The 90,274-nt window shown below is 67.9% G+C and carries 71 protein-coding genes and 1 pseudogene; 42 read left to right on the forward strand and 30 right to left on the reverse strand.

Going from position 1 to position 90,274, the window contains the following annotated elements; genetic code table 11:
• On the forward strand, window positions 1-1,005 hold a 1,005-nt coding region (locus K8638_RS39205), incomplete at its 5' end, for a protein kinase (RefSeq protein ID WP_223759863.1).
• A 97-nt stretch (window positions 1,006-1,102) separates the two neighbouring features.
• Here the strand turns inward: K8638_RS39205 and K8638_RS39210 are convergent.
• On the reverse strand, window positions 1,103-2,554 hold the full coding sequence (locus tag K8638_RS39210; protein WP_223759864.1) for an AAA family ATPase: 1,452 nt from the start codon (window positions 2,552-2,554) through the stop codon (window positions 1,103-1,105).
• 340 nt (window positions 2,555-2,894) lie between these two features.
• Here K8638_RS39210 and K8638_RS39215 point away from each other — a divergent pair, with 340 nt between their 5' ends.
• Entirely contained in the window at window positions 2,895-4,073 is a 1,179-nt protein-coding gene (locus tag K8638_RS39215) for a Shedu anti-phage system protein SduA domain-containing protein (RefSeq protein WP_223759865.1), read from the forward strand.
• A 160-nt stretch (window positions 4,074-4,233) separates the two neighbouring features.
• Here K8638_RS39215 and K8638_RS39220 read toward each other — a convergent pair whose 3' ends face one another.
• From K8638_RS39220 to K8638_RS39230, 3 genes are all read right to left on the reverse strand, one after another.
• Window positions 4,234-4,947 carry a hypothetical protein gene (locus tag K8638_RS39220; protein WP_223759866.1) on the reverse strand — a complete coding sequence of 238 codons (714 nt, stop codon included), beginning with the start codon at window positions 4,945-4,947 and terminating at the stop codon, window positions 4,234-4,236.
• Window positions 4,948-5,610: 663 nt separating this feature from the next.
• Entirely contained in the window at window positions 5,611-6,333 is a 723-nt protein-coding gene (locus K8638_RS39225) for a double-CXXCG motif protein (protein WP_223759867.1), read from the reverse strand.
• Between the two features lie 16 nt (window positions 6,334-6,349).
• Window positions 6,350-6,499 (reverse strand): hypothetical protein, encoded by a 150-nt coding sequence (locus K8638_RS39230; RefSeq protein WP_223759868.1) that lies wholly within the window; start codon window positions 6,497-6,499, stop codon window positions 6,350-6,352.
• Window positions 6,500-7,222: 723 nt separating this feature from the next.
• On the opposite strand from K8638_RS39230, the gene K8638_RS39235 reads away from it, so the two are divergent.
• A complete protein-coding gene (locus tag K8638_RS39235) occupies window positions 7,223-7,528 on the forward strand; it encodes a hypothetical protein (RefSeq protein ID WP_223759869.1) in 306 nt (101 codons plus the stop codon).
• Window positions 7,525-8,322 carry a hypothetical protein gene (locus K8638_RS39240; RefSeq protein ID WP_223759870.1) on the forward strand — a complete coding sequence of 266 codons (798 nt, stop codon included), beginning with the start codon at window positions 7,525-7,527 and terminating at the stop codon, window positions 8,320-8,322. Before K8638_RS39235 ends, K8638_RS39240 begins: the two co-directional genes overlap by 4 nt.
• 440 nt (window positions 8,323-8,762) lie before the next feature.
• Here the strand turns inward: K8638_RS39240 and K8638_RS45450 are convergent, their stop codons facing one another.
• Window positions 8,763-11,792: a discoidin domain-containing protein gene (locus tag K8638_RS45450; RefSeq protein ID WP_223759871.1), complete on the reverse strand. Its 3,030-nt coding sequence runs from the start codon at window positions 11,790-11,792 to the stop codon at window positions 8,763-8,765.
• A 724-nt stretch (window positions 11,793-12,516) separates the two neighbouring features.
• Window positions 12,517-12,705, reverse strand: a pseudogene (locus K8638_RS45455) (hypothetical protein); the annotation flags it as partial.
• Window positions 12,706-12,808: 103 nt separating this feature from the next.
• Between K8638_RS45455 and K8638_RS39250 the strand changes: the two are divergent.
• The 4 genes from K8638_RS39250 (at window position 12,809) to K8638_RS39265 (ending at window position 18,891) form a co-directional block, all read left to right on the forward strand.
• On the forward strand, window positions 12,809-14,380 hold the full coding sequence (locus K8638_RS39250) for an SDR family NAD(P)-dependent oxidoreductase (protein ID WP_223759872.1): 1,572 nt from the start codon (window positions 12,809-12,811) through the stop codon (window positions 14,378-14,380).
• Between the two features lie 549 nt (window positions 14,381-14,929).
• Complete coding sequence (locus tag K8638_RS39255; protein WP_370644230.1) at window positions 14,930-15,805, forward strand: DUF2381 family protein; 876 nt, start codon at window positions 14,930-14,932, stop codon at window positions 15,803-15,805.
• Window positions 15,802-17,583, forward strand: coding sequence for a serine/threonine-protein kinase (locus K8638_RS39260; RefSeq protein ID WP_223759874.1), 1,782 nt, complete (start codon window positions 15,802-15,804; stop codon window positions 17,581-17,583). The genes K8638_RS39255 and K8638_RS39260 overlap by 4 nt, the downstream gene beginning before the upstream one ends.
• 162 nt (window positions 17,584-17,745) lie before the next feature.
• A complete protein-coding gene (locus tag K8638_RS39265; RefSeq protein WP_223759875.1) occupies window positions 17,746-18,891 on the forward strand; it encodes a protein kinase in 1,146 nt (381 codons plus the stop codon).
• Between the two features lie 128 nt (window positions 18,892-19,019).
• Here K8638_RS39265 and K8638_RS39270 read toward each other — a convergent pair whose 3' ends face one another.
• Together K8638_RS39270 and K8638_RS39275 are read right to left on the reverse strand one after the other, a co-directional pair.
• Window positions 19,020-19,433, reverse strand: a complete 414-nt coding sequence (locus tag K8638_RS39270) for a hypothetical protein (protein WP_223759876.1) — start codon at window positions 19,431-19,433, stop codon at window positions 19,020-19,022.
• Between the two features lie 82 nt (window positions 19,434-19,515).
• Window positions 19,516-20,655 carry an alpha/beta fold hydrolase gene (locus K8638_RS39275; protein WP_223759877.1) on the reverse strand — a complete coding sequence of 380 codons (1,140 nt, stop codon included), beginning with the start codon at window positions 20,653-20,655 and terminating at the stop codon, window positions 19,516-19,518.
• 421 nt (window positions 20,656-21,076) lie between these two features.
• Between K8638_RS39275 and K8638_RS39280 the strand changes: the two genes are divergently transcribed.
• Both K8638_RS39280 and K8638_RS39285 read left to right on the forward strand, forming a co-directional pair.
• Entirely contained in the window at window positions 21,077-21,571 is a 495-nt protein-coding gene (locus tag K8638_RS39280; RefSeq protein WP_223759878.1) for a VOC family protein, read from the forward strand.
• Window positions 21,564-22,229 (forward strand): dihydrofolate reductase family protein, encoded by a 666-nt coding sequence (locus K8638_RS39285; protein ID WP_223759879.1) that lies wholly within the window; start codon window positions 21,564-21,566, stop codon window positions 22,227-22,229. The genes K8638_RS39280 and K8638_RS39285 overlap by 8 nt, the downstream gene beginning before the upstream one ends.
• Before the next feature lie 146 nt (window positions 22,230-22,375).
• Here K8638_RS39285 and K8638_RS39290 read toward each other — a convergent pair whose 3' ends face one another.
• Complete coding sequence (locus K8638_RS39290) at window positions 22,376-23,902, reverse strand: hypothetical protein (RefSeq protein ID WP_223759880.1); 1,527 nt, start codon at window positions 23,900-23,902, stop codon at window positions 22,376-22,378.
• 92 nt (window positions 23,903-23,994) lie between these two features.
• On the opposite strand from K8638_RS39290, the gene K8638_RS39295 reads away from it, so the two are divergent.
• The 4 genes from K8638_RS39295 (at window position 23,995) to K8638_RS39310 (ending at window position 29,132) form a co-directional block, all read left to right on the forward strand.
• On the forward strand, window positions 23,995-24,426 hold the full coding sequence (locus tag K8638_RS39295) for a VOC family protein (RefSeq protein ID WP_223759881.1): 432 nt from the start codon (window positions 23,995-23,997) through the stop codon (window positions 24,424-24,426).
• 311 nt (window positions 24,427-24,737) lie between these two features.
• Window positions 24,738-25,277 carry a YceI family protein gene (locus K8638_RS39300; protein ID WP_223759882.1) on the forward strand — a complete coding sequence of 180 codons (540 nt, stop codon included), beginning with the start codon at window positions 24,738-24,740 and terminating at the stop codon, window positions 25,275-25,277.
• A gap of 228 nt (window positions 25,278-25,505) precedes the next feature.
• Window positions 25,506-27,470, forward strand: a complete 1,965-nt coding sequence (locus K8638_RS39305) for an FG-GAP-like repeat-containing protein (protein WP_223759883.1) — start codon at window positions 25,506-25,508, stop codon at window positions 27,468-27,470.
• 150 nt (window positions 27,471-27,620) lie between these two features.
• Window positions 27,621-29,132: a hypothetical protein gene (locus K8638_RS39310; protein WP_223759884.1), complete on the forward strand. Its 1,512-nt coding sequence runs from the start codon at window positions 27,621-27,623 to the stop codon at window positions 29,130-29,132.
• A 299-nt stretch (window positions 29,133-29,431) separates the two neighbouring features.
• On the opposite strand, the gene K8638_RS39315 is transcribed toward K8638_RS39310, so the two are convergent.
• A complete protein-coding gene (locus K8638_RS39315) occupies window positions 29,432-29,686 on the reverse strand; it encodes a hypothetical protein (protein WP_223759885.1) in 255 nt (84 codons plus the stop codon).
• 76 nt (window positions 29,687-29,762) lie between these two features.
• Between K8638_RS39315 and K8638_RS39320 the strand changes: the two genes are divergently transcribed.
• Together K8638_RS39320 and K8638_RS39325 are read left to right on the forward strand one after the other, a co-directional pair.
• Entirely contained in the window at window positions 29,763-30,074 is a 312-nt protein-coding gene (locus K8638_RS39320; RefSeq protein ID WP_223759886.1) for a hypothetical protein, read from the forward strand.
• Between the two features lie 171 nt (window positions 30,075-30,245).
• A complete protein-coding gene (locus K8638_RS39325) occupies window positions 30,246-30,620 on the forward strand; it encodes a hypothetical protein (protein WP_223759887.1) in 375 nt (124 codons plus the stop codon).
• Window positions 30,621-31,202: 582 nt separating this feature from the next.
• On the opposite strand, the gene K8638_RS39330 is transcribed toward K8638_RS39325, so the two are convergent.
• On the reverse strand, window positions 31,203-32,066 hold the full coding sequence (locus K8638_RS39330) for an alpha/beta fold hydrolase (protein ID WP_223759888.1): 864 nt from the start codon (window positions 32,064-32,066) through the stop codon (window positions 31,203-31,205).
• A 208-nt stretch (window positions 32,067-32,274) separates the two neighbouring features.
• Here K8638_RS39330 and K8638_RS39335 point away from each other — a divergent pair, with 208 nt between their 5' ends.
• The 5 genes from K8638_RS39335 (at window position 32,275) to K8638_RS39355 (ending at window position 34,992) form a co-directional block, all read left to right on the forward strand.
• Window positions 32,275-32,514, forward strand: a complete 240-nt coding sequence (locus K8638_RS39335) for a hypothetical protein (RefSeq protein ID WP_223759889.1) — start codon at window positions 32,275-32,277, stop codon at window positions 32,512-32,514.
• Between the two features lie 207 nt (window positions 32,515-32,721).
• Window positions 32,722-33,402 carry a hypothetical protein gene (locus K8638_RS39340; RefSeq protein ID WP_223759890.1) on the forward strand — a complete coding sequence of 227 codons (681 nt, stop codon included), beginning with the start codon at window positions 32,722-32,724 and terminating at the stop codon, window positions 33,400-33,402.
• A 209-nt stretch (window positions 33,403-33,611) separates the two neighbouring features.
• Window positions 33,612-34,256: a hypothetical protein gene (locus K8638_RS39345; RefSeq protein WP_223759891.1), complete on the forward strand. Its 645-nt coding sequence runs from the start codon at window positions 33,612-33,614 to the stop codon at window positions 34,254-34,256.
• A gap of 104 nt (window positions 34,257-34,360) precedes the next feature.
• Window positions 34,361-34,543 carry a hypothetical protein gene (locus K8638_RS39350; RefSeq protein ID WP_223759892.1) on the forward strand — a complete coding sequence of 61 codons (183 nt, stop codon included), beginning with the start codon at window positions 34,361-34,363 and terminating at the stop codon, window positions 34,541-34,543.
• A gap of 5 nt (window positions 34,544-34,548) precedes the next feature.
• Window positions 34,549-34,992 carry a DUF1801 domain-containing protein gene (locus K8638_RS39355; protein WP_223759893.1) on the forward strand — a complete coding sequence of 148 codons (444 nt, stop codon included), beginning with the start codon at window positions 34,549-34,551 and terminating at the stop codon, window positions 34,990-34,992.
• 60 nt (window positions 34,993-35,052) lie between these two features.
• On the opposite strand, the gene rph is transcribed toward K8638_RS39355, so the two are convergent.
• Entirely contained in the window at window positions 35,053-37,647 is a 2,595-nt protein-coding gene (gene rph, locus K8638_RS39360; RefSeq protein WP_223759894.1) for a rifamycin-inactivating phosphotransferase, read from the reverse strand.
• A 112-nt stretch (window positions 37,648-37,759) separates the two neighbouring features.
• Here rph and K8638_RS44730 point away from each other — a divergent pair, with 112 nt between their 5' ends.
• Complete coding sequence (locus K8638_RS44730; protein WP_255663120.1) at window positions 37,760-37,888, forward strand: hypothetical protein; 129 nt, start codon at window positions 37,760-37,762, stop codon at window positions 37,886-37,888.
• A 189-nt stretch (window positions 37,889-38,077) separates the two neighbouring features.
• Here K8638_RS44730 and K8638_RS39365 read toward each other — a convergent pair whose 3' ends face one another.
• The gene (locus tag K8638_RS39365; RefSeq protein ID WP_223759895.1) at window positions 38,078-38,488 is read right to left on the reverse strand and encodes a RidA family protein; all 411 of its coding nucleotides are present in this window, start codon (window positions 38,486-38,488) and stop codon (window positions 38,078-38,080) included.
• Window positions 38,489-38,639: 151 nt separating this feature from the next.
• On the opposite strand from K8638_RS39365, the gene K8638_RS39370 reads away from it, so the two are divergent.
• A complete protein-coding gene (locus tag K8638_RS39370) occupies window positions 38,640-39,545 on the forward strand; it encodes a LysR family transcriptional regulator (RefSeq protein ID WP_223759896.1) in 906 nt (301 codons plus the stop codon).
• A gap of 184 nt (window positions 39,546-39,729) precedes the next feature.
• Here the strand turns inward: K8638_RS39370 and K8638_RS39375 are convergent, their stop codons facing one another.
• Window positions 39,730-41,367: a GMC family oxidoreductase gene (locus K8638_RS39375; protein WP_223759897.1), complete on the reverse strand. Its 1,638-nt coding sequence runs from the start codon at window positions 41,365-41,367 to the stop codon at window positions 39,730-39,732.
• A gap of 376 nt (window positions 41,368-41,743) precedes the next feature.
• On the opposite strand from K8638_RS39375, the gene K8638_RS39380 reads away from it, so the two are divergent.
• From K8638_RS39380 to K8638_RS39400, 5 genes are all read left to right on the forward strand, one after another.
• Complete coding sequence (locus K8638_RS39380; RefSeq protein WP_223759898.1) at window positions 41,744-42,826, forward strand: hypothetical protein; 1,083 nt, start codon at window positions 41,744-41,746, stop codon at window positions 42,824-42,826.
• Window positions 42,827-43,229: 403 nt separating this feature from the next.
• Window positions 43,230-44,249, forward strand: coding sequence for a M12 family metallopeptidase (locus tag K8638_RS39385; protein ID WP_223759899.1), 1,020 nt, complete (start codon window positions 43,230-43,232; stop codon window positions 44,247-44,249).
• A gap of 423 nt (window positions 44,250-44,672) precedes the next feature.
• The gene (locus K8638_RS39390) at window positions 44,673-45,227 is read left to right on the forward strand and encodes a GNAT family N-acetyltransferase (protein ID WP_223759900.1); all 555 of its coding nucleotides are present in this window, start codon (window positions 44,673-44,675) and stop codon (window positions 45,225-45,227) included.
• Window positions 45,228-45,701: 474 nt separating this feature from the next.
• Window positions 45,702-46,550: an MbnP family copper-binding protein gene (locus K8638_RS39395; RefSeq protein WP_223759901.1), complete on the forward strand. Its 849-nt coding sequence runs from the start codon at window positions 45,702-45,704 to the stop codon at window positions 46,548-46,550.
• 58 nt (window positions 46,551-46,608) lie between these two features.
• A complete protein-coding gene (locus K8638_RS39400) occupies window positions 46,609-48,600 on the forward strand; it encodes an alginate lyase family protein (protein ID WP_223759902.1) in 1,992 nt (663 codons plus the stop codon).
• Here the strand turns inward: K8638_RS39400 and K8638_RS39405 are convergent, their stop codons facing one another.
• From K8638_RS39405 to K8638_RS39450, 10 genes are all read right to left on the reverse strand, one after another.
• Window positions 48,601-50,337 carry a chondroitinase-B domain-containing protein gene (locus tag K8638_RS39405; protein ID WP_370644228.1) on the reverse strand — a complete coding sequence of 579 codons (1,737 nt, stop codon included), beginning with the start codon at window positions 50,335-50,337 and terminating at the stop codon, window positions 48,601-48,603. It abuts the gene before it with no gap.
• A gap of 288 nt (window positions 50,338-50,625) precedes the next feature.
• Window positions 50,626-51,189, reverse strand: coding sequence for a flavin reductase family protein (locus K8638_RS39410; protein ID WP_223759903.1), 564 nt, complete (start codon window positions 51,187-51,189; stop codon window positions 50,626-50,628).
• 85 nt (window positions 51,190-51,274) lie between these two features.
• The gene (locus K8638_RS39415) at window positions 51,275-51,622 is read right to left on the reverse strand and encodes a YciI family protein (protein ID WP_223759904.1); all 348 of its coding nucleotides are present in this window, start codon (window positions 51,620-51,622) and stop codon (window positions 51,275-51,277) included.
• 162 nt (window positions 51,623-51,784) lie between these two features.
• Complete coding sequence (locus tag K8638_RS39420; RefSeq protein ID WP_223759905.1) at window positions 51,785-53,962, reverse strand: 3-hydroxyacyl-CoA dehydrogenase NAD-binding domain-containing protein; 2,178 nt, start codon at window positions 53,960-53,962, stop codon at window positions 51,785-51,787.
• A gap of 40 nt (window positions 53,963-54,002) precedes the next feature.
• Window positions 54,003-55,214: an acetyl-CoA C-acetyltransferase gene (locus K8638_RS39425; protein ID WP_223759906.1), complete on the reverse strand. Its 1,212-nt coding sequence runs from the start codon at window positions 55,212-55,214 to the stop codon at window positions 54,003-54,005.
• 180 nt (window positions 55,215-55,394) lie between these two features.
• Window positions 55,395-55,874 carry a cupin domain-containing protein gene (locus tag K8638_RS39430; protein WP_223759907.1) on the reverse strand — a complete coding sequence of 160 codons (480 nt, stop codon included), beginning with the start codon at window positions 55,872-55,874 and terminating at the stop codon, window positions 55,395-55,397.
• 123 nt (window positions 55,875-55,997) lie between these two features.
• Window positions 55,998-56,777, reverse strand: coding sequence for a zinc-dependent metalloprotease (locus K8638_RS39435; RefSeq protein ID WP_223759908.1), 780 nt, complete (start codon window positions 56,775-56,777; stop codon window positions 55,998-56,000).
• Window positions 56,778-56,981: 204 nt separating this feature from the next.
• Complete coding sequence (locus K8638_RS39440) at window positions 56,982-57,815, reverse strand: class I SAM-dependent methyltransferase (protein ID WP_223759909.1); 834 nt, start codon at window positions 57,813-57,815, stop codon at window positions 56,982-56,984.
• A 56-nt stretch (window positions 57,816-57,871) separates the two neighbouring features.
• Window positions 57,872-58,501, reverse strand: a complete 630-nt coding sequence (locus K8638_RS39445; RefSeq protein WP_223759910.1) for a serine protease — start codon at window positions 58,499-58,501, stop codon at window positions 57,872-57,874.
• 141 nt (window positions 58,502-58,642) lie between these two features.
• The gene (locus tag K8638_RS39450) at window positions 58,643-59,431 is read right to left on the reverse strand and encodes a zinc-dependent metalloprotease (RefSeq protein WP_223759932.1); all 789 of its coding nucleotides are present in this window, start codon (window positions 59,429-59,431) and stop codon (window positions 58,643-58,645) included.
• 477 nt (window positions 59,432-59,908) lie between these two features.
• On the opposite strand from K8638_RS39450, the gene K8638_RS39455 reads away from it, so the two are divergent.
• From K8638_RS39455 to K8638_RS39475, 5 genes are all read left to right on the forward strand, one after another.
• Complete coding sequence (locus K8638_RS39455) at window positions 59,909-61,093, forward strand: DUF6068 family protein (protein WP_223759911.1); 1,185 nt, start codon at window positions 59,909-59,911, stop codon at window positions 61,091-61,093.
• Window positions 61,094-61,386: 293 nt separating this feature from the next.
• On the forward strand, window positions 61,387-62,844 hold the full coding sequence (locus tag K8638_RS39460) for a hypothetical protein (RefSeq protein WP_223759912.1): 1,458 nt from the start codon (window positions 61,387-61,389) through the stop codon (window positions 62,842-62,844).
• 195 nt (window positions 62,845-63,039) lie between these two features.
• A complete protein-coding gene (locus K8638_RS39465; protein WP_223759913.1) occupies window positions 63,040-63,567 on the forward strand; it encodes a beta/gamma crystallin-related protein in 528 nt (175 codons plus the stop codon).
• 205 nt (window positions 63,568-63,772) lie between these two features.
• Window positions 63,773-64,420, forward strand: a complete 648-nt coding sequence (locus K8638_RS39470; RefSeq protein WP_223759914.1) for a polysaccharide deacetylase family protein — start codon at window positions 63,773-63,775, stop codon at window positions 64,418-64,420.
• A 57-nt stretch (window positions 64,421-64,477) separates the two neighbouring features.
• Window positions 64,478-65,380, forward strand: coding sequence for a L,D-transpeptidase family protein (locus tag K8638_RS39475; RefSeq protein WP_223759915.1), 903 nt, complete (start codon window positions 64,478-64,480; stop codon window positions 65,378-65,380).
• On the opposite strand, the gene K8638_RS39480 is transcribed toward K8638_RS39475, so the two are convergent.
• A complete protein-coding gene (locus tag K8638_RS39480; protein ID WP_223759916.1) occupies window positions 65,306-65,701 on the reverse strand; it encodes a type II toxin-antitoxin system PemK/MazF family toxin in 396 nt (131 codons plus the stop codon). The genes K8638_RS39475 and K8638_RS39480 overlap by 75 nt on opposite strands.
• 187 nt (window positions 65,702-65,888) lie before the next feature.
• Between K8638_RS39480 and K8638_RS39485 the strand changes: the two genes are divergently transcribed.
• The 5 genes from K8638_RS39485 (at window position 65,889) to K8638_RS39505 (ending at window position 73,815) form a co-directional block, all read left to right on the forward strand.
• Entirely contained in the window at window positions 65,889-66,287 is a 399-nt protein-coding gene (locus tag K8638_RS39485) for a hypothetical protein (protein WP_223759917.1), read from the forward strand.
• On the forward strand, window positions 66,284-67,429 hold the full coding sequence (locus K8638_RS39490) for a peptidoglycan-binding protein (RefSeq protein WP_223759918.1): 1,146 nt from the start codon (window positions 66,284-66,286) through the stop codon (window positions 67,427-67,429). The genes K8638_RS39485 and K8638_RS39490 overlap by 4 nt, the downstream gene beginning before the upstream one ends.
• 101 nt (window positions 67,430-67,530) lie before the next feature.
• Complete coding sequence (locus K8638_RS45460) at window positions 67,531-71,496, forward strand: IPT/TIG domain-containing protein (RefSeq protein WP_223759919.1); 3,966 nt, start codon at window positions 67,531-67,533, stop codon at window positions 71,494-71,496.
• A gap of 78 nt (window positions 71,497-71,574) precedes the next feature.
• Window positions 71,575-72,147: an outer membrane beta-barrel protein gene (locus tag K8638_RS39500; RefSeq protein ID WP_223759920.1), complete on the forward strand. Its 573-nt coding sequence runs from the start codon at window positions 71,575-71,577 to the stop codon at window positions 72,145-72,147.
• A gap of 120 nt (window positions 72,148-72,267) precedes the next feature.
• Window positions 72,268-73,815, forward strand: coding sequence for an alpha/beta fold hydrolase (locus K8638_RS39505; RefSeq protein ID WP_223759921.1), 1,548 nt, complete (start codon window positions 72,268-72,270; stop codon window positions 73,813-73,815).
• A 36-nt stretch (window positions 73,816-73,851) separates the two neighbouring features.
• Here K8638_RS39505 and K8638_RS39510 read toward each other — a convergent pair whose 3' ends face one another.
• Window positions 73,852-74,775, reverse strand: coding sequence for a LysR family transcriptional regulator (locus K8638_RS39510; protein WP_223759922.1), 924 nt, complete (start codon window positions 74,773-74,775; stop codon window positions 73,852-73,854).
• Window positions 74,776-74,941: 166 nt separating this feature from the next.
• Here K8638_RS39510 and K8638_RS39515 point away from each other — a divergent pair, with 166 nt between their 5' ends.
• Window positions 74,942-75,802, forward strand: a complete 861-nt coding sequence (locus K8638_RS39515; protein WP_223759923.1) for a haloalkane dehalogenase — start codon at window positions 74,942-74,944, stop codon at window positions 75,800-75,802.
• A 73-nt stretch (window positions 75,803-75,875) separates the two neighbouring features.
• On the opposite strand, the gene K8638_RS39520 is transcribed toward K8638_RS39515, so the two are convergent.
• Window positions 75,876-76,619: a BON domain-containing protein gene (locus K8638_RS39520; protein WP_223759924.1), complete on the reverse strand. Its 744-nt coding sequence runs from the start codon at window positions 76,617-76,619 to the stop codon at window positions 75,876-75,878.
• Window positions 76,620-77,182: 563 nt separating this feature from the next.
• On the opposite strand from K8638_RS39520, the gene K8638_RS39525 reads away from it, so the two are divergent.
• A complete protein-coding gene (locus K8638_RS39525) occupies window positions 77,183-80,908 on the forward strand; it encodes a Calx-beta domain-containing protein (protein WP_223759925.1) in 3,726 nt (1,241 codons plus the stop codon).
• Here K8638_RS39525 and K8638_RS39530 read toward each other — a convergent pair.
• Both K8638_RS39530 and K8638_RS39535 read right to left on the reverse strand, forming a co-directional pair.
• The gene (locus K8638_RS39530) at window positions 80,857-81,120 is read right to left on the reverse strand and encodes a hypothetical protein (protein ID WP_223759926.1); all 264 of its coding nucleotides are present in this window, start codon (window positions 81,118-81,120) and stop codon (window positions 80,857-80,859) included. The two genes, K8638_RS39525 and K8638_RS39530, sit on opposite strands and share 52 nt — an antisense overlap.
• Window positions 81,121-81,142: 22 nt before the next feature.
• Window positions 81,143-83,032, reverse strand: a complete 1,890-nt coding sequence (locus K8638_RS39535) for a hypothetical protein (protein WP_223759927.1) — start codon at window positions 83,030-83,032, stop codon at window positions 81,143-81,145.
• A gap of 167 nt (window positions 83,033-83,199) precedes the next feature.
• On the opposite strand from K8638_RS39535, the gene K8638_RS39540 reads away from it, so the two are divergent.
• A complete protein-coding gene (locus K8638_RS39540) occupies window positions 83,200-85,647 on the forward strand; it encodes a helicase-related protein (protein ID WP_223759928.1) in 2,448 nt (815 codons plus the stop codon).
• Between the two features lie 120 nt (window positions 85,648-85,767).
• Window positions 85,768-88,053: an ATP-dependent RecD-like DNA helicase gene (locus tag K8638_RS39545; RefSeq protein WP_223759929.1), complete on the forward strand. Its 2,286-nt coding sequence runs from the start codon at window positions 85,768-85,770 to the stop codon at window positions 88,051-88,053.
• A gap of 96 nt (window positions 88,054-88,149) precedes the next feature.
• Here the strand turns inward: K8638_RS39545 and K8638_RS39550 are convergent, their stop codons facing one another.
• Complete coding sequence (locus tag K8638_RS39550; protein ID WP_370644229.1) at window positions 88,150-89,499, reverse strand: MIR domain-containing protein; 1,350 nt, start codon at window positions 89,497-89,499, stop codon at window positions 88,150-88,152.
• Between the last annotated feature and the right edge of the window lie 775 nt (window positions 89,500-90,274).

Below are 90,274 nucleotides of genomic sequence, written 5' to 3' on the forward strand. Positions count from 1 at the left end.
ACGGCCCGCCTGCTCCTGACGGATGCCCATCAACCAGCCGGCTTGCTCGCCCATCAGCAGACGTGCGCGTCAACACTGTTGAGCTTGGCCCAGGCGTGCGGACGCTACTTCTCCGAGGCGTTCATCCTCTACGTGGGCGCGGAAGTCGCGGCAGCCCTCGACTACGCACACACGCGCACGGATGACGCGGGCCTGCCGCTTGGCATCGTCAACCGCGACATCAACCCGGCTCGTATTCGGATGGGCCCGCACGGCGAGGTGAGGCTCACGGACTTCGGGGTGGCCCTCTCACGCCTGGCAGGTCGGCTGGCGACCTCGCTTCCGCGTCCCCAGGGCGAAGTCCTCTACGCCGCTCCGGAAGCGCTGCTGGGCGAGGTGGTGGACGCGCGAGCCGACCTGTTCTCCCTGGGGCTCACCCTGCTGGAGTTCGCCACCGGGCGGCACCTCTACGACCCGGGCCACCTGCGCATTGAGGAGGTGGAGGCGCGGCTATCGAAAGAGGAACGGGAGCAGGCACTCGCGGCCTCGGTGGCGTCGATGGTGACGGAGCTGCCGCCATTCGCGGAGGACGCCATCTGGTGCGCCATGGCCTACCGCTCCGAGGACATCGAGCGCGCGGCGGAGGGGTTGCCCGTGCCTCTGCGCGACATCCTCCACACGCTGCTGCGGCGCAACCCTGCTGAGCGCTTCGCCACGACCGCCGAGTTGGAAGCCGTCATGCGTGCGCGGCTGGCGCAGTTGGGGCCCTATACGGGCGAAGACGCTGTGAAGGAGGTTCAGCGGGCGCTTGTAGAGGCAGGTGACAGGCTCTGGGATTTGGAGGTACCCGCCGACGAGGGCGGCATCACAGCGCCTGTCACCGGCTCCCTCAACGCGGACGAGCTTTTGACGGAGACTGAGCCATCCCGTGACTCGCGAACATCGCCCCATGCGACACGTCACTTGGAAGAGGTGACAACTGCGCCTGGGATGGGCAGCGCAGAGCCAAGAAGAAGTAACCGATAGCCAGCACACTGTTCCCAGCCTGGCCAACGGGGACGAGTATGTGGGCTCGCGAGGCAAGCATCTACCCGCCCTCGTATTGGGGAAGGCTGGTCAATCCCTATTTCCCAGCAGGGATAGCATTAGAGATTGCACTGACGATGCGTTCTCTTTCGCCTTGGGAAAGACAGCTTCTAACCCACTCCGTTGCAAGCACGTCCCAAACCGCGCTCTTGCTTTTGAGAATGCGATCCCCAACCATTCCTGTCCATTTGTGGTGGTCCGGCTCCAGCATCGCGTCATCAAGAAACGCGAATAAACTCCCCGCCCCTACACCAAAACGGTCGGTGAGATTTGGCCAATTCTTGGCCTTCAGCTCTCCAAACACCATCTTCTCAGGCGCAACCGTTCCGGGAAGCGCAATGCAACCATTGCCTGCTCCGGTGTCGCCATCAACAACGGCAATGGAAGGGTACGGGAGTTTCTTCTTGGCCGACAGATCTCCCATTATTGTCACGGCATTTGAGGGGCCAACCGGGAGAATCAAGAGCCGGGGCAGAATTTCTTGCCCGGTTGGGGCAGAAACAAGAATTTCTCTCAAGAGCACTTCAGCTTCGCGATCCTCGACAAAAATATGCAGCTCGGGACGAGCATTTTCATCAAGGCGGCTCAGAGCGAATTCAGGACTGGCACCGTAAACAGTGTTGACACCATTGGGCCCCGGAAGAAGAAGGACGCGGGCTTCCTCTGGGAGTTCCTCAAGAATATATGGGCTGTGAGTCGAAACGATGATCTGGAGTCGCTTCTGACGGCTCAACCACAAGAGAAAGCGCATGAGTCTGCGCTGAGCACGAGGGTGCAGCGATGCTTCAACCTCGTCAATAATAAGTAGAGAGAAGTCTGGAACGGACTGCAGTTTGCCAATCAGATCCAGCGTTGCATCTTCTCCCGCGCCTTGATGGAACTGAGAGATCTCGCCGAATTCTCGCGTCAGCAGACCAACCTGCTTCTTTTTATCTACTGCGGTTTTGGCGAAGCGAGCTTTTGAGTAGGCGCGACCAAGAATGTGACTCAGGCGCTCTCTGTAATCGGCCGATATTTCTTCGGTTGATATTTCCGCCGCTTTTTGCTTTGCAATCTTTGCGTATCCAACCGATGCGTCAATGGGGAGGATTCGAGAAATGTCGAAGAAGAAGACATTTCTTTTAGGGCGTTTTTCCGGGTAACTCCAGCGCTCGTTCGGTTTTCTGAGCTTAAAGGAGTCCGGCACTGCTCCTTGACGTGTCGTGTATTGAAGAGAGATGTCGCGAAACACATCCCAGTGAGTGTCGACAAAGAAGTCAGATGGATAGAACGGGTCACCACCATCTGCCTCATATGCGCAGGCTGCGGCGCGCAAAATGGTTGTTTTCCCTGTGCCATTTTCTCCAACGATGGCTGTTACTGGGAACCCGAAGGAGACGGTTTGTCCTGTCCAACCCCTTAGTCCGGAAACTGATACCGACTCAAGCCACTTGGGCCATTTCTTTGAGTGGAACTGCTTTCGGATGAGGTCTATCTCGTCATGATCCACTTGACACCCTCGGCTCTGGTTGGCGCGTGACTTGGACTGTAGCCTGTGCTGCCGAAACTGTGTGAAGGGAACTCACGGCGGTCATGACGAGCGGCCACCAGAGCATATGCCGGTTGGGATAGGACCCCGTCGAGGATGGCGGGCGGGTAGCTAGGTCTCGTCGATCACGCACCGTGTCAAAGCCCCCGGCGCGCTGCGCGGACATTCCGGCTCGGTGGAACTTGCGCTAGGGGCCGCAGCGGTACTTCACCATGGAGCGCCGCGTCAGGCTCCTGGTTACGTAGTCGGCCCGGGAATCGGGGTACAGTAAGCTGGTCGCTCGGGCTTCATTGGAGGGGGCATGAAGAAGAACGAGGTTGCTCACGCAGGGGCAAGCCAGCCGGTCGTCGCCAAGCGTGTTGATCTCGCGTCCGCCGCTCGACCGGGCCTCGCGGGGATGCAGAGGACTCAGCTCGCCAATGTAGTTCTTAAAGATGGGAAGCGAGCGGTGAAGACGGCAGTCGCCTGGGAGATCCGCAACGATGAGACCGGCGAGGATCACCATATCGCGGTGAAGCTGGAAACCCAGCGGCTGGAAAGGAAGGGTGGCACATGGGTGCCAGATGAGAAGAAATCTATCACGCTCGATGATGACGAGCAGATCTCTCGCTTGGTCACTTTCCTAAACGCACTTGCCAAAGCGCGTGGCGAGAAGATCTTCGGCAAGGTCCTCCTTACGCCCGTCGACAACGAGGTGGACCTTGATGCTGTGCGCCGCGCGCTCGATATCCTGACCTCGGAGCGCCGCTCCGAGTTGATGGTTGAGCTGCTAGAAGCTGTACGCGGCGACACGAATGCTCTGCATTCGCTCACGAACGCCGCACGCTCTAGCCCAAGTGGGCTCCGCGCTGCTGTTGCTGCTATCAACATCGGCCGTTTCGAGAGTGTGTTGAATGAGTTAGAGCGTCTCATTGAAAGTAATGGCCGCGAAGCAGCCTTTCAGAGCCTATTGGCGGACAATCCTTGGCTCTTCGGGTCCGAGTACAGCGAGCGCCACACCCAGCGCAGCTTCACGCGCGACCAGCAGCAAGACTTCATGCTCCGGCGCACTGTGGACAACTGCCTGGAGCTAATTGAGATTAAGACGCCCCTTGAGGGTAAGCCACTCTTCCTCGCCGACCGGTCACACCAAGGATCATGGGTGCCACGTCAGGAACTCAGCGCGGCGCTTGCTCAAGTGATGCGCGATTTGGAAGAACTGGATGCAGATGTCCTCAGCATTAGGGTCCGCGACGAGGAAGATGTCCGCAAGGTACGGGCGCGGATTATCATCGGCAGAGACGGGGACCGCGAGCAGGTCGAAGCGCTTCGGCGGCTCAATGGGCACCTGCACCGTGTCGAGGTGATAACCTTCGACATGCTTTTGAAGATCGGCCGCCGTGTTGTCACTGCCCTTGCCGGTTCCAACCAAGTGGCTGTTGAGGGGCACGCCCCTATCCCAGAGGCGAGCGACGATGGGTCGGACGATATCCCCTTCTAATACTACTTGGCCGCTTCCCTCGGACTCCTCCGGCTCTCCAAGGGACATCTCACCAAGTAGTACTCAATGAACGTTCACGGTTTTCGAACGGTCAATTTGCGCTGGGTCCCGAGAGCTGAACTTCGGGACGGCCTGAGTGGCAGAAGTCGTGAAAGCTGGTTTAGGCTGGGAACTTCGCGATGAAGAATCGAACCCAGTCGATGAAAAGGATTACTTGCCGGAGATCATATTTCTCCCACTCGGCGTGAGCCGCCTGATTGCGTAGCGCGAGCTTCGCCGTCACTTCTTTTTGCGTCGGGGTATCGTAGGCGCCCACCTTGGCCAGTTCCGCATTGATGGCTTCGGTGGACTTGTTCTCTCCATTTTCCTTAAGGAGGGATACGCCATGTTTCTGCGCAAGCTGGCGTAGGTGCTGCTCAAGAACTCCGGCAGCGACAACTGCGGCGGGATCCTTGAATCCTTTTTCTACTAAATGCTGGGCCATTTCGAGGAAGTCGGCGAACAAGTCACGATGAACCAGCTCGGTGACCGCATTGAGCGCACCGTGTTCGTATTCGTGGCGAATTCCCCGCAACGCACCAAGAAGCTGCTGACGCACATGGTCGTTGGCAGGACCATACTTCGCCAGAATCGCGTCCGTCTGCGCCCGGTAAGGGGAGTTAGGCGGGGCATACCGGGTGATAGCCGACGAGAGCATCAGGCAGGCGCGTGCAATATCCTCAGCACTTCGCTTGGTCGAAGTTCGAGGTGGCCGATCGCGCTCAATCCACCGGGCCCCTAAGTTGGGAACATCGTGCACTTCCGTCCGAATGTTCTCGGCCTCGCGCAGGGTCCGATCGATGTCCTCCAAGATTGCCTGAACATTGGTTGGCATGGTGTGGAGCCTCAATTGAAACGCAGCGTTATCTGCCCTCAGGTGGCCGATGCGTCAGTCTCGGCGATGCATTGCGTCGCGCGCTCTCTTGCAAGGCGGGCGCATGTTTCTAGCAATTTAAGTCCTTGGGTTTGCACCAACGGACGCTGCTAGCTTCGGAGCTTACCGTGACACGCTTACGGGTAACCACAGCCTATCATGAATGATCACAGGCAACTACTCCTCCCGCGACTGGACGTCGAGAATCGTGGGCGCTCGTTTAGCTCGTTTCGGTCGCCCGCGAGGGCGTGTTGGGGCAGCCGGTGTGGCGGGATTGAATCGCATGTGCCCTCAGTGTGCCCCGCCAGCGTGGATTGAGGCGGAACATGGGGGAACAGCGTGGAACGGGGCGGGATGACGAACCTGAGGAGAATCAAGGCGATAGCGGGTAACAGCGCGTCCTGCTTGGGGTTTTCCATCGCCTTGTCTGCGGGTTCGATTCCCGCCGCCTCCACATTCAGAAGCCCAGCAATCTCACCGGGTTGCTGGGCTTTTTCTTTGGCCGCGTTGCCTCATGCTTCCGAGTCGAAGCCGGCGGCGGCCGTGGCTCCGGCGGCGCCTCCGGGCGCGGTGTCGGCGCCAGAGAAAGCTCCGGCACCGTAAGGGGCTACGCGAGTCCGTCCTTTACCGGACCGGTAGCTCGCGGAACTGAATGGCTCCAAGCTGGAGGTGCTTCACCGCGGTGACGAAGCGCTCGCTCGCGAGGATGACCGTCTTGAACTCGTGAAGACGGAAGAGGTCCACGTCTTCCGGAAGCGTCACTGCTTTCAGGGCGGCCGTCTCCGCCGGGTAGCCGTTGTGGTTGCTACCGCATCGCGAGCAGGGGGGCTGCCAGTCGGCGAGGAAGCAGGAAGGGTGCAGGTTTCCTCGCACCTGAAGCTCCAGCTCGAGGAGCTCCGGCGGGTGCTTGCTCCGGTAGCGCAGCTCTCCCAGCGCGCCGCGGAGGCCCCGCACGCCCGCATCCTGGAGCTTCTCCACGGCCTCCCGTGATGCCCAGAGCGTCCAGGGGGCCTGGAAGAAGAAGTCACCGAAGCGGCCCGACGCCTTGCCACTGACGGGCCCGAGCTGAGTTCCTGGCTCCAGGGGGGCTCCGGCGGGAACCCGGGGCCGCAGCAGCTCGCATAGCCGGCGGTATTCCTCCAATGACACGGACTGAAGGCTCCGGGGCTCCTCCAGCAGTGCCCGTTCGGGTAGGTCGTTGAGGTCCACCGTCGGGTACGCCTCACCGAGACCGCCATATCCTCCGCACACCGCGCACTCGATGCTGGGGATGCACCATCGGCTCGCACCGTCGATGTTGCCCGTCTGGGGTGTGCTCGTGCCTTCGAGCACCTCGAAGAACTTCATGCGCGGCTCCCGGTCCTCACCGCAGGTAGTAGTACGGGACGATGGGGCCCATCAGGTCATAGTGGGGGATGTGCTCCCAGGCGAGCTGCGTGTCGTTCGGGGTGGAGGCGCATGCGGTCAGCAGCGCACCCATCAGTCCCAGCAGGGAGGCGAACGTTCGTGCCATGGCCGCTACTCTGCCCTCGTCCACGCATCGGGTTCTAGAGAGCAGGAGGGACAGGCCCACGTTCCCCTGGGACAGGGCAGGGGAACCCACGCCTACGTTATAGGCGGGATAGAGGCCCTGTTGAGGGGGAGGGAGGGTGCAGAGGGGCCGAGGAGGGCCGCTGACGGGGCCGCCCGAGTGATGCTCCCGTCCGGTGGACAGGCCGCTTGAGCCCCCTTGGGGTACACGCCTGCCCAGACCGCGCTCCCATCAGGTGCGTAGCAGGGGCCTGGACCTCTTGGCGCCTCTTGAGCCTCAACTCACGTACGCCAAGACCCGCCGCCTGCCTCCACACCTCAGCCCCCTGCGCGGTGCTTGACGCCTTTCCGGGGAAAGCGGACAAAGAATCACTCCATGGCTACTCCAACCATCGTCAGGAGGCTCATGGTTTCCAGCCTGAGCCTGCTCCTGCTCTCCTGCAGCGCGACGCGACACTCTTTCCCAGGTCCTACAAACGCACGGGAACTGAGCAGGTACGTCCTCATCCTTGCGAGAGCGCCTGACGGGCAGGTGACTCATTCGTGGAGACCCGTCAACGAGTTCGATTTGCATGCGCATCTGGCGAAAGCCCGCCGTCCGCGAGGACGTATCGTCCAGGCATCCTTCAATCGTGACTGTGAGGACGAGCGTGCTGCGTGTGAGAACATGTGCCTGGCGAGCCTGAAGGGCCGCAGTTGGAGCCATATGAGCGCAGGCTCGAAGAATGAGCATTGTCGCAACGCCTGCCGGCCCGCCTACCTTGACTGCTGCCGGCTCCAGGAACTTGAGGAAGGCAAGACCATGAAGTTTCAAGCCATTGATGAAGCGGCCGCATGGGTGAAGCAGAACCATGAGGAACTGCTGGTGGGAACCCTCATCATCATAGCGGGCGTGACCTTCGTCGTCGCTGTCGCCGGAAGCGGTGGCCTGGCTCTGCTGCTCGTACCAGCAGTCGTCCTCGCATCGTCCGATGTGGCTTCCGAGCCACGAAGCCTGGCGGTAAAGCCATGACGAGCCGGATGGCCCTCTCGGAAGCACAGCAGGTGATTGGGAGGCGCTGGAGTCCGGAGCAGCCTCCGGAGCAGGAGCGGATTCTCGGCCTCGCCCGGGACGCCCTGGACTTCATCTCCGCCACGGGCCAGTGGTATCTCTTCGTGGACTTTCGACGGAGCGGTGCCTCCGGCGTCTCCGCGGCCTCCTGCGGCGAGGGTTCACCGGAGCTGCGAGAACTCCTGGGCAGGACAGAGCGCTTCTTCCAGGCGCTCCTCGATGCTCCGCACGCATCTGGAGAGCAGGCGTCCCTCCAGCTCATCATCGAGGCGCTCCGATTCATCTCCGCCACCCGTCAGCACGAGTCCTTTAGTGACTTCGTCGAGCATGTCGCGACCCATGCTCCGCCCTTCATCGTGGCCGCGTTTGAAACGCGGCAGGAGGCGGAGGCCTGGCTGGAGAACCACGCGAATCCGCCCGACTCCGCTCGTATCCTGGTCGGAGACACGTACCATGACGTGGTCTATGATCGCGACACGGGCTTCCGCCGTCTGCCATGGAATCGAGACCTCCACCACTACCTCGCCTGGCTGAAGCAGGTCGAGCCCCCGGTCGCGACCGCGTCATTCTCCACGCGGCAGGAGGCGGAAGAATGGCTGACGAAGCAGCCCCACCCGGCCAGGCGGACGTGGGTGCTGATCGCGGGAGAGCTCCACCTCGCGGCGTACTACCCGAACATCAATCACCGCGCCCTCTTTCCCCTCTCCATCTCAGAGGGTGAGAGGAAAATGGATTCACCTCCGCGCCAATCTTGACGTCATCCCTTCGGGCAAGGCTGGAGGTTGTCGTCGAGGACGCGTGAGAAGCGCTCACGCTCCGTGTCGAGCCACTCGGCCGGCAGCGCCTCCAGGGCGCGCCTCTGTTCCGCAGCGGCCTCCTCGGAGTTGGGTATCCGATGCACGAGCACCGTCTTCTCTGGTGAGGCGGGTCGGCGCAATCTGGCAGGGTGAACAGGACTCTCTCAGCGCGGCGACGACTGCTCTTCGGACGGGGTCGCCGAACTCCGGAGGACCTGTTACGCCGAGCTACGACACTGAGAAGAGAGAGCCCCGTGGCGCCAGCAAGGTGCCACGGGGTTTTCGCGAGGAGCGCGCGCGGCCGCTGGTTTGAAGCCTTGCGTGGGAGCGGAACGTGCCAGGACTGGCACGCTCCCGAGTCCCCGCGAGCCCATCACGAACTTCTCACTCCAGCAGGCTCACCTCAGCAGCGCCTCGAGCTTCGACGAGGCGGGCTCTTCGAGCCCAGCCGCGAAGGACGGCAGGGTGTACTCGCCCGCGCGGCAGGGCTGCATGTTCGCGCTGCGGTCCAGGGTCCTCGGCACGGTGTAGTCCACGGCCATGAGCCGGTGCTCGTAGCCTGCGTTCGAGCGCACCGTCACCTCGTAGTAGTAGGGCCGGACCTGGTAGTTGCACTGCGCCGGCCAGACCACGACGCGGTTGTTCACCGTCGAGGGGAAGCCGCCCACGCCGCCGCCCAGCTCGAAGCTGTTGCTCCACGACAGGGTGTGCGCCTCATCCCGGGTGACGCCCGAGGAGAACTCGTAGGAGATGCCCGCCTCGACCTTGTAGAACACGCCCGCGCTCGCCTCCAGGGAGATGCCGGCGTTCCAGGTGTTGGACGTTGATGAGGCCTCCGTGCTCCAACCCGAGCGCTCCTGCGTCAGCGACCACGACGCGATGCCGCCGCCGGGGCCGATTGTCTTGTTCCCCAGCACGTTGCGCGTCGCGCCGTCCCAGAGCAGGTTGCCCTTCACCTTCACCCAACGGTAGGTCTGGCTCAGGGTGTCGAAGATCTCGGCCTCGAACTCGCCGTCGTTCGGCGTCGAATCCCTCACCGCCGACGGATACCGGTCCGGCTCGACATGGTTGGTGCCGAACACCTGCACCTCCGCCAGCGACAGGGAGTTGGTGCCCGCCAGCTGGACGCGCACGTAGCGGCCGCTGATGGGCGCGCCCTGGGCCAGCGTGAGGAAGGTGGTCGTCTCGCCGCCCATCCCCGGGTTGTAGTACGCGTGCACGCGCGGGTCGTTCTTGAGGACGTTCGGGTCATTCGAGATCGTCCGGAAGTCCGTGTCCGAGACGAAGACGTAGAAGTCCTTCAGGCGCGCGGGGCACGGGCCTTCGTCGCAGTAGTCCTTCTTGCTGCGGTTCCACAGGCGCACCTTGCCCACCGGCTGCGACTGGCCCAGGTCCACCTGCCACCAGGGAGTGCTCTCGTAGCAGGTGTGGGTGATGGAGCCATGGCTGTAGATGCCATCGGTGTTCGTATCCACGGCCCTGGCCGGCTCTCCGCTCCAGCACAGGCTGGACTGGGTGGTGAAGGGGCCTCGGAACAGCGCCAGGTTGCTCCAGTCCCGGACAATGGGCGCCCACTGCGAGGTGTTGGCGTTGTTGACCGGGCTGTACTGCACGTCCCAGGTGTTCAGGACCGGGGACTCCTCGGCCACGCTCCGGTGGTCACAGAAGCGCGCCCAGCTGTCGGCGGCGGTGCTGCCCTGCCGGACCTGGTAGGTGTAGCAGTTATAGGTGTGGTTCTGGACGATGGCGAAGTCATCCGAGTTCGTCCACGCGGACGAGATGCTGGTGCTGTCCCCCGAGCCGCTGGAGCTGGTCGACGAGGCGCTCCACTCGTAGCCGCCGGACACCTTCACGGACACCGAGAACGCCTCCGCGTCCACTCCGCCGCCGACGTAGCCCGTCACCGAGTTGGACGTGGTCGAGGTCAGCGACGTCTCCTGCGACTTGCCCACCATGCTGGACTCGCCGATGGAGCCGCTCGAGTTCTGCGGGTTGATGTTCTTCCAGAAGGGCGGCACGAAGACGGCCGAGGTGATCTGCGGCTCGACCACCGTCTGGCAGCTCATCCCTGCGCCGTTGACGGGCTCGTAGTGCGCGCGGATGGAGTCGTTCGTCCAGTCGCCCAGCGCCAGCGAGACGAAGCTCGGCGAGGAGGTGCCGGTGTCACGCCAGGTACTCGCCAGCTGCAGGGGGGTGAAGGGCGCGCGCTGGTCCTCGAGCCGGATGAGCTGCAGCGCGTTGCCGCCATCCTTGAAGGCGGCGGCGATGTCCTGCAGCCCGTCGTTGTCCATGTCGGCCACGGCCAGCGAGACGGGGCTCATGCTGGCTCCGGAGCGGGAGTCCGCGGCGCTGAAGAGAGAGCCGTGGACCAGGAAGGTGTCGTCCCCCGGGAGCGTGGCGCTCGCGTCGTGCGAGTCCAAGGTGAGCGCATTGAAGCCGGTGCCGATGGAGATGCTCTGGGACGCGTTGAGCAGCGTCGATTCGTAGCCGTGGAAGGCCAACGCGACCTCCGCCAGCCCGTCACCGTCGGTGTCACCAATGGCCAGCCCGAGGCCGCGGAAGAAGAAATGGCGATCCCACTGGATGAAGGGGTCCAGCGTCTTCTTGTCATACGAGAGCTTGAAGGCGCGCAGCTGGAGCTGCGTGGCATAGCTGGTGTCGGGATCGCGAACCCCGAAACCCACGATGACGTCGTCCTTGTAGTCGCCGTCGATGTCGCCCGCGGCCACCTTCAGCTCCGAGGTCTCCGTGCCCTGCAGACCGATGCGCGTGGTGGCGAGCTCGCGGTAGTTCATGGCCTGGCTGTTGGGCAGCGTGTAGCCGGGCTCGTACTTGAGCACGATGAGCTGGACCATCGACTGTGAGTCGAGGAACGCCAGGACGATCTCGTCATCGCTGCCGTCGTTGTCGAGGTCTCCCACCGCCATATCCAGGTAGCGCACCCCGACGCGGCCCGTCGCGGCGCTCCGGCGCCAGTAGCCCTGGACGTAGCCGTCGGGGTGGGCGATGGCGCCCGAGGCGTTGCCATCGAACATGAAGATCTGCGTCATCCCATCCGAGTCGATGAACCCCCAGGCGATCTCGTCATCCTCGTTGCTGGAGCGATCCAGGTTGCCGGCCGCGATCGCCGTCTCGCGGTAGTTGTTCAGGCCGGGAGCCGCGTAATAGTAGGGGGTACGTGAGCCGCCCCCGGCGTTGGTGATGGAGATGAGCTGCGTGCTGTTGTTGGCGTCCTTGAAGGACATCACCAACTCCGAGCGGCCGTCGCCGTTCAGATCCGCTGCTACGTTCTTCTGCAAGGTGATGGTCTTCCGGGCACCATCCGTGTTGCTGAAGGTCCATATGCGCTCGAGAGACTCGGCCCCAGGAGCGCCGATCCGATCGAACGTGTAGTCGACCGGGGCCCCCACCGAGCTGCGGAAGGACACGTAGGGCTCATGCTCTCCGGTGATGAGGAAACGCTGCCCGAAAGGGCTCTTCGTGCAATCCAGGCTGGAGGGAGCTGCCAGCAACTTCGGTACGGAGATGCGTGTCTCGGCGGGAGGCGCATCCACCTGCACGCCAGCATCCGGTATGTCCGCTCCACAGGCCGAGAGTATGGAGGTAAGCAGGAGTGCGCAGGGCACACGGGTAACCCAAGGCTTTCGATTCATGAGAGTCCTCTGAAGGGTTCAAGCCCGAGTCCGGTGTCTAGGGGGGGAGAGCACCGCTCGGGCAGCCGCCACGAGAGCAACCCATGTGCCAGGCCCGAGGAGCTGGCTCGTTCAGAGGGAAACCAGCTCCCGCGAGCCTCGCGAGCCATTCCCCGAACCCCTTTCGCCGCGTGGATGAGGACGCGCCTGCGTCCTGGAAAGAAGCAGCGAGTGCTCCCCTATCCGCCGACCTCCCCTGAAGAGCAACCCACTTGCATTTAACCGTGAGGTTGATTGTCAAGTTGGTTGACTGACGATGCCGACCGATACCCTGTCACGCACCTTCTCCACACTGGCCGACCCGCCCCGGCGGGCGAGCCTCGCCCGGCTGTCGAAGGGCGAGGCCACGGTCACCGAGCTAGCGACCCCGTCGGAGGAGCGAGCGACTGGGGGCTGTGCCCTCTGGCGGCTATTGCGTTGTCCGCCATGCGCCCTGCTCATGAAGTAGGCATGGACTCCTTCATGAATACCGCAGCGGAGCAGCGCCTCGATTCGAGCCCTGGGGCGGCTGGGGAATGGGCGCCAGGGCACGCAGGGGCGCGTCGCTGCCCACGGCGATGAAGGGGGCCCAGTAATGGGGATGGGCCTGAGTCAGACGCAGCTCGCGCATCGCCTCGCGAAGCGCCGTGGCGTGTCCCCGCTCCCGAAGCCGAAGTGAATCAGGCTCGGCCGCACGCTCTGCCACCGGCCCATCAGGCCCGAGCCCATCGCCGCCCTTCCCTCGGGGGGCCCTGGCAGGTATTCCCTCCTGCGTGAAGGAAGCCGAGAGAGCCCTCCCCCCGCCTGACGAAACGCCACTGCCCACCGCGCTGTCCCTGGACGAGGTGCGCCGCTGCACCCGGCTCCTGGAGGCCATGGGCCAGAACCGCATGCTGCTGGCGGAGCTCCCACCGCAGGAGAAGATTGCCCTGCTCTCCGCCGCGGGCCGGGTGGTGCACCCGGACCGGGACACGAAGTCGCGGCTCGCGAAGTCGCTGAGGCGGGAGCGGAAGCAGACCGTGCAGAAGCATGACCGTACCCTCCGCGCGACGACCGAGATTCGCACGCTGCGCCGTGAAGCGGTCTTCACCGTGCCGTGCCTTCCCCCGCCGCCCCCGTCGAAGGCCCCCGAGCGCCTGCTCGCCGTTCCGCGCAAGTGCTACGTCTGCAAGGGGGAGTACCGGAAGCTGCACTTCTTCTACGACGCGATGTGCGTCGAGTGCGGGGACTTCAACTACGCGAAGCGGACGCAGCGGGCGCCGCTGGACGGGAAGGTGGCGCTCATCACCGGGGCGCGCGTGAAGATTGGCTACCAGGCCTCGCTGATGCTGCTGCGCTCGGGCGCGCGCGTCATCGCGACGACGCGCTTCCCCCAGGATGCGGCGGAGCGCTACGCACGGGAGCCCGACTTCGCGGACTGGTCCCACCGGCTGCACATCCATGGCCTGGACCTGCGGCACGCCCCCAGCGTGGAGCTGTTCGCCCGGCACCTCGAGCAGACGCACCACCGGCTGGACATCCTCATCAACAACGCGGCGCAGACGGTGCGCCGTCCGCCCGGCTTCTACGCGCACCTGCTGGAGGGCGAGCTGCGCCCCCTCGGCCAGCTCCCCGCGCACACGCGCCCGCTGCTGGCTGGACACAGGGCGTGCATCGCGGCGGTGCGGCCCGCCCTCGGTGACGCCGGCACGGGTGGCACGGCGATGGCCACCTGGCGCAGCAGCGACCCCTCGCTCGGCATCCACTCGTCCGCCGCGCTGTCGCTGCTGCCGTACGCCATGGAGCAGGAGGGCGACACCCAGGCCCTCTTTCCCCAGGGGCGCCTGGACGCGGACCTGCAGCAGGTGGACCTGCGCGGGATGAACTCCTGGCGGATGAAGCTGGCGGAGGTCTCCACGGCGGAGATGCTGGAGGTCCACCTGGTGAACGCGGTGGCGCCCTTCATCCTCTGCGGGAAGCTGAAGCCGCTGATGACCCGGGGGCGCACCACGCCCGGCCACATCGTCAACGTCTCCGCCATGGAAGGCAGCTTCTCGCGCGGGACGAAGACGGACCGCCACCCGCACACCAACATGGCCAAGGCCGCGCTGAACATGATGACGCTCACCTCCGCGCCCGACTACGCGAAGGACAACCTCTTCATGAACGCCGTGGACACCGGCTGGGTCACCGATGAAGACCCGGCGCTGTACGCGGAGCGCAAGCAGCAGGACCTCGACTTCCAGCCCCCGCTGGACATCGTCGACGGCGCCGCCCGCGTGGTGGACCCCGTCATCTCCGCGGAGAACACCGGCCAGTACGTGTGGGGCAACTTCTTCAAGGACTACCGCCACACTGCGTGGTGACGGCGGGGGCCGGCCTCGGCGCCGGGCCCCGCTCGGGGCGGCTCCACCCGGCACACAGTGACGTTCCAGGGCTACTGCTCCTTCGCCTCCAGCCAGCGCTGGACGTCGTGAAGACGCAAACCCGAAAAACCCCATCCGCTTCTCGCTTCACCGCCGGGTCTTCAGGCGCTCCAGGTGCTCATCTTCCTCGCGCGTAGCCAGGGTGTTCCCGCACCCTCTGCACACCTTCCTCCCGGTCCTCCTGACCGCCTGCTACATCAGCGGGCGCGGCGCTCCAGTTTCTCGCCGACGATGGGCGGGCGGCGCGACCCCATCACGCAGCCGGCTCGAACTCGGGCCTCGCTCCCTCAACCAGGGTGCGCGTCAACACCTACAGCGTGCCGCTCGTCGGGGGTGCGTTCCTCTGGGGCGGCAGGGTGTTCCGGTAGACCCTTGGGGCGAGCCGCTGCGGGCGAGACGGTGCCCCTGCGCAGGCGCAGCCGATGGTAGCGTCCCGTCTCGGGAGGTCATGCACCATTGCTGCAACCCGTTAGATTGGCCCTTGCTCTCGTGCTGCTGGGCGGAGCTGTGCCGCGAGCCGATGCCGCCCCGCCGCGCACGCCGCGAGTGCGGCCCGTCGCAGTCACCGGCACCCCTGCCGAGCCCTTGCCCGAGATTCGCGTCGAGAAGGCAACGCCGACGTTGCTGTACTTCCCGACGGAGATTGCGAAGAGCACGCTCACGGTTGACGGAGTGCTGCGCACGGTCGACAAGGTGGCGGTTCCGGTCGACGAGTCGCGGATTCGGATTGTCGACGTGGGCGAGCGCTCGATCATCGTTCAGCCCGAGGCGGATCTCGGACCGGGCGAACGTCACGAGCTTTCGGTCTTTTTCGCGGATGGGCGCGCACCTGCACGGGCTGCGTTCGTGCTCGTGACCGCCCCGGCCGACGTGGACGCGCGGATCGACGTGGAACGCCGCGAGCAGCCGACAGCCGCGTGCCCTGCCGAAGCGCCGCGCCCCCCACCTGGACCGGAAGATTTCGTGTTGCTGGGCTACGCCGACAAGGAGGGCGTTCCGACGGGCACGGTTGAGGCGGCTTCGGACGACCCGAGGGGCCTGCAATCAGAGTTCGGCTGGACGTATCGCGGGCCTAGGTGGGCGCTGGTGGACGTGAGGATCTGGAACTCGGCCGGTCAGAGACCGTGGACACCGCGCGAGGCGACGCTGACGGGGAAAGGTGGTGTCCCGCTTCGGGCTCGGGTCGTAACAGTGGGGGGCGAAGACGCTCCTCCCGGTGGGTCGCTGCGGGTGCTCGCCGTGGCTGACAATCTGCCCCCAGGCGCGGGCGAGGTCTTCGCACTGGAGATACGTGGGGCAGGTGGCCGGAACCTTGTGATTCCCCGCGTGGCTTTCCCCATGCGTGCGGCGGGGGGCGATCGATGATTTCGAATCTGGTCAGGCTGCCGGCTGGCACGGTGATTGACGGATGGCACGTCGAGAAGGAACTCGGCAACGGCGGGTTTGCTGTCGTCTACCTTGTGGAGAAGAACGGGAAGCTATACGCGCTCAAGCTCGCGCGACACCGCGACGCCAGCGGGGACGAGAAGCGCACTCATGCCCGTGTGGTGCAAGAGCTGAGCATTCTCTTGATGCTGAGCCATCCGAACATCGTCAGTCCTCGCGGGTATGGATACGCGGAGACCGGCAATGTTTACCTTGTGCTCGATTACGTCGACGGCTGGACGCTCGGCGAATGGATGGAACGCAAGCACCCGACCGCGCATGAGACTCTGAGTGTGTTCGTGAAGATCGCTTCGGCGTTGGCTTACATGCACAGCCGGGGCATTCTTCACCGTGATTTGAAGCTGTCCAACGTTCTGATTCGGAAGAGCGATGGTGAGCCGGTCATCATTGATTTTAGCTGTGCGACCTACGCGCAGGCTGAAGAGCTGACCGACTCAGGACTTCCTCCCGGAACCGATCGATTCCGAGCGCCTGAGCAATTCCGGTTCCTGAACGAGCGTAAAGACGCTCGCCGAGCGCGGTACGCCTTCCAGGTCGCCGACGAGATCTTCGCGGTCGGTGCGATGCTCTACGAATTGCTGACTGACGCGCGACCGACGGAGCACCGCGACCGCTTCGCCCTTAACAACCCGGCTGCCGTTCCTCCACCGGCAAGGCCGCTGAACGCTCGCGTCCCCGAGGCACTCAGCGACCTTGCCGAAAGCATCCTGTCCCGAGACCCCGAGCGGCGCCCGGTCGATACCGAGGCGCTTCGGCGCGAGTTTGCGGAGCTTCTAGCGCAGCCGGGAGCGGACTACACGGTGCCGGTTCATCCACCCTCGGAACATTGGCAGACAGAGCCCGGCCACGGTGCGGCGCGGGTCACGTTGGAGCCGACGAGAAAGCCCCGATCTCGCAAGCTGAGGGCGTTCGCGGCAGGTGCCGCTGTCGCCGTGCTTGCCGCCGTCGTGGCCCTCTGGCGGCTCCCTGGAACAGAGCCCGCCTCATCTGCCGAGCGGCACGTCGCCACGCGCCCTGTGGCCCCGCGCGTCCCTTCCCCGTCCCCCAAGACAGTCTCGCCTGATATGTCAGCCCCCGCCCCCATCGTTCCGGGGGATGCAGGTTCGTCACCTGCCGCCGTCCAGGAGGAAGTTTCAACCGTGAAGACCCAGCGACCCGAAGCCCCAAAGCAGGCGCGCACTGGACGCGGCCAGAAGGCCCCCCCCATGCCGGACGTGTGCAAGGCGCTGCCGCTCCTCGCCGCCCTTGCGGCAGGGTGTCCCGGTGTCCAGGTGCGGCCCGAACCTTTCGAGTGCCCAGCCGGCGCAACAGAGGCCATGACCGACGTGCTTCGCTGGCACATCAACGAAGTGTTTCAGGTCACCATCGACGACCGGCACGCGCGCGACGCGCGCCTTTGGTTCTCCGCAGGCTCGGAGGTGGTGGGGGTCGTCCCGAAAGGCATTGTGCCCGGTCGGCAGTGGGAGGTCGCTCCTCCAGGCACGCGGTTCCTTGGGGGGAAGGTCTACCTCATTCCCAAGAGAACGCCAGCCGGGAGTCCTGGAAGGGTGATCGTGAAGTATGACCGCGTGAAGGTTCCTGGAAAGGACGAGCTGCCCGTGTGCTTCGTAGTGGAGACGACCGCCGAAGCGCTGAAGGACACGGCAGGGAGAGCCTTCAACGGGGCGAACGGAACGCCTGTTACTGAGTGGCCCTGAGCTACTCGCAGGGTGACGTGCCGGGTAGGTGGTCCGTTTTCGGCTCGGGCCCAAGTTCGGCACACCACCCTGTGAGGTGGTTCCCTTCCGTCCAATCCCATAGGTAACGTGCCCCTTCGTCGCGCTGGCACATTGCCAGCGCGAGCGGCGGGAGGATCGAGGATGCCGAGAATTGAGTTCAAGCTCCCCAAGGGAGCGATCCTGTTCAGCGACGACGCCTTCGCTTACGAGTTCCGCGAAGACTTGGGAGAGGCGCACCACGGGCTGAGCCTCTTCGTTGCGCGGCGACGCGCGGGGGACGGGCGCATTCTGGGGAAGGTACTGCTCAAGGCGGTTGGAGCGCCGACGGGCCCGGAAGGCGGTCGAGTCAAGCGGGCAAGGACGAAGCTCGAAGAGCAGGTGCGCCTGGCAACGTACCTCAAGCACCCGGCGATCCTGCGTGTCCACGGGCTGCACAAGGCCGAAGGTGCTTGGTACGTCATCACCGAGCACCCGACAGGGAACAACCTGAACGACCTTTTGACGATCGTGTCGGAGTGTCGGCGTTGGTTCTCGCCGTTGTTCGCGCTGTACGTCGGCGCGCAGGTGGCGAGCGCCCTGGAGCATGCGCACGCGGCAACCGACGAACACGGGCAACCGCTCGGGATTGTCCACCGGGCGATCGACCTGGAACACGTCTTCATGGATTGGAACGGTGGGGTTCAGGTGGCCGACTTCGGCCTGTCGATCTCCAACTTGCCGGGGCGCGTGGTCTCCACTACGGCCCGCCCGCAGGGGCCTGTTCACTCCACTTCGCCGGAAACGCTGCTGACCGGCCGTGTAGATGCCCGCTCCGATCTCTACTCGCTTGGGCTCGTCATGCTCGAATTGGCGACCGGGAAGAACCTGCTCGACGCGCCCGACGGAGTTCCCGACGCGGTCAAGGCGAAGCTGTCGCGGCGGCAACTCCAGCAGGTCAGGCGAGCGCTCAAGCGTGCCCGCCTTTCCGGTTGGGGCCCCGGTAGTGAAGCGGCCATTTGGCGCGCGGCGACCTACACGCCCGAAGACGTGGACGCGGCAACGGCAAATCTCCCCGAAGCGCTACGTCTGCCGCTGCGCAAGGTGCTTCAACGCAAGCCCGCCGAGCGCTTCCAGTCGGCAAGCGAGTTGGCTGCGGCCCTTCGTGAGTGTCTCGGGGGGGCCTACGGCAAGCGCGAAGCGGCGGCCGAGATCAGGCGCGCTTACGACGAGGCGGGACAGGCGCTCGTCGAGCTAGAGCTTCGGACTTCCCGGCCTGACGCGCGCACCCAGGCCGAAGCCAGCGCGTAGACGAGCTACGTCCCGCTGACGGCTCCCGCCATGTTGCGTCTATGTCGCGTGAGCCTGCGGAACGGGCTGGAACAGGGCGGGACGGGATGGGACGCGGCGGGATATCGACTCCCAAGCATTCCGGGCGGTTACGAGGTAAGGGCGCGATTCCGCTGGGGTTTTCGCACCGCCCGGCGCGGGTTCGATTCCCGCCGCCTCCACTGAGAAGAGAGAGCCCCGTGGCGCCAGCAAGGTGCCACGGGGTTTTCTTTTTCGCGGTCGGGCGCGTGTCCATGTCCTTCACCCGCCGCTGATAGGAGTGGTGCCAGGGCCGCTATCACCGCCTGCTCCTGCTCGAACAGGTGGATGAGGTGCTCGAAGGCGCCGGTGCCGTAGCGGGAGGCGATGGTGCCCAGCAGCGGCTCGCGGCTGCGCAGGCGGGAGAAGAGGGCGAACATCTCGTCGCGGCGTGCGTCCAGCCGGCGCATGATGCCGACGGCGTCCATCGCGAGCAGGTTGCGGACGCAAGCGGCCATCTCCTCGGCCTTCTTGCGGCGAGCCATGACGCGCGAGCCTACCTCCGGCGCGTGGCCGGGACCAACAGGACGGCCGGAGGCATCAGGGATACCGCCGTGCCGTTCGGAGCTATCGGGCGGCGACGGGCGCGACATCGCCGGCGCGCTCGGCAATCGGGCGGACATGGCGGACGAGTGAGAGCAGCACCTTGCCCGGCTCCTCGACCAGCATCTCGTGCGCCGACTGCTCGAACCAGACGAGCTGCTTCGACGGTGCCTTTACGCCCGCGAACCATTCGGCGGCCGCCGTCGCCGAGACGTTGTAGTCGTGGCGTCCGAGGAACAGGAAAAGCGGCGTCTTCAGCCGCTTCACATGCGTCAGGTCCGCCGTCAGGACCGCGGAAAGGAGCCTCTCGACCGAGAGCTCCTGCGCCTTCCAGACCTGGCGCACATCCTCTTCGGTGTATTCGGGCGACAGATTCACCGCTGCGCCCTCGAAGCTCGCATCGGGACGCCGATAGGCAGCACCGCCGAAGAAGTTGAGCCAGCGGCGCTGGAGCAGGATGTCCTTCACCGGCACCGGTGTCTTGCCAACGGCATAGGGCGCAATCGAGTCGAGGTCGCGGATTGCCTCTTCGTTCTTCGCCGCGCGTGCCTGCTCCATCGTCCAGGCCCAGCCGCGCCGCTCGCTCTCCCGCGCGTTGATGCCCTGGCCGGCGCCGATATAGGCGTGGAGCCATTCGGGGTGCCGCTCCGCGAGGGTGAGCCCGAGGATGCTGCCCCAGCTATGGCCGAGGACGAAGATCTTCTCCTTGCCGAAGGTCTTGCGCGCCCACTTGACGATCTCCTCGGCATCGGCGTGCATCCGTTCGACCGTGAGCGTCGGGGCCACCGTGGCTGGATCGTTCGCGACATACGTCTTGCCCGCGCCGCGCTGGTCCCACTGGATGACGGTGAAGAATTCGTCCCAGCCGTGGGCGAAATACCAGCTCGTCGGCATCGCCACCCAGCCGGGGCCACCGTGGATCACGAGCAGCACCGGATTGCGCAGGTCGCGGCTACGGACCGAGACCCATTGGTCGATGCCTCCGATGCGGAGCTTCTCGGTGCGCTCCAGCCCCTCGGGCGCCACGATCTTGCGGAGCCCCGCGATGATCTTGATGGCCTCGGCCCGGTCATGAGGGCCCGGCGCCTCCTGCGTCTGCGCCCGCGCCTGAATGCTCCCCAGCAGCAGCGTCGCCAGCGGTAGCCACGAACCTTTGCGCACCATGTCCTCCGGATGTTGTTCGCGATGTCCGAGGGTACAACCTGAAAGAGGTTCTCGCCTCCGTAGACGCGCAGCAGGCGCGGCTGGCAGACGAAGCGCGGGTTGCGGAAGTCGATGATTTCGACCTCTCCGGTGGTCTCCTCGAACCGCCCCGCGAGCACCCCGGCGGCGAGCGCCGCGGCCATGTACGCGGAGTCCTGGCCCTTCAGGTCCTTGCCGAAGCGGCGATTATCGCCGCCGACTACGTCCTGTCCCTGGGCCTCTCCTTTTCGGCCCGGAGCAGTGGAGCGGCAATCTGATGGCGCACGGATTGTTCGCTAGTCATCTCACTTTCACCGCCGGACTCCTGTTCGCTGCGGTACATGGACCTGGTGGTGCCATGGTCCTGCGCCGGCGCACCATCTGACCCATCGAGGAGGAATTCATGAGCAATAAGCTGGTCACCTGCCTGTGGTTCGACAAAGGCGAAGCCCGCAAGGCCGCCGAATTCTACGCGTCCATCTTTCCCGACAGCCATGTCGTGGCTGTGAATAGAGCTGCGTCCGACTATCCGGGCGGCCAGCAGGGCGACGAACTGACTGTCGAGTTCACGGTCCTCGGCCAGCCCTTCCTTGGCCTCAATGGCGGGCCCAACTTCAAGCCGAATGAGGCTGTCAGCTTCATGGTCATGACCGAGAGCCAGGAGGAAACCGACCGCTATTGGGACGCAATTACCCAGAACGGCGGAGAAGAGAGCGCCTGCGGCTGGTGCAAGGATAAATGGGGCTTTTCCTGGCAGATCACGCCGAGGCGTCTGACGGACCTGCTGAGCGAAGGCGGTGAGCGGGCCAGGCGCGCGTTCGAGGCGATGATGACGATGAGGAAGATCGACGTCGCGACGATCGAGGCGGCCGCCAAAGGGGAAGGCGTCAGTGCGTAAGCTCACGGGCGCCGTCTTCCAGTCGCTGGACGGCGTCATGCAGGCGCCGGGCGGGCCCGAGGAGGACCCGACCGGCGGCTTCACGCTCGGCGGCTGGACGTTCCACTTCTGGGACGAGAGTATGCATGAGTCGGCCAGCAAGCTCTTCGACGCGGACTACGACCTGTTGCTGGCTCGGCGCACCTACGACATTTTCGCTGCCTTCTGGCCGTACAATCTCGACGATCCGATTGGCGCGAAATTCCAGCGCATCAACAAATATGTGCTGACGCATTCGGGCGAGCCGCTGAGCTGGGAGGGGAGCCATCGGCTCTCCGGTGACACCGTGGAAGTGGTGTCAGAGCTGAAACGCAGCGACGGGCGCGACCTCCTCATCCAGGGCAGCAGTACCCTCTATCCGCCGCTGCTTGACGCGGGGCTCATCGATCGGCTCGTACTGATGACGTTCCCGGTGCTCCTCGGCAGGGGCAAGCGCATCTTCGACGGGTCGGAGAAGCCAGGCGCGCTCAAGCTCGTCGACCATTTCGTGTCGAATAGAGGCGTCATTTTCGCGACCTACGAGCCGGCCGGCGAGGTGCCGATCGGCTCATTCGAAAGCAAGCCGCCGAGCGAGGCCGAGCTGCGGCGGCGGGAGCAGTGGAAGCGCGAAAGGGCATGAGCCTTCAGCTTTTCGCCCATCCAATCGCGTCCTACTGCTGGACGGACTCCCGGACGACGCCGAGTCAGGCCCGGCGAGAACCGATGCAGTCGACAGTGTCTCGACAATCCGGTGTGGTACAGGGGGCCGCCTGGCATGCCACCGGCTCAAGGCGTGGTGAAGAAGGAGCTGATGACGTCCGCCGTGCCCTGGGGCAACCCTCCGAGCGTGTTGAAGGGACGGCTCTTCACGTCGTGACCGGTGACGTCCATGGCTGTCACGAGCAGGAAGTAGATGGAGCCCGGCAGCAGCACGCCGGGTGGCAGCCGCACCTGCGTGGTCGAGCCAGGCACGTGGATGTAGAGCTGGAGGGACGCGCGCCCGTAACCAAGGCTCTCGTCATAGCGGTGGAGCGCCACGCGGTAGCCGGTGGGATTGCCCACGTCCGGCGGCAGCCAGGCAACGACGGGGCTCGGAGAGCTCACCTGCCGCTGCACGTTCGCGTCGAGGCCGTCAATGGTCAGCCCGCGTGGCGGCGTGACGCGGGGCCGCAGGGGGGCCGCGGCGAGGCCCTCCACCCGGTCACGGACAATCATGTTGTGGAAGCTCATGGAGAAGGTGCGACCGGAGCCATCCGGCAGCACGTCCCGATAACGGAAGGGGTACACCGCGGAGCCCACCCGTGCCCAGGTGGATGGGAACGGCGTGCCGTACGACAGCAGGCGCGTGAAGTTGAACGACGCGCCCGTGGGCAGCTCCAGGCGAAGCAGGGTTCCCGAATAGCTCACCCAGCCACTCTCGGGCCTGTGTGCGCCAGCCTCGACGACGAGGAGCGGCTTCTGGGGTGTCGCGGACGGGTGAATCTGCGCGGCGCGGGCGGTGTACTCGGGGAGCCGCCAGTCGACGGACAGCGCCTGCGTCGGCACGGACTGCATCACCCCGCTGAGCGGCAGGGGGGTGACGCCATCCGGAGTGAAGTCGAAGGGAGCCAGCTCCACGCTGCGGACCACGGTGAGGCTCGTCAGGGCGTTTCCGTTCGGCAGCGCGCCCGCGTCCACGGCGCCGAGCTGGTTCACGTACAGCGCGTCACCCCGCGCGGCCTCGAAGACGGAAAAGGGCAGGCCCATGTTCCAGCTCTCGGCCTGGGTGGTGGTCACATGCGTCTGTCCCGCCAGGGGTTCGTCGTAGAAGTAGACGTCACCCGCCACGTCCAGCTGGCCGGAGACGAGCTCCAGGCTGGAGGGCCCCGCCGCGCTCCCGTAGGGGGCCCACGGGGCGAGGTTCGACAGGTCGAGCTCCAGCGGCGTCACCCCGATGTCCGTCAAGATGGCGTCCGGTCGGCCGAGCAGGTCCGTGCCGATCTCCACATGCCTCGCGTCCGTGACGACGACGGTCCGGTTCCTCCTCAGGTAGTACGTGGTGCCCTGGGGCACCCCTGTGAACAGGTAGCCGCCATCCGTGGCCGTACCGTCGATGCGGGTGAACGTCCCCGCGTCGGGGACGAGCAGGTGGGGCGGGTTCGCCGACATGTCATAGGGGCGCTGCGCGACCCCCGCCAGGGTGTGGTAGCTCTCGTGGTTCGTCACGAGCACCGTGTCGTCCGCGGGCACGCCGCCATCATCGGGAGCGCATTCGGAGCAGAGCGGCGCCTCCGCCCAGGCGCTGTCTCCCGCGGCGGGGCCCTCCATGTGCACGGATGCCGGGGCGCCATCCGCGCTCCCGGGCTCACTTCCCGCACAACCCAACCCCATGAGACAGACAGCGGCCCAAAGCGAAAAGGGATGCAGTGCCTTCATGTGACTCCTCCCATGCGCTCGTCGGAGCAGAGCATAGGAGAAATTGGGGAGCTGTTGAGGGTGGAGGGCTGGAGCAGAGGGGGCGAGGAAGGCCGCGGATGTGTGCCGCCCGTGCTGTACGCCGGGCCGGTCCCTTCAAGGTGGAGGTGGACCTGATGCAGCCCATCAACCCCGAGGGCAAGCCCCGCGTCCATGAGACGCCGCTCAACCACGTCGGGCTGTGGGTGGATGACCTGCCCACGGCGGTGAAGTGGCTGGAGGAGCAGGGCCTGTGCTTCGCGCCCAGAGGCATCCGCTGCTTCGTCCACCCCACGGGCAACGAGCAGCTCCCGTTCAGCGGCGAGGGCGTGCTCATCGAGCGGGTGCAGGCCCCTCCGGAGAGCATCGCCGCGTTCGAAGGCGAGTCGGCCGGCGGCCACTGAGCCTCACGGGCCCGGGGACGGCACTGGCGGGAGGGCGGTGCCTCCCGCCAGTCTTGGGGGACCGCATCCTCTCCGCCGGCAAGCAGGTGCGCCGGCTGACGGCGCTGGTGGAGAACCTGCTGGGATTGCCCGGCAGGTGGTGGAGGCGCACGAGGGCACCGTCTCGGTGGTGAGCGAGGAAGGGCGAGGCGCCACCTTCACCGTCGCGTTTCCCTTCCGTGACACGCTCCGCGAACCCCACGCTCTTCACTTGAACGAGGGGAGGGTGCCTCGTAGATGCTCCTGTCCACTTCCATCCTCGAGCCTTCTTCATGACCGCAGTCACCACCTGGAACGTCGACCCCGCGCACTCCTCCATCCTCTTCGTGGCCCGTCACATGGTGGTGGCGCGCGTCCATGGCCGCTTCGAGCGCATCTCCGGCACACTCAAGGTGAATCCGGATTCACCCGTGCACGGTGAGGTGGAGGTGAGCGCGGACACGGCGAGCATCTACACGGGCTCGCCGGACCGGGACAGGCACCTGCGCTCGGCGGACTTCCTCGACGCGGACAACGCCCCGCGGCTCACCTTCCGGAGCACGAAGGTGGAGCCCACCGGCGGCTCGGGCTTCCGGCTGCTGGGGGACCTGACCATCCGCAACGTCACGCAGTCCGTGGCGTTCGAGGCACGCCACACCGCCACGTCCAAGGACCCGTGGGGCAACACGCGGCTCATCTACACGGCGCGGGCCACCATCAACCGCTCGGACTACGGCATCCGCTGGAACAAGACGCTCGACAACGGCGGGTGGCTCGTCGGCGAGAAGGTGGACATCGAGCTGGACATCCAGGCCGTGCCCGTCACGACCTGACGGCGTCCACCTCTATTGCGCTGCTCTTGACTCAACCACGGCTCCGCGCCGACCTGGACGCGATGAGGGAGGCGCTCAGGACGGCGGCCCGGCCCTCGCGTGTCAGCGTGAGCGAGTCCAGATAGGAAAGCGCGAGCCGAGTAACCAGGAATCGCCGCTCTCCACGTATCCATGCTGCTGACAAAGCGGCGGGATGCAGGGGCTCCCGCTGACACGGAGAGAAGCGCAATGCGTTTGCATGGATTCGTGCTTGGGGGGCTCTTGCTCGTGGGGTGCGGTGGCTCGGACACCTCCACGGGCGTCAAGGAGCAGGACACCCTCTCGACGGGGCTGACCTTCGAGGAGTTCAAGGCCCGGACGTACCAGGAGCCGGACACCGGCATCTACATCGTCGAGGGAGACCTGCCCGTCATCGGCGAGGAGGCGCTGCGCGAGTACTATTCGCGGAACGTCCAGCCCGGTGCGCTGCTCCTCCACACGCGCAACGGAATAGACGCCGCGTGGAACTCCCAGCAGGCGCTCGACCTCACCTACTGCGTGAGCAAGGGAGCCTTTGGCGGCAACCACGCCAAGATCTCCGAGGCGATGAACCGCGCCGCCGTCGCCTGGGAGAACGTGGCCCACGTCTCGTTCATCCACAGCTCGGACCACGACACCAACTGCACCAGCACGAACACCGGCGTCCTGTTCGACGTGCGGACCGGGCCCGATAATGCCCCCTACAAGGCACGCGCCTTCTTGCCCGGTTACGCACGCTCCAGCCGGGAACTCCTCATCCATCCGGCCTACGTCAACATGCCCATGGCGGATATGGCGGGCATGCTGACCCATGAGCTGGGCCACGTGCTGGGCTTCCGGCACGAGCACATCCGCATCCCCCAGAGCAGCGGCGACTGCAACGAGTCGTCCGACTGGCGGGAGCTGACACCGTACGACTCGGGCTCGGCAATGCACTACACCACCGAATACTGCGCGGGCAGCACCAACCCGGGCCCGTACCGCCTCAGCGGCTGGGACGGGTGGGGCGCGGCTTCCAAGTACAGCCGGGGCCCGCAGACGGTGGCGGGGGACTTCGACGGCAACGGCTTCGAGGACCTGCTCATCTACCGGCCCGGCAGCAACCAGGCCTGGGTGGGCTGGTCGGACGGTTGGGGCGGGTGGCTGCGCTCGACGAGCATCTTCGGCGCGGGCTTCGACTTCTGGTCCATGGCCGACCGCGTGGTGGTGCTGGACTTCAACAACGACCAGCGCGACGACTTCCTCTTCTACCGCCCGGGCGGCGGCCCCGCTTTCGCGGTGCGCAGCAACGCGGACCGGACGTTCACCACCACCATGGCGGCCTACAGCTTCGCGGGCTTCGACTTCGGCGAGCCGCAGGACCGGGCCCTGGCGTTCGACTACAACGCGGACGGGTTCGACGACCTGTTCTTCTACCGTCCGGGCAACCGCGTCGCCTGGGTGGCGCGGAGCAACGGCGACGGCACCTTCTCCAACGCGTTCGCCAGCTTCGCGGGCATCGGGACGTTCGACCTGGCGGACGTGAGGGACCAGGCCCTGGCCTTCGACTACAACAACGACGGGCGCGACGACCTCTTCTTCTACCGGCCGGGCGGCCGCCTGGCCAACGTCGTGCGCAGCGACCCCGGCGACGTCTTCACCAGCGTGGTCTCCACCACCAACTTCGCGGGCTTCGACTTCTCCGACCCGAGGGACCGCGCCCTCGCGTTCGAGCACGACGGCGATAACCTCGACGACATCTTCATGTACCGCCCGGGCGGGAGCCTGGCCCGCATAGCGAAGAGCACCAGCACCGGCTTCTCCGCCGCGTACATGGGCGCCTGGGGCATCGGCGGTTATGACCTGTTTGACTTCCGGGACCAGGCCCTGGCGCTCGACTACGACGCCGACAACAAGGATGACCTGTTCCTGTTCCGGCCGGGTGCGCTCGCCGCCTACGTCCTGAAGAGCAACGGCAGCGGCAGCTTCACCACCGTCCACAGCGGCCACGGCTTCGCGCCGCCCTATCCCTTCGACTTCGCCCAGCACCAGGACAAGGCCGTCATCTTCGACTACAACAACGACGGGCGCGACGACTTCTACCTGTACCGCTATGACACCCAGCGCGTGGTGGCGTCGGTGTCCAACGGCACGTTCGCGTCCTTCCCCCCGAACGCCGCGCTCAACCCGTACTGATTCAGGGCGCTGAAGAGTCCTGCAGGTCCTGGGGGTTACCCAGGTACGGCGGGGCTGACACTGAGCGAGCAGGGACGAGCGGAGTCATAGCCAGTTGGTCCGCCTGCCTTCGTACAGAGAGTGACTCTCATCTCGAAGAGGAGCCCTCCGATGTTGCCACGTTGGTTTTCTTCCCCGTCCCTGCTCCTGGTCTCCACGCTCTCCGCCGTGGCCTGTGGCACCGCGCCCGAGCCCTCGGAAACGCCCGCCCCCGCGCAGCCCGAGGCGCCCGTGCAGCAGCTCCACCCGGAGCGCCGGGGTATCGGCCTGCTGCCGCTGCCGTCCGGCCCTCGTCAGCAGACCGTCACGGTGGACCCGCGCCGCTCGCTCGCGGTGACGGACCAGGTCATCCTCCAGAACTTCAGCTTCCAGTCCGTCATGAACCAGCTCGTGGCGCAGGCGGGTGTCTCCGGCCTGACCTCGCTGCAGCTCTACCGGCAGTGGTGGGACACGGCCAACCCGGGGCCGGGGCTCGGGCTGGGCGCGCACTGTGACGACGAGCTGCTGCCCGACGGCACCACCGGCCTGAACGGCTTCTCCTATTCCTGCCCGCGCGAGGAAGGGACCCAGATTTCGGAGGACCCGTTCTCCACCAAGCCGTCGAACGCGGGCGCGTACATCCCCATTGGCGTGTTCAACCGGTTCGACCTGGCCTCCCAGGACGGCAGCGACTGCGGCGAGTACCGCATCCTCTTCGCCCGCCGCGAGGGCCAGACCGAGGAGTTCCGCCGCGGCACCCTCATCTTCGAGGCGGTGCTGCCCAACCCTCAGCCCGAGCTGGGCCTCGCCGGGTGCCGCCCGGTGGCGCAGTTCTGGGCGGACCTGTCCCTGGAGTCCAGCGCCACCGTGCGTGGCCAGAAGCTGCGCGACTTCTACTTCACCGGCCTGCCCGGCTTCATGCCCGTGGTGCACCTGGACAACTACGGCAACCGCACCAGCGGCGTGCTCACCGGCCAGGTGCGCACCAACCAGTTCATTCAGCCGCCGAAGGCCGCACGCCCGCTGTTCCCCTGGACGATGCGCGAGTTCAAGCTGCGCAAGGACTGCTCCACCGGCACGTGCGCGCTGCGCTTCGTCCCGGTGACTGCGAAGACCAACCCCGGTGGCGTGCTGTTCAGCCCCACCTCCACCCATCCGCAGGCGGCGGACTTCCAGAGCGTGAGCTTCCCCGCCCAGGTGGCGGCGCTGGCCAACGCCGACATCAACCGCTTCTCCATGCAGGTCGAGGACCGCTTCAACAGCGGCCAGAGCGTGTCTCAGGGCTCGGAGGACAACTACTCCGCCCGCTTCACCACCGCCCCCTCCACGCTGCGCTCCAACCTCCAGGCCCAGTTGACGGCCCTGGGGAGCACGCTGACGCCGGACCACATCGTCCGTCGCGCCCTGACGCAGTCCTGCGCGGGCTGCCATGAGCACAGCAAGCCCAACCCGGACGGCACGCCGGGCAATGACGACCTGGGCAATGGGATGGTGTGGCCCCGCTCGCTGACCTTCGTGCACGTCTCGGAGCAGAGCCCCGAGAGCGGCCCGGATGGCCAGCGCTTCCGCATCTCCCCGGCGCTCACGGACGTGTTCCTCCCCCACCGCAAGCAGGTGCTGGAGAGCTTCCTCTCCATGCCCTGACGGCGAGGCCCGGCGCGCCCACTGTACGGGAAGGCCCAGGCCCGCCCCGGGTGGACCGTGGTCTTCTAATCGCAGTGCAATTGCAGCTCCTGTGAGGCGCGGGTACGGTCCCGCCCCCAAATCGGAGCCGCGATGTCACGCCACCTGTGTTCCATCTTCGTGCTGCTGTCCTGCTGTGCCCTCGCCGCCTGTTCCTCGGAGGGCCCAGCCGGGCCTCGAGGTCCACAAGGTCCTCAAGGCGTTCAAGGCGAACCGGGCCCCGCGGGAGGACCGCAAGGCCCCGAAGGGCCGCAAGGGCCTCAAGGCCCCGCCGGACCGCAGGGCCCCAAGGGAGACCCGGGCTCGCTCGGCGCGCCCATCTGCACGCCAGGGGAGCTCTTCTGCGAGGGCAACTCGCTCTGGGCCTGCACGAAGTCCGGCGCCGATGCGATTCGCAGCGCGAAGTGCGCGGGCGGCTCGGCGACGAATCCCACCGGCTGCTTCAGCGACCACTGCTCGCCCGGAGAGGCCGCCTGCTGCCGGCCCACGAAGGCGGTGTGCCAGTGGAGCTTCACGAACCCGTCCAGCTCGGGCGCGTACTACGCCGGCTATTCGCCGGAGGCGTTCCTCTGCAATGCCCCAGCCGATTGCTTGAGCGGCGTCGACTTCTCGGTGACGCTGTTCCGCAGCGGGAGTGCCCTGTACTGCGGCTCCGGTCTCACCTACCTCACCCTGCAGATGAAGCGGCCCCTGACCAGTCCAGGCCAGGTCTTCACCCTGCCGGACTCACGCGTGTCGCTGAGCCTCGACCCGTTCCAGAGCGCCCGCTCGTGCAGAGCATGGACGGGCACCGTCACCTGGAACTCGGAGGTGCCGTCCTGGAGCGTCACGTTCAACGCCACGTGCAGCGAGGCGGGCAAGAGCGACATCCGCCTGACCGGCACCTGGAGCGGCGACGTCTGAGCGTCCTCCGGAACAGCCGCGCCGCCTGATGTGTTACGAAGGACCTCGGCACCCGGCAGGCGAGGACCGCGCGGGGATTCTCGTTCGGGGAGTCCCCTTGCGCGGGTGCTGCATGGACGAGCCCGTGCGAGGGCTCGAGCGGATGAGAGCACCTGCCACCGAGGTCGCCGTATGAGTGAAGAGACAGAGAAGGTCCGTTACGGACGCGCACAGAAGTTCCGCCTCTCGCCGAAGGGCGCGGAGGCCACGGCGTCGTATGCGGCGATGATTGAAGCGGCGAAGAGCGGCACCGGCCGCAGCCAGTTCGACGCGGCCCGTGCGACGTGGGGCGCCTCGCTCGGGCTGGCCGCCGACGACGGGCTCTTCCTCGGAGAGTTCGCCTCGGGTGAGCGCACCGTCGCGGAGACGGCGCGCAACCTCGAGGGCTGCGGCACCCCGGCGAAGGAAGTGAAGGCGGCCATCGAGCGGCTGTTGAAGCTCGGCATGCTCGAGCCCCTGCCCGCGGCCGCGCCTCCGCCCGCGCCGGCTCCGCGCCGCTACTGGTGAGCGCCGCGACACCGCGGACGCGGTGAGCCGCTGCGCCTGCGTCACGCCGGGCAGCGTGGGCGCGGGGTTGAGGGCCTGGACGAGCAGCGCACGCAGCGCCTCGGACAGGTCGTCATTCACGCCCACCGCGCCCGCGGGGGCCCCTTGCAGTGGCGCGGGCACCTCCGCGCCCACCACCACGGGCATGCGCACCACCCAGGACAGGTAGTGCGCCAGCCGCACCGCGGGCTCTGACAGGTCGAGCAGCAGCGCGCCCACCGCGCCCGCCGTGAAGGGCCGCCACAGGGGCCGTGCCGCCTCGGCGGGCGGCAGCACGCAGAAGTCCAGGCGCGGCACCTCGCTCAGCACCAGCCGGCCCAGCGTGCCGAAGCCGCTCTTCACGGCGGTGGGCTCGCCTCTTGTGGCTTCGGCCTGGCCCACGCTTGGGAGCGCCTCGGCGGCCGGCTGGGGGGGGACGTCCCTGAGCCCCTGGTGGGCGTGTGGGACCGGCCATGCTCCTGTTCCGGGGAGCCATCTGCAACTCAAGCTGTGGCGTTTCCAGGAATGTCCTATGGCCGCGCGGCCTGTGTGACAGCTACATGCTCAACGACGGTCCGCGGTTTCGATGTGGCTCAGGAGCGCCGCCGCGAGCGGGGGCACGACGGCACGTGGAATCGCGTGCCCCATCCCGTTGAGGGTCACCAGCGCCGAGCGCGGCAGGGTCTCCGCCAGGAACCGCGAGTTGGACTCGGGATTGGTGGGGTCCTCCGGGGTGGCGATGACGAGCGTGGGCACGGTGACGTGAGCGAGCTCCGCCCCACGCGCCAGTCCGGAGGGGTCGGCGCGCGCATGGGCAGTCGAGGTGTCGTGGCGGCCGGCGTGGGCGATGATGCGCCGCTCGAGCGCACGGAACTCCTCGGCATCGAAGGGAATCGCCTTGCCGTTGAGCCTGCGCCAGTTCTCGACCCGCCATTCAATCTGCGCCTCGCGCTCACGCGGCTCGAACATGTGGCGCCAGAACTCGTACAGGCCGGGGTCGATGGGGGCTCGCGCCGTCGCGTTGGCGCGGGCGGGGGCGCCTTCGAGGGCGGGCGCCCCGATGACCGTCGCGCTGAGCAGCCGCTGGGGATGCGCGACCAGGAGCCACTGCACCAGATAGCCTCCCAACGACAGGCCCACGACGTGCGCGCGCTCGATGCCGAGCGCATCGAGGATGGCCAGTGCGTCCTCGGCCATCCGGGTAGCGGAGTAGGGGACCGTGTCGAAAGCCCAGGTGGACGCTCCGGTGTCCCGGTGGTCGTAGCGGATGACCCGGTGCTTGCGGGCCAGGACCTCCACGAGCTCGTCGGGCCAGACGAGGCCCGAGACGGTGGAGCCCATGATGAGCAGAATGGCGGGCGCATCCTCCGGCCCCCGTGACTCGACCCAGAGCGAGACTCCCTCGGCGACCTCGACGAAGCGTTCCATACTCCCAGCATCGCAGGACGGCACGAGGAGGGACTCCTCTTTTTCACACCCGGAGTGCTCCAGGGCCGCGCGCCAAACGTTCGTTCCCTGCGCACAGGCGCTCACCGCTCGCGGGCCCGCGGATGTCCCTGAACCCGGGTAGGCCGTGGTGAACGCCTACCACCGCCATTCGCTATCAACCCGCCGTCACGCCCCCGGAGGTCCCCGAATGCCCCCATTCCCTGTCGGTCGCGCCGCTGTCGCCTCCCTGCTCCTGCTCACCTGCAAGGCGAAGGAGCAGGTCACCACGCGCGACTGGGCGGCGACCTTCCCGCTCGGCGACTCCTGCGGGAAGGGTGTCCAGGCTCCGCCGAGCGGAGGGTTCGACACGTTCGAGCCGGTGGCGTGCTCCTCCATCGGCGTCACCGTGGACGACATCGACAACATCGAGTTCGTCAACTGGACGTGACGGGCGGCCCCGTCCCGTCGCGAGGTGCTGGACGCGCTGCCGCGGCGTGAGGGATTACACGAGGCGCAGCTGACGGCCTGGCGGGGCGCGGCCACCGGAGCGCTGGCGGAGGAGCATACTCTTCTTGCGGCGCGTCCGGGCTGTGGACCTCATGGAGGTGTACAAGGTCCTCGAGCAGTTCGAGGCGCTGCGGAGGTGAGTCCGTCCATGAGTCTGGAGGTGAGCGAGGAGGCGTTCGAGGAGAACCTCCGCCGGTATTTCGAGGCCGAGGGGCTGCCGAGAGGAGAGGTGCGGCGCCTGTATGACGAGTGGCGGCGATTCGCCGCCGACGAGCGTCGCGTCGTGGCGCAGAACTCTCTCTTTCGCGTCGACGCGAGCCAGATCTCCTGGAGGTACAAGCGAAATCCCATGCCGCCCGGCTTCGGCCTGGCCTGGTGGGAGGAGCGCTGGGACGCATGCCCCGGGAGGCTGGTCGATGGCGTCCCCGTTACCCCGCTCGATCGCGTCAACATGTATCTATCGACTGATTCGGGGCTCCAGCCCTGTCCGGCGCCCAAGGCCTATCGGCCCGACTGGCTGCCCGGGAGCTGGCGCTGCGAGGCGCTCTACCTCGATGGGCGGACTCCAACGCGGCCCGAACCCGAGCAGGTATGGACCCTCCATCCCCACGGCCGGGTGGAGGTGTCGGGCTCCGACCCCTATTTCATCGCGGGCTCCACCTGGCGTGTCCACCTCTCCTTCCCCGGGGATGCGCTGTGGTTCGAGTGGCCGGCGGCCCTCGCCCGCGCACGCGAGCAGGCGGTCGTCTTCGAGCACCGGGCCGACGAGCTCGACATCATCCTGCCCGACCAGGCCCTGTACCAATCCAGCCGGTGGCGCCGCGTCTGACGCCGCGCCGCTGTCTCCTGGCCGCTCCACGCGGCGCCTCGTCGAGCAGCGGGGCGCTGGCTGGCACGACGACGGGCGCGGGGACCATTCCTCCCCAGTGGCTCGAGGGCCTCGCCGAGTGGCCCCGTTCAGTGGGGTGGCTGCGGCGACTCGGGGAGCGGCTCGCGGGCCGGTTCTCGGGGCCGGGAGCGCTCGCGGCACCCGCTGCGTTGCCTCTCTTCTGGCCGGCGTTGCTGCCGCGCAACCTGCTCGTGCTCGCCATCCGCCACGACACCAGCACGAAGGCCAACGACGGCAAGGGGGCCTACGACGACAAGGCCGTGCTGCTCTGGGTCGACAAGCATGGGCAGAAGCACTGCACGACGTACGACACCTGCACCGGGCCGGGCTCGAAGATGCTGGACGAGGGCTACGGCGAGGCCATCGGCGGAGACGACAAGAAGGACCTCGGACGCCTGCCGGCGGGCTCGTACACGTACCACATGCGCCATTCCACCGGCCGCATGATTGGCGGCTTCTTCAAGCGGGGGCCGTTCGACAACGAGGGCACGCACGAGATTCTCGGCGCGCCCGACAAGGCGAAGTGGCAGGCCGAGTACGACATCGACCACGACGGGGACTTCGACGAGAAGGTGCGCGGCAAGGATGGCCAGGAGATCCTCTGGCACATGGGAAGGGAGGACGACCCGCGCAGCGCCGGCTGCCAGACGATGGCGCCCGACGACTGGCGGCGCTTCCTCCACGACCTCGACTTGGACGAGTACCAGAGCATCAACTACACGCTGGTGCAGGAGGACTCGGCGAAGGGCAACGTCGTCTACTCGCCGCCGAAGGATGAGCCGGTGCTGGTCTGACCGTCCCCCCAGGCGGATATGCAACCAGGTGGCGCAGCGGCGGACGCGCCGGCGGATGGGAAGTCTCCGCCCTCCCGGCAAGGCACTCGCTTGTCTCGGTTGACATGAACCGAGATACCGGCCCAGAAATCGGCTTCACCAACATCCACCTCGCCGCCAACGACGCCTCCGAACTCTTCGTCCTCGCCTTCGGCGACAAGGGAAAGCACGTACGCACCTCCATCGGCAGGGCCGAGCTGCCTCTCAACGTGCCCTTCGAGGTCGAAGTCCCCGTGGTCCTGGAGTGAACACAATGACCGGCAAGACGTCCAAGAAGTCAGCGAAGAGCGCCGCGAAGCCGACCCTCCTCGCGGGCGGCAACCCTCAAATCGCGAAGGCCGACGGGGATGCCCCCGTGCAGGCCTACATCGCGGCCATGCCGGGCTGGAAGAGCGACGTCGGGCGCCGTCTCGACGCGCTCATCGTGCGCACCGTCCCCGGCGTGAGCAAGGCGGTCAAATGGAACTCGCCCTTCTACGGAGTCGAGGGCCAGGGCTGGTTCCTCGCCTTCCATTGCTTTGCGAAGTACGTCAAGGTGACTTTCTTCCACGGCACGTCGCTGCGTCCTGTCCCCCCCGGCGAGTCCAAGCAAAAGGACACGCGCTACCTCGACATCCACGAGGACGACACGCTCGACGAGGAGCTCGTGGCGAGTTGGATTCGGCAGGCATCGGAGCTGCCCGGCTGGGCCCCGTAGCGCCGGCAGGGCTCGCAAGGGCCGAGGGCGACGGCGCCGTGCAAGCCTGGATTGACCTCCTTAGGGCAGGAGCTCGACGTACCCGTCCGTTCCATGCACGCGGATCCGCTGCCCATCCCGGATCAGCCGGGTGGCGTGCTCCACCCCCACGACTGCCGGCAAGCCGTACTCCCGTGCGATGACCGCGCCATGGGTCATCAGGCCCCCCACCTCCGTCACGAGGCCCTTGATCGCGACGAACAGGGGCGTCCAGCTGGGGTCCGTGTAGGCGGTGACCAGGATGTCGCCCGCTTCGAGTTCGGCCTCCGCCATGTCCAGGATGACGCGGGCCCGTCCCTCGACGGTCCCGGCGGAAACCGGTAGGCCGACCAGCGCGCCGGCCGGCGAATCGTCGCGTCGGTACGCCCCAGCGATGACCTCGCCATCCGACGTGAGCACCCGGGGCGGCGTGAGCGCTTGATACGACCTGAACGCGTCCTTGCGCTGGCGGATGAGCGGGTCATCCACCTGGTTCGTGCGCACGACGTCGTGGAGCTCCTGGAACGTGAGATAGAAGATGTCTTCCTTCTCACGAAGCACGTGGGCCTGCACGAGGCGCTCGGCTTCTTCCAACAAGGCCTGCTTGTAAACGAAGTAGCGGCTGACCATGCCGTACTTCGGATACTCCCGGTACCCGATGAAGGTCCGGACCCGGTCGATCCTCCGCCTGGCCTCTTCGGCCTTCCGCTCCCCGTCCGGCAAGGCCCGCAAGCGCTCCAGCAGCGCCTGTTCCTTCTTCCGGGCCTCCTGCCGCCCTTGCTCGAAGCGCCGCTCGCCGGCGCCCGGCTCGAAGTTCTTGATGTTGCCGAGGAGCATGGGCACGAGCGTGGTGGGGCGTTCGCTCCAGCGCGGCTTCGTGATGTCGATCTCGCCGACGCAGCGCATGCCGTACTTGTCGAGCCAGGCCCGGATGGCGTCTCGCGCTTCCCGCCCGCCCGCGAGCCTGGCCAGCTCGTCCAGGAAGCCCTCGTCCTCGACGTGCTGCAGAAAAGCCACCACGTCCGGATGCGGGCGGATCACGTCCGCGACGTCCAGGAGCGCCAGCCCCATCTCCGACGTGACGTTGTGGGGGACGGACTGCGTGAGCGTGTCGGCCGCGTTCTTCTCGCCCAGCCACGCCCGCAGCTGCTCGTTGAGCCACCAGGTGGCCTCCACCGCCGCCATGATCACCTGAAGGCTCCGCGGATCGAACAAGCTCCGCTTCAGCTCCTGGATGTCCGCCAGGATGAAGTCGAGCAGCGCCGACCCGGACTTCGTCCGGATGTCGCGCTTCAAGGCGGCGATGGAGGCCTGGCTGCGCCCGATCAGCTCGGCGACGATGGCCGGATCGGTCTCGATCGGAGCTGGCGGGCCGCCAGCCGGCGCCCCGCCGGGCCCCTCGTCCGGGAGCGACCGGATGAAGTCGCCGCGTTCGAGGAGGGTCTGCAGCGCGTCCCTGATCAGCGGATCGGATTTCCCCAGGACCTCCAGGAGGCCTGCGCGGCTCGCTGGCGAAGCCAGGCCCCGGGTGACGTCGACGAACATCCTCCCGCCGGCCTCGTACATGGGCCGGCCGGCCGTCAGCTGGAACAGGGAGAGCCCCAGGGGCTTCATGGGGTCGGTCATCATCTGCTGATGACCGACGGAGACGTAGACGTGGTTCTCTCGGTCGCCGGCCGCGGGGATGGGGAACAGCGTGGTGATCGGCCGGCTCTGGACGATCTGGAAGCCATCGTCGACCAGGCACCATTCGATGTCCTGGGGGCGGCCGAAGTGCGCTTCGATCCGCCGGCCCAACTGTGCGAGCCGCACGACCTGCGCATCCGTCAGCGCTGGCTGCTCCTGCCGCTCCGGCTCGATCGCCTGTTCCTGCGTCCCGCCTGCCGGCGAGGCGTGGATGGCAAGCTGCTTGGTGGCGACTGCCTTGGCGACGACCTCGCCGTCCCGTACCTTGTAGACGTCCGCGTTCACCCGGCCGGAGACCAGGGCCTCGCCGAGGCCGAAGCTGGCCTCCACGGAGGCGACCTTCCGGTTGGAGGTGACGGGGTCGGCCGTGAACAGGATGCCGGCCGCCTGCGGGAAGACCATCTGCTGCACGACCACTGCCATGTGGACCTTCCGGTGGCCGAAGCCGTTCCGCAGGCGGTAGGCCACGGCCCGCTCGGTGAAGAGCGAGGCCCAGCACCGGCTGACGTGCTGGAGGATCGCCGCCGGCCCCACGACGTTCAGGTACGTGTCCTGCTGGCCCGCGAAGGAGGCCGTCGGTAAGTCCTCCGCCGTCGCGCTGGAGCGGACGGCGTAGGCGGCTTGCTCGCCGAGCCGGGCGAGCGCGCGGGTGATCGCCGCCGCCAGATCGTCGGGGATGGCAATCCCTTCGAGGGTCCGGCGGATCTCCGCGCTGAGCACGCGGATCGCCTCCCGGTCGTCCGGCTTCAGGCGCGACAGCCGATCGAGCCGATCGTCCATCGACGGTGCTTCCGCCATGAGCCGCTGGAAGGCGTCCGTCGTCACGCAAAAGCCAGCCGGCACGCGGATGCCTTCGATTCGCGAAAGCTCCCCCAGGTGCGCGCCCTTGCCGCCAACGACCGCGACCTGCGTCTGGTCAATCTCCTGGAAACCCAACACGTAGCAGCCCATCCGCTCACCCCCTCTCGCGAAAGGGCGCCACTGTATTCCTGACTGTGGAAGAAGTGCACCGACTCTTGCGGAGTACGTACGCTGCATGCCCGGCCTCGTGAAGTCGAGAATCGTGAGCGGTCGTTTCGCCGCGTTCGACGCCATGTGGCAGGAGCGGAGGCTGCTTCGAGGGCTCGACGTCGATGCCGCCCGAGTCCTCATCCAGGGCCAACTCCACGCGCGTGTCGGGCGCGCCGCGTGAGCAGGATGGGCGCCACACCCAGTACAACCCGGGACGAGAAGGGCTTGCGGTCTGGCTCTGTGGGGCGCCGGGAGCGTGCAGCGGCGGGGAGGTCTCGTGGGCCTGCCGTGGGAGACAGGAGCGTCCGGAACACCGAGCGCCCCACTGTCAATCGGCCGTGGGGCGCTCGTGCGCGGGTTGCCGCGTGGGTCAGGCCACTACCGCGGTGGCTTCGATCTCGACGAGGACGCCCGGCTCGAAGAGCACGGAGACCCCGATCAGCGATGCCGGCGCCGGCACGATCTTCAGCTCCTCGGCGACCTGTTCGATGCCGGCAAGGAAGTCGGATATCATCTCGCGCTTCCAGTCGACCACGTAGAACGTCAGCCGGACGACGTCGCTGAACGTCGCCCCGGCGGCCGCAAGGGCGATGGCGACGTTGCGGTAGGCCTGCGCCACCTGTCCAGCCAGATCACCCCGCGCGACGAGCTGGCCATTCGCGTCGTACGCGACCTGCCCTGCGATGTGCACCTGCCGGGTGCCGGTGGCGATCGCCACCTGTCGGTATCGGTACGCGTCGGTCTTCGGGATTCCGTCGGGGTTGAGCAGGGTTACGGGCATGGGTGCTCTCCAGTTGTCAGTGTCGGGTGCATCGTTCCGGGGACGTCGCCGCCCCCGGATTGAGGGGTGAATGCCGGGCTCGTATACCGAGCCCATTGACGAACGGAGTTCCCCTCTCCGGCGACGCGGGAGCTACAATCGAAAGCCATCGATGAAGCGCGCCCATCTGGATGAGATCTTCGCCTTCATGTCCGTCGTGGACGCGGGCAGCTTCGTGGGCGGCGGCCGGGCCATCGGCCTGACGCGCTCATCGGCTGGCAAGGCACTGGCCCGGCTGGAATCCCGCCTCGGCGTGCGCCTGCTCAATCGCACGACGCGCCACCTGAGTCTCACCGACGAGGGCCGTGTCTTCCATGAGCATTGCCTGCAAGTCGTGGCGGCCCTGGACGAAGCGGAAGCCAGCGTCGGGCAGCGCACGGGCACCCCCCGGGGGGTCTTGCGGCTCACCCTGCCCGACGCATTCGGCAGGCTGCATGTCCTTCCCTTGCTGCGGGACTATCTGCGCACCTGGCCCGAGGTGCAGGCGGAGGTGAGCTTCACCGACCGCGTCGCGGACATCATCGAGGAGGGTTACGACCTGGCCGTGCGCATCAATGCGTCCAGCACCGATACGCGCCTGGTTTCCCGGCTCGTGGCTCAACACCGGGCGGTCGTCTGCGCCGCGCCCTCCTACCTCGAGGCCCGCGGCAGACCCGAGACGCTGGAGGAACTCGCGACGCATGATTGTCTGATATTCAGCAGCCGGACGAGACGACAGAGCTGGCGTCTGCGCCAGAAGGGCGGCTCCTGGGTGAAGGTGGAGGGGCGAAGCCGCCTTCGTCTCGACAGTGGCGAGGCGCTCCGGGACGCGGCCGTCGCGGGACTGGGCATCGCCGCTCTTCCCGGCTTTCTGGTCGACGAAGACCTGGCGAGTGGGCGGCTCGAGGCGCTGCTGCCGTCTTGCGAGACGGAGGACGTCCGGATCATGGCAATCTACCCGAGCAAACGTCACCTGCCGGCGAAGGTGCGGCGCTTCATCGACCTGATGGTCGAGGCCTGGGGCGCGAAGCCGCGCTAATGCCACTTGTCGCCGACACGTCACGCCCCCTGCTGAATCCACTGAGAAGAGAGAGAGCCCCGTGGCGCCAGCAAGGTGCCACGGGGTTTCGGCCGGGTGCCTCCACGCCCTTCACCAGCCGCTTGTAGGAAGCCCACCCGTTTCTCGCTCATGCTCGGAAGAGCGGCCCAACCGAGCCCCGCTGTCAGTCGATCTCGAGGAGCAGCCTGCCAGCGCGATCGCCGACCATCATGGACGCCGCATTGGTGTTCCCCGAGGGGACGGTGGGCATGATGGCGGCGCTCGCCAGCCGCAGCCCCTGCACACCCTTGACCCGGAGCAGGGGATCCACCACCGCCAGGTCGTCCGAGCCCATCCGGCACGTCCCCACTGAATGGAAGTCGCTCTCGGAGAACTTCCGGCTCGCCTCCTGGAGCTGCGCATCCGTGGAAACGTCTGGCCCTGGCGTGTGCTCCACGTCCTCCAGCCAGTCGCGCAGCCCGGGCGCTCCGAGCAGCTGCCGGATGGCCTTGTAACCCTCGAGCTGGTTGGCCATGTCCTCGGGCGTGCCCAGGAAGTTCGGATCAATGAGCGGGGCGTCTTTGAAGTCCGCCGAGCGCAGCTTCACGCTCCCTCGGCTTGTCGGGTGCAGGTTGATGAGCCCCAACGCCACCGCTTCGGAGGGGTAGGAAGCCCAGCCATACCGCATGTAATACGCCTGGACCTGGAACTTCGGCATACCTGGGCGTGGGCCTGCCCCGAAGAAGACGCTCACGTCCATGGTGGTGATATGCGATGCCGGCTCCGGCTGCCGCAGCTTCCTCACCGCCACCGAGACGAGGTGGTCGTGCAGGTTCTTGCCCACGCCCGGCACCGCCGCCACCACCGGGATGCCATGGGGCGACAGCTCCGCCGGATCGCCAATCCCCGAGAGCATCAGCAACTGCGGCGTCTGAATGGTGCCCGCGCAGACGATGACCTCGCGCGAAGCCTTCAGCGTCTGCTCCACTCCATCCTGGTCCAGGACCACCCCATCGGCCTTGTTGCCGCGCAAGGCGATGCGCTTCACGTGGGCCCCCATGAGAATGCTCAGCCGGGGGTTGTCGGCACTCGGCGCCAGGAGGGAGGAGAAGGCATCCAGGCGCCGGCCGTCCTCCGTCACGTTCAACTGGGTGTAACCCACGCCGAGTTGCTGCTCGCCGTTGTAGTCCGGGTTGACCGGATGGCCAAGGTTCGCGAACGCCTGGACCATGGCCTGGGATAGCGCACTACGGGCCGTCAGCGCCGAGGTCGGCTGGAGCGCTGCACGCACCCGCTGGAAGGAGGGCTGCACACCCTCGAAGTCCCAGCCAGGGCACCCCGCGGCGGCCCAGCCGTCGAAGTCGCCCTTGTTGCCATGCACCCAGACCATGCCGTTGATGGAGCTGGTTCCGCCCACCATCTTGCCGCAGGAGTAGGACTGCGGCCTGTCCATCAGCTCTCGCTGGGGCACGGACTTGTAGCCCCAATCCGCCTCGGAGCCGGGCTGCGTCAGCTTCCAGGCCTGGGTGAAGTCGCGGACCTCCTCGCGGTCGTTCGAGCCTCCCGCCTCGATCAGCAGGATGCGTGCCTTGGAGCTCGTCAGCAGCCTGGCGGCGAGCGTGCATCCCGCCGAGCCCGCCCCCACGATGATGTAGTCATATTCCGAGGTGGGCTCCGAGCAGCTGAAGAGCGTCTGGCTTCCCACTGTCGTGGCCGTCAGGCCGAGCAGGGTCAGGAAACCACGGCGGGAGATCCTCCCGGCCTGAAGCTGTTGGATGAGCTGCTCCTTGCTGGACCTTGGGGAGGAGGTCTTCTTCGTCATACGGCCAGACTCGCTGTGAAGGGGGACCAGGAACATACCTCCCCTCCCTGCCGCGGAGCAGCGCAGCGCCTCGTGGGCCGGTATCAGCCCTCCTCATTCTCCCAATGGAGCCCGGGTCAAGTCGGAGCAGACGGTGCTGTACGAGCAGTGCGGCTCTCCCGCACTTTGCGTGGTGTGCTGCGCGGGTTGGAATCCGCACTGAAGGTGTCTGAAACCTCGGCTTCCCGGAGAGAACGGTTCGAACCCAGTCGCGGCGTCCGCGCCTTCTTCCGTTCCGCCTTCGGCTCTGCACCCGCTGCGGGGAGCACCAGCCCGCCCCCTCGTAGGAGGCCCCCTTTCTCTTATCGGCATTCCACCGTTGAGCTAGAAGGCGCGCATGGTCCGCTCGCCTCTCCTCGTCCTGGCTCTCTCGGCAACGGTCGCGGTCGCCACCTCCTGCTCCTCGTCGGGGCCGGTATCGGACATCCCGAGCGTCCTGCGCTTCGACGCGACCCCCGCGGCCATCGCCCAGGGCGGGTCCGCCGAGCTGTCCTGGGAGGTCACCGGCGCGCAGAACGTTTCCATCGATCACGGCGTGGGTGAGGTGAGCGGAAGCTCGGTGCAGGTCAGCCCGACAGCGACGACGACGTACACGCTCACGGCGACCAACGAACACGGCAGCACCACCGCGAATACCACGGTCACGGTGAGCACGTCCGGTGGGACGAATCTCTCCGGGAGCCTCACGACGCGCACGCTGACGCTCGCGGGCTCGCCGTACCAGGTGACCGGGGATCTGACGGTGCCGGCGGGGAACCGGCTCACCCTCGAGCCCGGCGTCCGCCTGGTCTTCATGGGGCACTTCAAGCTCGCCGTGTTTGGGCGGATCACCGCGCGGGGCACCGCCGCGAGCCCCATCGTCTTCACCGCCGCCAATCCCACCACCGGCTGGGCCGGACTGCGGCTGGCGGCGACGTCGGATGCCGGTTCGGACATCCTCGAACACTGCATCTTCGAGTACGGCAACAAGGTCGGCGGTCAGGACGGCGCGGGCGCAGAGGGCTCTTACTCCGAGGTCGCCGGTGGCGCGCTCTGGATTGGCTCGCGTGCGAACGTGAACGTGAACCACAACGAGTTCCGCTTCAACAAGGCGCCCGCGTTCGGCGGCGCGCTGATGCTGATCTCGCCGACCAGCTCGGGTGTCGCCACCGGGAACAACTTCCACGACAACGAGTGCACCGGTCCGCGAACCCAGTTCCAGGGCGTGGGCGGGGCGGTCAACACGGCGCACCTCTCGGCCAGCACCCACTGGACGTTCCGCGACGGCGAGTTCCGCAACAACAAGGCACCGGAGGGCGGGGCGCTCTACTTCTTCGACAGCAGCGTGACGCTCGAAGGCATCGCGATGTCGGGCAACACCCCGCAGAACTGGGCGACGCCGGAGCCGCACCGGCTGACGATCCTCAACACGCCGAGGTAGCGCTCAGCTCCTGTCCGCGAGGATGCCGGGGGCCGCGGCGTTTCACTCAGCTTCCCACGCCGAGGACCACTTTCCCTCGGACATGCCCGCCCTCGGCGTACCCAAACGCGTCAGCGAGACGGGGCTCGCTCCACAGCGCACGCAGTTCACTCCACATGTCCGGGAGAGTACCGAACCCGATCCGGGCGCGGCTCGGCCGAAAGTACGACCGTCGCGCGAATGTCGGCCCATCCGCGGCAGCACCGGCCCGGCTCCCAGCAGGACCGGCGCCCGCCTGCCGGCGACGGGAGGAAGACCAGAGGAGCGGGCGACCGTCGCGCCGGGCTCGCGGGCCCACATGCACCTCGCCCGTGCGCGTCAGAGATTAGCGGAGGGAGAGAGCCAACGCAGAGGAGGGAAAGCCATGGCCGAGACAGACAGAATCCGCGACGTCCTCCGGCAGATTGCCGAGCTGGCCAATTCGGTGACGAGGGAAGGCGGGCCTTCGGAGCGGGGAGGCGTCCCTCGCGAGGAAGGCGTGGAGACGCTTCCGGCGAGCCAGGGCGGCTGCACGCTGAAGGCCCTGCCCAGCCGCCTGGTGGTGAGGGCGGCCGAGTATGCGCGCAAGGTCAACCCGGCCAACGCGCCGCAGCTGGCGCCGCTGGGCGCGGCGGGGCTGCGCATTCCGCAGGACCCGATGCGCATCGCCGTCCTGACATCGAAGTACTGGGGCGCGGCGACGCGTCAGCTGACGGTCAGCTTCATGGAGTCCACGCCGACCGACCTGCGGGCCCGCATCGTCAATCACCTGAACGCATGGGCGACGAGCGGGGGAGTCTCGTTCGTGCAGACGAGCGGCATCGGCGATGTCCGCATCTCCCGGGGCCAGGGCGGCTACTGGTCCTATCTCGGAACGGACATCCGGCTCATTCCGACGAACCGGCAGACGATGAACCTCGAGGGCTTCACGATGAACACGCCCGAGTCCGAGTACCGCCGGGTCGTCCGACACGAAGCGGGACACACGCTCGGCTTCCCGCACGAACACATGCGCCGCGAGCTCGTGGCCCGCATCGACCCGCAGAAGGCCTACGCGTACTTCCTCGCGACGTATGGGTGGGACAAGGAGACGGTCGACCAGCAGGTGCTCACGCCGCTCGATGAGCAGTCCATCTTCGGCACTCCCTCGGACCAGACCTCCATCATGTGCTACCAGCTCCCGGCGTCCATCACCCGCGACGGGAAGCCCATCGTGGGCGGCATGGACATCAACATGACGGACTATCTGTTCGCGGGTCTCATCTACCCGAGGTTCGGCTTCGGAGCGGCCGTTGCCGGCCGCGAGGTGGAGCCGGTGTACGAGGAGGAGCAGGCCCCCGCCGCGTCGCAGGCGTACGGCGCGCAGGACTGGGACGCGGCGCAGGACCCTCGGAACCTCATGTAGCCCGCGCCCATCCGGCCGCCTTCCGCAACGCGGCGATGGGAGGGGCGCGGTGCGGGCCGGGCCCCGTGGCACGCCGCCGTGCCACGGGAGTCTCCGTTGGGCCAACATCTACGGCTGGTGGGACCGGAACATGGGCAGGGGCGCCCACCTGGGAGGGTGAGACGACGGCGCAGGACCGCAACAGCCCCGCGCGCGCCGCCGTGATGGACCCCGTGCAGATGTGGGGCCATGCCCGCTCCGGCACCTCCTGTGGAGATGGCACTGGCTGGACGGCCTGGCCGAGCACAGCCGAACTCTGACTGGGTCTGGGTGTACGGCTATCCGGAGTGGAGCACGTCGAGCGTGGACGACGTGTGGAGCCGCGCTCCCGGGGGGCGTGGCACAATGCCGGGCATCGCCTTTCGAAGCGAAGGCAGGAGCCCCATGCCAGGAACGCATTCTCCCCTCAGCGTCGCCCCCGCCCTCGAGACCGAGCGCCTCGTCCTGCGCGGCCATGTGCTCGGCGACTTCGCTGATTCCGTCGCGCTGTGGGCAGACCCGGAGGTGACGCGCCACATCACCGGCAAGCCCTCCACCGAGGAAGAGACCTGGGCACGCCTGCTGCGCTACGTCGGACACTGGGCGCTGCTGGGGTTTGGCTACTGGGTGGTGCGGGAGAGGGCCACGGGGCGGTTCGTCGGTGAGGTCGGGTTCGCCGACTTCAAGCGGGATCTCACGCCCTCTATCGCCGGTGTGCCTGAAGCCGGCTGGGCGCTTGCGCCCTGGGCGCATGGCAAGGGTTATGCGACGGAGGCCGTCCGCGCCGCCCACACCTGGTGCGAGGCACGCTTCGGAGCGATACGGACCGTCTGCATCATCGCCCCGGAGAACACGGCCTCGCTTCGGGTAGCGGCGAGGTGCGACTTCAAGGAAGTCACCCGCACGACCTACAAGGGCGAACCGAGCATCCTCTTCGAGCGGAGGGGAGTCACTCCCTGACGATGGATGCGTGGCTGGAGCTGGCAGCCTACGTGGGGGTGTAATGCCGGACCGTGCCGGCACCTTCTCGAGTCCGCACCGCCCCCGAGGGCGAGGCAGAGGAATGCCCATCGGGGGTAGCAGGCTGCCCAACCCTGGGAAGGCTCGTCGTCATGGGAGCGAAATGACACGGCCGCCTGCCTGCCACTGTTCTGCCCGGAGGGCACTGGTGCTGTCGCGCCGGGCAACCCCTTCCTGGCCGCCCTGGCGGGTACGCTCCGTGCAGCCGACCGCTCGCGCGGTGGTCGTCACGCACGGGGCGGCGGGCCCTGGTTCACACTCGGAAGGGGGGGGCGGATGCATCCGGGAGGGGAGCGGTTGCGTGAGCGCGGGAAGGCGGGGCGGCTTGCGCTGCTCGCCGGCACAGCCGCACGGGGCCCGTCGGCCGCGTTCGGGTTGGGGGCACCGGGGAGGCGGCGAAGCGCGGGAAGTCTCATGCCTTACGTGCCCTCCCGGATGCACCTGATGCTCGTGCTCGTGGCGTCCGCGCTCCTGCTCGCCTGCGGTGGGGAGCGTCAGCTCTCGCTCCAGTTCGCCGCCCAGGTGCGCGGCGAGCCTCTGCGCTGCGATGCGCTCTACGAGAAGATCGGTGCCTCGGGGAGCACCCTCCAGTTGCTGGACTTCAAGGCGTATGTCCGCGGCGTCTCGCTGGTGCGCGAGAATGGGGACAGGCACCCCCTGGTGCTGGAGCAGGATGGGCGCTGGCAGCGCGAAACGGTCGCCATGCTGGACTTCGAGGACGGTACCGGCACCTGCAACACGGGCAGCCCGGAGCTCCGCACCGAGGTGGTGGGCTACGTGCGCGACTTCGACGACTACACCGGCGTGGAGTTCACGCTGGGGGTGCCGCCCGAGCTCAACCACAGGAATGTGGAATGGGTCGACCCACCCCTCAATGTTCCCAGCATGTGGTGGAGCTGGACGCACGGCTACAGGTTCCTCCGTCTCGACGTGCGCTCGGGTGGCAACAGGCCCTATGTCTTCCACGTCCGTGCCGACGGCTGCACGGGGACGCCAGACATCGGCGTCAAGTGCAGCGCCGAGAACCAGGGCACCCTCTTCCTCAAGGGCTTCGTTCCGGGGAAGAGCCGGGTCGTCTTCGACGTGGCCGCACTCTTCGCGCACACGGACTTCGAGAGCTCCGGGGACGGGATGACGGACCTCGTTGCAGGATGCCTCTCCAGCGCCGACGACCCGGAGTGTGCCTCGCTGTTCGCGCAGGTCGGGCTCGGCAGCGGGCCCATGGCCCCTGGCGGCGCGGACGCCTTCATTCGTGTGGAGTAGGTCCGGCGATGTTCGCGTGGACCGGACCGTGCGCCCCTCGGCAACGGAGTGATGAGACATGCCGCGACGATTGGGATTGAGGGCAGTATGCGGTGCTGTACTCCTCGGGCTGCTCACGAACTGCGGGCCGGAGAAGGAGCCGCCGGAAGGGCTCAACTCGGCGCAGGTGCTGAACATCGTCTGCGGGCGCGAGGATGCGAACCCGATGCAGAAGAAGGGCTGCGAGGGGAGGGCGTGCGTGGTGGAGGGCCACATCTTCGGAAAGGAGGTGGCCTACTTGTGGTTGGACGAGGGGGACCTGGAGAGCGCGAACCTCATCCTCGAGGACACCTGGCCCGTTCCCCGGTTCGACCCTGTCCACCTGCCGCCGCCGCTGACCTGGACGGAGGACCCCTACGGCGAGAAGTTCTGGCGCTACATCTTCTACGGGCTGCGGCCCACGGCCCACCTCCTGTGGGCCTTCCGCGAGACGGGCGAGCGGCGCTACCGCGACAAGCTCATGGACGTCTTCAGGAGCTTCGCCGCCGACAGCAAGAACTCCGTCTTCAGCCGGGACAAACACGGCACCGCCTACCGGGCCATGGTGTTCGTCAACTCGTACTGGAAGCTCAAGCACGCGGGCGCCCTCTCCAGGGAGGAGGCGCAGTTGCTCGAGCAGCTCATCCTCGAGGACGCGCGCTTCCTGGAGGACCCGAAGAATTTCGAGGCCGGGTTCAACCACGGGTTCGCCGAAGCGGCGGCGTTGCTGCTCATCGCGGAGAACTTCCCGCACTTCGAGGACGCGTCCCGCTGGCGCGAGCTCGCGCTCGCCCGCTACGACGATTTGCTCTCGGACATCATCGGCTCGGACGGCTTCATCATCGAGAACTCCGCCTATTACCAGTTCTACGTCTTCACCCAGGTGTATCAGCTGGCGCAGTGGGCTCGGACCCACGGCGTGGAGCTGCCCCCGCAGGTGTGGCCCGTGCTGGAGCGGATGGCCCGCTTTGCCTCCTACATCGTGCAGCCCGACGGGCACATTCCCATGCTCGGGGCGAGCCAGCGCCTCCTGGTGCGCAAGCACCAACCGGTGTTGCTCGCGCGGATGGGCGCGGTCTTCCCCGAGCTGGCGCACATGCTGACGGCAGGCATGTGCGGCAGCGCGCCCACCGAGCGCCTCGCCTTCTTCGAGAGCTCCGGCGTCGCCGTGCTGCGCTCCTCGTTCGACCCCGCCCTGGACTACAGGGAACAGACGCACCTGATATTCGACATGGGGCCCTACCGCACGGACCACAGCCACCTGGACGCCCTCAACGTGGTCCTCTACTCGGCCGGGCGCACGCTGCTGACCGACCCCGGGATGTTCACCGAGGAGCCGGGGGACGAGGAGGCCTACTTCCGCAGCACCCGCGCCCACAACACCGTGACGGTGGACGGGCTGGACCAGCGCGCGGGGCACGCAAGCCCCGGCCTGTCCGCACAGGGGGGGCGGTGGCTCTACCAGTCGGGCTTCCACACGCTGTACGAGGGGGTGGGCCACTGGCGCGCGGTGATGTTGCTGGAGAAGGACGTCGTCCTGGTGTTGGACCGGCTCACCTCGGAAGGCTCGCACCGCTTCGAGCAGCGCTGGCAGTTCCAGCCGGACCTCACTGTCTCCACGCAGGGCACCTCCACGTCCGTCACCGACAAGACGGGCAAGCGCGTCCTCCAGGTCACCCAGGCCCTGCCCGAGGGACTGTCCGTCTCCACGGTGCGCGGGGCCACCGGGCCGTACGACGGGTGGTACTCGGAAGACTACGAGGTGCGCAAGAAGGCGACGGTGCTCGTCTACCCGCGCGAGGGCGTCCAGGCCCACTACGCGACCCTCTTCACCAGCGGTCTGAACGCCACATCGCCGGTCCGAGTCTCCGCCTGGCCGCGGCCGGACGGGCTCGAGGTGCACGCTTGTGCCGCGGGCCGCGGCTATCACATCCGGGTGCAGCGGCCAGCCGGGACGGACGAGGCCGTCACCGTCACCACTGCACCCGCGGAGTGTGAGCGGGAGGAGGCCGGCGCCCCCGGCCCGCCCTGATTAGGGCGCGTGGGGGCCGACGTCCGCGGGGGTGAGCGGACGGCGCAAGGCAGGGCCGCTCGCCGCCTGGTCCGCACCCACGTCCAGCGCGCCGGTGCGCACCTGGGCATCCATGTCCGTGGTGAGCTGCAGGCCACTGGGGGAGGGGCGGGCCGCGCCGGCCACCGGGCTTCCGGCGGAGGGACGCATCAGGCCATCCCCCGCGCGCACCAGCCTGGGGTCCACCCGGACGTAGCCGTTGGACGGCATGTCACCGGGCGAGGCCGCGCCCCAGAGGATGTTGCCGGCGGCGGTGAACCCGTCCGGGGCTCGCTCGAAGTCCACCAACGTCCCCTGCTCACCGACGATGAGGTTGTTCTCCACGCGCAGGTCCCGGGCCGGGATGGGCCGTCTTGAGTCCGAGGAGCCGATCACCAGGTGGGTCGGGTTGTTGCCCACCAGGGTGTTGAAGGCCACCGTCACACGGGCGGCCACGCTGCAGTCGGTGCCCAGGCCCGTGTCCTCCTCGGTGCAGCCGCTGCTGAGGAGGAGCGTGCCCTGGGCGCCCGTGCCGGTGCTGCCCTCGATGTAGTTGTTGGTGATGAGGTGGTCGTGGCCGTAGATGCGCATGCCCCCCGCGTTGTTCAGGATGAAGTTGCCGTCCACCACCGTCTTGTTGCCGTGGCGCAGCACCAGCGAGCCCTTGTTGTTGCGCAGGGTGTTGCCGCGGAAGACGTTCTCCGAGCTCTTGTTGGAGATGACCTCGGGGTCACCGTTGCACTCCTCGAAGAGGTTCGCCTCCACGAGCGTGTGCGCGCTGATGGGGCCGCGCTTGCTGTCGCCAATCCGCAGGCACTCGCCACCCTCTTCGTCGAGGGTCAGCTTGTGGAAGTAGTTGTGGTCGATGCGGTCGTGCTGCGACATGCCCAGGCTTCCGTCCGGCGCGTCACCATAAACGGCGAGGAAGACGTTGGAGCTCGTCTTGTCGTGGAAGTGGTTGTGGTCGATGCGGTTGTAGCCACTGCCCGCGCCTTCGAGTCTCAGCCAGGTGCTGATGGACGTCGTGTCCTTGAGGGCGAGCTCGTTTCGGGTGAAGCGGACGTGGGTCGAGCCGACGATTCTCAGCGCGACGCCCCCCTCCGCCACCCCGTGCGTCAGCTTGAAGCCCCGCAGGATGACGTGGGAGGCGCCCTGCACGAGGAAGCTCGAGGAGCCTCCGATGGTCGCCCTGCCCACGGTCTGCGCCGTGATGACGATGGGGGCCTGTTCCGTCCCCTGGACCGACACCTTGATGGGGGGCGTGTTCGTATAGGTGCCATCGGCGAGCTCGATGCGGTCTCCCGGGATGGCGGAAGCAATCATGGTCCGCAGCTCGTCGAGGCTGCGTGCGGTGCGCGTCCGCTTGGGAGTGGGAAGGACATCGGCCTGCTCGGCGGGGGCCGGGGGAGTGCCGGGCTCCGTCGGGTCGGGGGCGGCAGGCCCGGTGTCAGGGGGGGGCTCAGGGGTGGGCTCAGGGGTTCCGGAGTCCTGCTCGGCAGGGGGGAGCGGGGGAGTGCCGGGCTCCGTCGTGTCGGGGGCGGCGGGCTCGGTGCCGGGGGTGGGTTCAGGGGTGCCGACGCCGGGGTCAGCAGGTCCGGCGACGGGCGCAGAGGGGATGGCGCCCGGAGAGGAGTCACCCGGCGAGGTCCCCTCTCCAGCTCCGCCACTGCTGCAGCCTGCCGACAGCAGGAGTGCGAAGGCCGTCACAGCGCATGCCACTTGAAGTTTCCGCAAACGACGTCTCCTCCAGCGGGCCCCGCGCGAGGCACACCGCCACGCGCGGGAGTGGTTTCCCGGGCGCGGCAGGAGCCACCCCTATCTGCGGGGCCCGCCTTCTTGTTGAGTGGAAGGCCCATCCCTCGCGCCGACGGGCGAGGGGCGAGCCTTGTGACGCACCCCTCAACGCAAGCACGGTGCTTGAATTCCAACTCAACCGTGCCCGCCCTCGGGCCGGGAGGGCGCGCCCTCCAGCGTCCGCTCCTGGAGGAGCCGAGCGGCGGAGGGAGGCTACTGCTGGTGGGCCTGCATCCGCTCACCCGTGGCGAAGAACACGCCGCCAGCCAGGTGGTGGATGGGGCGGTACTCCTCTCCGGCGCTGAAGTCCCACCCACCGTTCTTCCACACCGAGTCCTCGACCCATGCCGCGACGACCTCGGCGATGAACAGGTCGTACTTGCGCTGGACGTCCGGCTCGGCGAGCACGCGGCACTCCAGCCACCCCACGCAGCCCTCCACGAGCGGTGCCTGCACGCGGGAGGCGGGGGCGGCCCTCAACCCCGACGACGCCCACTTGTCCTCGTGGCGCCCGGAGGTCGAGCCCACGGCGTACACCTGGTCCAGCTGCGCGCGCGTGGGGACGCAGAGGGTGAGCTCACCCGAGGCGTCCACCAGCTCGCGGGTGAAGGTGCCCTCGGCAATGACGACGGAGACCTTGGGCGGCACGAAGTCGATGGGCATGGCCCAGGCGGCGGCCATCACGTTGGTGCGGCCCTGCGCGGCGCTCGTGACGAGCGTGGTGGGGCCGTGGTTGAGCAGCTTGTAGGCGCGGCGGAGCTCGAGCGGGACTCTCATGGCCCGAGCACTCTATCCAGGAAGATGGACCCGCCACACACCGCCCGCTGCCAGGGAGGCGACGTGGCCACGCGGGGGCAGGGGGCTACATGTCCGCCAACTGCCGGACCTCACACTCGACGTTCCATTCCTCGCCGTGCACCTCGAGGAAGCGCCTGGTCAGCTCGAGGGCTTCCTCCATCGAGCCGGCCTTGAGCAGCGCGTAGCCGCCGACCACCTCCTTCGCCTCGGTGAACGGCCCATCGGTGCGGCTGAACTTGCCGTGGTTGTTGCGAAGGCGGACGCCCGCGGAGGTGGGGTGCAGACCGGCGGTATCGAGCAGCACGCCCCTGGCGGTCATCTCCTCGATCAGTTTCCCCATGTCGGCCAGCATCTTCTCGCTGGGCCTCTGGCCGGTGTTCTCCTGGGCACGGACCATGGACAGGAAGCGCATGTGGTTCTCCTTCGTTTCGACGGCTCGGTGGATGAATCCGGGCAAAAAGGCCCGTTTCATGGAGGCGACGAACGACCGGGGATGGAATCGACACGGCCCTTCCCGGGAATTTTCTGCGGGACGCGCGGCTGCAAGGCAGCGCGCCCGCGGGAGGGAGCTACTTCACTTCAGCAGCTCGCCCTCTTCGGCCTTCTCCACGAGCGACGCGGGCGGCAGGAAGTGATTCCCGTAGCGCTCCGCCAGCTCGCGCGCGCGGAGGACGAAGCCTCGCGGCCCCGTGCCGGTCCGCCCCTCGTAGCCGTTGATGTACTGCACGACGCCGCCCGTCCACGCCGGGAAGCCGATGCCGAGGATGGAGCCCACGTTCGCATCCGCCACCGAGCGGAGCACGCCCTCGTCGAAGCAGCGCACCGTGTCGATGGCCTCGGCGAACAGCATCCGCTCCTTCATGTCCTCGAAGGGAATGGTGTATCCGGGCTTCGCGAAGTGCTGGGTCAGCCCCGGCCACAGCTGGGTGCGCTTGCCATCCACGTAGTCGTAGAAGCCCCCGCCGGTGGAGCGCCCCTTGCGCTGGTGCCGGTCAATCATCGCGTCGACGACGGCGTAGCTGCCGTGCTCCACCCACGGCTTGCCCGCGGCCAGGATGGCGGCCTTCGTCTCCTCGCGAATCTTGCGCGGCAGCGTCAGCGTGAGCTCGTCCATCAACTGAAGCGGCGCCGCGGGGTAGCCCGCCTGCAGGCCCGCCTGCTCGATGGACGCGGGCGCGATGCCCTCGCCCACCATGGCGATGGCCTCGTTGAGGAACGTGCCGATGACGCGGCTGGTGAAGAAGCCCCGGCTGTCGTTGACGACGATGGGCGTCTTCCCAATCTGCACCGCGATGTCGATGGCCTTCGCCAGCGTCGCATCGCTCGTCCCCTTGCCGGCGATGAGCTCCAGCAGCGGCATCTTGTCCACCGGGGAGAAGAAGTGCATGCCGACGAAGTCCGCCGGCCGCTTCACGCCCTCCGCGAGCAGGGTGATGGGCAGCGTGGACGTGTTGGAGGCCAGCACCGCGTCCGGAGCGACGACGTCCTGAACCTCCTGGAACACCTTGTGCTTGAGCTCCACGCTCTCGAAGACGGCCTCGATGACCAGGTCGCAGCCCGCGAGCGCCGCGGCGTCCGCGGTGGGGTGGATGCGCGCCAGGAGCGCGTCACCCTTCTCCTTCGTGACCTTGCCCTTCTCGATGCCCTTCTGCACCAGCTTGACGGAGTACTGTTTGCCCTTCTCGGCCGCGTCGGCGCTCACGTCCTTGAGGACCACGTCGATGCCCGCCTTGGCGCAGACATAGGCGATGCCAGCGCCCATCATGCCCGCGCCCAGCACTCCGACCTTCTTCGCCGTGTGCTGCGGGAAGCCCTTGGGACGGCCACCGCCCGAGTTGATGTGCTGCATGTCGAAGAAGAACGCCTGAATCATGTTCTTCGCGACCTGGCCGGTGACCAGCTCGGTGAAGTAGCGCGACTCGATGGTGAACGCGGTGTCGACGTCCACCTGCGTGCTTTCGACGGCCACGGCCATGATGGCGCGCGGCGCGGGCATGTTCGCGCCCTTGAGCTGCTTGCGCAGGTTGGCGGGGAAGGCGGGCAGGTTCGCCGCGAGGGACGGATGGGACGGGGTGCCTCCCGGAATCTTGTAGCCCTTCTGGTCCCACGGCTGCTGCGCGCTCGGGTTGGCCTTCACCCACGCCTTCGCCGCGGGCAGCAGCGCCTCCACCGAGTCCACCACCTCGTGCACGAGGCCGGCTTCCTTCGCCTCCTGTGGACGGTAGCGCTGGCCCTGGAGCAGGACCTTCATCAGCGCGTCCACGATGCCCAGCATCCGCACCGTGCGCACCACGCCGCCGCCACCGGGCAGCAGGCCCAGCGTCACTTCCGGCAGGCCCAGCTGCGCCCCCTTCACGTCGGCGACGATGCGCCGGTGGCACGCGAGCGCGATTTCCAGCCCGCCCCCGAGCGCCGCGCCGTTGATGGCGGCGACCACGGGCTTGCCCAGCGTCTCCAGCGTGCGCAGCTGCGCCTTGATTTCCTGCCCCAGCTCGAAGACCTGCTTCGCCTGCTCCTTCGTCACGCCGCGAAGGTCATTCAGGTCGCCACCGGCGAAGAACGTCTTCTTCGCGGAGGTGATGATGACGCCGGTGATGCTGTTCTTCTCCTGGACCAGGCGGTCCACCACCGCACGCATGGACTTCACGTAGGCGGCGTTCATGGTGTTCGCGGACTGGCTCGGGTCATCCAGCGTCAAGATGACGATGCCGTCGGCGTCTCGTTCCCAGCGGATGGTGTTCTGCTCGCTCATGGGTTCGCTCGAAGGGTGTCGCTAGAAAGGGGAGGGGGAGTCAGACGCGCTCGACGAGGGTGGCCACGCCCATGCCGCCGCCGACGCAGAGGGTGACGACCGCGCGGCGCGCCTGGCGCCGCTCGAGCTCGTCCACCACGGTGCCCAGAATCATCGCGCCGGTGGCCCCGAGCGGGTGGCCCATGGCGATGGCGCCGCCGTTGACGTTGAGCTTCTCGTCCGGGATGCCGAGGTCCTTCTGGTACTTGAGGACCACGGAGGCGAAGGCCTCGTTGAGCTCGAAGAGGTCGATGTCACTGGCCTTGAGGCCGGCCATGTCGAGCAGCTTCTTCGTCGCCGGCAGCGGGCCGGTGAGCATGATGGTCGGCTCCGCGCCGGACGTGGCGGCGGCGGCGATGCGCGCCCGCGGCGTCAGGCCCAACGTCTTGCCCATCTTCTCCGAGCCGACCAGCACGAGCGCCGCGCCGTCGACGATGCCGGACGAGTTGCCCGGCGTGTGCACGTGGTCGATGCGCTCCACGTGGTGGTACTTCTGCAGCGCCACCGCGTCGAAGCCGCCCATCTCCCCCATGCCCGCGAAGGACGGGTTGAGCTGGCCGAGCGAGGCCACGGTGGTGTCCGGGCGCATGTGCTCGTCCCGGTCCAGCACGGTGAGGCCGTTCTGGTCCACCACCGGGATGATGGATTTCTTGAAGTACCCCTCGGCCCACGCCTTCGCGGCCAGCGCCTGCGAGCGCGCGGCAAAGCGGTCCACGTCCTCGCGGGTGAAGCCCTCCATGGTGGCGATGAGGTCCGCGGAGATGCCCTGCGGCACGAAGTAGGTGTCGTAGTTGGTGGCGGGGTCCATGGCCCACGCTCCGCCGTCCGAGCCCATGGGCACGCGCGACATGCTCTCCACGCCGCCCGCGATGACCAGGTGCTCCCAGCCCGAGCGCACCTGCTGCGCGGCCATGTTCACCGCCGTCAGGCCCGAGGCGCAGAAGCGGTTGAGCTGCACGCCACCCGTGGTCTCCGGCAGGCCGGCCGCGAGCACCAGCGTGCGGGCAATGTCCGCGCCCTGGTCACCCACGGGCGAGACGACGCCGAGCACCACGTCGTCGATGCACTGGGGGTCCAGGTTCGGGTTGCGCTTCTTGAGCGCATTCACCAGGCCGACGAGCAGCGACACGGGCCTGGTGCCGTGCAGCGCGCCCTTCTTGCCCTTGCCGCGAGGGGTGCGAACGGCGTCAAAGATGAAAGCTTCCTGGCTCACCGCGAGCTCCTTGAAGACGGTTGAGGGGTCCTCCTCCCGTGTGTAACTGATTTTCGAGTCAACGGCACGCCCGGGCGCCTTCCGGGGGAGGGAGGTGCCTGGCTGCCCTCGGGGTGGCCACGGCACCCACTGAACGCCTGGGCACCGCTCGGGCGAGTGCGGCGGAGCGGCAGAGGAGCTTCAATACGGCGTGCCATCCTCGTGCGTGAAAACCCAGGCGCCGTTCACCTGCGTCACTTTCAGATCCTCGCCGGGATACGTCACCTCATCGCCCGGCGTGCGGTCGCCGACTTCCAGATACAAGACATCTGTATCGGTTTCGTTGACGAGGTGATGCGCCCGGCCGCTGCCGGCCTTGAAGCCGGCGCACATGCCCGGCGCCAGTTGAACGGCGCCGTCGGTCGTCTGCAGTGTCGGGTGGCCTGCGAGGACGTAGATGAACTCGTCCTGCTTCGTATGCGCATGGCGTATCGAGGACATGCCGCCCGGCACGATGCGGGTGAGGTTCACGCCGAAGTTCTCGAGCCCGAAGAGCGCGCCCAGGCGGCGCTTCTCGCGTCCCTGCACGCGCGCGGCGAAAGCAGCCGGCAGGATCGAGCGGACCGTGTTGAGGGGGGCGTCTTCAGCGACGACGGCGAGCGGATGGGTCGGTTGCTCCATGGCGATTCCTCCAGTCAGTCCAGAGGAGTATGGATTGGACGAACCGCCAAGGCGATCTACATGCCAATGAGGAACTGCCCCCGCGGAGCCATGGACGGACCGCGGGGGCTGAAGCGCCATCTCTCAGTAGAGGTAATCCAACGCAGTGCGGTCAGAGCTGGTCCACTCGCCGCTCTCGTTCGAGCTGAAGCAGGAGTTCATGACCGAGCCACCCCTCGTGGCCGTGGTCGGCGTCCCGGGGATGTGGATGGCACCCACGCCAGCCTCTCCCTCGTTGCCACCGCTGCCGCAGCTGATGGACCGGTCGTAGTAGTCCGAGTGGCGGAAGCCAATGGTGTGGCCCAACTCGTGGGTGATGACGTGCTCGTTCACGTCAACGCTGTAGTTCTGCAGCCCGGTGCCGATGTTGATGGTGCCGTAGGGCTTTCCGCCCTTGGGGAAGCCCGCGGAGCCGCCGACACCGGACGTGGTCCTCGCGGAGATGCTCGCGGTGCAGTCGGTGGCCGGTCCTCGCACGAAGGTGAGGCGGAGCCCCATGCTGTTGTAGTTCTCGATGGCCAGGTCGAGCCCCGCGCTGAGCCGGCTGTAGCTGTTGAACTGGGAGGTGGGATTGACGCAGATCTTCGTCACGCTGGTGCCGACGAGATTGGTCGTCCGGTACTGCTCCGCGCTCACCTCGGCGGGCTGGAGCATCTCGCGGGACGCCTCGAGCGTCACGTGAGCGTCGCGCCCCACGTACACCAGACCGTCGGCGACCATGATGTCGTCGGCCGGGAAACCGGCCTCGACCAGGTTGGAGATGATCTCCTCGGTCTCCGCCTGCGGGGCGTTCTGCGCGTCGGGACCGCAGCCGGACAGCAACGCGCCACAGCTCGCCACGAGGACTGCCGCTCTCTTGAACATTTGCGTTCTCCCTCTTGCTCTGAATCGGTCCTCCCCACGGTGCCGGCATGGAACCGTCGGGGCGGACTACAGATTTTAGAGGACCTACCCGCAAAATCCAACAATCTGAGAAAATCACACCAGGCTGGACTTGAGCGGCAAGAAGGGAAATGTCTTCAACCCCGCGACAGTGGCCGGACGCATCTCACCCCGAGGGCTCGTCACTCATGGCCGGACGCGCTCGAGGACCCAGACGCAGTAGGTGAGCTTTCCAATCAGCAGGAAGATGTTCCACTGCTCATAGGCGGAGAGGAGCTCGAAAGCGTCCTGCCCCAACCGTGCCGTCACGCGCGAGCGAGCCCGGAGCATCTTGCCGAACCGGAGTGCGTGGTGCGCCATCCCCTCATCGAATTCCTCCAGGAACGGCGAGCCCTCATCGGTCGTCGTCCCGCACTCGATGACGTGCAGTCCGGCCGTCTCGTAGGCGGCGGCCATGCGCTCCGGCGAGAGCGTGTCGGGGTTGATGCCGATGCGGTACGTGACCCGCTGTGCCTCACGCGGCTCGAGCAGGTCGCTTCCCACGGCGCTGCAGTTCATCATCGAGCCGCCCGGCTTGAGGACGCGGGCGCACTCCTTCAGCGCGCCGTCGATGTCCTCGACGTGGTTGAACATGTCGAGGCACCAGACGAAGTCCACCGAGGCGTCCTCCAGGGGCATCTTCCCGATGGAGCCCTTCAAGAGGGTCACCCGGTCCTGCAGCGACTCCTTTCGGAGCCGCTCGGCGGCGAGCTCCAGGTTCTCATCGAGCGGGTCGAGCCCGATGACGTGGCAGCCCAGGCGCCTGGACAGCTCGACGAGTTGTTTCCCCTTGCCGGAGCCGACGTCCACGAGCCGTGAGCCAGGGCCCACGCCCCGCCGCGCTGGAATCTCGCCCAGGAACTCCGACGCAGGACGTCCGCCCGGGGGCTCGTCCAGGTACGCGTACCGCGCCTTGTCGGCCGCGAGAAATGGCCAGAGAAACCGGTAGAACGCCTCGATTCGCTCGTTGAGGTCACTCATGTGCGGAGCATAGGACGGCCAGGTCCTCAGGCCGTCGCATCGAATCCGTACCGTCCTCAGCGTTCGGCGATGTCCTCGCTCCGCAGGTACGGGGACGCTTCGACAATCACTTCCGCGGTCCATCCCCTGTTGGCTCCGCGCCCGGTTTCGTCGCAATCGCCGTCGGTGTGGATGCCCAGCAGGTGGCCTTCACGGTTGAGCACGCCAGCGCCGGAGCTCCCTACCAGGGTGTCCAGGTCCGAGTAGTATACAAGTTGATTACATGAGTTCAGGAAGCGGCCTTCCGCGATGACCTTGGGCCGGCCCCGGGGGTGTTGGATGATTGCCAACCGCTCGCTGGCCCGGGTCGTCAGCAGGACCGGGGTGACGGCGGGAAGCACGTCGAGCTCGATGAGCGCATAGTCGGGTTCGAGCGCTTGCTCGATGACGGTGCCCTCTGTCACCAGCGGGTCGCCGTCGGGCGCGTCCTCGAAGTTGAAGACCAGCAACGCCCGGTCCCCGAGCCCGACACAGTGGCCCGCGGTCACCACCACCGGTCCCGCGCTCGCTTCAATCAGCGTTCCGGTGCAGCGTCCGTCGATCATGACGACCGCGTCCTCAGTGCCCTGGACGCCGGCGAACTCGCCCTCGTAGCTGTTGATGGGGGTGAAATCGAGGGTCGGGCCGCACTGCCAGAGGCCGCGCACCTCCGGCGTCTTCGGTTTCCCGCAGGCCGGAGGCTCCGCGGGCACCGCACTTCCACAGGCCGCGACGCCCAGGAGTACGGTGCCCGCGAGGATTCGACCCCACAGGGTCATGGATGGACCAGGGGGCTGAATCGGCATCTCTCAGTAGAGGTAGTTCAGCGCGGTGATGTCAGAGCTGGTCCACTCGCCGGTCTCGGTCGACCTGAAGCAGGAGTTCATGATGGACCCGCCCACCGTGGCCGTGGTCGGCGTGCCGGGGATGTGGATGGCACCCACGCCGGCGGAGCCCTCGTTGCCGCCGCTGCCGCAGCTGATGGACCGGTTGTAGTAGTCCGAGTGGCGGAAGCCGACCGCGTGGCCCAGCTCGTGGGTGATGACGTGCTCGTTCACGTCAACGCTGTAGCTGTTCAGCCCGGTGCCGATGTTGATGGTGCCATAGGGCTTGCCGCCCGAGGGGAAGCCCGCGGAGCCGCCGGTGCCGGACATGGTCTGCGCGGTGATGTTCGCGTTGCAGCCCGTGGTCGGGCCGCGCGCCATGGTGAACGCGAGCCCCAGGCCATTGTAGTTGGCGATGGCCAGGTCGAGCCCCTGGCTGAGCCGGGTGTAGCTGTTGAACGTGGAGGTGGGATTGATGCAGATCTTCTTCACGGTGGAGGTGCTGACGAGATTCGTCGTCCGGTACTGCTCCGCGCTCACCTCGCTGGGCCGGAGCATCTCGCGGGACGCCTCGAGCGTCACGTGAGCGTCGCGCCCCACGTACACCAGACCGTCGGCGACCATGATGTCGTCGGCCGGGAACCCGGCCTCGACCAGGTTGGAGATGATCTCCTCGTTCTCCGCCTGCGGGTCGAGCTGCGCGTCGGTACCGTCGGTACCGCAGCCGGACAGCACGCCACAGCTCACCGCGAGGACTGCTGCTCCCTTGAACATCGTCTTGAGCATGGGGGGTTTCCTCGTACACCTGACTGCGGGGGGACGCGCCGTCCGCCTGGCTTCCTCCAGCCGCGGCACGGCGCGTCCAGGCCTGAAGCAATTGGAGGGCCAATCAACCCCACAGAGGGGAAAAGCAGAACTTGTTGCTTTGCTTGGACTGCCTGCGCTCCAGGCTCCGGCCCCGCACCTGTAAAGGGATGTGACATCCGCGGGCACAAGCCAGCGCCAGCGCTACGGATTCCTCAAGAAGACCCGGGCGTTGCGGAACCGCACAGTGTTGTCTGGTTGTCGGGCACCGGCCCTGGGGTCTCAGACACCCCGAGCCAGGTTCCCCATGCGACATGCCGATGACGCTGTCGCCATTCCAGCAACAACGCAGCAGGACGCGCCGCGGCCGGATGGATTCATTCTCGGCGCGCCGTGCCAGGAGTTTCCTGGGGAGCGTGAATGCACTGCCGGTGTATCCCGTCCCACATGCCAATGCGCCACTCCACACTCCCCATCGCCGCGCTGCTGGGCGCGGCCCTGTCCTTCCTCCCGGGCTGCGAGAGCACGAAGGCGAGCAGCCCGTCCCCTTCCGACACCCAGGAGCAGGGGGCCTCTCTCATGCAGGACGCTGACGCCTGGAAGCGCGCCCGCGTGGGCGACCGGGTCATCTACTCCTTCTCAGCGACCCAGGGCCCCGAGCCCCGCGGCGGCGGCGCCGCGCGCACCCTCGGCGGTCAGTTGATGCTGGAGGTGGTGGCCGTGCAGCAGCCCTGGGTCTGGGTGCGCCTGGCCTTCACCGATGAGGCCGGCAAGCCCCTGGCCCAGACGCGGCTGGCTCAGGACCTCCTCCTCCCCGTGCGTGCGGACACGACGCGCGCGCTCGACGTGCCCCACGCGGGCAAGGCCACCGCCGAGAGTCCCTCCATCGCGGGCCGCACCTGGGAGGCCCTGCGCTACGTCAGCGACCAGCGCCCCGTGGACGGCCCCCTGCGCACGCGCGTGTACGCCAACGCGCCGGGCCCGCTCTACCTCACCCGCGGCCTGCTCGACGCGAGCACCGAGACGGCCGGCTTCCGCACCCCGGGCGGCTTCAAGCTGACGCTGCGCGAGTTCCGTGAAGGCTCGGCCGATGCCAATGCCCCCGTGCCCGCGCTGGAGCGGCCCCTGGGCCCGGGCGCGTACTACGACCGGCACGTGGACGTGGGCCCATCGCCTGGCGTGCAGCGCGTGTGCTTCGCCGCCGAGCGCGGCTACATCCTGCGCACCGAGGGGCCCATCGACACCAACGCCGCCCCCTGTTCCGACTTCTCCCAGGTCGAGCCGGAGCCCCTCGAGGAGCTGCTGATGAGCCTGCCCTGGGAGGTGCTGTCCTCGGGGGACTGGCCTCCCGCCGACGCGGCGTCCGGCACTCGTGGCACCTTCACCGCGGAGGGGCGCGACGTGCCCGCCCTCACCGTGCAGCGCACCGAGAGCGCGGACGGCACCCAATATCTCTTCTCGGAGTCCTATGCGGCCGACCCGTGGGTCCCGGCGCTCTCGGGCCTGCCCTATGAGGCGCGCTTCCAGCCGCTTGCCAGCGGCACCGAGCGCGTGGCCGCCGGTGGCGGGCACGAGCCCGCGGGCGGCGCGCGGCTCGTGCGGTGGGGCTCGTGGCTCCACGGCCAGAAGTGACGCCAACACCTGACCGCCAGGGAGGCCATCCAGGCGGTGGCGGGACCAGGCAGACAGGCCCGCCGGGAGCAGGCGTACGGCGGAGCCCTTCGCGGGGAGACTGGAGCGAGGTTAGCGGACTGGAGTGGAGGGGGGCTCCGAAGCGTTAGAGAGGGAAGCGCGCTTTCATTTCCGCGCGAGCCCCTGCGCGACAGCCCCGGCCTCCTGCTGGGCGCTCCAGCGACTTCGCCGTGGGGCCCCTTGTTCTCATGCACGCTCACCTTTCCGTTCCGCAGACCTCCTCTCCAGATGACATGCCCACCTCCAAGGGGCCCACCGGGCTCGCGTCTGCCCGCCCGCAGGCCCGGGTCTCGGTCCTCTTCGCGGAGTCCCTGCCCGCCACCCCGGAGTCACTTGCCGGGTGGCTCGAGGGACTGGGGCTGGCGGAGCTCGGCTTCACGGTGAGGAACGAGCAGGGCGTCCAGCTCACGAGCGGCCGGCACACCGTGCACGTCCTCCTGGGAACCGGCCCCATGCCCCGTGAGGGACTGGATTTGCGGCAGCTCCCGAACCTGCCCAGGGAGGCGGGCTACCTGACGCTCGCGACCGGTGTCTCTCCGGGCGGGGAGGGCGAGCGGCTGGCACGAGACGAAAGCAACCCGGACCCGTGGGCCGGGGATGGTTGGATGCGCGTACTTTCAATGCTGGTGGCACGCCTGGCCCACGAGGGCATGGCGGTGGTCCTGCACCAGGCAGGCTCTCTCGTGAAGGACAGCAGCACGTTCGCGCGGCTGCTCCGGAGCCTGTCCCATCCCGACTACCGTCCATTCACCGCGTGGGTCGACGTCTCTCGCGGCGCGGGCAGCCGCCAGCTCCGGCTGCGGGGCATGGAGAGCTTCGGGCTGCCGGACCTCCAGCTCGCACCGGAGGAGTGGGACACCTGGGAGACCACGCGTGCCCGCGAGGCCCTGTACTTCGCCGCCTACCGCATGGTGCGCGAGAACCGGATGCTCGCCGTGGGTGAAATCCTGGAAGTGCCGCTGGGCGTGCAGCCCGGCTCCTGGCCCGAGTCCTTTGACGGAGACATGGTGAGCTACCGCGTCCGTGCCAGCGAGCACTCCAGCCTGGTGCTCGAGCGCATCTCGGATGCAGCGGAGCCCTTCACCCGCTGGGCGCGCGCGTCGGCACCGGGCAAGCCGTCCCCTTCGAGCGTGGGCCTCAATACGTACCAGGCCCTCTTCCGTCATGCCCTGGAGGGCGCCCTCCCGGGGGACACCGTCGCCGAGATGGCACCTCCTGCCTCGCAGGGCCTGCCCCCGCACGTGGTGCTCATCCGCACGCGGCTGGGCACCTCCGGCTTCACGCTGGTCACCAATGGCTTCGGCCGGGTGCCTCAGCCGGGCGGCACGCGGGACTCGGGCTCCGCGCACGTGGAGCTGGCGGCCTGGATGGATTCGCACGGTCCGGAGCGGGCCATGGCCCTGTCGGCGCTCGGAGCGCTGATGCAGTCGAAAGAGGACGCCTGGGCGCAAGGCGACATCGCGGTCCTCTCCGAGCCGCTCCTGGGGCTGCGCCATTTCCTCCTCGCGCCGGGCCCCGTCGTGCCGGTGCCTCCTGGCTCGCCGGTGAACCTGCTCTGGGTCATTCCCCTGCACGCGGACGAGTTCGAGAAGGTTCGCCGGGCCGGTCCATTGCTCTGGGCCCACCGGTTGCTGAAGGACCCGTCCCGCCGCACGGAGCTGCGGCAGCGCTGGAGCCTGGGCGTTCATTGATGTCTGCGCGGCCACACGCGCTTTGACGGCGAATCCACGCTCTCCTCCGCCCCCGGGGAGGGGGCCGGGAGTGAGGGTTGCGCCTCCGAACCGCGGTTCCCATCCTTGCGCTGGCTTCTGGCAGGAAAATCCATGACTCGCAGGAATTCGAGTGCAAGGAAATAGAAGCCGGTCCGCTCACGGAGGAGGAAGGCAATGGCAGACAAGATTATCGTTTATTATGAGAAGGATTTCCGCGGTAACAAGGCCGAGTTGCCCGTGGGCGACTACACCCGGGCCGAGCTGAAGAGCAAGTATGGCATCGACAACAACACCATCAGCTCGGTGAAGGTGCCGCCCGGCCTGAAGGCCGTCCTCTTCAAGGGCGACAACTTCAGCGACAAGTCCATGGACGTGGTGGCCGACGCCCACGAGCTGGACTGGATGCACAACAACTGCTCCAGCATCAAGATCATGCCCTACGAGAAGCGCCGGGCCACCTTCTTCAAGAAGGAGGACTTCCAGGGGAAGGACGTGTCCCTGCCACCCGGCCAGTACACCCAGGCCGAGCTGGAGCGGTACGGCATCGACAACAACACCGTCAGCTCGGTGAAGGTGCCGTCCGGCCTGAAGGTGGTCCTCTTCAAGGAAGACAACTTCCATGGCCAGCAGCTGCCGCTGAGTGCCGACGCCAAGGACCTGCACGCGCTGAACAACGCCACCTCCAGCGTCAAGATCTCCTGACGCCGGACCGCTGAAAGGCCCGACGCGTGGCGCGCCGCGCGTCGGGCACTCCGGGCCTCACCGCCGGTTTGAATAATGAACATCCCGGGTCCACTCCCGTGCCTGGAGTGTGAACAAGGATGAACTGGATTGGGAAGGGTGGACCTCCTTCGGACGCTCCGGCGTCCTACCGATGTCTCCAGACTCGGGAAGAGAGGTCCCTCGAATGAACCCCATTCCTGGCGCCGTCCTCACCTTCGACGACGGCCCGATCGACGACAAGGGCAAGGATGTGGCCCTGAAGAGCACCCTGGACATCCTGGACGCGAACCGCGTCCAGGGCGTCTTCTACGTGCTGGGCGAGGAGGTGCGGAAGCAGCCCGCCCTGGTCAAGCTCATCGCCGAGCGCGGCCATATCATCCAGAGCCACGCCTGGAGCCATGTGGCGCTACCCAAGCTGCCCGAGGCGCAGCTCTGGCAGGCGCTCCAGCGGACGCAGGACATCATCTTCGAGAGCGCGGGAGTGCGCCCCAACCGGCTGAGGCCTCCGTACGGCGCCGGGTGGGTGGGCGCCAAGAGCCCGATGCTGCGGAAGGTGGCGGCCGCGCTGGGCCTGCAGCTCACCGGGTGGGACGTGGACACCAACGACTGGAAGGCCCCCCGCGGTCTGGCCAACACGCAGAAGTGCTTTCCGGCCCGCAAGAGCTGGGAGGTGCTCTACGGCAAGAAGGGCCGGCCGCTGGACATCCTCATGCACGTGAACCAGGCCACGGCCAACGACCTGAAGAACTTCATCCAGGGTCTCCAGGCGGAGGGGTGGGAGTTCCGGACCTACGGGGATCCGCCCCAGCGGCCGTCCGTGGCGGTCTCCTGAGGGCCCTGGCCTTCGTCCCTGGATTGTTTCCGCGCTTCACCTCACACGAGGCCTCCCATGTCCACGACCCCCTCTGGTTCCACCTCCCTTCGCAATGGCCGCTTCGCGGACCAGCCCGGACTGGCGCACGTGCTCGCTGGCCGGGCGACGCTCGGCCGCAACGCCCGGGGCCCGGGCGTGCAGTCCGTGCAGCAGGCACTGATTGACATGGGCTTCAGCCTGCACGGAGGCGCGGATGGCTCCTTCGGCCCTCAGTCGCTCAAGGCGGTCCGCAACTTCCAGGTGCACGCCCGGTCGGCCTTCTCGGACGTCCAGCCCACCGGAGTGGTGGATGCCGCCACCCTGCGTGCCCTCGACGCGCTCGCCCCGCTCCCGAAGCAGCGCGGCCAGCCGCACAACCTCCCGGTGCCGCGCTACGACGGCACCCCGCTGCGCGTGCTGGTGGTGAAGAACGAGCACCGGACCTTCCTCTTCGATGCGAAGGGGGGGCTGCAGGGCATCTTCGGCAACGCCGTGGGGGCGCGAGCCACCCCGACGGACGCCGGCCTGAAGAAGGTCCACACGAAGCTGGGCGCGGCGGCCGCACGGGCCCTGGGCCTGAAGCTGTGGGGAGGCCTCGTCTACGGCCCGCGCATCATCGACCTGTCATGGGCGGATGGCTCCCGCTCGGGAGAGGAACTCCACGGGACCAACGCGCCCACACGGCTGGGCGAGGACGTCTCGCACGGGTGCATCCGCCACGACAACGCCGCCATCCTCGCCCTCTACGATGCCGTCAAGGTGGGCGACTGGGTGGCCGTCGTCGAGAGCGTGCGAGATTCTCGCCTGGGCGCTCCGGCATCCTCGCCTCGGGACCTTCCCGGCCTCTCGGGAGCGGTGGCCTCGCTACCGCCTGAAGAACGACACCTGCAGAAAGCGCAGGCCGGCCAGGATCTGCTCCACCCGCGCGTCGGACAGTGAGCCGATGCGTTCACCCAGGCGGGCCTTGTCGACCGAGGAGACCTGCGACACGACCACGACGCTCTGCTTGGGAAGGTTTCCTTCGCCCACCTCCAGCAGGACGTTCCCCGGCTCCTTCGCCCGGTGCAGGTTCGACGTCAGTGCGCACACGACCACGGTCGTGATGCGCGAGTGGTTGAAGACGTCGTCCTGAACCACCACGTGGGGATGGGAGTAGCCCGGGACAGGCCCTCGCGAGTCGTCCGGCGCGAGCCAGAACACGTCACCACGGTTGATCCTCTCCGGACCTGTGCCTGCTGCCTCTGCTGTGTCCGTCTTCATCGTGCGCTCGCGAGATGGGCCCGAGGGATGCCGCGCCTCCGCGCCACCTTCTCATTGCGCCATGGGGGCTGGCGAGGAGGTTCGCCCCCGCGGGGACGGTGTGGCCCCGGCCGCGGCAGTCATTCCGAGCGCCCGATGCAAATACACACAGGGTGAAGCCAGGGCCCCGGTCCGCTATGCTGGCGGGATGATTGTTCGGAGCGAGCAACTGGCGGCTCTCGGGAGAGCCCGCGAGGCGCAGTTCATCGGGGAGATGGTCATCCACCTGCGGTCCCACTTCCCGCGGGAGGTCGCGGAGCTCGACGATGACGGGCTCCGTGCGCGTATCGAGGCGAGCCTGTCCAGGGCCCGCGGCTACGCTCTTTCGAGCAAGCAGGACTGCATCCGGTTCTTGAACCTCTGCGCGTCGTTCGGCTGGAACTTCGACCAGGAGCCGTCGCGCCCGTGGGTTGGCGAGTACCTGCGTGATGTGGAGATCGAGTCTCCCTCGGAGCGGCTGAGGCGGGTGTCGAGCCGGTGCCTCCGCGACCTCGAGCTCGAGGAGAACAACCGCAAGGCGCGGGCTTCGCTGGGCGGTGCCCCATGAGCTCGCTCCTCGAGGGCACATCTCCGGTCCATGACCCCGCGGCGGCGTACTTCGCCGGGTCGGGCCGCCGGCAGCAGAGCCCGCGGGCCGAGCCGGAGGAGACACCGGACGACAGGCACGCGAGGCTCGCGGCCGCGGAGAAGGCCGCGAGCCAGCACGGGGCGGACGTGGCTCCCGACAACGTCGTCGCCCCGTGCCCCTACAAGGAACGGCACTCGATAGAGGTCCTCGTCATCGGCCCCGACGATGCGCCGGTGGAGAACGTCGCCGTCGTCCTCGAGAAGAGCGAGACGGAGGTGCTGGTCGCGAAGACGGATGCCGCTGGGCACGTCTGTTTCCGCGGCCTCCTCGAGCAGGGACGGTATCGGCTCTACCCGCGCGAGCTGGATCGCGACGCCTGGGAGCTCGAGACCCTCGAAAAGCTCCCGCCCGAGCGGGACCTCTGCAAGGGGGACGCGGCCTGGAAGGCTCCCAGTGGGGCCGGCAGCAAGGGCCCCATCACCCACGTCGTGCGGGAGGGCGAGTGCATCTCGACCCTTGCCTACCGTTACGGGCTCCTGCCAGACACCCTCTGGAACGCTGACGAGAACGCGGCGTTGAAGAAGCTCCGCGGGGACAAGAACATCCTCAATCCCGGGGACTCCGTCGTGATTCCCGTGCCCCGGCGCGAGGCGAAGCAGGTCGAAGCCGGCAAGGCCTACCGCATCCGCGGCAAGGGGTTCGCCGAGACCGTTCGTGTCCGGTTCCTGGACCCGGAAGGCAAGCCGCGCGCGAAGCAGCCCTATGTGATTGCCCTGGTGAGTGACGCGATGACGGAGGAGCGCGCTGGCGAGACGAACGGTGATGGCTTTGTCATCGAGCCCGCGGCGGCCTCGGTCCATACCGTGAAGATCACCCTCGGCAAGGGGGACGGGAGAGAGACCCATGAGTTTCGTGTGGCCTGCCTCGCTCCGCTCGACACGATTGCCGGCGTCCAGGCCCGGCTGTGCCATCTGGGCTACACCTGCGGCGACGAGGATGGCGAGCTCGGACCGTGGACCCGAAGGGCGCTCCGCGACTTCCAGCGGGACTTCAACCTGCCGGTGACGAGCGAGCCCGACGACGCCACGCGGAAGCAGCTCCGCGCGGAATTTCTGGTCTGAGTGCAGGCACCCCCATCGCGGGAGCGCCGAGCGGACAGCCCGTCTGGTGGCCCGGCGGCCCCGATGTGTGAGCAAACACCTGGGAAGAGGAGACATCGACAGTGCCGACCGTGACAGGCATCAACCCCGCTGACGTCTCAGTGGCTGGAGGAGCGCAGGTAACGATTACGGGCACCCTGTTCGCGGCGGGTGCGACCGTCACGTTCGACGGGACGCCCGGGCAGAACGTGACGGTCGTATCGGCCACCCAGATCACGGTCGACACGCCCGCGCGCGCGCTTGCCGGCTCGGTGCGGGTCCAGGTCACCAATCTGGATGGGTCGAGGGCCGTGTTCATCGGCTTCCACTACCGCTGTGTCGTGAGTGAAATCACGCCCCCGGAGGGGCCGACGAGCGGGGCCACCGACATCGTCATCAAGGGCAAGGGGTTCCATGCCAACATGGAGGTGGACATCGACGGCACCCCCGCGACCCATGTCGTCGTGAGCTCCGCGACCGAGCTCCGGGCGCGGACGCCAGCGCGCGGCGCGGGCGCCGGGGTGGTCCACCTCGATGTGTGGAACCACGGTCGCGCCGCAGGAACCCGGTCCAGCTTCAGGTACTGCGCGCCACTGGTCACCGGCGCGGTGCCGAACCGCGCCCGCCCCGTCGGCGGCGAGGACATCGTCCTGCGCGGCAAGTACTTCGACGCGGCGGCAACGGTCTCCTTCGGCGGGACGGCCTCGCCGGCCGTGACCTTCCGCTCGAGCACGGAGCTGGTCGCGCGAACGCCGGCCCACGCCGTGGGGGGCGTCGACGTGGTGGTCACCGACGGGGCCGGGGTCACCGGCACGCTGACCCAGGGCCTCTCCTTCGCCGGCGCCGAGGTGAAGCGCATCGAGCCGGCCCGCGGCCCGGCCGCCGGAGGCACCCGTGTGACCATCAAGGGGGAGCGCTTCGCCGCGGGGGCCACGGTGACGATAGGTGGCACGAACGTCGTCGCCGCCATCACTCCGCCGGACACCATCACCGCGCAGACGCCGATGCACGCCGCCGGGGCCGTCGACATCGTCGTCCAGAATGGCGGAGAGCTCGCGAGCACGCTCGTGGGGGCGTTCACGTACGTCGCGCCTCCGGCGGTCACCGGTGTCGAGCCGCCGCGTGGAGCGACAGCCGGTGGAACAGCCGTGACCATCACGGGGAATGACTTCGCCGCGGGCGCGCGGGTCCTGATGGGCGGCAGGCCCGCGGCTCAGGTCACCGTCGTGTCCCCGACGACGTTGACCGCGGTCACCCCGGCTCACGCCGCGGGCACCGTCGACATCGAGGTCCAGAACGCGGACGGCGCCCCGACCACGCTCGCGGGCTCGTTCACGTATACCGACGTCACCTCGATTACCCCGGCTCGCGGCCTGCCCGCTGGGGGAACGGACGTGGTGATTCGCGGCCACGGCTTCGCCGCGGGGGCAACGGTGAGCATCGGCGGTACCCCCGCGACCCACGTCGTTCGCCAGTCCGATACCGAGATACACGCGAGGACGCCGGCCCACGCCGCGGGCCGCGTCGATGTCGTGGTGACGAATCCCCGCTCGCCCGCGATGACTCTCGCCGACGGCTTCACCTACGCGACCGTGACGAGCATCGCCCCCGCCGAGGGGCCCGTCGGCGGCAACACCGTGGTGGTGATTCGCGGGGACGCGTTCGCGGACACCACCACCGTCGCCTTCGGGGCGACACCGGCGGCCGCCGTCGCGCTCCAGTCACCGCAGGAAATCCACGCGACGACCGCCGCGGGTGTCGCGGGGCCGGTCGACGTGGTGGTGACTCGTGAGGAGGGTGAGGAGCGGGTCGCCACCGGATTCGCGTTCCGCGCCGCGCCCACCATCACGCGCATCGAGCCCGCCGCCGGGCCGGCCGCTGGCGGGACGCCCTTCACCCTCACCGGAACCGGCTTCCTCGATGGGGCGACCGTCACCATCGACGGTGGCAATGCCACCAACGTCCGGGTGCTGTCTCCGACGACGCTCACCGCGAGGACCCCGGCCCACGTGCATGGCGCCTGCGACGTGGTGGTGACCGTCCTCGGCGCGCTCACGGCCACGCTCGCCAATGGCTTCACCTACCGCCAGCTGCCCACGGTCACCGCCGTGACACCAGCCAGGGGGCCGCTCGAGGGGGGCCGGACCGTCGCGCTCGCCGGGACCGGGTTCCTCGACGGCATCCAGGTGCTGGTCGGAGGCGTGGCGTGCACCGATGTTGTCGTCGTCAGTCCGGTGAGCCTCCGGGCGAGAGTGCCCGCGCGCACGGCCGGGCAGTATGACGTCCAGGTCCAGAACCCGGGCGAGCCCCTCAGCCTGCCCTTGGTGAACGCGTTCACGTACGTCGATGTACCGACGGCGACGGGCGAGAACGAGGTCGTCTTCCTGATGGACGGCGAGGAGTACTTCACGGAGCTCCGCGCGCAGCTCGAAGCGGTGCGGCAGGCGCCGCGACACGCGCTCACCTACGTCCGCCTCGCATTCTGGATGATTGAATCATCCGTCACCGTGGGGGACCGGAACCATTTCCAGGTCCCCAATCACACGCTCCTCTCCTACATCGACCGGGTCATTCGCGCGGGCCACGACTTCGACATCATCGTCTGGCGCCCGGCGAAGGTGGAGCGTGTGAGCGAGGGAAAGGGAGTGGCCGAGGCGAACGAGGCCTTCGCGCGGGCCGTGGCGGAGATCGACCTGGCCGCCGCCAGCGCCGGCCCCGGAGTGGGCCGCGTCCGCGTCTTCCTGGAGACCTACGAAGGAGAAATCGGGGCGTCGAACCACCAGAAGATCGCCATCTTCTCCATCGCCGGCCAGCGCACGGCGCTCATCGGGGGCATCAATCTCTCCCCCGCGTACTTCGCCTCTGCCGATCACTCCCAGGAGATGTGCTGGCACGATGCCGCCGTCCGTCTTCGTGGGCCGGCGACCGACGACGTGGAAGCCGAGTGGATGCGGCGGTGGCGGCGGACCTCGCTGATCGAGGAGCGGTGGATCTGGAACAGCTTCGGTGGAGGAGGGGACATCCAGGCGCGGGGCTTCGCCTTTTCGGCGAGTCAGACCGTCAGACAGGAGGCCATCAGGGTCCAGGAGAACCGGACGCTGCAGACCCCGCAGGTCGCCAACGTGTCGGTGACCATCGCCCTGACGCGCTCGGAGGGAACGACGCGCTACCGCAAGCTGCGCGACCTGCTCCTGGAGCGCATCTCCGCCGCCAACGACTACATCTACATGGAGAACTACCACTTCGCGGATCCAGAAATCGTCCGCGCCATCTACACGCGCCATGAGGTCCGCCGCCTCGCCGGTCACGAACTGCGCGTGGTCATCATGATGCCGATGAACGGAGGGGGCTCCGGCTACATGACACGCCGCTCCTGGCTCCAGATGCTGCTGCGGTTCCGCAGGCCCGGTGTCGCCGGGGCCTCCTACTGGCGCCGCGTCTATTACATGGACGGCGGCACCGAGCGCCACATCGACCGGGCGGCGTGTCTCACCCACAACGTGGCGGACACCTACCGGGCGGACAATCCGAAGTCCTCGAGCTGGCTGGAGGCAGACACCTTCACGTTTCGCAAGAATGGCGGGGGAGGTGTCGACACCGTGGTCAAGCTCGAGGACATCACGCGTGTGGAAGGAGATCTCCACATCTACACGTGCGTCCAGGAAGGTAGCTGGAACCGCATCTACACCCACTCGAAGGTGGCGATCATCGACGATCAGTGGCTCATCGTGGGCTCCGCCAACTGGTCGTACCGCAGCATGCAATACGATGGGGAGATCTCCGCGTTCATCGACAATCCAGGGCTCGCCCAGGCCGCGCTCCAGCGGCTGCTCGGTCACTATGACGAGGTGACTGCTCTCGATGTGAACAACATCGAAGCCGAGGCGTGCACCAATCTGGCCGGCGCTCTGGGCACGAACGCCGTGCGACAGGCGGCGATCGCGAACCGGTACATCGTCCTCCCCCTCAATCACGTCGATCTGCCGAACTTCGGGTTCCCGCGCGTCCGGCCCGGGGTGATGGATGCGCCGAACTACACCTGGATTTGAGGGCCAGCTCAGCAACAGCCAGGATTCCGGGGCCGGTCCGTATCCAGGGTGCATCCCCGCCCGGAGTCCATCCAGAACATGCACCTTCGCACCGCGCTCCTGACCCTGCTGCTGGCGTTGCCCGCCGCGGCTGCCCCCGAGGAGGACTCTGCTCCCTCGGGGTTGTACCTCCAGCCCCAGGTGTACCTGAGCACCGGGTGGAACCTCACGCAGACCACCTCCGGCGACCCGGTGGAGTACCCGACACGGCTCGGGGGTGGTGCCGGAGTGGGCCTGCGGCTCGGCTACGACTTCACCCCGTACGTGGGCCTCTTCGGCTCGATGACGCTGGGCCTTCAGGACGCGGGGCCCTACGCCGGTTATGGGGCGGGGCTGACCCTGCGCACCTCGATGCTGGGCTCGGCGCGCCTGTATGCCCGGTTCGGAGCGCGGGTGCTCACCCCGGTGACGCCCCTGGTCTACGGCACGGGCGGGGTAGGCGCCGAGGTCTTCCCCTTCGACAGCCTGTCGCTCGGGCTCGAGCTCGACGGGGCCGTGCCGCTCGCCAGTGGCACCCGGCGCGCTGGCTCCAGCCCGACCGAGTGGCATGTCACCGCCAACGGTGGGCCGGTGCGGGGAGTCTTCGGCATCACGTGGTACCTGGGCCTGTAGCGCGGCGCGCGAGCCTGTACCGCGTTGCCCGTCCAGGAGGTGACCCGCGTCAGAGTTCCTCTCCATGCGGGTCGCATCCACACACCGTCCGGGGGGACCGGACCGATGCGCGGAGGCAACATGAGACGGAGTGCGAGGACGGGGCTGCTGGCGGCAGGGGTGTTCGCGGTGATGGGCTCGGGGGGGCCCGCGCTCGCGGGTGAGGTGGCGGAGCAGCGGGCCAGGGCGCCCATCGAGTGGAGCCTGTGTCCGGAGTCCTATGCGGGCGCGGAGTGCGCCACCGTGGAGATGCCGCTGGACCACCACCGCCCCCACGGGGAGAAGCTCCCAGTCTTCGTCGCGCGCCTGCGGTCCGGCGCGCCGCACGCCCCGCAACTCTGGTTCCTCGACGGAGGTCCCGGTGGCTCCGGGCGGATGGTGTACCTCGGGCAGGCGGCGCGGCTCGCGGCGGCGATGCCCGGAGTGGACCTGTACTTCCCCGCTCACCGCGGCACCGGCGACTCATCCGGGCTCACCTGCGCGGGGGAGCTGCCGGACAGCCCGCGTGGCGCCGAGCTGTCGGAAGACGAGTGGCCCCAGTGCCTCGCCGAGGTGCGCGCCCAGTGGGGCGACAGGTTGGAGCACTTCAACGTGACGCAGGCGGCGAGGGACCTCGGCACGCTCATCGAGCGCGTTCGGGAGAAGGACCAGCCCGTCTTCGTCTACGGCCTCTCCTACGGCACCTACTGGGCGTGGCGCTACCTGGAGCTCTTCCCCCACCAGGCCGACGGCGTCATCCAGGACTCCGTGCTGGCCCCGGGTGAGCGGTTCCTCTCCTACATGGATGCCTGGTACGACGACGCGGCCCGGGGCTATGCGGCGCTGTGCGGACAGGACGCGGCCTGCGTTGCCCGGATGGGGCCGGACCCGTGGGCCCGTGTGCGGGCCATCGCCGCGAAGGTGGAGCAGGGCCACTGCGCCGAGGCGGGCTTCACCCGGGCGATGCTGCGCCGGACGCTCGCGGGCCTGTTCACGACGTGGCGCTTGCGGCTCTTCTCGCTGGCCATCCCCTACCGGCTGGAGCGCTGCGCCCCCGCGGACGTCCAGGCCCTGCGCTACTTCGCGAGTTTCTACTTCGAGCCCTCCACCGACCTCTACGGCTTCTCCCAGGTGCTCGAGGCGCACATCGCCTTCTCCGAATTGTGGGAGTCACCCGCCCCGAGCCCCGCCACCCTGCGCCAGCGCGCCGAGGACGCCCTCTTCAGTCCGGACTGGGGGCTGGAGCGGGCCGGCATCTCGACGCTCTGGCCGAAGTACCCGGCCAGCCGCTACGCGACGGAGTGGCCCAAGGTGAAGGTTCCGCTGCTGATGATGAACGGCACCCTGGACCCGATGACGCGCTACGAGACCGCCCTCGTCGCGGCGGCGCATTACCGGGCTCCGGACCAGACCTTCGTCACCTTCCCCCACGTGGGGCACAGCGTCGGCTTCAATTCACCCACCACCCTGCCGGGCAGTCCCAACTGCGGGCTGCTCGTCGCGGCGAGCTTCGTCAGCAATCCGCACGCGCCGCCGGACACGTCGTGCCTCGAGGCGATGCAGCCGGTGCCCTTCGAGAATGCCTCGCAGGCCCGGCGCTTCTTCGGCAGGCCCTTCGTCAGCGCCTGGGACAATCCCGCCGTGCCCTGAGGGGCCAGGCTCGGTTGCATCCCGGACAACACGCTCCTAGCCGCGTTCTGTAGCGCCGGTGCCGCGGGCACCGGCGCGCCGGATGAGGTCTCGGAAGGCAACCATCGCCGGGTCGGCGTGGGTGCGCTCGTGCCACCACAGGTTGATGGTGACGGTGAGCGGCGGCACCGGGCTCTGCACGATGCGCAGGCCAAGGCGCTTGCCGAGACGGGCGACGAGCGAGGCGGGTAGCGTGGCGACCAGGTCGGTGTCGGCGACCACCGCGGCTGCGGCGCTGAAGTTCGGCACGATGAGCGCGACGTCCCGAGCGATGCCAAGGCGGGCATAGGCGCCGGGCAGCCCGCGGTAGCCCTTGCCGGGCGCCACCTGCACCTCGACGTGGCGCAGACCGGCCAGCACGCTCTTGGAGACGCGTTCTCCGGCCTGGGGATGATCGCGGCGCGCCACCAGCACGGTGCGCTCGCGGTACAGCGGCTCGAGGTGCATGCCGGGGCCCTTCTCGCCAACCGCGACGGCGACGTCGACCTCGGTGCTGGCCAGGCCGCCGCCGGTGAGCAGGGTGTCGATGCCGACCACCCGCAGGCTGGCGCGCGGCATCTCGGCGGCCAGCAGCGTGGCGAGGCGGGGCAGCCGCACCACCTGCCCGGCGTCTGCGATGGCGAGCGAGAACTGCCGGGTGGTGGTGGCGGGATTGAAGGCGGCGCCGTGCACGGCGTTGTCGAGGTCGCGCAGGGCACGGGCCAGCGCCGGCGCCAGCTCGGCGGCGCGAGGGGTCGGCACGATTCCGCGACCGCTGCGGGCAATCAACGGGTCGCCGAGCGCGGCGCGCAGGCGGGCCAGCGAGTTGCTGATTGCCGATGGCGTGACGTGGAGGCGGCGGGCGGCGCGCACCACGCTGCGTTCGGCGAGCACGGTGTCGAGCACCAGGAGCAGGTTGAGGTCGAGGGCGGCAAGGCTCACGGCTGGTGAGGATATACGTCATGAATCATCACTGGTCGAAAACCATGGGCGGCCCCATGGTGGGTGCATGCGCACGATTCATCTGTTCCCGCTGCTCCTCTCGGTTGCCCTCGTGGCCTGTCCGCGCGCGGCGACCCTGCCCACGCCCCCACCTCCGGAGCCCCCCATGCGTGACGTCAACGTCCTCGATTCCCACATGTCCTACCGGGAAGCCGGCCGCGGCCCCACCGTGGTCCTGCTCCACGGCAACCCGACCTCGTCCTACGTCTGGCGCAACGTCATCCCCCACCTCTCCGGACGCCACCGCGTGCTGGCGCCCGACCTGATTGGCATGGGCGACTCGGGCAAGCCCGACATCGCCTACCGCTTCGCCGACCACGCCCGCTACCTCGACGCGTGGTTCGACGCCCTCGAGCTGCACGACGTCGTGCTGGTTGGCTACGACTGGGGCGGCGCGCTGGCCATGGACTGGGCCGCCCGCCACCCCGAGCGGGTGCGCGGCCTGGTCGTGTTCGAAACCTTCTTCCGCTCGCTGAAGTGGAGCGACTACCCGCCGCAGGGCGCCGAGCTGTTCAGGAATCTGCGCACCCCCGGCGTGGGAGAGCGTCTGGTGCTGGAGCAGAACCAGTTCCTGGCCCGCTCGCTGGGCGCCGGCGTCAAGCGTGGCCTCACCGAGGCCGAGACCGCAGTGTACTACGCGCCCTATCCCGACCCTGCGTCGCGGCGCCCGTTGCTGGCGTGGCCGCGCGAGATTCCCATCGAGGACCAGCCGGCCGAGATGATGGCGGTGCTGGACCGGTACGTCGAATGGATGGCGGCGTCGCCGTCAGTGCCCAAGCTGCTGCTCGCCCTCGACAGCCCGACGCCGCTCGGCTCCCCCGCCATCGTCGACTGGGCACGCAACACGTTCGCCGCGCTCGAGGTGGTGGCGCTTGGCTCTGCCGGCCACCACGCCAGCGAGGACTTGCCCGACGCCATCGGCGAGGCCATCGCCCGCTGGCTCGACCGGCATCCCATCCACCCGTGACCCGGCACGGTCCGGCGCAGGTGCCGTGCCACCCGCGCGTCCCTGCCTCTCATCGTCCCTTCGAGGGGAATCGTCACCACGAGGGGAGACTCGGGGCGGCTATCACCAGCTGATTCTCCACCCGGTCGACGCCCCACACGCACCAGGCATCACGCTCGGCGGCCTCGCGCTCCGCCTCGCTGTTCACCGCGCCGGTCAGCGTGACGACGCCGCTCCGGGAGGAGATGGAGACGCTCTCGGTGCTCACCAGTGGGTCCTTCTCCAGGGCGAGCCGCACGCCATCCGCCATCTCCCCGTCGTTGTCCTGCTCGCGGGGGCTGACCCCCATCCCGTTCACGACGTCGCGCACCCCCGGCACCCACCAGGCGAGTACGCCCGCCAGGCGCTTGTGGCCGAGCCCCGTCACGTCCCCGTCGAGGGTGACCACGCCGTCCTCCACCCGGACCTCGATGGCGCCGCGGGCGTCCGGGCTGGCGTCACGCCAGGTCCGCACCTCCTCTCCCTTGCGGGCCCGCAGGGCGAAGGGCAGGAGGGCGGGCTCCGCCGAGAGGTCGCGGCAGACGTGCTCGAGCACCGCGTCGTCCGGCAGGCGGCGGTCGGGAATGACGTGGAGCTGGTCGATGATGTGGTCCACGCCCGGCACCGCGGCCGCCCGCTCCAGGGCAAGCTTCTTGGAAGCCACGTCGGGGAGCTCCCCCGCCATGCCGAGGTCATTCCATTCCCACCACAGTCGAATGGGGTAGCGCCGCAGGTCGAGGCGTGGCTCTCGGGCGAGCGCCTCGCGCACGGCCGTGAGCAGGGAGTCCACCGTGTCCATCGCCACCTCGCGGAGGAGAGCTCGGCGCGGGCTGAGCCGGGCCGGACGACACCAGGAGAAAGCTAGGGATGTGGCGCGCGCCCGCAGCGTGGCCATGGCCCTCCGTCTCCCCCGGTGCCGTGCGCGGCGGCCCTCGCTCGCCGCCATGGCCCGAGGGGATGGCCGTGGAGCACGGGGCCTCGAAGGCGCACGAGAAGTTGGTAGACCCATCATGAGTCGTGACTGACCGTTGACTCGCGCCCCCACCTCGGTGGGGTGCGAGGACCACAGTCCGGCGTGTCTTCACGCACCACGCGCGGCGTCCTCCCCTGAGCGAACCACGGTGCATCCGTGGCCCGGGGTTTGCCTGAGCGCGCGCCACCCTTCACCTCCGCGAGACATGGCGGAGGTGCGCGGCACGGCGTGGGAGAGGTTTCTCGTCTTCAAAGAGCGCGTAGTCCATTGACTGGAGCAACTGCTTGTCACCACGAAATCATCTTCGAGCGTTACTCATTGGAGGGTTGTTCGTCGCGGGGGGAGCGCCTGCGCTGGCGCAGTCGTCCCGTGAGCCGGGTGCTACCGGCTTGAAGCCCCTGACGGCCCGGGAGTTCGAGCGGCTCCGCTCGGAGGGCCGCGAGGTCCGCCAGGTCCTGCCGAACCGCATCGCGCTGGAGCGCATGAACGAGGTCCGCCGTGCGAGGGGACAGCGGGCGCTGTCGATGTCCTCCGCCGCGGCGGTGGGCGAGGAGGTCGTCGGCCCGGGCATGCGCGCGCCGTCCGAGCTCGCCTCGTTCGCCGTGTTGCCGTCGCATGTCGACAACAGCGTCCTGGACTTCTTCCCGCCCATCCGCAGCCAGGGGTCGATTGGCTCCTGTGTCGCGTGGGCCACGACGTACTACCAGCTCAGCCACACCGTCGCGCTCCAGTATGGCTGGGACGCGAAGCACGGCACCGACAACACGCGGCTGTTCTCTCCGAAGTGGACCTACAACTTCATCAACAACGGCGTGGACGAGGGCAGCTACATCTTCAGCGCCTACAACCTGCTCGCGCGTCAGGGCGCGACGACGTGGGCCAGCCTTCCCTACGACTCCAACTACACGTCCTGGCCGGTTGACGCGGCGGTGTGGCGCGGCGCCCTCCCGTTCCGGACGAACCCGGTCCAGTACGTCACCCAGGTGAGCACTCCGGACGGCCTGCAGCGGGTCAAGGAGCTGCTGGCCAATGGCTACGTCCTCGTCTACGGGACGTACGTCAATTCGTGGCAGAGCATGTCCATCAAGAACGACCCGGCCACGCCGGATGATGACGCGTTCGCGGGCAAGTCCGTCACGTACTGGCAGAACGGCTACAACGGCTCCCATGCGATGACCATCGTCGGCTACGACGACACCCTCTGGGCCGACATCAACAAGAACAACGTGGTGGACCCCGGAGAGAAGGGCGCGCTGCGCATCGCCAACTCCTGGGGCACGGGCTGGAACGAAGGAGGCTTCACCTGGCTGGCCTACGACGCGCTGCGGGCGGTGTCGGCCGTCACCGGCGGCCCCAGCACGGGCCGCGTCCCGGTCTTCCAGGGCGACCTCGTCTACCACGTCACCGTGCGCCCCAACTACACACCGAAGCTCCTGGCGGAAGTGAAGGTCAACCACCTGCGCCGCAACCAGCTCTCGCTCAACCTGGGCCTCTCCGAGGTGGGGTTCGGCATGCCCGTGGCGACGTTCCAGGACGCGATGGCCTGGGGGGGCGAGGGAGGCGGGTTCCTGCTGGGAGAGGGCGAGCAGGACGCGGGAAGGCCCGGAGGGCAGGGGGATGGCTCGACGGGCGAGCAGGACGCGGGGCAGGGCGGAGGGCGTGATGCGGGGGTGGTGGACCCGACAGTCTGGAGCCCGACGACCATCGCGTACACCGGTGGGCCCAGGGCCTTCAATGGCTCCACGCAGACGGCCGTGGACGCCACGTTCGTGTTCGACTTCACGGACCTGTTGCCCACCACGCTGGCGGAGAAGCGCTTCCTCCTGAGGATGACGGACTCCACCGTGGGAGACCCCGCCGTGCTGAAGTCGTTCCGCATCCTGGATGTCGCGAACGGGGACCAGGCCGTCGCCAGCCTGGATGCGCCGCTCAACGTCGATGCCACGACGGGGTACGCCCATGTCGACTACACCCTGGTGAACCGTCCCCCCGTCATCACCAGCGCGACTCCGGCGGGCCGGGTCAAGCTGGGGCCGGCGGGCTCGGTGGCGCTGTCGGTCCTGGCGGAGGACGCCGATGGCCATCCGCTGACCTACGCGTGGAGCGTGGATGGCGTTCCCGTCAGGGACAATGCCTCTTCATTCACCTATGCGCCGGCGGTGGTGGGGACCCACTCGGTGCGGGTCGCCGTCTCGGACGGCGTTGGGGGCGTGTCCCTCCAGCACTGGAACGTGGCACTGAACGCGCGGCCGCTCGCCAACAGCCCGAGCGCCACGCTGGCCGAGGATTCCTCCAAGGCGTTCGCGCTCACGGCCTTCGACGCCGATGGGGACCTGCTGACGTGGACCCTGGTGGACCCGCCCGCGCACGGCACGCTCTCGGGCACGCTGCCGAGCCCCCTCTATCGGCCCGAGGCGAACTACACCGGGCCTGACAGCTTCACGTTCCAGGCGAATGACGGCATGGAGGACTCTCCGCTGGCCGTCGCCACGGTGACAGTGACTCCGGTGAACGATGCACCGACGGTGCGCATCACCTCCCCGGCCCATGGCGCGGCCTTCGCGGCCCCCGCGACGGTGAACTTCGAGGTGGCGGCCTCAGACGTGGAAGGCCCCGTCGCTCGCGTCGAGCTGTACCAGGGCTCCACGAAGCTGGGCGAGGACAGCGAGGCTCCCTTCACCTTCCAGCTCGACGGGCTGGTGGCCGCGACCTACGTCATCTCCGCGAAGGCGTACGACGCCAGCGGCGCGGTCACCACGTCCTCGTCCATCTACGTCTATGTCCAGTCGCCCACGGTGAGCGTCTCGGCCTCGGACGCGACGGGCTCCGAGCCGGGGACGGATACCGGCCGCTTCACCATCTCCCGTTCGGGCGGTGTCTCCGGCCAGGTGCTGACGGTGCGCTATGACGTCGCGGGAACGGCCACCTCCGGCGCCGACTTCACCGCCCTCTCGGGCTCGGTGACGATGGCGGCCGGAGTGAACTCCGTGAGCGTCGACGTGCGGCCCGTGGATGACGCGGCCGTGGAGGGCAAGGAGACGGTGGTGCTGACCGTCGCCGCGGACCCGACCTACAAGCTGGGGAGCACGGTGAGCGGGACGGTGACGCTGCTGGACAATGAGCTGCCGGTGGTGACCGTGACCGCGCCGGACTCCCTGGGCTCCGAGCCTGGCACCGACACGGCGCGGTTCTCGGTGGCCCGTACCGGACCGACCACCTCGGCGCTCACGGTCCGGTACGCCCTCTCCGGCACGGCGGCGGAGACGGACTACGCCGCCCTGCCGGGTACGGTGACGATTCCGGCCGGCGCGGCCTCGGCGAACGTGGTGCTCACGGCATCGGATGACACCCTCGTCGAGGGCAAGGAGACCGTCATCCTGACGTTGCTGGAGGACTCGGCGTATCAGGTGCACACCAGCGCCTCGGCGACCGTCTCGCTGCTGGATGATGAGCTGCCCGTCGTCACCGTGACGGCGAGTGACTCGCAGGCCGCCGAGCCCTCGGACCCGGGGGCGTTCACGGTGACCCGCACCGGACCGACGCAGGCACCGCTCACGGTGCTGCTGACGGTGAGCGGGAGCGCGTCCGGCACGAGCGACTACCAGGCCCTCGCGACCTCGGTGGTCATCCCGGAAGGCGCGGCCTCGGCGGTGCTGGCGGTGCTGCCCACGGATGACGCGCTCGTGGAGGGCAAGGAGGGCGTCACCGTCACGCTGGCGGCGAATGCCGCGTACCAGCTCGCCACGAGCACCGCGGCGACGGTGTACCTCTACGACGACGAGAAGCCGGAGCTGCGCATCACCGCGACGGACGCCGCCGCGGGCGAGGCAGGCGCGAATGGCGGCCTGTTCTCGGTGACCGCCATTCCGGCGCCCCAATCGGACCTCTCCATTGCCTTCACGGTGACGGGGACCGCGGTCCAGGGCACGGACTATGCGGCGCTCACCTCGCCGCTGACCCTGCCGGCCGGGGCCACGTCGGTGGGGCTGCCGGTCTCGCCCATCGACGATGCGGCGAAGGAGGGGAGTGAGACGGTCGTGGTGACGCTCACGGCGGCCGCTGGCTACACCCTCGGTACGTCGAGCGCGACCGTATCGGTCGCGGACAACGACTGACGGACGGGGGCGGATGCTCCTGCCTCGGAGCTGAAGTGCCGGGGCAGGAGCGACGGGGGGCCGTGGTGATGGGCGTTGAAGGAGGGATTCTTCTTCGACAACGGCTTGTCGCGCGGGGACACCAGCTTGGAGGTCTTGCTCTTCGAAGTCCCCGCCTCGGTGTGGTGCGTCGTCTTCGTGCTGTGCGTGCTGCCCGTCTTGGAGACCTTCATGCACACGCGCACGGGTCCGCAGTCATCGCGCGGGCTTGCGGCGCAGCACCGTCCCCTGGTTCCCCACCACCCAGGGGTCCCCCGGGCCGAAACCGGTGACGTCGGAGAGGCTGATTGAATCCGTTCCCGACTCCTTGAGCGTCCAGACGGTGCCGTTCCAGTGGAGCACCTTGCCGTCTTCTGTCGCCGCGTACGCCTCCTGGGGGGAGGCGGCCCACACCCCGTTCACCTGCAAGCCCTCCGCACCCGGCACGCTGCGCCACTGAGTCCCGTCGTAGTGGAGGAAGACGCCGACGCCGACCGCCCACACGTCGTTGGCGGCGCTGCCCGAGATGTCCAGGAGATGAGCGGATGTCCCACTGGGAACGGCCTTCCACGCCGAGCCGTCGAAATGCAGGAGCGTGCCCAGGTCTCCGGCGGTCCAGACATCGTTCGAGGCGGAGCCCCAGATTCCGTTGAGGTTCCGCTCCGTTCCGCTGCCCTGAAGCCTCCAGCGCTCTCCGCGGTAGCGAAGGAGCGTGCCGGAATTACCCACGGCCCAGATGTCGTCGGGAGCAGCGCCCCAGAGGGCGCGCAGCGGGGGGACGACGAACTCCATGGTGACCGCTTCGATGCCCAGTCCTCGAAACCGCAGCAACTGGCCGGTTCCGGTTCCGAACCAGACGTCCTCCGCGGAGAAACCGAAGACCGCGGTGGGATGGGACTCATCGAGGTCCGGGGGCAGGTGCACGCGGGTCCATTGCTGTCCGTCGAAGCGTCGCACGACACCGAAAAAGGAATCGACCGTCCACACGTTCAGCGGGCTCGTGCCCCAGATGTCGGAGATGTATCCGGGGACATCTTCGGACCGCATTTCCCAGACGGCTCCATCGAAGTGACGGATGACGCCGTGCTGTCCGAACAGCCAGACATCGTCTGGCGCGGTCCCCGTGAGGGCCAGGGGCAGGCTCAGGTCGGAGGCCGGATACTTCTCCTGCCAGGAGCTCCCGTTCCAGACGAGGCTGGTGGGAAAGCCCACGCCGCCGGCGGAGACGAAGACGCTGCGGTTGTTCGCTGCCCATACGGCGAGGAGGTGATGGGGAGTGTTGCTGTCAACGGGCTGCCAGGTCCCTCCAGTCCAGCGAAAGTGAGCTCCGCTATTTCCGACGACCCAGAGGTCGCTCCCCGGCACGCCGGAGATACCGTTCAGGTCCGAGGTCGTGAACGAATGGGGCTCGAAGGTGGGCTCCACCCAGTGCAGGGCAGTGCCCCCTTCGCCGACCATCCAGTGGTCGTCGCTTCCGGCGCTCCACACGCTCTTGAGCGACGCCTGCGTGCCGGCGTCCACCGAGGACCAGCTGGCGCCGTTCCAGGAGAGCACGGTGCCCTGCTCACCGACGGCCACGACGTCGTCGGGACCCGAGCCGCTCACGGCATTCAGGCGGAGCTGGGTGGGCGAATCCACCTTCGCCCAGGCCCCGCTGGCCTCGGTCCGGCGAAGGATGGTCCCTTCGTCTCCCACCACCCAGCGGGTGCCCGCATCGTCCATCCACATGCCGCGCAGGGTCGCGCGGGTGGGGGTGTCCTCGCGGCTCCACGTCTGGCCGTCGTAGCGGAGGACGGTCCCTCCGTTGCCGGCCGCATATACCTCGGTTCGGCTCGCGGCGATTCCCGCCCTGAGAATCTGTCCCTGCGGAACGGGCTGCTCGAAGCACCATCCATCCACCGAGCAGAGCCCCCTCGGTGGAGCGGCCTGGCTCTGGGGGGGAGGACTCGGATGGCCGGAAACGCAGAGCCCCGCTACGCAGGTATAGCCATCGAGGCACCGCTGGGCGGAGTCGCACGACTTTCCGTCCATCGGCGGCTGGGGCACGGTGCACGAAAGCGCCGCCAGGAGAATCACCAGCCAGGGGAGGTCGTCACGTTCTTTCATGGAGGGGCGATCCAATCGCCTGCGGCCGCGAAGTAAAGGAGCTGGGGGGCCCCGTGGCGAGATGGTTTCCCGCTGCCTGCTTTCTCCCCGCTGGAAGCAGCCGTGCTCGGCCTCTCGGTGGGCCAGCTCTCAGGGCGGACGGCGCTGCATGAGGTTAGACTCCGCCAATGAGCTCCACCCCATCCAGCCGGTCGTCCGTCGTCGTGGCGGAGCTGGGGCCTACGAACACGGGGAAGACCCACCGCGCCATCGAGCGCATGCTCGAGCACGACACGGGCATGATGGGTCTGCCACTCCGCCTGCTCGCTCGCGAAGTCTACGACCGGGTGACCGCCCGGGTGGGCGAAGGGCGGGTCGCGCTGATGACAGGCGAGGAGAAGCGCCTGCCTCCACGCCCCGACTATTGGATCTGCACCGTCGAGGCGATGCCGACCGATAGGCCGGTGGACTTCCTCGCCGTGGATGAAATCCAGCTCGCCGCCCACCGCGAGCGCGGGCACGTCTTCACCGACCGGCTGCTCCATGCGCGTGGGCTGAAGGAGACCTGGTTCCTCGGCGCGGACACGATGCGGCCGATGGTCCAGGCGCTCATCCCCCAGGTCTCGCTGAAGCGCGCCACCCGCCTGTCCCAGCTTCGCTATTCCGGGCATCGCTCCCTGAAGAGCCTTCCTCCGCGCTCGGCCGTGGTCGCGTTCTCCGCGGACCGCGTGTACGAGCTCGCCGAGGCGCTGCGCCGCCTCCGGGGCGGGGTTGCCGTGGTGCTGGGCGCGCTCTCCCCGAGGACGCGGAATGCCCAGGTGGCGATGTACCAGTCAGGGGAGGTCCAGTACCTCGTGGCCACCGATGCCATTGGCATGGGACTGAACCTCGACCTCAACCACGTGGCCTTCGCGGCGCTCAACAAGTTCGACGGCGCCGAGCAGCGGGACCTCTTTCCGGACGAGCTGGCCCAGATTGCGGGCCGCGCGGGGCGCCACCTGAATGACGGGAGCTTCGGGACCCTGAACACGCTGGGTGAGCTGCACCCGCGCGTGGTCTCGGCCATCGAGTCACATCGTTTCCCATCGGTGCGCAGTCTCATCTGGCGCAATACCGCGCTCGATTTCTCGAGCCCGGAGGCCCTGCTGGACTCGTTGTCGCGAGCCCCGCACCACAGCGCCTTCATCCGGGTGGAGCGCGCGGACGACTTCGATGCGCTCAAGGAGCTCTCGCACCATCCAGCCATTCGCGAGGTCACCACCGACCGGGCCATGGTCGAGCTGCTGTGGCAGGTCTGCCAGATTCCGGATTTTCGCAAGGGGCTCTTCGGCCAGCACGTGGCGCTGTTGCGAGAGACCTTCCTCCAGCTCTCCGAGGGGGACGGGAAGCTGGAGCAGGCCTGGCTGGCGAAGCAGGTGTCTCCGCTCGATGACGTCTCCGGGGACATCCACACCCTGATGGACCGGCTGGCCGCCATCCGCATCTGGACGTACATCAGCCACCGTTCGAGCTGGCTGCACGACGCCGAGCACTGGCAGGAGCGCACCCGCCGCATCGAGGACGCGCTGGGCGACGCCCTGCATGAACGGCTCGTGGAGCGCTTCGTGCAACGGGCCGCGAGGAGGAGCGCACGCCGCTTCGTGAGGGCCGCCGCACACGCTCCGCCGAGGCCGGACAGCCCCTTCGCCAGGTTGGGGCTCCTGCTGGGGGAGCTGCCGGACGCGGACGGCGGCGCGATGACCGAGGAGCAGTTCGTCCAGCGGGTGGTCGACGCGACGCATGAAGCCTTCGAGGTGGATGCGTCAGGCGGCATCTCGTTCGAAGGGCAGCCGCTGGCCCGTCTGGTTCGCGGGAAGGACCGGCGCTCGCCGCAGCTGGCGCTGGCGGAGCCGGAGGTCTGGACCGGAGGCGCGCGGCAGCGGCTCGAGCGCCGGTTGCTGGCGCTGGCGCGGGACCTCGTCACCGAGGCCATGGGGGGCTTTCCAGCCGAGGCGCTCACCGGAGCGGGGCGCTCCGCGGCGATGCGTGGCCTCGCCTACCGCCTGGCCGAGGGGCTGGGCGTGATTTCCCAGGGTGAGGCGCGCGAGCAGTGGGGGCTCCTGGACGATGAGTCACGGGAGCGCTTGAGGGCGCTGGGCGTCCGCGAGGGACGGCGCTTCCTCTACGTCGCCGAGGCGCTCGCACCGCATGCGCTCGAGCGCCGCTACATGCTGACGGCGCTGTTCCAGCAGGGGCCATCGCCCAAGGGCATTCCGCGAGAGCCCACGCTCGATGTCGCGGAGCTTGGTGGCCGGAGTGCGCGAGCCTTCGGATATGAAGTGCTCGGCCCCGTGGCGTTGCGAATCGATATCGTCGAGCGGCTCAGCGAGGCGCTTCGCCACCCGCACGGTGCCCGGCAGGTGCACACGCTCATGCAGGAGCTGCGCCTGGAGGGCGGTGTCCGCGCCCGGGTGCTGCGGGAGCTCGGAGGACAGGCCGGGGACGCTTCTTCGAAGAAGCGGCGGCGGCGGCGGAGAGGGAAGAGTGGCGCCCATGGGCAACCGGCTCAGGCTGGCGCGCACCAGACGCCTCGCAGGAGCGGGGCCGGGGAGGGGGAGGGTCGAAGCCCGATGGGCGGAGCCGGACGGCGCCTCTGAGGGACTCCGGGCCTCGTCCGGCACCTCCCGCTGGAAGGGCAGGCAGGCAGCCGTGAGGGGCGGGGGGCCTGGCACGCACCGCCGAGGCAACAGCGGCCCGCCCTGTTACCTTCTGGCGCCATGTCCGCCTCTCCTCCCCGCCCGGTCTACACCGCCGACGTGGAGGGCGCCGTTCCCGTCGCGCGGGACGGTGCCCCGGTATCTCGCGAGGCCAACGCCCCCGCGCGCCCCACCACGACCTTGGAGGGGAGCCTCGAGCGCATCACCTACACCAACGAGGAGGCCGCCTGGAGCGTGGTGCGGGTGGCGGTCCACGGCCGCAAGGAGCCCATCACCGCGGTGGGCAACCTCCTGGGCGCCCAGCCGGGAGAGTCCCTCCGCCTCACCGGCTGGTGGGTGCAGGACAGGAAGTACGGGGAGCAGTTCCGGGTCGTCTCCTTCGCGACGGTGAAGCCGGCGACGCTGGTGGGCATCGAGAAGTACCTTGGCAGCGGGCTGGTGAAGGGCGTGGGCCCGGCGATGGCCCGGCGCCTGGTGCAGCACTTCGGCCTGGAGACGCTGGACGTCATCGACTCGAAGCCCGAGCGGCTGGCGGAGGTGAAGGGCTTCGGGGAGAAGCGGCGCAAGCTGCTGTGCGAGACCTGGGCCGAGCAGCGCGACATCCGTCAGGTGATGGTCTTCCTGCAGACCCACGAGGTGCCGGCCAGCTTCGCGGTGAAGGTCTACAAGCAGTACGGCGCCCAGGCGACTTCCGTGGTGCAGGAGAACCCGTACCGGCTGGCCATCGACGTGTACGGCATCGGCTTTCGCACCGCCGACCGCATCGCTCAGTCGATGGGCGTGCCCACGCACTCGCCCAAGCGCGCCGAGGCGGGCGTGCTGCACGTGCTCCGCGAGTTCTCCGAGGAGGGCCACCTCTACGCGCCGCGCGACAAGCTCACCGCGCGCACGGTGGAGATGCTGGAGGTGACGCCCGAGCTCGTGGAGGCGGCCATCACCCGGCTGGCCGCCGCCGAGTACCTCGCCGTGGAAGGGGCCAGCGCTTTCTCCCAGCCCCGCCCCGAGGACGCCTGCGAGGCGGTGTACCTGAAGGCCCTTCACGTATCGGAAGTCGGAGTCGCCAACCTCCTCAAGGCGCTCGCCGCCTGGCCCGCGCGGCCCCTGGAAGTGGACGTGGAGCGGGCGATTGCATGGTTCGAGGGCCGCCAGGGCCTGTCGCTCGCCCCCGAGCAGAAGGAGGCGGTGCGCCAGGCGATGGTGGCCAAGGTGCTGGTCATCACCGGAGGCCCGGGCACCGGGAAGACGACGCTGGTCAACGCCATCCTCTCCATCCTGGAGAAGAAGGGCCGCAAGCTCCTGCTGTCGGCGCCCACCGGACGCGCGGCGAAGCGGATGGGGGAGGCCACGGGGCGCGAGGCGGAGACCATCCACCGGCTGCTCGAATACAACCCCCGCACCCACGGCTTCCAGCGCGACCGGAACAACCCGCTCGAAGCCGACGTGCTGGTGCTCGACGAGGTGTCCATGGTGGACACCGTGCTGATGCTCAACGTGCTCAAGGCGCTGCCGCCCCACTGCCAGCTCCTGCTCGTGGGGGACGTGGACCAGCTGCCGAGCGTGGGGCCGGGCAGCGTGCTCCAGGACATCATCGTCTCCGGGCACGTGCCGGTGGTGCGGCTGAAGCACATCTTCCGCCAGGCGCAGGCCAGCCTCATCATCACCAACGCCCATCGCATCAACCAGGGGGAGCTGCCCCAGGTCCCCGCGGCGGATGCGATGGCGGACTTCTACTTCGTGGAGAAGGAGGAGCCGGAGGCCATCCTCGCGACCCTGAAGACGCTGGTGAAGGAGCGCATCCCCCGCCGCTTCGGCCTGCACCCGGTGGACGAGGTGCAGGTGCTCGTGCCGATGAACCGGGGCCTCATCGGGACGGCGAGCCTCAACACCGCGCTGCAGGAGCACCTGAACCCCTCCGGAGAGGAGCTCGCCCGGGGCAACCGGACTTTCCGGGTGGGCGACAAGGTGATGCAGGTGCGCAACAACTACGAGCTCGGCGTCTTCAACGGGGACATCGGGCGGGTGGAGGCCATCGACAAGGACGAGCAGTCGCTGGTGGTGCGCTTCGACGGGCGGCCGGTGGCCTACACCTGGTCGGACCTCGACGAGCTGGTGCTGGCCTACGCCACGAGCGTGCACAAGTCACAGGGAAGCGAATACCCGTGCGTGGTGCTGCCCCTGCATACGCAGCACTACACGCTGCTGCAGCGCAATCTGCTCTATACCGGTGTGACGCGTGGCAAGAGGCTGGTGGTGCTGGTGGGAAGCAAGAAGGCGCTAGGGATTGCCGTGCGCAACGGGGACACCCAGAAGCGCTTCACACGGCTCGCCGCGCGGCTGCGGGACTGACAGCGGGCACGCCTTGGGGCAGGCAAGGATTTCCGCGCTCCGAGGGGCCCCACCCCGCGCATGCCGCGCGGAGTGGGCCCTTGCCGCCGGGCTGCTTCAGATGGGGTCCTTGCCGTCCAAGCCGAACGCCGCGAACACCGACCACCAATCGTTGTCGTCGCGGTCGCCGTAGCAGGTGACCTCCTGCTGGCCCCGCGTCCAATCCGGATGCGAGTGCCCGTAGTGCGAGTGCAGGGCGTGGTTGGTGGCGACGTGGATGAGCTTCACCCGCTTGCCGCCCGTCCACGCCCCTCCGCCCTCCACCTCGACGCGCCAGTTGTCGTTGCCGTCGCCGATGCCGTTGTCCCCGTAGCAGGTGACCTCCTGCTGCCCGGTGACGGGCGAGGGATGACCGCCATGGCTGTGCAGGTTGCGCCAGGTGGCCCGGTGGTACAGCCGGATGACGTCACCGTGGTTCACCGGCATGCCCAGCCGGTAGGAGCTCGCGGACCCATCCGGGCCCCGGATGCGCCACCAGTCATTGTCGTCGTAGCCCTCGTAGGCCGTCACCTGCTGCTGGCCCGACGTACCGGTGTGCCCGTAGTTGGCGAGGTGCGAGTGCAGCGCCCTGCCGGTCGCGCTGTGCCGGAGCTTGATGCTGCTGCCGTACGTGAGGGTGAAGCCCTCCTGCGGCGACTGCAGCTCCGCCAGCACATAGGGGTGGTCCGTCGGGTTGTTCGGCGGCGACCGGCGCGACACCCTCCTCACCGAGTACGGCCCCCGGAAGTAGATGAAGTCGGGGGAGTCCGGCGCCTCGTCCCCCGGATGCACCTGCGGATACGCGGGCAGGGTGTTGGCCAGCGTGCTGTGCGCCATGAAGTGCTCGTACTGCGGCCTGTGGAGGTCCGCCTGCGGCCAGGCGTTGAAGTCACCCCCGAAGATGATGGGGATGTTCGGGTCCCGCCCCGCGGTCATCGCGGCGGCCTGGTGGTGGCCCGCGACGTTCTCCGCCAGCTCCCGCTGCCAGTCGAACTCCGGGTTGCCGTGATGGACCGGGTTGAACCGCGTGGAGAAGATGTGGATGCGCCTGCCATCCACGACGAAGCTGCTCTCCACCGTCCCGAACCCCGTCGTGTCCCCGTCATACATCACCGGGTGGTAGACAGCCGCTTCCAGGGGGAACCGCGACAGGATGCCCACGGCCTTGTGGCCCCGCAGTCCAAGCGCATTGGTGTTGGCCCAGTGCCGGTACGGGAGTCCCGTCAACTCCGAGAGGCGGACCACCTGGTTGACGCCACTTCCATAGGGCCAGGGCCGCTCGTTCCTCGCCTCGTTGAGGAAGACGATGTCAGGCGCCAGTGCGCGAATCTCCTCCGCCAGCCGAGGCAACATGGAGTTGGCATCGAGCGTCCCCGTCATGTTCCCTTCAGCGATATTCCAACACATCACTCTCAACAGCACGGCCATGGTCTTTCCCCCTGTGAAGCTTCAAGGCATGAGATGAGTCGCGGCCGGTAACGGCCAATCACTCTCAAGCGGTGCATTCGGGCAGACCAGACCTCGCCCCGTCCATGGATGCAGTGGCTCCGCTCGTATGTCGCCCCGTGCCGCGGTGCGCTGGCACCCCTCCGCCAGCGACATTCTGGATACGAAATCAATCCCTGAATCTGGCTGTCTTCTGTCTTTCGTGGAGTTTGAGAATGGGTCGCGCAATCCCTGACAACGGGGGTTTCGGATGGAGGGCAGAGACCGTCCGAACGGCCGTGTGATCCATGCCCCTACCTGGTGTCATCAGACACAACCCTGTTGCATGTTGTAGTGACCTGCTGCAGGCGTGCGCGGCCCTGATCGCGAGACACACGCGCTGAGATTCCGCCGGGTTGGGAGGCGCCAGGGGGGGAGACGCTCACGAGATCGCGAAGCTGATCGCGGAGGTCTGGATCACCGACACGTCTCTGTCGTAGTGGTGGGCCGCGATCAGCTCACGAGCCCGGCACCCATCTGTCTACGGGGTGCGACAGGGTGCGACGGGTATGGAGGTGCGTGAAGGGTGTCCCACGCACCGGGGAACAGGGACGAGGACACCAGCGAGCACCGGACGCACGCAACGGGCCTGACGCTTGGAGCGCGGGCTCATGGGAGGCATCTTCGTGGGCGGGTTGGACTGGGTGCAGGTCGACGTGGGCTTTCCCATGAGCCTCGCCGTGGTGGGCGCCGCGCGCCTGCTGGGCATGGAGCGCCG

The sequence above is a fragment of the Myxococcus sp. RHSTA-1-4 genome (genome assembly GCF_020037125.1).
Classification (GTDB): Bacteria; Myxococcota; Myxococcia; order Myxococcales; family Myxococcaceae; genus Myxococcus.

Excerpts from the sequence above, each read along its gene's own strand:
- K8638_RS39215 (WP_223759865.1), top strand. The coding sequence starts at position 2,895 with ATGAAGAAGAACGAGGTTGCTCACGCAGGGGCAAGCCAGCCGGTCGTC.
- K8638_RS39220 (WP_223759866.1), bottom strand. The coding sequence starts at position 4,947 with ATGCCAACCAATGTTCAGGCAATCTTGGAGGACATCGATCGGACCCTG.
- K8638_RS39225 (WP_223759867.1), bottom strand. The coding sequence starts at position 6,333 with ATGAAGTTCTTCGAGGTGCTCGAAGGCACGAGCACACCCCAGACGGGC.
- K8638_RS39230 (WP_223759868.1), bottom strand. The coding sequence starts at position 6,499 with ATGGCACGAACGTTCGCCTCCCTGCTGGGACTGATGGGTGCGCTGCTG.
- K8638_RS39235 (WP_223759869.1), top strand. The coding sequence starts at position 7,223 with ATGAGCGCAGGCTCGAAGAATGAGCATTGTCGCAACGCCTGCCGGCCC.
- K8638_RS39240 (WP_223759870.1), top strand. The coding sequence starts at position 7,525 with ATGACGAGCCGGATGGCCCTCTCGGAAGCACAGCAGGTGATTGGGAGG.
- K8638_RS39260 (WP_223759874.1), top strand. The coding sequence starts at position 15,802 with ATGATTTCGAATCTGGTCAGGCTGCCGGCTGGCACGGTGATTGACGGA.
- K8638_RS39265 (WP_223759875.1), top strand. The coding sequence starts at position 17,746 with ATGCCGAGAATTGAGTTCAAGCTCCCCAAGGGAGCGATCCTGTTCAGC.
- K8638_RS39270 (WP_223759876.1), bottom strand. The coding sequence starts at position 19,433 with ATGGCTCGCCGCAAGAAGGCCGAGGAGATGGCCGCTTGCGTCCGCAAC.
- K8638_RS39275 (WP_223759877.1), bottom strand. The coding sequence starts at position 20,655 with ATGGTGCGCAAAGGTTCGTGGCTACCGCTGGCGACGCTGCTGCTGGGG.
- K8638_RS39280 (WP_223759878.1), top strand. The coding sequence starts at position 21,077 with ATGAGCAATAAGCTGGTCACCTGCCTGTGGTTCGACAAAGGCGAAGCC.
- K8638_RS39300 (WP_223759882.1), top strand. The coding sequence starts at position 24,738 with ATGACCGCAGTCACCACCTGGAACGTCGACCCCGCGCACTCCTCCATC.
- K8638_RS39305 (WP_223759883.1), top strand. The coding sequence starts at position 25,506 with ATGCGTTTGCATGGATTCGTGCTTGGGGGGCTCTTGCTCGTGGGGTGC.
- K8638_RS39310 (WP_223759884.1), top strand. The coding sequence starts at position 27,621 with ATGTTGCCACGTTGGTTTTCTTCCCCGTCCCTGCTCCTGGTCTCCACG.
- K8638_RS39325 (WP_223759887.1), top strand. The coding sequence starts at position 30,246 with ATGAGTGAAGAGACAGAGAAGGTCCGTTACGGACGCGCACAGAAGTTC.
- K8638_RS39330 (WP_223759888.1), bottom strand. The coding sequence starts at position 32,066 with ATGGAACGCTTCGTCGAGGTCGCCGAGGGAGTCTCGCTCTGGGTCGAG.
- K8638_RS39335 (WP_223759889.1), top strand. The coding sequence starts at position 32,275 with ATGCCCCCATTCCCTGTCGGTCGCGCCGCTGTCGCCTCCCTGCTCCTG.
- K8638_RS39340 (WP_223759890.1), top strand. The coding sequence starts at position 32,722 with ATGAGTCTGGAGGTGAGCGAGGAGGCGTTCGAGGAGAACCTCCGCCGG.
- K8638_RS39350 (WP_223759892.1), top strand. The coding sequence starts at position 34,361 with ATGAACCGAGATACCGGCCCAGAAATCGGCTTCACCAACATCCACCTC.
- K8638_RS39355 (WP_223759893.1), top strand. The coding sequence starts at position 34,549 with ATGACCGGCAAGACGTCCAAGAAGTCAGCGAAGAGCGCCGCGAAGCCG.
- rph (WP_223759894.1), bottom strand. The coding sequence starts at position 37,647 with ATGGGCTGCTACGTGTTGGGTTTCCAGGAGATTGACCAGACGCAGGTC.
- K8638_RS39365 (WP_223759895.1), bottom strand. The coding sequence starts at position 38,488 with ATGCCCGTAACCCTGCTCAACCCCGACGGAATCCCGAAGACCGACGCG.
- K8638_RS39370 (WP_223759896.1), top strand. The coding sequence starts at position 38,640 with ATGAAGCGCGCCCATCTGGATGAGATCTTCGCCTTCATGTCCGTCGTG.
- K8638_RS39375 (WP_223759897.1), bottom strand. The coding sequence starts at position 41,367 with ATGACGAAGAAGACCTCCTCCCCAAGGTCCAGCAAGGAGCAGCTCATC.
- K8638_RS39380 (WP_223759898.1), top strand. The coding sequence starts at position 41,744 with ATGGTCCGCTCGCCTCTCCTCGTCCTGGCTCTCTCGGCAACGGTCGCG.
- K8638_RS39385 (WP_223759899.1), top strand. The coding sequence starts at position 43,230 with ATGGCCGAGACAGACAGAATCCGCGACGTCCTCCGGCAGATTGCCGAG.
- K8638_RS39390 (WP_223759900.1), top strand. The coding sequence starts at position 44,673 with ATGCCAGGAACGCATTCTCCCCTCAGCGTCGCCCCCGCCCTCGAGACC.
- K8638_RS39395 (WP_223759901.1), top strand. The coding sequence starts at position 45,702 with ATGCCTTACGTGCCCTCCCGGATGCACCTGATGCTCGTGCTCGTGGCG.
- K8638_RS39400 (WP_223759902.1), top strand. The coding sequence starts at position 46,609 with ATGCCGCGACGATTGGGATTGAGGGCAGTATGCGGTGCTGTACTCCTC.
- K8638_RS39410 (WP_223759903.1), bottom strand. The coding sequence starts at position 51,189 with ATGAGAGTCCCGCTCGAGCTCCGCCGCGCCTACAAGCTGCTCAACCAC.
- K8638_RS39415 (WP_223759904.1), bottom strand. The coding sequence starts at position 51,622 with ATGCGCTTCCTGTCCATGGTCCGTGCCCAGGAGAACACCGGCCAGAGG.
- K8638_RS39420 (WP_223759905.1), bottom strand. The coding sequence starts at position 53,962 with ATGAGCGAGCAGAACACCATCCGCTGGGAACGAGACGCCGACGGCATC.
- K8638_RS39430 (WP_223759907.1), bottom strand. The coding sequence starts at position 55,874 with ATGGAGCAACCGACCCATCCGCTCGCCGTCGTCGCTGAAGACGCCCCC.
- K8638_RS39435 (WP_223759908.1), bottom strand. The coding sequence starts at position 56,777 with ATGTTCAAGAGAGCGGCAGTCCTCGTGGCGAGCTGTGGCGCGTTGCTG.
- K8638_RS39440 (WP_223759909.1), bottom strand. The coding sequence starts at position 57,815 with ATGAGTGACCTCAACGAGCGAATCGAGGCGTTCTACCGGTTTCTCTGG.
- K8638_RS39450 (WP_223759932.1), bottom strand. The coding sequence starts at position 59,431 with ATGTTCAAGGGAGCAGCAGTCCTCGCGGTGAGCTGTGGCGTGCTGTCC.
- K8638_RS39455 (WP_223759911.1), top strand. The coding sequence starts at position 59,909 with ATGCCAATGCGCCACTCCACACTCCCCATCGCCGCGCTGCTGGGCGCG.
- K8638_RS39460 (WP_223759912.1), top strand. The coding sequence starts at position 61,387 with ATGCCCACCTCCAAGGGGCCCACCGGGCTCGCGTCTGCCCGCCCGCAG.
- K8638_RS39465 (WP_223759913.1), top strand. The coding sequence starts at position 63,040 with ATGGCAGACAAGATTATCGTTTATTATGAGAAGGATTTCCGCGGTAAC.
- K8638_RS39470 (WP_223759914.1), top strand. The coding sequence starts at position 63,773 with ATGAACCCCATTCCTGGCGCCGTCCTCACCTTCGACGACGGCCCGATC.
- K8638_RS39475 (WP_223759915.1), top strand. The coding sequence starts at position 64,478 with ATGTCCACGACCCCCTCTGGTTCCACCTCCCTTCGCAATGGCCGCTTC.
- K8638_RS39480 (WP_223759916.1), bottom strand. The coding sequence starts at position 65,701 with ATGAAGACGGACACAGCAGAGGCAGCAGGCACAGGTCCGGAGAGGATC.
- K8638_RS39485 (WP_223759917.1), top strand. The coding sequence starts at position 65,889 with ATGATTGTTCGGAGCGAGCAACTGGCGGCTCTCGGGAGAGCCCGCGAG.
- K8638_RS39490 (WP_223759918.1), top strand. The coding sequence starts at position 66,284 with ATGAGCTCGCTCCTCGAGGGCACATCTCCGGTCCATGACCCCGCGGCG.
- K8638_RS39500 (WP_223759920.1), top strand. The coding sequence starts at position 71,575 with ATGCACCTTCGCACCGCGCTCCTGACCCTGCTGCTGGCGTTGCCCGCC.
- K8638_RS39505 (WP_223759921.1), top strand. The coding sequence starts at position 72,268 with ATGAGACGGAGTGCGAGGACGGGGCTGCTGGCGGCAGGGGTGTTCGCG.
- K8638_RS39515 (WP_223759923.1), top strand. The coding sequence starts at position 74,942 with ATGCGTGACGTCAACGTCCTCGATTCCCACATGTCCTACCGGGAAGCC.
- K8638_RS39520 (WP_223759924.1), bottom strand. The coding sequence starts at position 76,619 with ATGGACACGGTGGACTCCCTGCTCACGGCCGTGCGCGAGGCGCTCGCC.
- K8638_RS39530 (WP_223759926.1), bottom strand. The coding sequence starts at position 81,120 with ATGAAGGTCTCCAAGACGGGCAGCACGCACAGCACGAAGACGACGCAC.
- K8638_RS39535 (WP_223759927.1), bottom strand. The coding sequence starts at position 83,032 with ATGAAAGAACGTGACGACCTCCCCTGGCTGGTGATTCTCCTGGCGGCG.
- K8638_RS39540 (WP_223759928.1), top strand. The coding sequence starts at position 83,200 with ATGAGCTCCACCCCATCCAGCCGGTCGTCCGTCGTCGTGGCGGAGCTG.
- K8638_RS39545 (WP_223759929.1), top strand. The coding sequence starts at position 85,768 with ATGTCCGCCTCTCCTCCCCGCCCGGTCTACACCGCCGACGTGGAGGGC.
- K8638_RS39550 (WP_370644229.1), bottom strand. The coding sequence starts at position 89,499 with ATGGCCGTGCTGTTGAGAGTGATGTGTTGGAATATCGCTGAAGGGAAC.